The sequence below is a fragment of the Campylobacter porcelli genome (genome assembly GCF_002139855.1).
Taxonomy (GTDB): domain Bacteria; phylum Campylobacterota; class Campylobacteria; order Campylobacterales; family Campylobacteraceae; genus Campylobacter; species Campylobacter porcelli.
In genome coordinates this window covers 57,672-173,014 of sequence record NZ_CP018789.1, presented here as the reverse complement: position 1 = coordinate 173,014, position 115,343 = coordinate 57,672, and the positions used below count along the sequence as shown (strand labels likewise).

At 34.5% G+C, this 115,343-nt stretch carries 107 protein-coding genes, 6 tRNA genes and 2 pseudogenes (2 of these 115 cut by a window edge); 48 read left to right on the top strand and 67 right to left on the bottom strand.

Going from position 1 to position 115,343, the window contains the following annotated elements:
- From CSUIS_RS00850 to CSUIS_RS00830, 5 genes are all read left to right on the top strand, one after another.
- Window positions 1-316, top strand: partial view of an aspartate-semialdehyde dehydrogenase gene (locus CSUIS_RS00850; RefSeq protein ID WP_086242343.1) — the final stretch only. The gene continues 719 nt to the left of window position 1, outside the view; the window shows 316 of its 1,035 coding nt (coding positions 720-1,035); its start codon lies off the left edge, out of view; it ends in the stop codon at window positions 314-316.
- Complete coding sequence (locus CSUIS_RS00845; protein ID WP_086237061.1) at window positions 309-836, top strand: YqhA family protein; 528 nt, start codon at window positions 309-311, stop codon at window positions 834-836. Before CSUIS_RS00850 ends, CSUIS_RS00845 begins: the two co-directional genes overlap by 8 nt.
- A 14-nt stretch (window positions 837-850) precedes the next feature.
- A complete protein-coding gene (gene hemE, locus CSUIS_RS00840) occupies window positions 851-1,882 on the top strand; it encodes a uroporphyrinogen decarboxylase (protein ID WP_086237062.1) in 1,032 nt (343 codons plus the stop codon).
- On the top strand, window positions 1,882-2,790 hold the full coding sequence (locus tag CSUIS_RS00835; protein WP_086237063.1) for a radical SAM protein: 909 nt from the start codon (window positions 1,882-1,884) through the stop codon (window positions 2,788-2,790). The genes hemE and CSUIS_RS00835 overlap by 1 nt, the downstream gene beginning before the upstream one ends.
- 79 nt (window positions 2,791-2,869) lie before the next feature.
- A tRNA-Asn gene (locus tag CSUIS_RS00830) sits at window positions 2,870-2,944 on the top strand.
- Window positions 2,945-3,575: 631 nt separating this feature from the next.
- On the opposite strand, the gene CSUIS_RS00825 is transcribed toward CSUIS_RS00830, so the two are convergent.
- The 3 genes from CSUIS_RS00825 to CSUIS_RS00815 form a co-directional block, all read right to left on the bottom strand.
- On the bottom strand, window positions 3,576-5,432 hold the full coding sequence (locus CSUIS_RS00825) for an ammonia-forming cytochrome c nitrite reductase subunit c552 (RefSeq protein ID WP_086237064.1): 1,857 nt from the start codon (window positions 5,430-5,432) through the stop codon (window positions 3,576-3,578).
- A gap of 51 nt (window positions 5,433-5,483) precedes the next feature.
- Window positions 5,484-5,954 carry a cytochrome c nitrite reductase small subunit gene (gene nrfH / locus CSUIS_RS00820; RefSeq protein WP_086237274.1) on the bottom strand — a complete coding sequence of 157 codons (471 nt, stop codon included), beginning with the start codon at window positions 5,952-5,954 and terminating at the stop codon, window positions 5,484-5,486.
- A gap of 205 nt (window positions 5,955-6,159) precedes the next feature.
- On the bottom strand, window positions 6,160-7,476 hold the full coding sequence (locus CSUIS_RS00815; protein ID WP_086296739.1) for an MATE family efflux transporter: 1,317 nt from the start codon (window positions 7,474-7,476) through the stop codon (window positions 6,160-6,162).
- A 198-nt stretch (window positions 7,477-7,674) separates the two neighbouring features.
- On the opposite strand from CSUIS_RS00815, the gene CSUIS_RS00810 reads away from it, so the two are divergent.
- From CSUIS_RS00810 to CSUIS_RS00785, 6 genes are read left to right on the top strand one after another with little or no spacing between them, the layout of a single operon-like run.
- Entirely contained in the window at window positions 7,675-7,950 is a 276-nt protein-coding gene (locus CSUIS_RS00810; RefSeq protein ID WP_086293411.1) for a hypothetical protein, read from the top strand.
- On the top strand, window positions 7,919-9,538 hold the full coding sequence (locus CSUIS_RS00805; protein WP_192940194.1) for a TonB-dependent receptor domain-containing protein: 1,620 nt from the start codon (window positions 7,919-7,921) through the stop codon (window positions 9,536-9,538). Before CSUIS_RS00810 ends, CSUIS_RS00805 begins: the two co-directional genes overlap by 32 nt.
- Window positions 9,539-9,547: 9 nt before the next feature.
- Window positions 9,548-10,531 carry an ABC transporter substrate-binding protein gene (locus CSUIS_RS00800; RefSeq protein WP_180380046.1) on the top strand — a complete coding sequence of 328 codons (984 nt, stop codon included), beginning with the start codon at window positions 9,548-9,550 and terminating at the stop codon, window positions 10,529-10,531.
- A complete protein-coding gene (locus CSUIS_RS00795) occupies window positions 10,528-11,328 on the top strand; it encodes an ABC transporter permease (RefSeq protein WP_086237069.1) in 801 nt (266 codons plus the stop codon). The genes CSUIS_RS00800 and CSUIS_RS00795 overlap by 4 nt, the downstream gene beginning before the upstream one ends.
- Window positions 11,328-12,017, top strand: coding sequence for an ATP-binding cassette domain-containing protein (locus CSUIS_RS00790; protein ID WP_086237070.1), 690 nt, complete (start codon window positions 11,328-11,330; stop codon window positions 12,015-12,017). Before CSUIS_RS00795 ends, CSUIS_RS00790 begins: the two co-directional genes overlap by 1 nt.
- Window positions 12,010-13,134 carry an NnrS family protein gene (locus CSUIS_RS00785; protein ID WP_086237071.1) on the top strand — a complete coding sequence of 375 codons (1,125 nt, stop codon included), beginning with the start codon at window positions 12,010-12,012 and terminating at the stop codon, window positions 13,132-13,134. The genes CSUIS_RS00790 and CSUIS_RS00785 overlap by 8 nt, the downstream gene beginning before the upstream one ends.
- Window positions 13,135-13,181: 47 nt before the next feature.
- Here the strand turns inward: CSUIS_RS00785 and CSUIS_RS00780 are convergent, their stop codons facing one another.
- The 11 genes from CSUIS_RS00780 to CSUIS_RS00730 form a co-directional block, all read right to left on the bottom strand.
- Window positions 13,182-14,831 carry a polysaccharide biosynthesis/export family protein gene (locus tag CSUIS_RS00780; RefSeq protein WP_086237072.1) on the bottom strand — a complete coding sequence of 550 codons (1,650 nt, stop codon included), beginning with the start codon at window positions 14,829-14,831 and terminating at the stop codon, window positions 13,182-13,184.
- A 65-nt stretch (window positions 14,832-14,896) separates the two neighbouring features.
- On the bottom strand, window positions 14,897-15,217 hold the full coding sequence (locus CSUIS_RS00775) for a hypothetical protein (RefSeq protein ID WP_086237275.1): 321 nt from the start codon (window positions 15,215-15,217) through the stop codon (window positions 14,897-14,899).
- 56 nt (window positions 15,218-15,273) lie between these two features.
- Entirely contained in the window at window positions 15,274-16,632 is a 1,359-nt protein-coding gene (locus tag CSUIS_RS00770; protein WP_086237073.1) for a cytochrome P450, read from the bottom strand.
- A gap of 10 nt (window positions 16,633-16,642) precedes the next feature.
- A complete protein-coding gene (locus CSUIS_RS00765) occupies window positions 16,643-17,749 on the bottom strand; it encodes an alpha/beta hydrolase (protein WP_086296737.1) in 1,107 nt (368 codons plus the stop codon).
- A 106-nt stretch (window positions 17,750-17,855) separates the two neighbouring features.
- A complete protein-coding gene (locus tag CSUIS_RS00760; protein ID WP_086296736.1) occupies window positions 17,856-19,037 on the bottom strand; it encodes a replication-associated recombination protein A in 1,182 nt (393 codons plus the stop codon).
- 184 nt (window positions 19,038-19,221) lie between these two features.
- Window positions 19,222-19,746 carry a thiol peroxidase gene (gene tpx / locus CSUIS_RS00755; RefSeq protein ID WP_086296735.1) on the bottom strand — a complete coding sequence of 175 codons (525 nt, stop codon included), beginning with the start codon at window positions 19,744-19,746 and terminating at the stop codon, window positions 19,222-19,224.
- A 59-nt stretch (window positions 19,747-19,805) separates the two neighbouring features.
- The gene (locus CSUIS_RS00750; RefSeq protein ID WP_086296734.1) at window positions 19,806-20,213 is read right to left on the bottom strand and encodes an RDD family protein; all 408 of its coding nucleotides are present in this window, start codon (window positions 20,211-20,213) and stop codon (window positions 19,806-19,808) included.
- A complete protein-coding gene (gene pyrE / locus CSUIS_RS00745; protein WP_086242333.1) occupies window positions 20,210-20,821 on the bottom strand; it encodes an orotate phosphoribosyltransferase in 612 nt (203 codons plus the stop codon). Before pyrE ends, CSUIS_RS00750 begins: the two co-directional genes overlap by 4 nt.
- Before the next feature lies 1 nt (window position 20,822).
- The gene (gene frr, locus CSUIS_RS00740; RefSeq protein ID WP_086296733.1) at window positions 20,823-21,380 is read right to left on the bottom strand and encodes a ribosome recycling factor; all 558 of its coding nucleotides are present in this window, start codon (window positions 21,378-21,380) and stop codon (window positions 20,823-20,825) included.
- A gap of 10 nt (window positions 21,381-21,390) precedes the next feature.
- Window positions 21,391-21,726: a preprotein translocase subunit SecG gene (secG, locus tag CSUIS_RS00735; protein ID WP_086296732.1), complete on the bottom strand. Its 336-nt coding sequence runs from the start codon at window positions 21,724-21,726 to the stop codon at window positions 21,391-21,393.
- A 90-nt stretch (window positions 21,727-21,816) separates the two neighbouring features.
- Entirely contained in the window at window positions 21,817-22,506 is a 690-nt protein-coding gene (locus tag CSUIS_RS00730) for a Bax inhibitor-1/YccA family protein (protein WP_086237081.1), read from the bottom strand.
- A 113-nt stretch (window positions 22,507-22,619) separates the two neighbouring features.
- Here CSUIS_RS00730 and CSUIS_RS08420 point away from each other — a divergent pair, with 113 nt between their 5' ends.
- The 5 genes from CSUIS_RS08420 (at window position 22,620) to CSUIS_RS00715 (ending at window position 25,068) form a co-directional block, all read left to right on the top strand.
- Window positions 22,620-22,781, top strand: coding sequence for a hypothetical protein (locus tag CSUIS_RS08420; RefSeq protein WP_192940193.1), 162 nt, complete (start codon window positions 22,620-22,622; stop codon window positions 22,779-22,781).
- Window positions 22,778-23,494 (top strand): AraC family transcriptional regulator, encoded by a 717-nt coding sequence (locus CSUIS_RS00725; protein ID WP_086296731.1) that lies wholly within the window; start codon window positions 22,778-22,780, stop codon window positions 23,492-23,494. The genes CSUIS_RS08420 and CSUIS_RS00725 overlap by 4 nt, the downstream gene beginning before the upstream one ends.
- A 99-nt stretch (window positions 23,495-23,593) precedes the next feature.
- Window positions 23,594-24,382, top strand: a complete 789-nt coding sequence (locus CSUIS_RS00720) for an alpha/beta hydrolase (RefSeq protein WP_418228975.1) — start codon at window positions 23,594-23,596, stop codon at window positions 24,380-24,382.
- Between the two features lie 66 nt (window positions 24,383-24,448).
- Window positions 24,449-24,673, top strand: coding sequence for an alpha/beta hydrolase (locus CSUIS_RS08690; RefSeq protein WP_418228974.1), 225 nt, complete (start codon window positions 24,449-24,451; stop codon window positions 24,671-24,673).
- Between the two features lie 53 nt (window positions 24,674-24,726).
- Window positions 24,727-25,068 (top strand): cyclophilin-like fold protein, encoded by a 342-nt coding sequence (locus tag CSUIS_RS00715; RefSeq protein ID WP_152023638.1) that lies wholly within the window; start codon window positions 24,727-24,729, stop codon window positions 25,066-25,068.
- A 383-nt stretch (window positions 25,069-25,451) separates the two neighbouring features.
- Here the strand turns inward: CSUIS_RS00715 and CSUIS_RS00710 are convergent, their stop codons facing one another.
- The 19 genes and pseudogenes from CSUIS_RS00710 to tig all read right to left on the bottom strand — a co-directional run bounded on the left by CSUIS_RS00710 (window position 25,452) and on the right by tig (window position 44,216).
- Window positions 25,452-27,833: an IdeS/Mac family cysteine endopeptidase gene (locus CSUIS_RS00710; protein WP_086296729.1), complete on the bottom strand. Its 2,382-nt coding sequence runs from the start codon at window positions 27,831-27,833 to the stop codon at window positions 25,452-25,454.
- A gap of 229 nt (window positions 27,834-28,062) precedes the next feature.
- Entirely contained in the window at window positions 28,063-28,608 is a 546-nt protein-coding gene (locus CSUIS_RS00705) for a superoxide dismutase family protein (RefSeq protein WP_086237084.1), read from the bottom strand.
- Window positions 28,609-28,897: 289 nt separating this feature from the next.
- Window positions 28,898-31,915 (bottom strand): type I restriction endonuclease subunit R, encoded by a 3,018-nt coding sequence (locus tag CSUIS_RS00700; protein WP_086296728.1) that lies wholly within the window; start codon window positions 31,913-31,915, stop codon window positions 28,898-28,900.
- Complete coding sequence (locus tag CSUIS_RS00695) at window positions 31,908-33,053, bottom strand: restriction endonuclease subunit S (protein ID WP_086296727.1); 1,146 nt, start codon at window positions 33,051-33,053, stop codon at window positions 31,908-31,910. The genes CSUIS_RS00700 and CSUIS_RS00695 overlap by 8 nt, the downstream gene beginning before the upstream one ends.
- A 3-nt stretch (window positions 33,054-33,056) precedes the next feature.
- A pseudogene (locus CSUIS_RS00690) lies at window positions 33,057-34,637 on the bottom strand (type I restriction-modification system subunit M).
- 182 nt (window positions 34,638-34,819) lie between these two features.
- On the bottom strand, window positions 34,820-35,557 hold the full coding sequence (locus CSUIS_RS00685) for a carbonic anhydrase (RefSeq protein WP_086296726.1): 738 nt from the start codon (window positions 35,555-35,557) through the stop codon (window positions 34,820-34,822).
- Between the two features lie 445 nt (window positions 35,558-36,002).
- Window positions 36,003-36,087: transfer RNA gene (locus CSUIS_RS00680), tRNA-Leu, on the bottom strand.
- A gap of 8 nt (window positions 36,088-36,095) precedes the next feature.
- Window positions 36,096-36,172: transfer RNA gene (locus CSUIS_RS00675), tRNA-Arg, on the bottom strand.
- Between the two features lie 28 nt (window positions 36,173-36,200).
- Window positions 36,201-36,277, bottom strand: a tRNA-Arg gene (locus tag CSUIS_RS00670).
- An 18-nt stretch (window positions 36,278-36,295) separates the two neighbouring features.
- A tRNA-His gene (locus tag CSUIS_RS00665) sits at window positions 36,296-36,372 on the bottom strand.
- Window positions 36,373-36,376: 4 nt separating this feature from the next.
- Window positions 36,377-36,454, bottom strand: a tRNA-Pro gene (locus tag CSUIS_RS00660).
- Between the two features lie 106 nt (window positions 36,455-36,560).
- On the bottom strand, window positions 36,561-37,277 hold the full coding sequence (locus CSUIS_RS00655) for a TerC family protein (RefSeq protein WP_086237093.1): 717 nt from the start codon (window positions 37,275-37,277) through the stop codon (window positions 36,561-36,563).
- Complete coding sequence (purN, locus tag CSUIS_RS00650; protein WP_086296725.1) at window positions 37,277-37,855, bottom strand: phosphoribosylglycinamide formyltransferase; 579 nt, start codon at window positions 37,853-37,855, stop codon at window positions 37,277-37,279. Before purN ends, CSUIS_RS00655 begins: the two co-directional genes overlap by 1 nt.
- On the bottom strand, window positions 37,846-39,231 hold the full coding sequence (locus CSUIS_RS00645; protein WP_086296724.1) for an NAD(P)H-hydrate dehydratase: 1,386 nt from the start codon (window positions 39,229-39,231) through the stop codon (window positions 37,846-37,848). Before CSUIS_RS00645 ends, purN begins: the two co-directional genes overlap by 10 nt.
- Window positions 39,228-40,742, bottom strand: a complete 1,515-nt coding sequence (locus tag CSUIS_RS00640; protein WP_086296723.1) for a YifB family Mg chelatase-like AAA ATPase — start codon at window positions 40,740-40,742, stop codon at window positions 39,228-39,230. Before CSUIS_RS00640 ends, CSUIS_RS00645 begins: the two co-directional genes overlap by 4 nt.
- On the bottom strand, window positions 40,739-41,257 hold the full coding sequence (def, locus tag CSUIS_RS00635) for a peptide deformylase (protein ID WP_086237097.1): 519 nt from the start codon (window positions 41,255-41,257) through the stop codon (window positions 40,739-40,741). Before def ends, CSUIS_RS00640 begins: the two co-directional genes overlap by 4 nt.
- A 1-nt stretch (window position 41,258) precedes the next feature.
- Entirely contained in the window at window positions 41,259-42,320 is a 1,062-nt protein-coding gene (locus CSUIS_RS00630) for a GGDEF domain-containing protein (protein WP_086296722.1), read from the bottom strand.
- A gap of 16 nt (window positions 42,321-42,336) precedes the next feature.
- Window positions 42,337-42,921 carry an ATP-dependent Clp endopeptidase proteolytic subunit ClpP gene (gene clpP, locus CSUIS_RS00625; RefSeq protein WP_180380051.1) on the bottom strand — a complete coding sequence of 195 codons (585 nt, stop codon included), beginning with the start codon at window positions 42,919-42,921 and terminating at the stop codon, window positions 42,337-42,339.
- A complete protein-coding gene (gene tig / locus CSUIS_RS00620) occupies window positions 42,918-44,216 on the bottom strand; it encodes a trigger factor (RefSeq protein ID WP_086296721.1) in 1,299 nt (432 codons plus the stop codon). The genes clpP and tig overlap by 4 nt, the downstream gene beginning before the upstream one ends.
- Window positions 44,217-44,365: 149 nt before the next feature.
- Here tig and folE point away from each other — a divergent pair, with 149 nt between their 5' ends.
- The 7 genes from folE to CSUIS_RS00585 all read left to right on the top strand — a co-directional run bounded on the left by folE (window position 44,366) and on the right by CSUIS_RS00585 (window position 49,399).
- Window positions 44,366-44,935, top strand: coding sequence for a GTP cyclohydrolase I FolE (gene folE / locus CSUIS_RS00615; RefSeq protein ID WP_418228996.1), 570 nt, complete (start codon window positions 44,366-44,368; stop codon window positions 44,933-44,935).
- On the top strand, window positions 44,932-46,251 hold the full coding sequence (gene fliI / locus CSUIS_RS00610; RefSeq protein ID WP_086296719.1) for a flagellar protein export ATPase FliI: 1,320 nt from the start codon (window positions 44,932-44,934) through the stop codon (window positions 46,249-46,251). Before folE ends, fliI begins: the two co-directional genes overlap by 4 nt.
- Window positions 46,252-46,349: 98 nt before the next feature.
- Window positions 46,350-47,099, top strand: coding sequence for a DUF4198 domain-containing protein (locus tag CSUIS_RS00605; RefSeq protein WP_086296718.1), 750 nt, complete (start codon window positions 46,350-46,352; stop codon window positions 47,097-47,099).
- Entirely contained in the window at window positions 47,099-47,701 is a 603-nt protein-coding gene (cbiM, locus tag CSUIS_RS00600) for a cobalt transporter CbiM (RefSeq protein ID WP_086296717.1), read from the top strand. The genes CSUIS_RS00605 and cbiM overlap by 1 nt, the downstream gene beginning before the upstream one ends.
- A complete protein-coding gene (locus CSUIS_RS00595; protein ID WP_086296716.1) occupies window positions 47,698-48,099 on the top strand; it encodes a hypothetical protein in 402 nt (133 codons plus the stop codon). The genes cbiM and CSUIS_RS00595 overlap by 4 nt, the downstream gene beginning before the upstream one ends.
- Complete coding sequence (locus CSUIS_RS00590) at window positions 48,096-48,749, top strand: CbiQ family ECF transporter T component (protein WP_086296715.1); 654 nt, start codon at window positions 48,096-48,098, stop codon at window positions 48,747-48,749. Before CSUIS_RS00595 ends, CSUIS_RS00590 begins: the two co-directional genes overlap by 4 nt.
- Entirely contained in the window at window positions 48,746-49,399 is a 654-nt protein-coding gene (locus CSUIS_RS00585) for an energy-coupling factor ABC transporter ATP-binding protein (protein ID WP_086296714.1), read from the top strand. Before CSUIS_RS00590 ends, CSUIS_RS00585 begins: the two co-directional genes overlap by 4 nt.
- 12 nt (window positions 49,400-49,411) lie before the next feature.
- On the opposite strand, the gene CSUIS_RS00580 is transcribed toward CSUIS_RS00585, so the two are convergent.
- Both CSUIS_RS00580 and CSUIS_RS00575 read right to left on the bottom strand, forming a co-directional pair.
- On the bottom strand, window positions 49,412-49,600 hold the full coding sequence (locus CSUIS_RS00580; protein ID WP_086296713.1) for a YgaP family membrane protein: 189 nt from the start codon (window positions 49,598-49,600) through the stop codon (window positions 49,412-49,414).
- 107 nt (window positions 49,601-49,707) lie between these two features.
- Complete coding sequence (locus CSUIS_RS00575) at window positions 49,708-50,019, bottom strand: hypothetical protein (RefSeq protein WP_086296712.1); 312 nt, start codon at window positions 50,017-50,019, stop codon at window positions 49,708-49,710.
- Between the two features lie 303 nt (window positions 50,020-50,322).
- Here CSUIS_RS00575 and CSUIS_RS00570 point away from each other — a divergent pair, with 303 nt between their 5' ends.
- The 4 genes from CSUIS_RS00570 to CSUIS_RS00555 are packed head-to-tail and all read left to right on the top strand — an operon-like array spanning window position 50,323 to window position 52,618.
- Entirely contained in the window at window positions 50,323-50,523 is a 201-nt protein-coding gene (locus tag CSUIS_RS00570; RefSeq protein ID WP_086296711.1) for a hypothetical protein, read from the top strand.
- Between the two features lie 13 nt (window positions 50,524-50,536).
- The gene (locus CSUIS_RS00565; protein ID WP_086296710.1) at window positions 50,537-51,454 is read left to right on the top strand and encodes a hypothetical protein; all 918 of its coding nucleotides are present in this window, start codon (window positions 50,537-50,539) and stop codon (window positions 51,452-51,454) included.
- 27 nt (window positions 51,455-51,481) lie between these two features.
- Window positions 51,482-51,691, top strand: coding sequence for a hypothetical protein (locus CSUIS_RS00560; RefSeq protein ID WP_086296709.1), 210 nt, complete (start codon window positions 51,482-51,484; stop codon window positions 51,689-51,691).
- Window positions 51,692-51,697: 6 nt separating this feature from the next.
- Window positions 51,698-52,618, top strand: a complete 921-nt coding sequence (locus CSUIS_RS00555; RefSeq protein ID WP_086296708.1) for a hypothetical protein — start codon at window positions 51,698-51,700, stop codon at window positions 52,616-52,618.
- Window positions 52,619-52,625: 7 nt separating this feature from the next.
- Here the strand turns inward: CSUIS_RS00555 and CSUIS_RS00550 are convergent, their stop codons facing one another.
- The 7 genes from CSUIS_RS00550 to CSUIS_RS00520 all read right to left on the bottom strand — a co-directional run bounded on the left by CSUIS_RS00550 (window position 52,626) and on the right by CSUIS_RS00520 (window position 61,751).
- Entirely contained in the window at window positions 52,626-53,687 is a 1,062-nt protein-coding gene (locus CSUIS_RS00550) for an ATP-binding protein (protein WP_086296707.1), read from the bottom strand.
- Window positions 53,684-54,253, bottom strand: a complete 570-nt coding sequence (locus tag CSUIS_RS00545) for a ribonuclease HII (protein ID WP_086296706.1) — start codon at window positions 54,251-54,253, stop codon at window positions 53,684-53,686. The genes CSUIS_RS00550 and CSUIS_RS00545 overlap by 4 nt, the downstream gene beginning before the upstream one ends.
- A 29-nt stretch (window positions 54,254-54,282) precedes the next feature.
- Complete coding sequence (locus CSUIS_RS00540; protein ID WP_086296705.1) at window positions 54,283-54,993, bottom strand: AMIN domain-containing protein; 711 nt, start codon at window positions 54,991-54,993, stop codon at window positions 54,283-54,285.
- A gap of 7 nt (window positions 54,994-55,000) precedes the next feature.
- Window positions 55,001-55,270 carry a hypothetical protein gene (locus tag CSUIS_RS00535; protein WP_086296704.1) on the bottom strand — a complete coding sequence of 90 codons (270 nt, stop codon included), beginning with the start codon at window positions 55,268-55,270 and terminating at the stop codon, window positions 55,001-55,003.
- On the bottom strand, window positions 55,267-56,517 hold the full coding sequence (gene eno, locus CSUIS_RS00530) for a phosphopyruvate hydratase (RefSeq protein WP_086296703.1): 1,251 nt from the start codon (window positions 56,515-56,517) through the stop codon (window positions 55,267-55,269). Before eno ends, CSUIS_RS00535 begins: the two co-directional genes overlap by 4 nt.
- The gene (recA, locus tag CSUIS_RS00525) at window positions 56,517-57,551 is read right to left on the bottom strand and encodes a recombinase RecA (protein WP_086237123.1); all 1,035 of its coding nucleotides are present in this window, start codon (window positions 57,549-57,551) and stop codon (window positions 56,517-56,519) included. Before recA ends, eno begins: the two co-directional genes overlap by 1 nt.
- A gap of 93 nt (window positions 57,552-57,644) precedes the next feature.
- Window positions 57,645-61,751, bottom strand: coding sequence for a hypothetical protein (locus CSUIS_RS00520; protein WP_152023637.1), 4,107 nt, complete (start codon window positions 61,749-61,751; stop codon window positions 57,645-57,647).
- 864 nt (window positions 61,752-62,615) lie between these two features.
- On the opposite strand from CSUIS_RS00520, the gene dapF reads away from it, so the two are divergent.
- From dapF to CSUIS_RS00500, 4 genes are read left to right on the top strand one after another with little or no spacing between them, the layout of a single operon-like run.
- Window positions 62,616-63,374 (top strand): diaminopimelate epimerase, encoded by a 759-nt coding sequence (gene dapF, locus CSUIS_RS00515; protein WP_086296701.1) that lies wholly within the window; start codon window positions 62,616-62,618, stop codon window positions 63,372-63,374.
- A 48-nt stretch (window positions 63,375-63,422) separates the two neighbouring features.
- Window positions 63,423-64,289 carry a menaquinone biosynthesis family protein gene (locus CSUIS_RS00510; RefSeq protein ID WP_086296700.1) on the top strand — a complete coding sequence of 289 codons (867 nt, stop codon included), beginning with the start codon at window positions 63,423-63,425 and terminating at the stop codon, window positions 64,287-64,289.
- Entirely contained in the window at window positions 64,290-64,556 is a 267-nt protein-coding gene (gene fliQ, locus CSUIS_RS00505) for a flagellar biosynthesis protein FliQ (RefSeq protein ID WP_086296699.1), read from the top strand.
- Window positions 64,553-65,314: a UDP-N-acetylmuramate dehydrogenase gene (locus tag CSUIS_RS00500; protein WP_086296698.1), complete on the top strand. Its 762-nt coding sequence runs from the start codon at window positions 64,553-64,555 to the stop codon at window positions 65,312-65,314. Before fliQ ends, CSUIS_RS00500 begins: the two co-directional genes overlap by 4 nt.
- On the opposite strand, the gene CSUIS_RS00495 is transcribed toward CSUIS_RS00500, so the two are convergent.
- Genes CSUIS_RS00495 through leuC form a run of 3 tightly spaced genes read right to left on the bottom strand, consistent with a single transcriptional unit; the run spans window position 65,304 to window position 67,980 of the window.
- Window positions 65,304-66,194 carry a phospholipase A gene (locus CSUIS_RS00495; RefSeq protein ID WP_086242314.1) on the bottom strand — a complete coding sequence of 297 codons (891 nt, stop codon included), beginning with the start codon at window positions 66,192-66,194 and terminating at the stop codon, window positions 65,304-65,306. The two genes, CSUIS_RS00500 and CSUIS_RS00495, sit on opposite strands and share 11 nt — an antisense overlap.
- Window positions 66,154-66,714 (bottom strand): NTP transferase domain-containing protein, encoded by a 561-nt coding sequence (locus tag CSUIS_RS00490; RefSeq protein WP_086296697.1) that lies wholly within the window; start codon window positions 66,712-66,714, stop codon window positions 66,154-66,156. The genes CSUIS_RS00495 and CSUIS_RS00490 overlap by 41 nt, the downstream gene beginning before the upstream one ends.
- Window positions 66,715-67,980: a 3-isopropylmalate dehydratase large subunit gene (gene leuC / locus CSUIS_RS00485; protein WP_086296696.1), complete on the bottom strand. Its 1,266-nt coding sequence runs from the start codon at window positions 67,978-67,980 to the stop codon at window positions 66,715-66,717.
- 68 nt (window positions 67,981-68,048) lie between these two features.
- Between leuC and CSUIS_RS00480 the strand changes: the two genes are divergently transcribed.
- The 6 genes from CSUIS_RS00480 to CSUIS_RS00455 all read left to right on the top strand — a co-directional run bounded on the left by CSUIS_RS00480 (window position 68,049) and on the right by CSUIS_RS00455 (window position 74,088).
- Entirely contained in the window at window positions 68,049-69,359 is a 1,311-nt protein-coding gene (locus CSUIS_RS00480; RefSeq protein WP_086298535.1) for an NFACT RNA binding domain-containing protein, read from the top strand.
- Between the two features lie 9 nt (window positions 69,360-69,368).
- Window positions 69,369-69,590 carry a MoaD/ThiS family protein gene (locus CSUIS_RS00475; protein ID WP_086296695.1) on the top strand — a complete coding sequence of 74 codons (222 nt, stop codon included), beginning with the start codon at window positions 69,369-69,371 and terminating at the stop codon, window positions 69,588-69,590.
- Between the two features lies 1 nt (window position 69,591).
- Window positions 69,592-70,026: a molybdopterin synthase catalytic subunit gene (locus tag CSUIS_RS00470; protein WP_086296694.1), complete on the top strand. Its 435-nt coding sequence runs from the start codon at window positions 69,592-69,594 to the stop codon at window positions 70,024-70,026.
- Window positions 70,027-70,040: 14 nt separating this feature from the next.
- Window positions 70,041-71,036 carry an AI-2E family transporter gene (locus CSUIS_RS00465; protein ID WP_086296693.1) on the top strand — a complete coding sequence of 332 codons (996 nt, stop codon included), beginning with the start codon at window positions 70,041-70,043 and terminating at the stop codon, window positions 71,034-71,036.
- A 244-nt stretch (window positions 71,037-71,280) separates the two neighbouring features.
- Window positions 71,281-72,684: an aspartate ammonia-lyase gene (gene aspA, locus CSUIS_RS00460; RefSeq protein WP_086296692.1), complete on the top strand. Its 1,404-nt coding sequence runs from the start codon at window positions 71,281-71,283 to the stop codon at window positions 72,682-72,684.
- A gap of 60 nt (window positions 72,685-72,744) precedes the next feature.
- Window positions 72,745-74,088 carry an anaerobic C4-dicarboxylate transporter gene (locus CSUIS_RS00455; protein WP_086296691.1) on the top strand — a complete coding sequence of 448 codons (1,344 nt, stop codon included), beginning with the start codon at window positions 72,745-72,747 and terminating at the stop codon, window positions 74,086-74,088.
- A gap of 670 nt (window positions 74,089-74,758) precedes the next feature.
- Here the strand turns inward: CSUIS_RS00455 and dnaE are convergent.
- The 20 genes and pseudogenes from dnaE to CSUIS_RS00355 form a co-directional block, all read right to left on the bottom strand.
- Window positions 74,759-78,745 (bottom strand): DNA polymerase III subunit alpha, encoded by a 3,987-nt coding sequence (gene dnaE / locus CSUIS_RS00450; RefSeq protein ID WP_086296690.1) that lies wholly within the window; start codon window positions 78,743-78,745, stop codon window positions 74,759-74,761.
- 14 nt (window positions 78,746-78,759) lie between these two features.
- Window positions 78,760-79,410 (bottom strand): annotated as a pseudogene (locus CSUIS_RS08685) (methyl-accepting chemotaxis protein); the annotation flags it as partial.
- A gap of 590 nt (window positions 79,411-80,000) precedes the next feature.
- Window positions 80,001-80,516, bottom strand: a complete 516-nt coding sequence (locus tag CSUIS_RS00440) for a PAS domain-containing protein (RefSeq protein WP_192940192.1) — start codon at window positions 80,514-80,516, stop codon at window positions 80,001-80,003.
- A gap of 50 nt (window positions 80,517-80,566) precedes the next feature.
- Window positions 80,567-81,769 (bottom strand): type II secretion system F family protein, encoded by a 1,203-nt coding sequence (locus CSUIS_RS00435; protein ID WP_086296688.1) that lies wholly within the window; start codon window positions 81,767-81,769, stop codon window positions 80,567-80,569.
- The gene (locus CSUIS_RS00430) at window positions 81,766-83,292 is read right to left on the bottom strand and encodes a GspE/PulE family protein (RefSeq protein WP_086296687.1); all 1,527 of its coding nucleotides are present in this window, start codon (window positions 83,290-83,292) and stop codon (window positions 81,766-81,768) included. The genes CSUIS_RS00435 and CSUIS_RS00430 overlap by 4 nt, the downstream gene beginning before the upstream one ends.
- On the bottom strand, window positions 83,289-84,743 hold the full coding sequence (gene mshL, locus CSUIS_RS00425) for a pilus (MSHA type) biogenesis protein MshL (protein ID WP_236860785.1): 1,455 nt from the start codon (window positions 84,741-84,743) through the stop codon (window positions 83,289-83,291). The genes CSUIS_RS00430 and mshL overlap by 4 nt, the downstream gene beginning before the upstream one ends.
- Complete coding sequence (locus CSUIS_RS00420) at window positions 84,730-85,101, bottom strand: hypothetical protein (RefSeq protein WP_086293774.1); 372 nt, start codon at window positions 85,099-85,101, stop codon at window positions 84,730-84,732. The genes mshL and CSUIS_RS00420 overlap by 14 nt, the downstream gene beginning before the upstream one ends.
- The gene (locus CSUIS_RS00415; RefSeq protein ID WP_086237142.1) at window positions 85,098-85,664 is read right to left on the bottom strand and encodes a hypothetical protein; all 567 of its coding nucleotides are present in this window, start codon (window positions 85,662-85,664) and stop codon (window positions 85,098-85,100) included. The genes CSUIS_RS00420 and CSUIS_RS00415 overlap by 4 nt, the downstream gene beginning before the upstream one ends.
- Window positions 85,654-87,072, bottom strand: a complete 1,419-nt coding sequence (locus CSUIS_RS00410; protein ID WP_086296686.1) for a hypothetical protein — start codon at window positions 87,070-87,072, stop codon at window positions 85,654-85,656. The genes CSUIS_RS00415 and CSUIS_RS00410 overlap by 11 nt, the downstream gene beginning before the upstream one ends.
- A gap of 69 nt (window positions 87,073-87,141) precedes the next feature.
- Window positions 87,142-87,705, bottom strand: a complete 564-nt coding sequence (locus CSUIS_RS00405; RefSeq protein ID WP_086237144.1) for a bacteriohemerythrin — start codon at window positions 87,703-87,705, stop codon at window positions 87,142-87,144.
- A 99-nt stretch (window positions 87,706-87,804) separates the two neighbouring features.
- Window positions 87,805-88,188 (bottom strand): hypothetical protein, encoded by a 384-nt coding sequence (locus CSUIS_RS00400; protein WP_086237145.1) that lies wholly within the window; start codon window positions 88,186-88,188, stop codon window positions 87,805-87,807.
- A complete protein-coding gene (locus CSUIS_RS00395; protein WP_086237146.1) occupies window positions 88,185-89,180 on the bottom strand; it encodes an iron-sulfur cluster assembly scaffold protein in 996 nt (331 codons plus the stop codon). Before CSUIS_RS00395 ends, CSUIS_RS00400 begins: the two co-directional genes overlap by 4 nt.
- 9 nt (window positions 89,181-89,189) lie before the next feature.
- Window positions 89,190-90,380, bottom strand: coding sequence for a NifS family cysteine desulfurase (locus CSUIS_RS00390; protein WP_086296685.1), 1,191 nt, complete (start codon window positions 90,378-90,380; stop codon window positions 89,190-89,192).
- 767 nt (window positions 90,381-91,147) lie between these two features.
- Window positions 91,148-92,725, bottom strand: coding sequence for a flagellin B (locus CSUIS_RS00385; protein ID WP_086296684.1), 1,578 nt, complete (start codon window positions 92,723-92,725; stop codon window positions 91,148-91,150).
- Window positions 92,726-94,001: 1,276 nt separating this feature from the next.
- Entirely contained in the window at window positions 94,002-95,693 is a 1,692-nt protein-coding gene (locus CSUIS_RS00380; protein ID WP_086296683.1) for an ATP-binding protein, read from the bottom strand.
- A 2-nt stretch (window positions 95,694-95,695) separates the two neighbouring features.
- Window positions 95,696-96,367 carry a response regulator transcription factor gene (locus tag CSUIS_RS00375; RefSeq protein WP_086296682.1) on the bottom strand — a complete coding sequence of 224 codons (672 nt, stop codon included), beginning with the start codon at window positions 96,365-96,367 and terminating at the stop codon, window positions 95,696-95,698.
- 35 nt (window positions 96,368-96,402) lie between these two features.
- A complete protein-coding gene (gene pstB, locus CSUIS_RS00370; protein WP_086296681.1) occupies window positions 96,403-97,158 on the bottom strand; it encodes a phosphate ABC transporter ATP-binding protein PstB in 756 nt (251 codons plus the stop codon).
- Window positions 97,158-97,979: a phosphate ABC transporter permease PstA gene (gene pstA, locus CSUIS_RS00365; RefSeq protein WP_086296680.1), complete on the bottom strand. Its 822-nt coding sequence runs from the start codon at window positions 97,977-97,979 to the stop codon at window positions 97,158-97,160. The genes pstB and pstA overlap by 1 nt, the downstream gene beginning before the upstream one ends.
- The gene (gene pstC, locus CSUIS_RS00360) at window positions 97,976-98,821 is read right to left on the bottom strand and encodes a phosphate ABC transporter permease subunit PstC (RefSeq protein ID WP_192940191.1); all 846 of its coding nucleotides are present in this window, start codon (window positions 98,819-98,821) and stop codon (window positions 97,976-97,978) included. Before pstC ends, pstA begins: the two co-directional genes overlap by 4 nt.
- A gap of 1 nt (window position 98,822) precedes the next feature.
- On the bottom strand, window positions 98,823-99,653 hold the full coding sequence (locus CSUIS_RS00355) for a substrate-binding domain-containing protein (protein WP_086296679.1): 831 nt from the start codon (window positions 99,651-99,653) through the stop codon (window positions 98,823-98,825).
- A gap of 160 nt (window positions 99,654-99,813) precedes the next feature.
- Here CSUIS_RS00355 and CSUIS_RS00350 point away from each other — a divergent pair, with 160 nt between their 5' ends.
- Together CSUIS_RS00350 and CSUIS_RS00345 are read left to right on the top strand one after the other, a co-directional pair.
- Entirely contained in the window at window positions 99,814-101,124 is a 1,311-nt protein-coding gene (locus CSUIS_RS00350) for an MFS transporter (RefSeq protein WP_086296678.1), read from the top strand.
- Window positions 101,108-102,292, top strand: coding sequence for a molybdopterin molybdotransferase MoeA (locus CSUIS_RS00345; protein WP_086296677.1), 1,185 nt, complete (start codon window positions 101,108-101,110; stop codon window positions 102,290-102,292). Before CSUIS_RS00350 ends, CSUIS_RS00345 begins: the two co-directional genes overlap by 17 nt.
- 3 nt (window positions 102,293-102,295) lie before the next feature.
- Here CSUIS_RS00345 and CSUIS_RS00340 read toward each other — a convergent pair whose 3' ends face one another.
- Window positions 102,296-102,970 carry a hypothetical protein gene (locus tag CSUIS_RS00340; RefSeq protein WP_086296676.1) on the bottom strand — a complete coding sequence of 225 codons (675 nt, stop codon included), beginning with the start codon at window positions 102,968-102,970 and terminating at the stop codon, window positions 102,296-102,298.
- Window positions 102,971-103,312: 342 nt separating this feature from the next.
- Between CSUIS_RS00340 and CSUIS_RS00335 the strand changes: the two genes are divergently transcribed.
- The 9 genes from CSUIS_RS00335 (at window position 103,313) to CSUIS_RS00295 (ending at window position 114,744) form a co-directional block, all read left to right on the top strand.
- Window positions 103,313-103,669, top strand: a complete 357-nt coding sequence (locus CSUIS_RS00335; RefSeq protein WP_086296675.1) for an HMA2 domain-containing protein — start codon at window positions 103,313-103,315, stop codon at window positions 103,667-103,669.
- The gene (locus CSUIS_RS00330) at window positions 103,666-104,250 is read left to right on the top strand and encodes a ferritin family protein (RefSeq protein WP_086242653.1); all 585 of its coding nucleotides are present in this window, start codon (window positions 103,666-103,668) and stop codon (window positions 104,248-104,250) included. Before CSUIS_RS00335 ends, CSUIS_RS00330 begins: the two co-directional genes overlap by 4 nt.
- A 3-nt stretch (window positions 104,251-104,253) precedes the next feature.
- The gene (locus tag CSUIS_RS00325) at window positions 104,254-104,484 is read left to right on the top strand and encodes a hypothetical protein (RefSeq protein ID WP_086296674.1); all 231 of its coding nucleotides are present in this window, start codon (window positions 104,254-104,256) and stop codon (window positions 104,482-104,484) included.
- A gap of 2 nt (window positions 104,485-104,486) precedes the next feature.
- Window positions 104,487-104,846 (top strand): magnetosome protein MamC family protein, encoded by a 360-nt coding sequence (locus CSUIS_RS00320; RefSeq protein WP_086242652.1) that lies wholly within the window; start codon window positions 104,487-104,489, stop codon window positions 104,844-104,846.
- On the top strand, window positions 104,836-105,135 hold the full coding sequence (locus tag CSUIS_RS08545; RefSeq protein WP_086238070.1) for a hypothetical protein: 300 nt from the start codon (window positions 104,836-104,838) through the stop codon (window positions 105,133-105,135). The genes CSUIS_RS00320 and CSUIS_RS08545 overlap by 11 nt, the downstream gene beginning before the upstream one ends.
- A gap of 1 nt (window position 105,136) precedes the next feature.
- Window positions 105,137-107,242 (top strand): heavy metal translocating P-type ATPase, encoded by a 2,106-nt coding sequence (locus tag CSUIS_RS00310; protein ID WP_086238098.1) that lies wholly within the window; start codon window positions 105,137-105,139, stop codon window positions 107,240-107,242.
- Between the two features lie 97 nt (window positions 107,243-107,339).
- Window positions 107,340-107,552: a hypothetical protein gene (locus tag CSUIS_RS00305; protein WP_086293813.1), complete on the top strand. Its 213-nt coding sequence runs from the start codon at window positions 107,340-107,342 to the stop codon at window positions 107,550-107,552.
- A 1,322-nt stretch (window positions 107,553-108,874) separates the two neighbouring features.
- Complete coding sequence (locus CSUIS_RS08655; protein WP_086296673.1) at window positions 108,875-110,959, top strand: methyl-accepting chemotaxis protein; 2,085 nt, start codon at window positions 108,875-108,877, stop codon at window positions 110,957-110,959.
- 158 nt (window positions 110,960-111,117) lie between these two features.
- Window positions 111,118-114,744, top strand: a complete 3,627-nt coding sequence (locus CSUIS_RS00295; RefSeq protein WP_192940190.1) for a S8 family serine peptidase — start codon at window positions 111,118-111,120, stop codon at window positions 114,742-114,744.
- A gap of 507 nt (window positions 114,745-115,251) precedes the next feature.
- On the opposite strand, the gene infC is transcribed toward CSUIS_RS00295, so the two are convergent.
- Window positions 115,252-115,343: the end of a translation initiation factor IF-3 gene (gene infC / locus CSUIS_RS00290; RefSeq protein ID WP_086237586.1), read on the bottom strand. The gene runs 424 nt beyond the window's last position; the window shows 92 of its 516 coding nt (coding positions 425-516); its start codon lies off the right edge, out of view; its stop codon occupies window positions 115,252-115,254.

The window sequence follows — 115,343 nt, the reverse complement described above, 5'->3', positions numbered from 1 at the left end:
TGTGCCAGTCCTTAGAAGTCATAGCGAGAGTATCACTATCAGATTTCAAACAGCAATTGACGCACAAAAAGCAACTCAAATTCTAAAAAACGCTCCAAGCGTAGTAGTCCAAGATAGCCCAAAAGATAATCTATACCCAATGCCAATCCACGCTAGTGATACAAATGATACTTATGTGGGTAGGATTAGACGTGATAATTACGATGAGAGCATACTTCACCTATGGTGCGTAGCTGATCAAATCAGAGTTGGCGCTGCTACAAATGCGGTTAGAATAGCACAAAAATGGATAGAGCTACAAGAGCAAAATGGATAGTATAAAAAACAAGATAGAAAGGCTATTTGAAGGGCTTTTATGGAAGTCTAGAATGGTTACCTTGCTTCCTGTGATATTTGGATTACTAGGAGCTTTTGTAATGTTTATTGTAGCTAGTTATGATATTATAAAAGTATTTATCTATGCTTGGAATTACCTAGTATTAGGCGATCATAGTATAGATTTACATAGTGATGGCGTGGGGCTTATCATCGGTGCGATAGATCTATATTTGATGGCGCTTGTATTTTTTATATTTAGCTTTGGAATTTATGAGCTTTTCATTAGTCAAATCGATACAATTAAAAACTCCAGACAGGCTAGAGTGCTTGAAGTTCATAGTTTAGACCAGCTCAAAGATAAGATTGGTAAGGTTATTGTGATGGTTTTAGTGGTAAATTTCTTTCAGCGTGTATTACATGCTAAATTTACCACACCGCTTGAAATGGTATATTTAGCATTATCGATTTTAGCTCTTTGCTTGGGTCTATATTTCTTACATAAAAGCTCAAAACATTAGGATAAAGGATATTTATGATTTTTATAGATGCGTGTTTTGGTAAGCCAACACCTTATACTCCAGTTTGGATGATGCGTCAAGCTGGTAGATACCTTCCTGAATATATGAAAGTAAGGTCTGAAGCGGGGGATTTTTTATCACTTTGTAAAGATTATAAAAAAGCTAGCGAGGTTACACTTCAGCCTGTGGATATTTTAGGCGTAGATGCGGCGATTCTTTTTAGCGATATTTTGGTTGTTCCTATGGAGATGGGTATGGAGCTTAAATTTGTAAAAGGCGAAGGGCCGCTATTTCCTAAACCAATTGCCACGATGGAGGATTTAGATAGATTAAGTAGCGATAAAGCTATTAAAAATTTAAGCTATGTATATGATACCATTAAACTAACTAGAGAAAAATTACCACAAGATAAAGCTCTAATAGGCTTTTGCGGTGCTCCATGGACTATAGCTACATATATGATCGAAGGCGGTAGCACCAAAACCTATAATATCTGCAAAAAAATGGTATATGATAATCCGCAATTTTTACACGCTATTTTGCGTAAAGTAACTAACGCACTCAAACTATATCTATCAGAGCAGATTAAAGCTGGGGTCAATGCCGTTCAGATATTTGATAGCTGGGCTGGAGCATTAGAAAAAAGTGCTTATATGGAATTTGGATTTAGCTATATTAATGAGATTGTAGATTACTTAAAAAGCAATTTTCCTGATATAGCTGTGATTGTCTTTCCTAAAGGGATTGGCGGATTTTTAGAAGATATTAGCGGTAATTTTGATGTGTTGGGTGTGGATTGGAGCACTCCGCTTAAAAGCGTCAAAAACTCACTAGGTAAAAAATATGTCCTACAAGGCAATATGGAACCAGCAAGACTATATAGCAAAGATGCGATAGATGATGGTGTAGATGAAATTTTATCAATTATGGGTGGCAAAAGGCATATTTTTAACCTAGGCCATGGTATTTTGCCTGATATTCCAGTTGAAAATGCCAAATACTTTATCAAATCTGTCCAAGAAAAATCCGCAAAATATGCAAAATAATGAAGTATAAATTCATATTTGGCCCAGTGAGTAGCCGCAGATTTGGTAGCTCACTTGGGATTGACTTAAGCCCAGAGCAAAAAAGTTGTAATTTTGACTGCTTATACTGCGAATTAGCTAAAGCCAAGGTTGTCCGCACCATAGCAAATGAGCCAAGCACTAGCGAGATAATAAATGAGCTAAAAGACGCCCTTAGCGAATTTAAAGATATTGATGTTATCACTATTACGGCTAATGGAGAGCCTAGTCTATATAGCGATTTATCAAATTTAATTGCTCAAATAAATCTACTTAAAACTACGCAAAAATCATTAATTCTTAGCAATGGAAGTGCCGTTTTAAACCCTAAAATATCAAACACCCTTTTAGAGCTTGACATTGTTAAATTCAGCCTTGATAGTGCTAATCCAAAGACATTTCGCAAAATAGATAGGAGCATCGATAAGATCGATACAGATAATCTAATAGAGCTAATGAGCGAATTTAGGATGAAATTTAAAGGTGAGCTGATTATGGAAGTTTTGGTTGTGGCTGGTTATAATGATAGCGATGATGAGTTTATAGCATTAAATAAAGCCTTTAAAAAGATCTCACCCCATAGAATAGATATAAGCACCATAGATCGCCCACCAGCTCATAACGCTAGTGGCGTAAGTAGCCAAAAGCTACACCATCTATCTACTTTCATAGACGCAGCACCGGTAAATATCGCTTCTAAAATGCCCTTAAAATCTAAATTTGATTATAGTCAAGATGAGCTAGAAAAGCTTCTTAAATTACGCCCTCAAAGCCTATATGATATAGAAAATAATTTCACGCAAAATGCAAAAATAAATTTACAAAACCTAATAAATCAAGGCAAAGTGATAGAATGCGATTTAGCGGGAATGAAATTTTATAGAATTTAATAAATATCTTATATTTAAGCTAAATTTAATTGACAAATATTAAATTATTAGATATAATTCCAGCTCATTTATACAATATTCCGGATTAGCTCAGCGGTAGAGTAGTCGGCTGTTAACCGATTGGTCGCTGGTTCGAATCCAGCATCCGGAGCCACTTTATATTTATCCCCCCCCCTATTTTATAATCTTAACTAATCAAATGATTTTACTTACTATTTTGATTAAAATTAGCAATTATACTTTATAATCTTATAATTTTTAATATTTTAATTTTTATTTAAAATAAATTGTCTCACCACGCTTAGTCACTTTAGTTTAAATTAAACTTACATATAATTTGCCTAACTTCTTGTTAATTTGATAATAACTAAATTAAAGCGACAAGGCAGTTTGCTTATATATCAATTGGTTAAAAATAAAATAATAGCAAATTTATAGATATAAACATAAATTCTCATTAAATTTAGCTAATAGATATTTTTATTTAGCATAATATACTATAAGATAAAGTGCGATAATCACACAATACTAGCTATCATTTAATAAAATCGTAAATCACCACTCCGCCTTTTTAAACCGTATATCTCCTTGTGTCAGAGCCTAAAATATCGCTAAAAAGTTATAATAACTAAGGGTAAGATAGTGAAAGCTAAATTATAAATTAAGTATTAACCTAAATTTATAGTACTTAAAAGTATATTAATTGGATAAAAGTAATTTTAAATATTTGTATCTAAGAGATAATATTAAAGGTAGGGCGTAAGCCCCACCTTGTAAATCTAGGATTAGTCAAGAACCTTATGGTTATAAGGTTTGTTATTTTTATCTAATTCTAGAAGTTTAGCATCTGGGTTATCATTTATATTGCTGTGTTCATAATAGCGATCGCCAGCTTTATGGTTTTTACCTGTGCTTTGACGAGCGTCATTTAGATCCACTTTATAGCGAATTTCACCTGGATTTAATTTTTGAATATCCTCAAAACCTAAATTGCTAGTTTTAAAATCACTAAATCCATATTCAAGAGCTATTTCGCTTAGTTTGGTTTGACCCATTCTAGCCATTTCTAAAGCTTGAAGTAGCATTCTACTAGCTTCTCTTGGGCTATGGAAGCCAGTTGAGTTTTCAGCACCCACAAAGTCGCCTCTCATTTGACCTTTTCTATGTAATTCTAAAACTTCTTTTAACACTGCAGAGATTTTTTTGTCATCTGCTTTGCCATCTGTTTGAAACTCAGGAAGTGCGCCTAGTCTATCACGCATATTTTTAATATCGTTTATTAGGCTTACTGTAGCATACTCTACTGATCTTAGATCAAATGCGATTGATCTTTGTATATCTTTGATTTGTGCTTTTAGCTCCTCTTCGCTTTGAGTATGGCAGCTTTTACAAGCAGCGTTAATATCTTTAAGCGGAGATGTTACATTGTGATTTGTCATTTTGCTTGAGCCTTTTCTCACATATGGCATATGACAATCAGCACAGCTTACACCATTTGCAGCATGGACTGAGCTTGAGTATAGCTCTGTTTCAGGGTGCTGAATTTTTAGCATTGGTGCTTTTGTAATTTTGTGCGGCCAATCTTGTGGGAATATAGAGCGAGTTACATCTTCATCGTAATACTCATCAAACATCTCAATTCTAAATGGCTTATCTTTACCCCATTGTTTCCATGGGAATACTAGCTCGATACCATCAACTTCAATTTCAGTTGCTTTATTGCCATCTCTCCAGCTATCAAATTCATCATAAGTTTTTTGAGTGCCATTCCACCATTTTTTACTAGTATCACTAGCTATTGACTCGCCTATAGTTTTGACTTTTTCACCAGTTGGGCGGAAGTAGTATTCAACATGGCATTGAGCACAAACTAAGCTTCTCATTTCGCTTCTTGTAGCTTTAACCCCAGTTACAGGATCTGGCTCATAGCCTCTCCATTTTGTCAAAGCGTTGATTAACGCAGTGCGAGTTACACGAAGTTCCATTGTATTTGGCACATGGCAATCAGCACAAGCAACACCCATTCTTTTACCGCCATGAGGGCCGCTATGCTCTGGGCTATTTTCTGTGATACCTTCTAATGCTGGGACATTTTTTATCATTGTCCAATATTTTGCACTATTAAATGATACCCATTTTTCACGAGGAGTATCGCCTAAAGCAGCGTTATTTTCTAGCCATTTTGTCCAACCGCTATGACAATTCATACAAGCAGCTGGCTGACCGCCAAAACCAGCAAAACCATGTGAATTTAAGAAATCTTTATTATTTCTTGCTGTATCCATTTGATCTACTTGAATCCAGAAGTGGCCACGCTCTTCATTTGCATCTATAGAGAATGGATAACCAGCCCATAAAACCGTAAGTTGTGGGTATCTAATCAATTTAGAATATGAGTGATTTCCACCAAATTCAGTCTCAAACGGAGCTTCAGTTTCAACTGTTTGATACATATCTATATATTCAGGGAAATTTTTACCCCAAACATTAAAGCGTGGATCATCATCGCTCATATTCACCACATCTTTAGAGACTACACCAGCCATATCAGGCTGAGCTTTTTTGTTTGAAATGTCTTTGTTAAATAAAACAAAGCCGATCAAAACAATGATGGCTAATACCGCCAAAAGAGCCTTTTTCATACTCCTATCCTTTCTATAAAAGTTAAATTTACTCTATTACTAAAATCAATCTTAGAACCCACGAGTGTGGCCTACGCTAGCGTGACATTTAACGCAGCTTAGCTGTTCATTAGCGTGATTTATAGTTGTTGTTGGATTTACCACTACTGATACCATTTGAGAGTGGCAGCGAACGCAGTTTGCTTGTACCATATTTTTACTCATTTTAGTTGCAGTGAAATTTTGAGGTAAATCATCTAGTTTAAAGGTAAATGCATAAGCGTGTGATATACCACTTTGAGCTTTAGCTATCCATTTATCCACAAATTCATTAGGTAAATGGCAGTCATTACAGCTTGCTAATGGCTTGCCGTTTATCTCTCTTGAGTGGGCACTTTTACGCCAGCTAGCATATACATCATTCATAACATGGCAGTTATTACAGGCTGCACTATCATCGCTAAAATAAGACATACCCTTAGCATTGTAAAAAGTATATCCAGCAGCCACAATAATGATCGCTACAACAACTAAAAACCACATAAATGTAGAGTTATTACTATTACCTTGCACTTTATCCTCCTTCCCAAAAAGATAAAAATGTTAAATGAAATTGTAATGAATTTTAATTCTTTTGTCAATAAAATTAAACTTAAACTTCGATTTTATCATATTTTGAAAGCAATATTTCAAGCATATTTTTACGCAGATTTAGTTTAAATTTGATTAATATAATTTTTATCTTATTTTATACTACGGCCTTATCTTGCCACTTTTTGCTCTTCCATCTTAATGCGTTTGTCATACCACGCAAGGCCTCATCAGCACAAAATCCAATCCAAACACCCACAATTCCAAGTCCAAAATAAAAACATAAAACATATCCAACAGGCAAAGAAATCCCAAACATAAATATCACTCCACTAAAAAAGCAAAATCTAGCATCGCCACTAGCACGAAGTGAATTTACCATTATAATATTAAATGTTCTAGCGACTTCAAGAAATATAGAAAGAGCAAATAGAGGTATCATAATCTCTTTTAAAATATCATTTAAATTTAAGATACTCATAGTTTGATTTTGTGCTAAATAGCTGCTAAGAGCTACTAAAAATGAGGCTAAAAGGCTGATATATAACGCTCTCCAAGTGTGTTTATATGCGATTTGGAGTTTTTTAGCACCTACTAATTTGCCAATTATTATCTCATTTGCGACGCTGATTGCTTGACCAATTAACATTATAAATAAGGAAATTTGAAAATATATGGTTTGGACGCTTAAATTCTCTTTGCCAAGACTGGCTACAAAGCCAAAAGCTATTGTATATTGCACGATCCAAAGCAGATTTTCGCCAGCTGACCAGCCGCCAATTTTCATAATTTTGGCTATTACTTCTCGTTCAATTGTGACAAATTCGATTAATTTTAGCTTAAATTTAACTATATAAATGAGTATAAATATCAAAATTAATATAGCCAAAACTCGCCCTATTATAGTGGATAGCCCTACGCCAAAAAGCTCACTTTGAGTGAAATTTAATACATAAAAGTTCCCAATTAATGTAACTCCATCCATAAAAACAGTCACAAACATAACACTATAAGCTCTATTATAAACACGAATTATAGAAGCTAGCACGATCCCAACTGCATCAAAAAATAGGCAAATTCCAAGCATATATAGATAAATTGTGCTTTGTCTCATTAGCTCTTGTGGGACATTCATAAGCTCTAAAATCCACTCCCCATGCCACAATATCCCAGCCCCACATACTAAACCTAAAATGAAATTTAAAAATAAACTTTGATGTATCGCCTTAGAGGCTAAATAGCTGTTTTTAGCACCGATAGCTTGAGATATTACAACCGAACAACCAATACTTAAAAATGTAAAAATCGTGATAAAAATATCTAAAATTTGATTTCCAGCACCCATAGCCCCAACTAAGAAATTTGAGTATGCTGCGACCATTAAGGTGTTGATAATAAGCGATAAATACCGCAAAAATAATTCAAAAAATATAGGAACGCTAAGAGCTTTGAGTGAGAGTTGTTTAGAGGACATTTGATCGCCTAATTATAAATTTGATTGCTAAATTCTAGCATAATAAGAATAAAAATTAAATTTATAATTTAATAAAAATATAAATTCTTTTTTTTAAGATATTATTAAATTTCTTTGATGAAATATCTAAATTTTTATATTAAATTAAGTTTAACTAAGCTAGAATTTGATTTTGATATTAATTCTTAAGGTATAAAAATGAGTAAAAATTTAGGCTATTCTTGCTTGGCTTTAACTATGATTGCAAATTTAAATTTACAAGCAGAAAATTTAGCTAATCCTAAAGAAATAACACCTTTAAAGCAATTCTCTCCACCACCATTAATCAATCCAAATATCACTCTTGGCTACTATCTAGAGAATCGATTTGATAGAACTTTTCGCACTTCATATTACCGAGTTACAGATATAATTGATAAATCCTTAGATCTATTTCATATAAGTGGCGGGTATTTTGATCATAAAAAATTATAGCACCATATTATTAAGAGCTAGAGAGTCTAATCTCTATACTACATTAAATGCTCACACAACCAATGCCACCCCATATAGAAGTGCTAATGGAGATAAGATTAATTTTGGCTATAATCGAGATGGAGTAAATTTAATATTAGGCTATGTGTTTGATCCATTTAATGAGATTAAATTTAGCTTTTTAGAAGATAATATAAAAAATGATAAACAACCTCAACATACGATGGATCTACTATATACAAGGCGTTATGTTTCTAAGATTAATTATAGATTTGGGTTTAATGATCTATCTGATACTTTAAATTTTGATCTTTCTTATATTAAATTAGATCGAGAAGCTGATAACTTCTCAAATCGTCAAAATAACGCAAATCAAGTAAAGATGAGAGTAGATAGGGATATTTTTAATACTAGTGTAAAATATGATAAAGATATTTTAAGCTTTCATAATCTAATTGGAATTGGCTACACGCATGATAATCACATAGCAAAACGATACGCCAAAGCAAATAATCAGAGTGAATTTAAATTTAACGGCTATAGATTTCCAGATATAGAAGTAGATGAGTTTAATCTATTTGATACAATAAAATATAGTATTTCGCCAGCTCACGCTATATCAATTGGATTAGAATATGATTATAATAAAGCAAAAATCAAAGCCTTAAATGATGTAGTCCAAAGTAATGGTGTGACTAATATAACTCCACAAATTATATGGCAAAACCACTATGGAGATATATTTGATGGAGATATAAATCAAGACGCTTTAAGCATGGCTACTAGATATGATTTTACCCCTGATGATACTCAAATTTACTCTTTGAGTTTAGAAAGCATTGAGAGAATTCCTAGCAATGATGAGAGATTTGTCTCCTTAAATGGCACAAACGCTCAAGGCTGGGCATCAAACCCAAATTTAAATCCAGAGCGTAGAAATAGAATAAAAACTGAATTTAAACTAAAAAATAGCAATTTCATAGACTATATGAGTTCTAAATTTGATAATGATTCTTGGCAAATTGGAGGGCATTTTATCGCTGATTGGGCTAATGATTTTATAATTTTAGATCGCAGTAAATCCATAGCCACAAAAGGCAATGTAATATCTAGGAATATCGATGCAAGGCTATATAGCCTTAATGGAAATCTAAGCTATAATTTTTTAGAAAATTTTGGTTTTAAAACAAATATATATTATAATTACGGAGAAAATAAAAGCGATAATAGACCTCTTTATCAAATAGCACCACTTGAGATGACTTTAAATTTAGATTATCAAAATTATACCAAATTTGGCAAATACTCTATAGGTGCTGCCATGAGAGCTGTGGCTAGTCAAAATAGAGGTGATTTTGATAAAAATAGCGGTCTTGGTATAGATAATAAAACAGGCGGATTTGCTATATTTGATCTATATGCAAGTATTGCTATTAAGGGTAATTGGGGAGCCAGATTTGGTGTTAATAATATTTTTAATAAAAAATATAGTGAATATATTAGCGGTTCGCATGTAGAAGCCATAGAGCCATCTGCAGTGGATGCACCAGATAGGGGATTTTATGTCTCATTTAATGGCAAATTTTAGGAGATAATGATGAATAATAGAAGAGATTTTTTACAAAAAAGTTCGATTTTAGCTCTTGGGTCTTTGGGTGTTTTGAGTATTCCAAATTTACTCTTTGGTAATAAAAATAGAGTTGATATTTGGAATGCGCCTGCGATTATATCGCTTATTGTGGCTGTAGCAATAAAGCAAGGAATGGCAAAAGATTTAATAAACCTAAACTATAAAGAGTGGAGAAATCCTGATCAATTAAGAGCTGGATTTGCAAGTGGTTCGTTTTTGCTATCAAGCTCACCTGTAAATGTAGGACTGAATTTGGCAAATCAAGGACTTGATATTAAGATGCTAAATATCTTAACAAATGGATTAAACTACATATTTAGCAAGGATAAAAATTTAAGCTCATTAAAGGATTTAGAGGGTAAAAAACTAATTATGGCATTTAAAAATGATTTGCCAGATATTGTTTTTAGATCATTATGTATAAAAAATAACATAAATTTAGACAAAATCAATATCACATATGTCCAAACTCCACCTGAAGCGATGATGATGTTTTTAAAAAAAGATTTTGATAATATCCTTATATCTGAGCCTATGGGATCGGCAATGGGTTTAGCAGCTAAGAAAAATGGAGTTGATATAAAACGAGCTTTAGATATACAAAAAATATGGGCTGATACATTTAAGCAAGCCCCTATAATTCCGCAAGCTGGATTGATAGTAAATGGTAGCTTTTATCAAAAAAATATAGAATTTTTCAATACTTTTCATCAAGATTTAAAAGATGCTTTAATATGGATAAACTCTAGTCCTGACCTAGCAGCACAATTTGGCTCTAAATACCTACTTGTACCACAACCAGCGATAAAAGAGGCTATAGCTTATGCCAATTTGAGAGTGGATAGATGTAAAGATATTTCTGATAATTTAGATAGATTTTTTAGCATAATCTATGATATAAATCCAAAACTCATAGGTGGAAAAATGCCTAGCAAAGAGATATATTTATGATAACACAAGATGGTAACGCCATAAGACTTAACGCTTTTCATAAAATTAGCAACTACCTAATAGAAGGACTTAGTGGGCTTGGAATCATAGCTCTATTTTTAGGAGTGTGGCATATTGGCTCTAAGATTAGTGGGGAATTTATCTTACCAGCCCCGCTTAATGTCCTTCAACGCTCACTTGAGATTATCGCAAGTAGTGATAATCAAATTTTACTAACAATATATAGAACAACTATTAGCATAGTTTTTGCCTTTATTATTGGCTGGATTTTAGGCGTAATAGCTGGAAGCTTTAAGACATTAGCTAGATTATTTAAACCACTGATGGATATATTTTTAGCCATTCCACCAATTATATGGATTGTTATAAGTTTGTTTTGGTTTGGGATTGGAAGTGTGAGTGTGATTTTTTCTGTATTTATAGCAATTTTTCCTTTAAGCTTTGCAAATTCTATGCTTAGTGTGATTACTCTTGATGATAGGCTAGATGAAGTTTGTATCGCTTATAAATTAAATTTATTCAAAAGATTAAAAGCCTACTATCTGCCACATATCTTGCCATATCTTTTAAATTCGCTAAATATCATAACTGCTATGGGAATTAAGATTATGATTATGGCTGAGCTACTTGGTGCTAGCGATGGAGTTGGGGCTAAAATCGCAGATGCTAGAACTTACCTAGATACTACTGAAGTTTTAGCTTATGTTACGATTATGATTGGGTTTATTTTGCTATTTAATTTTCTTTTTATAAAGCCTATAAAGATTATATTTCTGCCTTGGCTTAAGGAGAGTTGATGAGTATTTTAAGAGTTGAAAACTTAAGCTATTATATAGCTCAAAAGCCTATAATTAAAGATTTTTCCTTAAGTCTAAATTTAGGTCAGATTGTAACACTTTTTGGTCCTTCTGGATGTGGAAAAAGCACATTTTTAAGGCTAATTAGCTCTATTTTAAAACCAAAAGATGGAATTATAAATCATAGTGGCAAAATCTCATATATATTTCAAGAGCACCGCCTTTTTGATAGTTTAAGCGTCTATGAAAATATCGCCTTAGTGATGAAAAGAGCAGATCCAAAGTGGATATATGATAACCTTAGCGATTTAGGTCTTAGCAAAATAGATGCTAAAAAATATCCCAATGAACTAAGTGGCGGTATGAGAGCTAGGGTAGCTTTTATTAGAGCTTTGGCTTATAATGGGGATTTGATATTGCTTGATGAGCCATTTAGTGGTATTGATTTTACCATGCGTCAAATATTAATGGAGAAATTAAATTCAGCCATAAAATCAAATAATAAAGCCGCTATTTTAGTTACTCATGATGCTTATGAGGCTTGTAAGCTATCTGATATTATAATTTTTTTATCACAAACTCAAATGCAAATAGAAAAAACTCTAAAAATAAATCAAAAAAATAGAGATGAAAAATTTATAAAAGAGCTTTTTAATAGCGAATTTAAAGGGAGAATTTACTTTGATTAGTAGTTTAAAAGAGTTAATTTATGATTTTTTTATCCACCCTATGAGACTATTTTTTATAATGAGTGGATTATTTGCTATTTTTGGGACAATTATACTGATATTTAATATTGGCGATTTTATATCATTTCATAAATTTATATTTATAGAGCTTTTTGTCTCTAGTGCTTTTGTGGGCTTTTTGCTTACTGCTGTGAGCGATTGGGCTGATTATAAGGGGAGTTTGTTGCCTTATAGCGTAATTGGATTTATATTATTAATTCTAGCTTTATCAACTCAAATTTTAGGCTTTAATGGCTCTATTTTTATAGCATTTTTATGGAGCTTTATAGCTATAACGACCTTAATTTGGCTGATAAAAGCTAAGAATTATGATAATTTTAGCTTGATTTTTCTTCTTTGTTTTATTGCTTTTATTGAATTTTATGGGGTTATTTACGAGCCTAAGCCCTATGCATTAATACACTGCTTTATGGGTGGAATTATTTTAATTGGATTTAGGATTAGTACTGTGCTTGCTAGATTGGCTTTAGATAGAAAATTTAAAGATAATTCATATATATTTATCCCAAATCCAATTTTAAAAAATATCTCCTATATCTCTCTTTTAGCCCTTGCTTTGTGCGATATTTTAAGATTAGATAATACTACTTCTGGATTTATCTGTGCTGGAGCTGGATTAATTATCCTAAGTCAAATATCACAATGGCATCATAGAGTATTTCTAAGCACACATTATACATTTATATACTATATTTTATTATTTGGAAGCGGGCTAATATATCTAGCTTTGGGGGTTGATTTGCTATTTGGGCTTAATTTTACCAGCACAATATTACATGGGATTACCATTTGGAGCACTATAGGATTTATCTTTTTTGTATTTAATGTATCATCGCTTAGACATAGCGGACAAGCAACTTTAAACCTACCAATCTGTGGTAAAATAGGAATTATTCTACTAGCCATCGCTACTATATCAAAGCTATTTTTAGCCCAAATTTGGGATATTTTTTATATTACAATTCCAGCTATATTAGTTGGATTGCTCTTTTTAATCTTTGTTGGTAGATATACTATAATATATAAAAACAACCCATTTACAGATGATCCTGAATAATAAAGATAATTAAATAGAATAAATCAAATTTATTCTATTTATAGTTTTTACAAATCTATAACCACCTTAGCAGCTATGGCTAATTGGTATAAAATTTGAGTTAAAATACTTGTAGCTTGTAGCATTTTGGTCTCTACCTTTGGTAAAACCAAAATCGAATCCCCAGGATAGACATCCTCTCCGCTAGAGGCTTTGAATTTACCAGCTTTACCATTGGCTGAAACTAGTATAACTCTACTGCTATCAGCCCTAGAGCTTAAATCCCCAGCCATCTTGATATAATCTTCAATATCAGAGTTAGCCACATGAGTAAATGCTCCTGGCATTGATACCTCGCCTTGGACAATTACTATATTATCCTTTGTTGGTATATAGATGGTATCATCTTCTTGTAATACAATTTGATAAATATCATCTTTATTGCTAATCACCACTTGACCCTTAGGCTCAACCATTCTAGCACGCTCTATAAAATCCAAAATCGCCTTAGCCTCAGTCGCTCTAATCTGCGCTTCTTGGGTTGTATCTGATGAGGTAGTAAGGGCTATGGATTCTAGCTCTCTTAGGTGTGAATCAATCAAATTTTTTTGCATTTTAGCCACACTTTTTCTAAATAGCTGAAGTGCGTCTATATTTGATTGTGGATTAAAGCCGATCTTATCCATCAAATCTCCAAGAGTAGCACCCTTTGGCATAACTATCGCACGAGAGCCACTATGCTCTCCATCTATATTTACACGCACTTCACTAGCAGAGTGATCAGTCATAAACTCAACCGCATCTCCAGCCCTTAAGTTAATAGAATCGAATTTAGCTAGTGGATAGCTATTGATTTGAATTTGACTATTATCTGCGTGACTTCTTACAATCGCTTGAGTAACAACTGGTTTAATACCAGCTAATCTAGCTAACTCTTTTAAGCTCATTGTCTTATCTTTTGCCTCAAATCTATATGAGCGAAGCACCTCGCCACTAGCACTCATATACGCCCCAACGCTACCTACTAATATCACATCTCCATTTTTAAGCGCAAACATCTCTATCTTGCCATCAACCATAAAATCATATAAATCCACTTTTTTATAAGGCTGATTATTACGAACAACTATAATATCACGAAAGCTACCATATTGCGGATTTATGCCACCAGCTTTATCTATGAATTGGATAAGTGAATCTGAGCTAAGCCCTTGATAAAGACCAGGTCTATTGACATTGCCAGTTACAAATACAGATACATTTTGATAAATTCCCATATCAGCATAGACATGGACATTCTCTTTAAATACCTTTTTTACGCTTTTTGAGATTGTCGCGACTAAATTTGAGTTTTTCACACCCAAAAGCTTAATAACACCAACTTTTGGTAAAAATATATTTCCTTGAGAGTCTATAGTAAGTTGTTTTTCAAACTCATACGCCCCCCAAAGCTTCACATTTACCATATCTCCAATGGCTAAAATATAATCAGGATTATAGATATGCTGACTAACCATCGTAAAATTACCATTAAATAAATTCTCTCCAAACACGGTTTGTACCGGCTGAAAATTATATGTAGTTTGGTTTAAATCTTGTGTATTTATAGATGATTGAGTAGATGAAACTACCGAATTTGCTGAGTTTATAGATTCTGTTTGCACCGCAGCTATAGATGAAGTTGTAAAAATAGCTAAAATTAATAATAATCTTTTCATTTTATAATCTTTCCAAATTTGAGTAGTTTATAATTCTACATTAAAATCGATTAATAAATGGCTAATCAACGCCTTTTATCAAATTTTCTTTTACCTATTGTTTGCTCATTTAGTCTTCTGCTTAGCATTAAATCGATAATTGGCTGCTCTCTTTTATTTGCTCTTTGGCAGTGGTTTTTTTGAAATTTATCTGTGATAAATATCACTATTTTAGCCCATCTTTTATGACGCATTCTCCACGCATGGCTAGATACAGACTCCCAAGCATAGCCATTAAATATAGTCGCATTTACGAAGTGATCAAGTGCTCTAACGCCTTGTCTAGCACGAGTTGGATCGCCAAAAGTGCCAACAATAACAATATAAATATACCCAATTATAGCCATCGGGACAAGCACACACAAAAGTGCCGTCCCAACTATCTTCTCCTTTAATCTCAAATTCACTGCCTTCGCGTCATCTTAATCATCATGCCATTAGCCGAACGCACAGTGAGCCTACCAACCACATCAGGGATAAAGCCATCTTTTAACTCCAATTTAAATTCTCTTAAAATATTAGCCAAAATTATAATCGCCTCTTGCATAGCAAAGCCTTGTCCGATACAAATTCGCTCACCTAGCCCAAATGGCATATACTTCTCTTTTGGAATATCATCATTATGCCTATCTGGTCTAAACTCATGTGGAGCATCCCAAAAATCCTCATGCCTATGAATAAGCCATGGTGCCACAACCACGCCAGAGCCTTTTTTTAATACCTTATCCCTAATTTTAGTATCATTTTTGCTTTGTCTAGCAAAAAAGCCAACTGGCGGATATAGCCTAAGTGCCTCTTTAAAAACATTAGTTAAATATCTCATATTTTTTATATCAGAAATACTAAATTTGCCATCTTTATTAATGCTAATTACCTCATTATACGCCTTTTGCTGTGCATCTTGATCAAGGCTTAAGCAGTATAGCGTCCATGTAAGCGAACTAGCTGTAGTCTCATGACCTGCTAAAAATAGCATGGAAACCTGATCTAAAATCTCTTCAAAGCTAAATCTTTGATTACTATCAGCATCGATAGTGTGTAAAAGCGATGATAAAATATCACAATGCGTATCATTAGCGTAATTATCATATCTAGGCTTGATAATATTTGAGAGATTTTGCCTTATTATCTCTCCAGCTTTCATTCTTTTATTCTCTCCAAGTATATTTGATAGCCATTGTGGCACACAAAAAAACTTCCTAATAGCCGTTCTAGCGGTCTCTTCTTGGAATGTTACAAATGCGTGTAAGATCTCTTTACCTTTTTCTTCATCAAGCTTTGCACTCATAATGGTGCGAAATATAACATCTGCAGTTACAAAAGTCATATGCTCATCAACTTCGATAATAGAGCCATCTTCATACTTCCTAAATCTATCCATCATATCAGCAGCCGCACTACTCATAAGATCAAAAACCTTACTAATCCTAGTCATCTCAAAGCTAGGTCGTAAAAGCTCTCTTTGCTTTTTCCACACTTCACCATTGGTAGTAAAGATACTCACGCCTAAAAGTGGCTTTAAAAGCTCGTGAAGTAGATCGCTTTTTGGGAATTCCTTGACATTATCAATCATAATTTTGCGAACTTCATTTGGGTCATTTACTACAAATAGATCAAATCCAGGCATCTTCACTCTACCAGATCTCATCTTATAGCTCTTGACATAAAGCCCATCTAGCCATGATCTGCGTTTAAGCAAGAAGGTCGTTATCAATCCAGCCTTATTATTATGTGGTTTTGGATGAAATGGACATACTCCCATATTAGCTCCTTTAAAATTTCTTATATTCAAGTTTGTTAGGATCTGCAACTAAGTAAAAATAGTCATATCCACCACGAATTTGAGTCGCCTTAAGATATAAAAAATGCACTTCATACCACTTATACCTTATATTTTTATATGTTTGTTTATCATAAATTTTAAAAAATCTTACAGATATTAAATTTGGCGAATTTTTAACACTTCTATCTAAAAGCTTGACATAATCAACCATAAAAAAGCACGCCCCATCAATCTTAGAGCTAAAATCTAGCCAGGTAATACCAGAGTTTGCTACTACTTCAAGATCGTTTTTAAATTTATCCCCATGGTTGTGAAAAGATGCCAAAGGTGTGCAACCACCGATTAATACAAGCTTTAAATTTGATATATCCACTCCAAGGGCTTTACACTTTCTTATCACATTAGCTACGCTACTAATAGCTATAATACTCCCAACACTATGAGCTACAACCATAATCTCGCTACTAATATTTTGACTATTTTTTAAACTCTTTATAATCTCATTAGCAAAGCTCTCATTTCTTGCTTCAATGCCATCAATCTCGCCCTTAGCATATCTATAGCAAAATCTATATATACTAAGTAGCCAAAATATCCCAGCTTTATTACCAAGATAGAATATCGCTTTACTACTAAAATAGAGTATAAAAATAGAGATTACTAGCCATAAAATCACACTTTCTATAAAATTGCTAAGCACATAACAGATCAATCCAATAAAAAAATATATAGATAAAATAGAGAGTATAGGGTAGTATCCAGCGATTAATTGAGTGCGTGAATGCTTAGCCACCATGCGTGATACACCAGAAAAAAGATGTCCAACCAAAGAGGCAAAAAGTGCATTAAAAATATCTAAAAATCCCTTACAAAAATGCTTACTAGCTATATCATTCCAAACTAAAAAATTATATCTAGTCTTACACCCTTTATACTCTATATCAAAATAGAATAGCTCATCTTTTTTTAGTTTGCCTAAATTTAGTTGATCTTGCTCTATTGCGCTTGTTTTATTTATATTATTTTTAAAGATGGAGTAGTAGTATTTTGGACTTCTAGGATCAAATCCAGCGATATAAAATAGCTCTCTATGCAACCTCTACCCCCCCCCAATTAATTTACAAACTGGCTATTCTAGCAAATTTAATCATAATCAAAACTTAAATTAAGATTATAAAAACCCTATTAATCTTTATTGGAATTTAAATTTTTCCTTTAATTTTTAAAAGCCAATCATCTAAGGTTTTTTCAAACCCAATAGAATTGCTATTATAAAATTTAATATCTTTTTGCATATATTTTTGCTCTACCCAACCACCAAAATCATGCGGATACAAATAATCTTTTTTAGCCACATCTATATTGATAAGATATGGTAAAACCGGCATTGATGGATTTTTACTTATATAATCTAGAGCGAAATTTATAGCCTTATAGCTAGAGTTTGATTTTGGCGAACTAGCTAGATAAACAGCACATTGACTTAGGATAATTCTAGCTTCTGGATAGCCTATTTTAGATACTGCTAGCATAGCATTTGTAGCGATATTTAGGGCATTTGGGTTGGCATTTCCTATATCTTCACTAGCGAAAATCACCATTCTCCTAGCCAAAAATTCAGGCTCTTCGCTAGCTGCTATGAGCCTTGCAAGGTAGTATATCGACGCATCGACATCGCTACCCCTTAAGCTTTTTATCATCGCACTTATTAGGCTATAGTGGGTATCCTTGCTACTGCTTCCTTCGCTAAAGCTAGAGCATCGCAATGTTTTTAAAGTATCCAAATTTATATTTTTATCCACGCTTATGGCGTATTCAAGTAGATTTAGCATACTTCTAGCATCGCCTGAGCTTGAGCTAATCAAATACTCCTTAGCACCTTCATCTATGGTAAAATAGATATTTTTTTGTATATCATTTAATAACTCTTCTAAATCTGCGTATGATAATGGCTTAAACTCAAATATCATCATCCTAGAGCGAATTCCACTACTTACTATAAATTTTGGATTTTCAGTTGTGGCACCTATTATTATACACTTTCTTTGTTCCATTGGGATCAAAAGAGTCTCTTGCTGGGTCTTGCTAAGGCGGTGAAATTCATCGATAAATATAAGTGGCAAATAAAGCGACCCATCAAATTTAGCTATAATCCTTCGTATATCCTCGCTTTTTAAATTCGCTCCATCAAGCTCGAAAAATTCATAATCCATCTGCTTGGCAATAATCCTAGCCATAGTGGTCTTACCGCTTCCAGCCGTGCCGTAAAATAGGCTATGTGGAATATTTTTATTATCTATAAATTTAGCAAAAATCTCTCTAATCTCCTTATGACCTACCATATTCTCAATTTTAGTTGGTCTAAATTTAAGGCTTAAATTCATCTTTTTCCTTTTTTATAGGATAGTTCATTTATCAAAATTATACAATAATAAAAATCTTTAAATAGCAAAATAGTAGAAAATGGATTTAAAAATAGCGATAGATGGTGAAATTTAAAAGCGATACACAACTTAAAATTTCACCAAAAAGCGTGATATGATAAATTTAATCACGCTTAAAATTTACTTAATGAGAGCAACCGCAGCCGCAGCCACCGCCGATAGCTTTTAACGCTGCGTCGTAGTTTGGCTCAGTTGTGATTTCGCTAACTAGCTCTTTATAGACTACAACGCCATTTGGATCAAGCACGAAAATAGCACGAGTTAATAACCCCGCAAGTGGGCTACTAGCTAGTAAAACGCCATACTCTTTGCCAAATTTAGCACCTTTAAAATCGCTAGCTACTCTTAAATTTTCAATCCCTTCAGTCGAGCAAAATCTCCCCATAGCAAATGGAAGATCGAGCGATATAACTGTAGCTTCTACATTGCTTTTGCTAGCTACTTTTTGATTAAATGTTCTAGCTTCAGTAGCACAAACTCCAGTATCTAGGCTTGGAACGACTATTAATACTTGATATTTGCCACTTGCTCCGCCCACGCTTATAGTAGATAGATCTTTACCTACTAGCTCAACTTTTGGAGCTACTTGACCTACATTTACACCTTTTCCTTCTAACTCTACTGCTGTACCTTTGAAAGTTACTGACATATCATAATCCTTAATTAAATTTGCAAGTGCAATAATATCAAATTAAGATAAATAAACTCTTAATAACTCTTTTGAACTACGATTGTCCCTGCTAATATATCGTGCAAATTTCGCTTATCTTTTCTAAAAAAACAAAAAAGCGATCCACCAAAAATAAATGTAGTAATAAAGAAAAAATATCTAAGCAAGTATATAATCAAATTCGCCTTCTTGCCATTTAAACCAACTAGATAAATTCCTTGGGCTTTATATCCTGGGCTTTGTGCTTTAAAAGCAAAAAATAGAGATTGGATAAGACCAAAAACTAGCCAAACTAAAAATATGGCTAGTTGATTGCTTTGAAACTCATCTTTACCGCTTAAAATAGCATAAGTCATAAGATACAAAAGTGGAGCAGCGATAAAAAACATATCTATGATAAAGGCCTTTACCCTGCTAAAAATATTTGCGGCTATAGCTTTATTCATGCGTTGCCACGGCTCCCTGGTTTAATAGCTTTTGAGCCATCTTTACATAGCGGACAAGACTCAGGTGGGTAAATTTCAAATTCAAAATTACCAAGAGCAAAAAGCGGCTTATCATCTGGCAATTTACAACTATCTTTTTTCTCATTATTTAATCCACTAACCGCACAAAATCCACGATTAGCTAGCGCTGCAAAGCCTACTACAATACCGCCTAAACTCTCAATAATCTTAGCACTCTCTAAGGCTGAACCACCAGTTGTGATTATATCTTCGCATATTATGAATTTTTCGCCCTTTTTCACGCTAAAACCACGCCTAAGAGTCATCACGCTATCAACTCTTTCAGTAAAGATAAATCTCTTTTTACCAGCTCTAGCTAGCTCATATCCGGCTAAAATTCCACCAAGAGCAGGCGAGCAAACACTATCAAATTCAACCCCAGCTTGAGAAATTTTGTTAAATAATTTATCGCACAAAACACCTGTTAAAATCGGATCTTCTAAGACCTTTGCACTTTGGAGATAAAACTGCGAGTGATTTCCACTACTTAGTAAAAAATGCCCTTGTAGATATGCTCCAGCCTCTTTATAGATTGATTCTAAATTCATATTAAACCTTTAAAAGCTCTGCTTCTTTATCTTTTACTATTTGATCCACTTTAGCGATGTAATTATCGGTGATTTTTTGCACCTCATCATAGCCTTTTTTGATCTCATCTTCGCTTAGGGTTTTATCTTTTTCTATCTTTTTAATATCATCATTTGCGTCTTTGCGAATATTTCTGATGGCTACCTTGGCTTTTTCGCCCATAGCTTTAGCCTCTTTAGCGTTTTTTTGGCGATCTTCTGTTGTCATCGGAGGGAAAAATAGCTTAACGCTCTCTCCATCATTGTTTGGATTTACTCCGATATTTGCAGCCTGGATAGCTGCGGCTATGGTCTTTAGCATAGACTTTTCCCATGGAGTTATAGTAATTGTGCTTGCATCAGTAGCTAAGATGGTAGCAACTTGATTTAATGCTGTGGAGCTACCATAGTAATCCACATGAATATGATCTAAAATATTAATACTTACCTTGCCAGTGCGAAGTGTGGTAAAATCACGCTTTAAAGCCTCTAAAGCCTTATCGTTGTGTTGTTTTTGGTTATTGTAAATTTCATTTAGCATATCTATCCTTTTAGTTGGCTGTTGTATTACTATCTATTACTGGAGCTAATGGTGCTGTAGGCACTGCCTCAGGCAATTTAAACGAGTCAAATTTAGCACTATCTACTACCGAATCACGCAAAGATTGATTATAGGCATAACCAAGAGCTAGTGTATTAATAACAAATAAAAAGCCCATAAAAAATGTAAATTTAGCTAAAAATCCAGCCGGCCCCTTAGCACCAAATAAACTCTCATTGCTCCCACTATAAGCCCCAAGCCCCATAGAAGCACTCTTTTGCAATAATATGACAATAGTCAAAATCACCGCTAATAAAACTTGAATAATAAGAAGAATTGAACTCACGAGTATCCTTTGATTGATAGTATAATTAGCCCGTGATTATAGCAAAAAAAGTTAAAAATTTAGTTAAGCCGCCATCTAGGCAGCTTAAGTTTATTCTCGATTAAATATACCAAGAAGATTAAGAAGTGAAATAAATAAATTTAAAATATCAAGATACAAAGAAACCGCCGCAAGCACCGGACTATCATATCCGCCACGCAAAATCATCTGAGTATCATAAAGGATATAAGCACTAAATAGTATCGCACCAACTGCTGAAATTACAGTGGCTAAAACTGCACTTTGAAAGAATAAATTTAAAAGCCCAGCCACCACAATCACAATTAGTGTGATAAATAGCATTTTACCCATCGATGAAAAATCTCTTTTGGTATTAAAAGCAAAAAGAGTTAGCCCACCAAAAGCCACAGTAGTCATCAAAAATGCTTGAGTGATGATATGCCCCATACCAGCACCTATATAGGTATTAAGCACTGGACCTAGAGTAAGACCACTTACAAAAGTAAATCCAAATAGCAAAAATAGAGCTAAAGTTGGATTTTTGCGTGTGAAAAATAGACCAAAAAGCATTCCAAGCTCAAGGATTAAAAGCATCCAGCTAAAGCTTTTAACATAATCAACGCCGATATATGCCCCCACAGTCGCAGCTAATAGCGAAGCACTAAGAAGCTGATAAGTCTGCTTAACAAATGTCGCCCTAGCACTAATAGACTGCTCACTCTCATAAGTGCGACTAAACTCATTTTGTTGCGATGAGAGATTTCTATTATATAAACTCATTTTTCCTCCAATAAAAATTTACCCATAAGTCTAGCAAAATAAATTTAATACTAAATGAATTAAACCAATTTACAATATATTGTATAAGTAATTTTATTATTTTAAATATATCTATGTTTAAAGGCATTGTAATGATGGATAAAATTTGTAATATTTTAGATGATAAATTTCCGCAAAATGGCGTATTTAGTAGTGAATTTGAGTGGCTATATTTTTATAAAATTAATAAAAAAGCCAATTTAGCCACACATTTTATGAGCCATCATTTTGCGTGATTTTAAGCGGACAAAAGGAGGTTTTGATAAAAAATCAGATATTTTATTATGACAATAGTCGCTACTTAATAGCCCCAATGTATCTAAGCGCCAAATCAGCAATCACAAAAACACCATATCTTGCCCTTAAAATCGCATTTAGTATAGATGAAATTTTAGAGATAATCAAAGAAATTGGCATTAATAAATTTAACAATACAAAAGATTTGGGGCTATTTTTTGGAGAGCTAGATAAAAATTTGCTTAATGCGATATTTAGACTTATCAGTCTTGAAAATAGCGATAAATTCAGAGCAAATTTAATAAAAAAAGAAATTTTATATCTGCTTTTAAGTGGCGATGGGGGAGATTTTTTACGCTCATATACGCAAAATGGAAGTATGAAAAATATTATTTTAAAAGCCATTAATGAGATAAAAATGAATTATAAAAATCAGATAAATATAGAAAATTTAGCAAGAAATTTTAATATCTCATCATCATCTTTTTACTCAAATTTCAAAGAGATAACAGGCGTAAGCCCGCTTGTGTTTATAAAGCATTTAAGGCTTGAAGAGGCCAAAAATATACTCCTAAATAGCAATCTTGATGCTCATAGCGTAGCTTTGATGGTGGGCTATGAGAGCTGGGCACAATTTAGCCGCGAGTATGCTAGAATGTATGACTTGCCGCCGATAGCTCACACGAAATTCCTAAAATCGCAAGGATTTTAGGAATTTGTAGAATTAGGCAAGGATTTTATAAAATTAGGCTACCATCTTTTGAATAAAAATAGGTAAAATTATCATACAAAATTTGTTTAAAGGAAAAATATGAAAAAACTTACAAAACTAGCCTTGTCTTTCGTGCTTAGTACCTCTTTAATCGCAGCAAATGCAAATGAAAAATATGAACAAAAATCCCCATTAAAGCCAGTGTCCCTAACTCAAAAATGGGATAAAATTTTCACTAAAAGTAATAAGATTAATCACACAAAAGTAACATTTAAAAATCGCTATGGCATTGTTTTAGTCGGCAACCTTTATGTGCCTAAAAATTTAAATGGCAAGGCTGGTGCGATAGCTATTAGCGGTCCATATGGTGCAGTTAAAGAGCAATCAAGCGGAATTTACGCCCAAAATCTAGCCGAGCGTGGTCTTATCACACTTGCTTTTGATCCTAGCTTTACTGGAGAGAGCGGTGGCACACCACGAAATATTAGCAGTCCAGAAATAAACACAGAAGATTTTAGCGCAGCAGTTGATTATCTTGGAAATTTAAATATCGTAAATAGGGATAAAATCGGAATTTTGGGTATTTGTGGATTTGGCAGATTTGCCTTAAATGCTGCTATTTTAGATACAAGAGTAAAGGCAGTTGCAACAAGCGTAATGTATGATATGACTAGAGTTATGGCAAAAGGTTATAACGACACAAATGATGATAAAAATAAGCGTAAAGAGATGAAAAAAGCGATGAATGAGCAAAGATTTATTGATACAAAAACAGGCGTGATCGCACTTGGAGATAAAGAAACTCATCTAATTAGCCCAGAAAATATCACTGACAAAACACCAAAATTTGTAGCTGAGTATTCGCAGTTTTACAAAACAAAGCGTTGATTTCACGAGCGTTCAATAAACTCAAATGGAGCATGGGCTATCACAAACTCACTACCATTTATAAATATGCCGATTTTAAGCTATATCTCTGAGCTTGATACACCTACTTTAATCGTAGCAGGAGAGAATGCTCACTCTCTATATTTTAGTCAAGATGCCTTTAGTGCTATAAATGGCGATAAAAAAGAGCTTGTAATTATCCCAAATGCCGTTCATACCGATCTTTATGATAACACTACTGACAAAATTCCATTTGATAAATTTGAGCAATTTTTTAAAGCAAATTTATAATATTTCGCATAATTTTTGCGTTGATTTTGGCGCTAAATTTAAAAGCAAATGAGATGAAAATCGTATTTATAACCCAAAGTGGCAAGGTTTTTGCCACTTTAAATGATAGCAAAATATCAAGGGATTTTTACTCTCTTTTGCCATTAAAAATTGAGCTTAAAGACTACGCTGGGGCTGAAAAATACGCTAAATTAGCAAGACCGCTTGATATAAGAGATGAGCCAAGCACAGATGGGAAAAAGGGCGATATTTCGTATTTTGCGCCGTGGGGTAATTTTGTGATTTATTACAAAAATCAGCCCTTTTATGAAGGTATTATCCGCTTAGGTAGATTTGATGGCGATTTCAACGCAGTTATAAACTCAAAAAATGTAGAGATAAAGGTAGTAAAATGATAAAATTTGATGGCATCATAAAGCCAAACACAGAGCTTTTTAATCATATTAAATAATTAGTTAAAATAAATAGAGAAAAGGTCGCAAAACTAAGCGGTGCGTATCTTGCTCGTGATAAGATACGCCATATTTATCAGCCATAACTAGCTTAAGGTTGATGAGAGTGTGATTGTAAATTTGCCCTTTTATACAGATTTTGGCACTACATTAGGCTTGGTAAAAATATCAGCGTTAATGCCATAATAGCCGCCGCTTCTGTTGCAAAGTCCCAAATAGTCGTAGGCAACCCAGCAAAAATTATTAAAAATTTAATTTTTCTTAATAATTACTATTTTAGCTCTTAACTCAAGCGGAGTTAATAAATCCAACTCCGCTTATTAAAATTAAAATGAATATCTAGCATTTAAATTCACAGCTAAATCTGTATCATAGTCACCAAAAGCTGATTTTTCCAAGGTTAAGCCAATCCTTAGATTATCACTAGCTATCATATTTAGACCCAAATTCATAAGCATTCTAGAGTCTTTGTCGTTATATTTAGCACTCTCGCCATCTATAACTATCTCTGAGTTTTTCATCATCTCCCATTGATAGCTAAGCCCTCCAAGAGCGTAAGCTCTAACATGTCCTAGCCAAATCTCTCTTGCGAAGTTAAATCCAGCCCTTCCTACAAGCAAGTCTGACCCCTTAATATCCATCTCAAAGCCATTTTGATTTTTTATTGTTGCTCCGCTATTATTTAGATACACAAACTCAGCTTGTGGCTCAACATAAAAATTATCAAAATCAAACCTATAGCCAAATTCCCCACCTAAATAGAGTGAGTTTGTATTATAATCTGTATTTAAAAAGCTTAAGCTCATATTTGGGAAGTTATAATCCATTTTATGGTTATTTCTAGTATATTTTGCAATAGCATCTATATACCAACCACTATCAAACACTCCAGATATATAAAATCCCCCTCCGATAGCTTTGACATCGCCTTTTGCGTTATTGCCATCTATATCATTTTTTGTATGAGTTATAGTCATACCGCTAAAGATAGAACCGCTTGAAATTTGACTTTGTTTATCAAAACCAGCTTGAATATGGGTAAATCTATTTTCAAATCCATCAGCACTACCCTCACCGCTTAAGACCCTAGCCCAGCTACCAGTAGTTGCATTTATACCTCTTAATTCACCCATCCTTTTATTAAGGTTGTTAATATCAACATAGTTCATATCTATGCTTAGCTTTGAAGCATCATTTGCCTCTTTAAGGGCTTCTTGATTTGTAGTTTTGATAATCTCTATACCGCCATTTTCATCTTTTTTAATATCATAATTAACTAGACCTTTATTTTGCACAAGCGGAAGATTTAAATCAGGGTTATACAAAGCTATATCTTTGCCATTTTTTTGAATTTTATAAAATACAGTATCGCCAATCTCTTCAATTTTCAAATTTAGCTCACCATATCTACTTACGGCATTTTGCACTGACTTGGTGGTTGCTTCTATGCTAGGATTGCTCGTGCTAGATCCGCTGGTACTGCCACTTGTGCTACCGCTTTGATTTCCAACATCTGGAGCTAAGGTGCCGCCGGTATTACCGCCTTGGTTACCAGAGTTGCCACCTTCTGGGGTTGTGCTACCAGTGTTGGAGCCTTCTCCGCTAGATCCTTGGTTGCCAGTGTTTCCTTGGTTGCCACTCTCACTGCCGCTATTAGAGCCACCAGTATTGCCTTGGTTGCCGCTAGATCCTTGGTTTGAGCCACTTTGGTTGCCACTCTCATTACCAGTATTGCCCTCGTTACCGGTGCTACCTTGATTACCAGAGTTGCCACCTTCTGGGGTTGTGTTACCAGTGTTGGAGCCTTCTCCGCTAGATCCTTGGTTGCCAGTGTTTCCTTGGTTGCCCTCACTAGTTGAGACTCCACAAGCCCACTCACTACCTGGTAAAACGCTTAATAGACAATCTTTTCTATTAGAAGTATCTTTATATGTGCCATTATTTCTAGCTTCATCAATGCTTAAATATGTAATGCTATAAATCTCATAAAGGTCTGTAACATATGTATTTGTGCTAGATACATAGTAGCTATAAAGAAAGCGGAAGGTTTCATTGCCTTTATTATCCGGAGCGTAATTGCCTATAACTTCTCTTAGCGTAAGCTGTCCGGCTCTATCTGTTACAGAGTCACTCACATAGCCCTTTTTAATCTTGCCATTTTCATCAACTTCAATTCCCCAAAGTGTAACCGTGTGAGTATCATCAGTCAAGGCTGCAACGACTTTTCCGGTTTTGAAATTTTCAATCAAAGATTTTGTAATGCCTTCACTTTGATAGTTATATCTCTCAGTCCAAAATGGTGCTCCACTAATCTTAGTTGGCCCATACTCTCTTTCAAGATATGTTGGTTGATTGTGAGTTTCATAAATTTTAAAATTTGGCGAAAACTCTTGCAGGTAGTAGATCATCCCACGATATGGTTGTAATCCGCCTTGAATATGTGGATATTTCTCATAAAACCAATCTGTGATAGCCTTATTTCCTTGTGGTGCACCATCTTTTAAATCCACATTGGTTGTCAAATTCTTTTGCCACCAGCCAAGAGTATTTCCAGCTACAGCACCCCAACACTGATTTGGATGTTGTAAATAGGCACTCCAACCGCTATTTATATTAACCCCACTCGCCCAAAACTCATCTGCTAATAAAGGCGTAGATAAGGTAGAAACACAAGCTAAAATAGCGAATTTAGATAATTTTAAACGCATAATACCTCCCCCATACGCTAATAAATTAATGGCGATGATTATACATTAATAAAACAAAAAGATATCTGAATTTAAGATATATTTTATATTTATTAAATTTTTAGATGAGAATATTTATAAAAAGATGAATTTATAATAATTTAAATGCGAATTTGGTATTTGAAAATAGCCACTATAAGCCTTTAATAACCAAAAGGCTTATAGTCAAAAGCCCTAAAAAGAGCTAAAATTACTTAATAACGCCACACGCCATTCTAGCACCGCCGCCGCCAAGTGCTTTTGGATGATCGCTGTGATTATCTCCGCCGATATGAATCATAAGAGAGTGATTTTTTAACTCGCTTAGCTCTTTAATTCTAGGAGATAAAACGGGATTTGTCGCCGTGCCATCAGCTGCTACATATAGAGCTGGTAGATCACCTTTATGTCCGTTATCATCCCAAGGGAAAGAGTGATTGCCAGTATTTGCTGGATCCCAGTGACCGCCTGCTTTCATACCTAGGCCTTTATCTGTCGCACCGCAATCTGGATTTGTATGAACATGGAAGCCATGTAGTCCTGGCTCTAAACCTTTAAGATTTGGAAAAAATGCTACGCCGTAGTTTGTTTTAACTGCGATTACACTACCTACTGGAGTGTTTTTATCTTGTCCTAGTAAATCAACTTTGATCTCTACATGATCAACGCTTTTAGGGTCAAAAACCGTCATATTAGCAGCTAACAAACTAGAGCTAGCTAGCATTAAAGCAGATGCTACAAAACCAAATTTTTTCATATTTATCCTTTGTAATGAAATAATTTCGCATTGTAACAAAAAATTATTAATAAAGTAAAAATTTTTAATAAAAAATTTCAATATTACTTAATAAAATTATTATCTATGATTTTAAATTCTTACTAAATAATTGTATAATACTCAAACTTTTAGCATAATGTCGCTTGATTTTTTTTTGGGGGGGGTGCTTTTCCCAATTTGCTTAAATTTTTATAAAACTTTGTAATATATCATCTAAATATTGGTATCTGGCTTAATATGATTTGGCAACTTTAATATCTGAGTTTTTCTATATACCTAATCCAAAATATTTATCAAAGAATTTTAGCACTTTTTCAATTATTATTTGTTTTCTTTCATTTCTATTATCGCCGTTAAATCTACCCATAGGTGGTAGTATTTTTTCTATGTCTGTTCCTATTGTTTTGACTTGCCCATCTCTAAAAGAGTTATCTAAAAACTTTCTTGTCTCAATTTCATTTAAATTTTCATCTTTCATTAGGGTTTTTAAATCACTCTCCTTTTGTTTTTTTACAAATTTACCCCAATCTTCCATTACATTTGTATCTATATTAATTCTATTGATAAATCCATTTATTAAATCTGCTTTGGATCTTAAAGCTAAACTTGATCTAATTACTTTATCAATTGATCCTAATATCTCTTTATCTTTACAATTAGATTGATAGTATTTTAAAACTAGCATTAAAATATAATCTATATTTACCTCTACTTGTTTTACAAGCTCCATTTCAAATACCAAATCATCTTTTATGCTTTCGCTCTCTCCTGGCTTTGGCTTAAACTCCTCATATAGATCCGTATATGTGCCAATGTAATCTTGAAAATCCCTATCGCTTAGTATCTCCATACCTTGAAATTTGTCAAATGATGATAGGATATTTCTTAGTCTTAGGATACTACCCATAGAGATTATAAATTCCTTTTTAGCCACTTCTCCTATTATTTGCTCCCCTAGTGGATATTTTTGAAGCAACATAGCAATTCTTTCTTCGTAGCCTAATTGTTCTTTGCCTTTATCATCTTCATATCCATAGTAGTAGTCTTCAAAAGATTTTAGCAGTACTATCCCACTAGCATTTTTATCGCCAAATAGAGCTATTGCGTCATTTGTCTCTTGCTGTAAATCTCTAAAACATACTATATTCCCATAAGATTTTACTGAATTTAATATTCTATTTGTTCTTGAAAATGCTTGTATCAATCCATGTTGTTTTAAATTTTTATCCACCCATAATGTATTTAGTGTAGTAGCGTCAAATCCTGTTAAAAACATATTAACAACAATCAATAAATCAACTTCTCTTTTCTTAACTTTATCAGATAAATCTTTATAATAATCCTGAAATCCATTTCCTTCAGATGAAAAATTAGTCTTAAATTTCTTATTATATCTATCTATTACATAGTCTAAAAACTCTCTTGAGCTTTTATCTAATAGATTAGTTTCAAATCCCTCATCATCTATTATCCCATTAGCCGCATCTTCTTCATTAGCTGAAAAAGAGTATATCGTTGCGATTGTTAAATCTCTATTTTTTTCCTTTAATTGCTTTTCAAATTCTAAATAATATTTTTTAGCAACTGGTATAGAGCTTACTGCAAACATTGAGTTAAATCCACTCACTCTTTGACCTTTTAGATCATAAGATGAATTTCTTTTTGTTTTTTGGTCAAAGTGTTCTATTATGTATGAAACAACATTGCTAATTCTCTCATCAGATGACAACGCCTCTTCTGTATTAATCGAATTTACATCTTTATCCGTCATTCCTTCTTTTTTCTTAAGTGTATTTACATAGTCAATTCTAAATGGCAGCACATTCCCATCATTTATAGCATCAACAATAGTATAAGTATGTAGCTTATCCCCAAAGGCTTGCTCTGTTGTGCAAAAATTCGGATTAGATTTATTCGCATTTTTAGCAAATATCGGCGTTCCTGTAAATCCAAATAAATGATAATTCTTAAAGCTCTTAACTATCAATTTATGCATATCTCCAAATTGAGATCTATGGCACTCATCAAATATTAAAACCAAATGTTTTTGAAATGCTGTATGCGTGGTATTTCTTTTTACAAATTCGCTTAACTTTTGAATAGTTGTAACTATAATTCTAGCATTATCATCTTCAATCTGTTTTTGTAATATTTTGGTATTTCTATTGCCATTTGCAGCACCCTTTTCAAATCTATCATACTCTCTCATTGTTTGATAATCCAAATCTTTTCTATCAACGACAAATAAAACTTTATCTATATAGTCTAATTTACTTGCGAGTTGTGCGGTCTTAAATGATGTTAAGGTTTTGCCAGAACCTGTTGTGTGCCATATGTAGCCACCAGCTTCTATCGTTCCCATTTTTTTATAATTTGTGCTTAATTGAATTTTATTTAATATCCTTTCAGTTGCGACTATTTGATATGGACGCATCACAAGCAATAACTCTTCAGCTGTAAATACGCAATATTTAGTTAATATATTTAATATTGTATGTCTTGAAAAAAATGTTCTAGTAAAATCAACTAAATCAGATATTACCCTATTACTCGCATCAGCCCAGTATGAAGTAAATTCAAAGCTATTGCTTGTTTTTTTACTTTTGATTTGAGTTTTTTCTTTTATATGGCTTTCTCTTGTGGTATTAGAATAATATTTTGTATTTGTCCCATTTGAAATTACAAATATTTGTATATATTCATATAATCCACTACCCGCCCAAAAGCTATCCCTTTGATATCTATTTATCTGATTAAATGCTTCTTTTAGGGCTACTCCTCTTCTTTTTAACTCTATATGAATCAAAGGCAGTCCATTAACCAAAACCGAAACATCATATCTATTATCATAGTTTCCACCATTTTCAGCATATTGATTGATAACTTGTAATATATTATTATGGATATTTTTCTTATCAATTAGATAGATATTTCTACTCGTTCCATCATCTTTTTTTAATACTTGGATATAATCTTCTTGAATTTTTATAGTTTTTTCCACTATACCATCATTGTTATTAGCGATACTATCTTTATAAAATCTATCCCATTCATTATCACTAAATTTATAATTATTTAATAACTCTAATTGAGCTCTAAGGTTATTAATAAGAGCCTTTGAATTACTGATTTTCAAATACTCATAGCCTTGCTCACTAAGCATTCTTATAAATTCATTTTCTAATGCTTGTTCGCTTTGATACGCTTCAGATCTCTTTTTCTCTGGTTCATACTCAGCCACAACTGTAGAATTACTCATCTCCATTACTATATTATATTTATTCATCTACTTTTAACTCCTTAAAAGCTAATAATTTATCTCTATAATACTCATATTGTTTTTGTCTTGCTTCTATTTCGGCTGGTAAGCCTTGCGAAATATCGTTACATAAATCATCAAATTTTTCTAATATATTTACTATCTTATTCTGTTCTTCTATGGAAGGGATTGGTATAATTGCCTTTTTTAATCCTTCAGCTGATATTGAACATATTTTACCTTCATATACAAATTTTTTAATTTGATTGTGGTATTGAGAAGTTCTTAAAAAATAAGATATATACTTAGGATTTTGATTATGCTTTAATGTATAACATGCATCATGCACTGCTACATCTTCATCACCTTCCCATGCAACTCCAATGCCTATATCCATTCTATTTTCTCCTGCACCAACAATTATTACATCATTCTTATTAGCATATCTCATTTTAGATCTTAATTCTTCCTTAATGTGCGATTTAACTTTATTTACATGAACTCCATAAAATGTATATAATTCACCATAATGAATACATGGTACTCCTTCATCTACTACATCTGCATGAACAAATCTTTTTCCTCGTGTAAATGAACCTATTGAACCTAAATTCACATTGTTATCTTTTATATTTTCATATATACTATCTAAATAATACTGGTATTGCTTTTTTCTTGCTGAAAGCTCTGCTGAAAGCAATGTGAAATTATCCAATATACGGACAATTTCACATTGCACTTCCAACGGAGGCACAGGAATGCGAATTTTATCAAAATCACTCACAGATAAAAATGGCTGACTTCCTTTTTTATATGACGGCAAATTAAGAGTTGTTAATACATAGTATAGATATTGTGAATTAACTTTTGATTTATCAACTACTTCAGCAATAGTACCATTGTATGTTACAAAACATTTGCCTTTACATCTATTTACCATTCCAACTGCTCCTATATGTCCAATAATTGTAACATCTTCACAATTATATTCATTTATATGTGATACAACACCATTAGCTCCATATACATCATAAATTCCACCAATATCCTCAGGTATTTTATTACCTTTCCCATAGTAAAATTTAAATAATTCTTTATTTCTTAGTTCTTCAAAATTCACCCCATTAGGGCATAATTTTTCAATCAATTCATCTAATTTACTCATTCATTACACCCTTATTTCTGAAATAATTTTATTTATTTCTTCACGAAGTTTATTCTCTCTAGCTACTATTTCATCGATTTGTTTATTAAGCTTTACTATATCTATTTTTTCTCTTGTATCTTCTTGTTCTACATAGGTTGAAACTGATAGATTATAATCATTTTGTGCTATTTCTTTATTTGAAACTAATTTTGCGATATATTCAATATCTTCTCTATTTTCAAACATTTTAATAATATTATTTATATTATCATCAGTTAATCTATTATTATTAGTTACTTTGACGCACTCTTTGGAAGCGTTTATAAAGAGTGTGCTATTGTCTTTTTTGCCCTTTTTTAATACCATTATACAAGTTGCTATACTTGTCCCAAAAAAGAGATTATCAGGTAGTTGAATAATTGAGTCAATAAAATTATTATCTATTAAATACCTTCTTATTTTTTGCTCTGCTCCACCTCTGTATAAAATACCAGGGAAACATACTATCGAAGCTGTGCCATTAGCTGCTAGCCAAGAAAGTGAATGCATTATAAAAGCAAAATCCGCTTTTGACTTAGGCGCTAAAACTCCAGCGGGAGAGTATCTTGGGTCATTTATCAAAATGGCATTATCATCTCCAGCCCATTTAATCGAATATGGCGGATTAGATACTATCACCTCAAATGGCTCATCATCCCAGTGTTTAGGCATGGTCAAAGTATCTTCGCAAGCTATGTTAAATTTGTCATAACCAATATCGTGTAAAAACATATTAATTCTACAAAGATTATATGTAGTTAAATTTATCTCTTGACCATAAAAACCATTTCTTACATTATCTTTTCCTAAAATTTTCGCCGATTTTAATAATAATGAGCCAGACCCACAAGCAGGGTCATAAACTTTATTTACTGATGTTTTACCCACAATGGCAAGTCTTGTAAGTAATTCGCTAACTTCTTGTGGTGTGTAGAATTCTCCGCCTGATTTACCAGCATTTGATGCATACATTAACATTAAAAACTCATAGGCGTCCCCAAATGCGTCTATATCGTTATCTTGATAGTTTCCTAAATCAAGTCCATTAATTCCTTCTAATATTTTTATTAATCTTTCATTTCTTTTAGCAACTGTGGGACCTAGCTTATTACTATTAACATCTATATCATCAAATAGTCCAGAAAAGTCATCTTCGCTCTCTGCGCCTTTAGCGGAGTTTTCAATATTATTAAATATTCTCTCAAGTGTTTCATTTAAATTTTCATCATCTTTTGCTTTTTTACCACATTACAAAATAACTCTGATGGGAGAATAAAAAACCCCTTTTCTTTTACAAGATTATCCCTTTCAAGCTTGGCATCGCTATCTTTTAATTTAGCATAATCAAAAGTAGTATCTCCTGCTTTTCTCTCCCCTTCATTTATATAGTTTGTTATATTTTCTGATATATCTATAAAACATAATGCCTAATACATACTGCTTAAAATCCCATCCATCGACTGAACCCCTTAAATCATCTGCGATAGACCATATCGCTTTATGTATCTCTTCTCTTTTGTGGTTGCTTGCCATTTTGATTGCCTTTAAATTTGATTTTTTGATAGCGTTTTTGGATTTGTATTATATATTTTCATTAATTAAAATACAATATTTTAATATAATTTTACTATAAATAAATACAAATTTAATCAAAATATTTGCTAATCTTGCCACTTAAGATACTAACATATCTTAAAAGTGGCTTGGAAGCGGCTTGGAAAGGCTTAAAAGCGGCTGCGAATCTATTATTTAGATATTTCTAGGATTTTGCGACCATTTATAGCTTGGGTTGGGCGGTTGTTTTGACCTATTATATCGGTAAAAAATTTAATCTGATCATCTGAAGCAAAGGCGTTATCTTTGTTTATTAGCCAAATCACCCCTTCAGAACATGGCGGCGTAGTGAGTGAGCCATCAAGCTTGATATAGCTTTGAAGATTTTTAACCAGGTCGCTTATAGCTAAATTCGCTAGTTTTTTAGACTCTCCAGCCTTGATGGGCGACCAAATCTGTTTAATCACAGGATTTTCATCTCCTTTATCAAACATAATGGCTAATACTAAAAGCTCTCCATCACTAGCCTTATGAACTAAATGAGCCACCATAGGATAGTGCTTTTTATTAAAAGTATATTCTGATGGGGTGTGAAAGTGTATCTGTAAAAGCTCAAATTTTTTATTTTGAAATGCTATGGTGCTACCTGGATTGAAATTCACTTGTAAAGTGTGTCCGTTATTGATAAGCTCTTTTGGGCTATTTTTATAGTCAAATATAGGTTTTTGTAGCGTAGATTTAGTAGTTTGAGTAATATCAATCGGCGATTGATTTTTCCCATATTTACAAGCGTGAAATTCATCCGCTAACTCTCCCCAATGCTCTGGCGATCCATCACCGCTATAACCCCAATGTGGCGTATAGTTATGAGTGTTAGAAGCGCTAGCACTAACCAAAAAACCAAAAAACAAAATAGCGAAAAATCTCATAATTTCTCCTTAGGCAAAAAACCAAATTAATATAATTTAAGTTAATTATATAATTAAGGTTATTTCGTAAAAATGTCAGCAATTATACTTGTATTAATCATAAATTATTCTTAATATTCCCATTTTTATGCGTGGCAAATTTAATTGATTTGAATTTGGCTTAATCTAGCATAAATTTGCTATTTTGCATATTTTGATTTTATCGCTATTGAAAGCTTTGAGTGGATTTTAAACTAAATTTAAAATGATTTTTGGAAAGAATTAGAAATTTGAGAATTTATATCTAATTATTAGCTTTTAGCCTTGTGGTAGGAGCGTGATAGCTTTTAGTTAGCTAAATTTATATAGATAAAGGTGAAAATAATATCAAATGGAAGCTAAAATTAATGCTAAAGTGCGTTTTAATGAGTTTTAATAATTTGTGAAAGCTTAAGAAAAAGGGGAATGGTGCGGACGAGAGGACTTGAACCTCCACACCGTAAGGCACCAGATCCTAAGTCTGGCGTGTCTGCCAATTTCACCACGTCCGCAGAATAAATGGTACGCCCAAGAGGATTCGAACCTCTGGCCTACGGCTTAGAAGGCCGTTGCTCTATCCAGCTGAGCTATGAGCGCATAAGAAACTCAGCTCTTATATTCAAAGTGGTGCGCCAGGTAGGACTCGAACCCACAACCTACAGATCCGAAGTCTGTCGCTCTATCCAATTGAGCTACAAGCGCGATCTTGCCACACATAAATGGGGTGAGTGATGGGAATCGAACCCACGACCCTCAGGACCACAATCTGATGCTCTAACCGACTGAGCTACACTCACCACATGGTCGGGGTGAAAGGATTCGAACCTTCGGCCCCTTGGTCCCAAACCAAGTGCGCTAACCAGACTGCGCTACACCCCGAAGTATAGTCTCGCTACTTCAAATAAAGAGCTGAAATTATATAAAAAAAACAACTATTTGTCAATTAAAGTTGGCTTAAATTTAATAAAATTTAAAAATTTATAATTTAACCATTTTGCTTTTTTCTACTATATAGATTAATCATCTCTACAACCAAAGAAAACGCCATAGCAAAATATATATACCCTTTTGGTATATGAAATTCCAATCCCTCTGCCACTAATGCTATGCCAATTAAAATTAAAAAAGCAAGCGCTAAGACTTTGATTGTTGGATTTGATTCAACAAATCTACTAATAGCCCCACTAGCTAGTAGCATTACTCCAACAGCCAAAATCACCGCTAAAATCATAATCTCTATATGATCTGCCATGCCAACAGCAGTAATTACACTATCAAGTGAAAATACAATATCAAGTATAGCAATCTGCGTAATAACCATCATAAATCCAGCTCCAGCCTTGCTACTAGCCATCTCTTGCTCCTCCCCTATCGTGTGAGAGTGTAGCTCAAGCGTGGATTTCGCTATCAAAAATAGCCCACCAGCGATCAAGACAATATCCCTCCCAGAGATCTCTTGCCCCATTAGAGCAAAAAGTGGGGTTGTCAGCTTCATAATCCAAAAAAGACTCAAAAGCAATAAAATTCTAGTTATCATAGCAAGTCCAAGCCCTGCTATCCTTGCTTTATCTCTTTGATAAGCCGGAAGCTTGCCACATAAAATAGCTATAAAAATGATATTATCAATCCCTAAAACTATCTCAAGTGCAGTTAGCGTCATCAGGCTAATCCAAGCTTCAGGCATATAGATCCACTCAAGCATTATTTTCCTTTAGCTAAAATTTCAATAATTGTCTTTGGTAAAAGCTTATGCTCGATTTTATGAATTTTCTCCTCCCACTCTTTTAGGCTTTTATGCTTTCTAGCAAAGCTCTTTTGAGCTATTATCTCTCCAGAATCTAGCTGAGAACTTACCCAATGCACACTCACGCCGCCTATTTTCATATCGCTATTATAACTCTGGCTAATCGCATTAGCACCCTTAAATAGTGGCAATATGCTTGGATGGAGATTAATAGCTTTGATATTATCTGTAAATACAGGAGTTAAAATTCGCATAAATCCAGCCAAAACGCTCAAATCAATATCGTATTTTTTGATCTCATCTACTAATGCTTGGTCAAATTCCTCCCTACTATCATAATCTCTATGATTAATCACAATGGTCTCAAGACCAAATTTTTTAGCCCTTTTAATCCCTTTGGCATTTGGGTTATTACAGATTAATAGCGCTACTTTAATCTTAACTCCATTAAAAATCTTATTGTGAATTTTTTCTAAAATGGCTTGGAGATTTGAGCCACTTCCACTAAATAAAACTGCGATATTCTTTACAACCATGCTAATCCTTCTATAATATCATTTGGGGTAAAACTATAATCATTCCCTTTATAAATTTGAGCTGATTTTTGGTGGGCTAAAACCCCATTTATAGCCGCTTTTAGTGGGCTAAATTTATTAGCTAAATAAGCTAAAATAATCCCAGATAACGCATCGCCACTACCGCCAACTGCAAGTTTAGCGCTACCTTGTGGAGCGACATAAAGCACCCCATCTTTAGCTATTATCACATTAGCGCCTTTTAGCACCAAAATAGATGGAAATTTAGAGCTAAACTCCCTAGCTAATTTAAAGCGATTATTTTGAATTTCATCTACGCTAAACTCGCCTATCTCACACAGCCTAAGCAAGGAGCTAAACTCCTTTGGGTGTGGGGTCAAAATGGCTAACTTGCTCATAGCAAAATCCCTAATCCACGGCTGATAAAACGCATCTGCATCAACTACACATAGCCTATTAATAAGCTTACTAAAATCAAAACTAGCCCCACCAAGCCCCATGCCAAAGGCTATAGCATCAGCCCCATCAAAGCTATTTTTAAGCATAATTTGTGGGTCTAAATTTAAGCTATTTTGAGTTAAATTTACCACGCTCACCCTACCAACCCCCATCTTTAAAGCTGAGCTTGCCGCTATCTTCGAAGCACCGCTCATATCTCCACAAGCGATAAATGCATGACCAAAATCACCTTTGCTTACATTTTTTAAAGCCCTATTAGGTAGCTCTAAATCATCTAAAAGCACGAGATAATCGCTATTACCATAGCTAAATTTACTCTCATTTAATCCCAAATTCGCTTGGATTATCTCTCCAGCAAAATCCTTAGCCATATCAGAGTAAAGCCCAAGCTTTAGCACCCCCATACAGATGGTAAAATCAGCTTTAAAAACCTGACTAGCCACACCAAAATTGCTAACCCCACTAGGCATATCGACGGCTATTTTAAGGGCATTTAAGCCATTTATCTGCCCTATTAAATTAGCAATTTTAGGCTCCATCTCACCCCTAAATCCACTACCAAAAATCCCATCTACCACGCAATCAAATTTGCTAAAATCACACTCAAAATCCAAAAGCTCAACGCCAACATTTTTAGCTATATTTAGCTGGATTTTTGCGTTATGATTTAGATCATCTTTTAGTAAAAGGGCGTAGCACTCATACTCACCACTAAGTATTCTAAGAGCGGCTATAGCGTCACTTGCGTTATTTCCTTTACCGCAAATTGCTAAGATTTTGCTACCCAATTTCACCCTTTGACGCACCGCATCAGCTACAGCCCTAGCGGCATTTTCTTGTAATACAAGCTCGCTAATTCCTAGATTATCCACAGCATTTTTATCGAATTTATCTGAGTCAATATAAAGCCTTTTCATCTTTTCATCCTATAGCTCAAACTCTCCATTATATCAGCTTTTGATATGGTATCACAGTTGCGTAAATCAGCAATTGTCCTAGCGACTTTTAGGGTTTTATTTATCCCTCTTTGGCTAAGATTATAGCTAGAAATTGCCTTGTTTAAAACCTCTTTTGCTTGGCTTTCTAAAATGCAAAATTTAGCTATATCACCATCGTTTAATTTGCCATTTAGTTCGCTTTGACCTCTGTTAATCTGATTTTTAAAGGCATTTAGCACCATATCGCTCATTTGCTTTGAGCTTAAAGTAGCCTCATCAAATTCGCTAATCTCACCCATCGCACAATATATATCAATACGATCTAAAATAGGCCCAGATATGGTATTTTGGTATTTGGCAATCTCTTTATCGCTACAAATACAAGTGCTATTTTTACTAAATAAATTGCCACAAGGGCATGGATTCATAGCTGCTACAAATAGAAATTTAGTATCATAGCTAACTTTAGAATTTACCCTTGAAATATTGATTTTATAATCCTCCAAAGGCTCTCTAAGGCTTTCTAAAATTTGTTTGCCAAAGTGTGGAAACTCATCAAAAAACAGCACTCCACCATTGGCTAAAGCTACCTCTCCGATCCTTGCCATACCGCTTCCGCCGCCAAAAATTGAGCTTCTAGTGCTTGTGTGGTGCGGACTTCTAAAAGATCTAACCGTGCTAAAATCGCTATTATTTGAATTTAAAGATTCATACGCACTAGCTAGTAATATCTCTTCTAAACTCTGAGGCGGCATAATGTATGGCAAACGCTTTGCGCTCATACTCTTGCCACACCCTGGGCTTCCTTCAAATAAAATATTATGCATTCCAGCTGCTGCGATAACACTAGCTCGTTTGGCTCTTTCTTGACCTTTAATATCGATAAAATCAAGCTTATAATTTAAATTTGGGACAAATTTGCGCCCCGAAATCTCTATCACATTATCAAAAATCGGATGAGCGGCTTTCACCTTGCAACTCTGTCTAAACTCATCATTTAAGAAAAAATCCCTAGCTTGAGCTAGATTTTCAACTGCGTAAATTTCAAAATTTGGTATCATCGCAGCTTTTAGAGCTATATCTTTTGGGAGTAAAATCTTAGCACAATCCACTTGAGTGCTAAGAAATAATAGTATCGAAAATAGCTCCGCTGAGCTTCTAAGCCTTCCATCAAGCCCAAGCTCACCAAAGACAAAATAATCACTATCAAATCGCTCCTTTTGTAATAAAACCAAAAGAGCAATTGCTAAATCAAAATATGAGCCATCCTTTTTAACATCGCTTGGACTTAAATTTATGATGATTTTCATAGCTGGAAGACTAAAGTCTTTAAGAGCAGAAAGTGCGGATTTGACCCGTGTGACCGCCTCTTTGATAGTCACACTAGCAAGACCAACGATCTCAAATCCAGGCAAAGCCCTAAGGAGAGTGGATTCTATATCAATTATATGTAGTTTAGAGCCTAAACAAGCACATTTTAAGGATTTCATAGCGGTTTGCGTTTTGGCTTTTTCTTATACTCTTTATCAAATTTTTTACGCTTATTAAAGCCAATTTTCTCTATAAATAGATGCCCGTCCAAATGGTCGTTTTCATGCTGAAGTGCCACGGCTAGCAAGCCATCAGCTTCGATAATGTGATGGTTGCCAAATCTATCTTGATACTCCACAACCACACTAGCAGCCCTTTTGACCTCCTCATAGTATCCAGGCACACTCAAGCAGCCCTCTTGATAGAGCTGTTCGCCATCTTTTTTGATAAATTTTGGATTGATTATCTCTAATAGATCGGCTTTATCTTGGATATCCTTATCATTTACTAGATTAATAATCAAAGCTCTAATCGGCCGGCCTACTTGTATCGCAGCTAGACCAATTCCGCTTTTAGCGATCATCGTATCATACATATTATCCAAAAATTCGCCAAGCTGAGTATCAAATTTATCCACCTCAACACTAAGCTCAAAAAGCCTTTTATCAGGATATTCTAAAACTTCTAAAACCATATCACGCCTCTACGCTCTCAAAGAGCTTAACACCCTTAGCACTCTTAGGAAGTGCATCAAGAAGTGCTGAGAGTATCTCTTCTATACTACTATCTGGATTGATAGCTCCAACTGCGATCTCCATATCCATATCTAGCTCATCTTCACCCATAAAAAATGTAGTTTGATATAGCAATTCAGCCACCCTTTGAGCAGCCTTTTTAGCACTTTCTAAGTCTGTGTGTTTCATCACCATAGCAAAACATCCATCCCCATAGTGTGCGACTATATCGCTTCTTCTTGAGGTTTTTAATAAAATTTTGGCTATATTTCTTAAAATTCCATTTTTATCTTTTATGCTTGGGATCGCATTTAAAACCTTATCTTTAACGCGAATTAGCATTATGCTAACATTATATTTATAGCGTTTGACATCATCAAATTCATCATATAGGATTTTTAATAGATATTTTTTGTTATAAACTTCAAATTTAGAGTCATAAATAGAGTTATCCTCTACATTTTTAAAGATTTTATCCACCTCTTCATAACTAGCTCTAATAGCGTTTATATGGCGATCCATTAAGATATTTAGCTTCTCAAGTTCTAGCCCAAAGGCCTTTATGCTTCCTTGGACTTCAAGTGGATTTGCATTTGAGTTCATCTCGCTTAAACGCTTTTTAGCTATGCCTTTCATAATTCCTAAATTTTTGTATATCAGCGATATTAATTGCATCATAGAGCGAATTTGAGCAAATCCAGTTTTAATATCCTTTTCTATTAGAGCTTGGCGATCAAGCTTATCTTCTTTGCTAAAATCTAGTAGCTCTAAAACTTTCTTTTGAAAATTTGCCGGTTTATTCTCTAATAGCTTTCTAAAATATATATCAAAATTATCAGGTGTTGGCTGGATATTCTCAGCAAGTAGCTGTTTTAAGACAGATGATGAAAATTTATTTAAATCTACATTCTCATCTTGAGTACTTGGGACACTTGGACGAGGTGCAGCTGGCTTAGCCGGTGCACCATTAGATATAGTGGTAGTCTCCTTTATAGCTGCCTTATCTTCATCTAGTTTAACCATCACAACACCTTAAATTCTATTTAAAACTTTTTGTCAAAATTGTATCAACAATGCCATACTCTACTGCTTCAGTAGCACTCATAAAAAAATCCCTATCTGTATCTTTTATTATTTTTGCTAGTTTTTGGCCTGTATTTTTAGCCAAGATAGCATTTAAATTCTCTTTTATTCTTAAGATCTCTTTAGTCCTAATCTCCATATCCGTAGCTTGACCTTGCGCTCCACCTAATGGCTGATGTATCATAACTCTAGCATTTGGTAAGATATATCTCTTGCCTTTTGCTCCACTACTAAGCAAAAATGACCCCATACTAGCAGCCTGTCCGATACAGATGGTGCAAACATCAGGCTTGATATAATTCATCGTATCATATATACTCATTCCGCTAGTTACTACTCCGCCTGGGCTATTTATATATAGATATATATCTTTATCTGGATCTTGTGCTTCTAAAAATAGAAGTTGAGCCACGATAGCACTAGCCATGCGATCTTCGATCTCATCAGTTAGCATAATTATGCGATCTTTAAGTAAGCGAGAGTATATATCGTAGCTTCTCTCGCCTTTGCCATCATTTTCTATTACATAAGGTATCATTATTTATTCTCAGCTTTTTTGTTAAATAGATCTGAGAACAATTTCTCTTCTATTAAAGCCATTTTCACAGCTGGGATCATGCCTTGTTTTTTGTAATTTTCTAAGTGCTCTTTTGGATCTGCGCCATATCTATAAGCTTCAAAATATATTGTCTGTAAAATTTCATTATCAGCTACATTTATATTTCTTACCTTTGCTAACTCATCTATGATAAATGTTAGTTTAACGCTATTTAAAGCATCATCTCTATATTTTGCTCTTTGAGCCTCTAGCGCTTTTGGATCTTCTTGGAATTGCTTACGCTCTTCATCGCTAAAGCTCATCCAATTATTTCTAAATTGCATATCGATCTCTTGCTCTACTATATTATTTGGCAAGTCAAAGCTAAATTTCTCCACAGCTGCTTTAGCAAAATTTGGTTTTAGCTCATCTGATACTAATTTAGCTAATTTTTCAGCTTTAATCTGATCGCTTATACGATCTTCTAATAGTTTAGCGGTTGGATTTTCTTCATTTGGCAAAATTTTCTTTAGAGTTTCTTCATCTAATTTTGGAGTCTCTTTGACTTGAATTTCATGTAATTTTACTTTAAATACCGCCGCTTTACCAGCAAGGTGAGCCGCACCATACTCAGCTGGGAATGTAACATTGATATCTCTTTCTTCGCCAACTTTTAAACCGATCATACCATCTTCAAATCCTGGGATAAACTGACCGCTACCAATCTCAAGGACATAACCCTCTGCCTTACCACCTTCAAAGGTCTCCCCATCTACAAAGCCCTCAAAATCGAATTTAGCAAAGTCGCCCTTTTCTAAACTATCTTTCTCTACCTTTTTAAGCGGAGCTAACATATTTAAAATTTCATCTATTTTCGCATCAATTTCGCTCTTTTGCACCTTTGGCTCTTCAAAGCTTGGGATAAGCTCTTCATATCCAGTTATATCTACACTTGGGCGAAATGAAATTTCAACTTCAACATCTATATTTCCATCTTTTTCATCAAATTTAAGCACCCTTGGTTCAGATATTATATCTGCGTCTGATTTATTAACTAATCTTACAAATTCGCTGATAAAATCCCTATAAAGCTCGCCACGAGCGTCATTTTGTAGATCTTTGCCATATCTTTTGATAATTTCAGCTACTGGCACCTTACCAGGACGAAATCCATCTATTTTTACATTTTTAGCTGATTTTTGTGCTAATTTTTCTACTTTTTGTTTTATTTCATCTGCTTTTAAAGTCGTTGTCGCAGTAGCATTTACTGAATTTGTAAGTTTAGCATTAACTTCCATTATTTTCCTTTTGACAAAAATTTAGCGTGTAATATATCAAAATTTTGCTTTATTTAAGTATAAATTATTAAATTTATTTGCTCTCAAGTCAAATTATTGTAAAATCACGCAAAATTTTTTTAAGGTAAATTATGTTTGATAAGAGCAAAATGGCTGAATTTGAAGATTGCGTCAAAAAAATGCTTCAAATCATAGGAGAAGACCCAAATAGAGATGGGCTTATAAACACTCCAAAAAGAGTAGCAAAAGCCTATGAATTCATTACTCAAGGCTATAATCAAAGCCCGCTTGAGATTTTAGGCGATGCTATGTTTGAAAGTAGCAATAATGAGATGGTGCTAATAAAAGATATCGAATTTTACAGCATTTGCGAGCACCACTTGCTACCTATAATTGGTAGAGTTCATGTAGCCTATATCCCAAATGGCAAGGTAGTAGGGCTAAGCAAAATTCCAAGAATGGTAAATATCTACGCTAGAAGACTTCAAATTCAAGAGCAGATGACAGAGCAGATCGCTCAAGCCTTACAAGAAGCCATAAATCCAAAAGGCGTAGGCGTCGTAGTAGAAGCAAGGCATATGTGTATGGAGATGAGAGGGGTAGAAAAGATCAATTCAGTTACTACCACTTCAGCACTTCGTGGCTCATTTATCAAAAATCCAGAGACGAGAAAAGAGTTTTTCGATCTCATAAATTCACCAAAATCGGTTAAATTTTGAGCCTAAAAAATATCCAAAATCGCCTTGCTAAAAAGATAAATCTATCTAGCATTTTTGGCATAATAACAAAAATTAACGCCAATAATATTGAAATTTCAGGTCTTCGCCCAAGCATTGGCGATATAGTTAGGATTGCTAGCATAGATAGCGATAAAAACGAGCTAGGAATGATAACTGGACTAAATCAAAATGGTGCTAGCGTTAGTCCGTTTGGCTTCGTAGAAGGGTTTAAGGTTGGAGATAGAGTCTATGCAAGTGATCAAGGTATGAATATCCCTGTAGGCGAGGCTTTGCTTGGTAGAGTAGTAGATCCATTTATGAATCCAAAAGATGGTAAAGGCGCTATAGAGTGCTTTGATTTCATACCTATAATGCGAGCTCCAATTCCTGCTATGAAGCGTGGGCTAATTGATGAGAAATTTAGCGTTGGGATTAAGAGTATTGATGGGCTTTTGACCTGTGGAAAGGGGCAAAAAGTCGGGATATTTGCCGGATCTGGCGTGGGTAAATCCACCTTAATGGGAATGATAGTAAGAAACACCACAGCCCCTATAAAGGTAATAGCGTTGATTGGTGAGCGTGGCAGGGAGGTTCCTGAGTTTATCCAAAAAAATTTAGGCGGAGATCTAACCAACACTATAATAATAGTAGCCACAAGCGATGATAGCTCTTTGATGAGAAAATATGGTGCATTTTGCGCTATGAGCGTGGCTGAATACTTCAAAGATCAAGGCAAAGATGTGCTATTTATGATGGATAGCGTCACTAGATTTGCTATGGCACAGCGTGAAATCGGTCTAGCACTAGGTGAGCCACCAACCTCAAAGGGCTATCCGCCAAGCGCTCTTACGCTCCTTCCGCAACTAATGGAAAGAGCAGGAAAAGAAGATGGCAAAGGCTCTATCACGGCATTTTTCACGGTTTTAGTAGAAGGCGATGATATGAGCGATCCCATTGCTGATCAAAGTCGCTCAATCCTAGATGGACATATAGTTTTAAGTAGAGAATTAACTGATTTTGGGATATATCCACCCATAAATATTCTAAATTCAGCAAGTCGTGTAATGAGCGATGTCATCACCAAAGAGCATAAGCAAAATGCTAATAAATTTAAAAGGCTATTTTCTATGCTTAAAGAAAATGAGGTTTTAATCCGCATTGGAGCCTATCAGAAGGGCGTAGATAAGGAGCTTGACTACGCTATTAGCAAAAAGGGTGCTATGGAGGATTTTATAAAACAAAATCCAGATGAAGGGGTGGAATTTGACAAAACTATAGATATGCTATCTAAAATAGTTGGCACTCAAAATCCATAACATAAATTTATATTAAATTTATGTTAAATAATTAAGTAAAATTAAAGAAAAAAAGTAGCATAATTATAAGCAATATTTTTCAAAAAAAAGGGTAATAAATGAATTTAAAATCACTATTTGTAGTTGCAGGAGTTGCGTGTGCGGCGTTGGCTCACTTTGGGGTGGTTATCCCATCAAATTCAACCATAGATGACCAAGAACAAGCCAAAGAGATAATCACATATAAATTCACTCATCCATTTGAAGGTATGATGATGAACTTAGATAAGCCAGTTGAGGCTGGGGTTTTTACTAATGGTAAAAAAGAGATTTTTTCGAATTTAATAGAGAAAAAAGATGGCAAAATGAGCTATTATGAAACTTCATATAGCATTAAAGAGCCTGGCGTTTATCAATTTTATATGGATCCAAAGCCATATTTTGAACCAGCTGAGAGTGTATTTATAAGACATATAACCAAAACTATAGTAGATGCCTACGGATATAATGATGGTTGGGATGAGCCAATAGGGTTAAAAACAGAGATTATACCACTTACTAGACCTTATGGACTTTATAAGGGAAATATCTTTTCAGGCAAGGTTTTATATAAAGGAAAACCGGCTAAAAATACAATTGTTGAGATTGAGTATTTAAATACAAAAGGGCTAAAAGCCCCAGGAGATGACTATATAACTCAAGAGGTTAAGACAAATGAGCTTGGGGAATTTAGCTTTGCTATGCCACTTGCTGGATGGTGGGGATTTTCTGCTTTAAATGAAGATGATAAAAAGATCAAAAAAGATGGCAAAGAGTATCCAGTAGAGATTGGGGCGGTAATTTGGGTAGAGACTAAGGATTATGAATAATGCATATTAGCGAAGGCGTTTTAAAGCCTGAAATCATAATCCCATCTAGCGTTGTAGCTGGGGTTTTGGTGGTATATCTTTTGTATAGATTAAACTACAAAGATATCCCTAAAATCGCTTGTATGAGTGCGATATTTTTTATAGCTTCTTTTATTCATGTTCCACTTGGCCCTACTTCGATACACTTGATATTAGGGGGTTTAGTTGGGGCTTTTTTAGGCGTGAATGCCTTGCTTGCGATATTTGCTGGGCTTTTGCTTCAAGCTTTATTTTTTGGATATGGTGGGATTAGCGTTTTGGGGGTAAATTTACTTATGTTAGCCTTGCCGTCGATACTTGGTAGGTATTTTGTAAAATTATCACTAAAAGAGTGTAAATATCAAAAAATATACCAACCAATATGCTGGTTTTTAGTAGGATTTATCTCGCTTTTAGGCTCAGCACTGATTTTAAGCGGTGTTTTGGTTTTAAATGGTAAGGAATTTTATGCTATAGCTAGTGTTGCCTTAGCGTCAAATTTGGTTTTGATGATGGTAGAAGGTATAATAAGCTTGTTTGCTATAGGCTTTATTTATAAGGTAAATAGGGGGTTATTAAATTGAAAACAATAGCTTTAATACTCTTGTTTTTCGCCACTTTAAATGCTCACTCTTTGAAGGTTTTTGCTGATATTGATGGTGATTTTGTCGTTATCAAAAGCTATTTTTATGGAAATTCGCCTTGTAAAGGTTGCAGAGTCGATATAATCAAAGATAAAAAAGTAATACAAAATACCACAACAGATGAAAATGGAGTCGCTAGAGTTAAGTTATTAGCAAATGAATTTGAGATTTTAGTTGATGGATCTTTAGCTCATGAGAGGAAAATTACATTTACTACAGATAAAGAGATCATAGAAAACAAAGAAGATAGCACTTTAATATATATTTTAAAAATAGTTGGCTCTATAGCTGGTATTATCATATTTTTTGGGTTTTTGTATTTTATAAAAAGAAGATGATAAATCCATCCATATCGCTACTTTGTTTTTTTATTTTTAGCTTTTTTCTAGCACTTAGCGGGGAGATTTATTTGACACATTTGTTGCCAATTATTTTTCTAAGCTTAATTAAATTTAGATATTTTTTTGAGATTTTAAAACGGCTATTTTTTCTAAATTTATTTATAATTTTAGTCGCTTTAAGCGTGATTTTATCGGATAATTATCATTTAGCACTGCTTATATTTATCCGTTCGAATTTGATTATTTTATTTGGGCTTTTGCTATTTCATAAAATGGATTTTTACGATATGGCTTTTGGTATATCACGCCTTGGTCTTGGGAGCAAGATCAGCTATCTATTTTATTTTTGTATTAGATTTATACAGATAGCGAAGATGGATTTTTATAAATTTAAACGCACTTTAAAGGCTAGAAATTTTAGCCATACAACCTCGATTTTTGCTTATCAAACATATGCTAATTTGGTCGCAATGCTATTTTTAGGTGCGTTTGAAAAATCACAAATACTAGAAAAAACCATGCAAATAAGGGGATTTAATGGCAAATTTTACAAGCTTGAAAATAGCTTAAAATTTGGATTTTATGATATTTTACTTATAATTTTACTCTTAATCTCGCTAATTTTCAAACAAGGAGTTTTGATTTGAGCTGTTCTGTAACTTTGAAAAATGTAAAAGCCAAAATTGGCGATAAAATTTTATTTGAAAATCTAAATTTAAATCTCTCTCATAAAGAAAAGATCGCCATAATAGGTCAAAATGGCTGCGGCAAATCAACTCTCCTTGAGATAATAGGCGGTCTTAAAATGCCTTTAGAAGGTAGCGTGGAGATATTTCACGAACCTATGAAAAGCTTAGATGATTTTAGAAAATATAGAAATTTACTTGGATTTTTATTTCAAAATAGTGATGATCAATTTATCGCTCCAAGTGTAATTGAAGATGTGGCTTTTAGCCTTTTAGCAAAGGGGGCAAGCAATGATGAAGCTAGAAAACGAGCTGAGTTTATGCTTGGTGAGCTTGGGATTTTACACCTTAAAAATGAGATAGTTTTTTATCTCTCTGGCGGTCAAAAGAAGCTTGTAGCCTTAGCTGGAGTTTTGATAGCTCAGCCTAAAATCCTTTTGCTTGATGAGCCAACGACTGCGCTTGATTATGAAATGCAAATAAAGGTAGCAAATATCCTTGAGAGTTTGGATATAGCTCAAATCATCGTTTCACACGATAAGGAGTTTATAAATAAGGTAGTTGATAAGGTCTATTTTTTGACTAAAGATGGGCTAAATCTAGAAGCTTAGCCCATCTTAAATTTATTGATTATTTTTCTTAAATGGGCAGCTTTGTTTGCCTAATATCCTATATATAGGACAAAAGCCTACTAATCCAGTTATAAGCGGCACAAGACCGAGCAAAGCCCACCAACTAGCATAGAAATACCATACTCCAGCTATTATCAAAATGCCTACTATAACTCTTAAAATTCTCTCAAATTTACACATATTTTCTCCTTAAATTTTTATAATTATAGCTAAATTTTAAAATTATATCTGTGATTATGTTACATTTATTAAAATTATAAATTTATATAAGCCCCTTAAATAGGGACTTAAACATATATATCAAGCTTTAGATATGTTCTTGAGTAGCTTATATCAATTCCATCAAAACTACTACTATCTACAGCAGATTGGCTAGTTTGGGTAGATTGTGTATCTGTAGAGCTGGTATCTGTGTTACTATTTGTAGCATTGATACTAAGCTCTTCTTTGGTATATTCTATGCTTAAAAGCTTTTTTTGCTCCTCTTTTTGTCTAGCTATTTGCTTTTCTAACTCTATTTGAGCAAAGTCTAAAGCGGGTTTGCCAACAAATTTAAGAGTGGTATCAATGAGCTTTCCGCAAACATCTACAAGAGCCATATTCGCCTACCAATTACAAATTCTAAAAGCAGATGACGCTAGAAAACTTAAGAAAAAAATAATTTTTCTCATACCAAATTCTCCATTTTTGAAATTCGAGTATATTGGAATACTCTTAGATTTAAGCATCGGCAATATTATAGATTAATTTATATTTTTTATGCTTTAAAAGATTATTTTACTATTAGTTGTGTAAATTCGTAACATATATTAGAATAATTGTGAAAAATATGGAAACAAATATAATATTTTTGTAAAATTTCTGCTATGATTATCTAAAAAATATAATCAAAGGAGTTAATTATGAGAAAAATTATTTTTCTATCGGTTGTGGTTGCTAATTTTTCATTTGGTGGGACGCTGTATAATGACTATTATAATAAGGTTATAAAACCATATAATAATAACTATAATGCTAATACAAACTCACAAACTTATCATCAAAGTATATATTCTAATGCGTTTTGTGCGTGGTATGGGTGCTTAAGTAATCATAAAAAATAACAAAGGGTATTCCTTGATAAAAAGATCTGAATTTAGCTTTAGCGGATATGAAAAGGTAGCTAGTAGTAGCGTTTTCTCACTCCAAAAACAAGCCATAAATAGCAGAAGTGATACTGAGCTATCCAAGCTTGATAATAGTATAGACAGCATGACTAGCACAAAGATTAAAGTAAATTTTAATGAGAGTGCTTTTAAAAATCAAGTATATTTTAAAGATAATACAAGTGGAGAGTATATAAAAATAGGTCTTAGTGATGAGAATTTAAATAAGCTTAAAAGTGTATTTGATACGAAAGATTTTTTTAGCAGAGATGATGGCTCAACTATCTTAAATGGTAAGGCTGAGAGCTTTGTAGGGGGATGGTTTGGGGATATTGCTTATAAAAGGGGATATTTAGAAGCTGATAGTAATAGCGATGGATTTATGAGTAGCGTAGAGCTTATGGATACATATTCGGGGTTTATGTCAGAAGGAGTATATTCTATGACTATCAAGGCAGACATCGCCACAAATATAGAAGGATATATAAAATTTGATAAAAACTTTACACAAAAACACTCCACTATGGTAAAAGAGAATAAATACACAAGCGATACAATAGAAAAAGAGCTAAATAGAACGCTAAATAGTGATAAAAATAGCGATGGAAATATAACTTATGGGGAGGTTATGAATAAAGATGAGCACGAGCAAGATGTAATTGATCAAATAAATTTTTTAGAAGGGTATGAGCTAGATCTAAGTGTAGATGAAGCTGATAATAGAGTTGTTATAGCATATAACAAGCAAAGATCTGGTAGCACTTTAACCCCTGAAGAAAAAGCACTCTTATCTAAGGCTGGATTATTACAAGATGATAAGCTGATTAATTTAAGCTCAGTTATAGAAAATATAAGTGCTAATATAACCAAAGTGGATTTTAGAGTGTGATTGATATTTTATAAACAGGAGTTAATTATGAGAAAAATTATTTTTCTATCAGTTGTGATTGCTAATTTTTTATTTGCTGGGACGCTGTATAATGACTATTATAATAAGGTTATAGAACCATATAATAATAACTATAATGCTAATACAAACTCACAAACTTATCATCAAAGTATATATTCTAATGCGTTTTGTGCGTGGTATGGGTGCATTGCTGGAAGCTGGGCTAATAAAAGGTAGTTTAATATGGATAAATTAAAATTTAACCACTTTGGATATGAGAGCATAGCTGGTATAAGTATGTTCTCACTCCAAAAACAAGCCATAAATAGCAGAAGTGATACTGAGCTATCCAAGCTTGATAATAGTATAGACAGCATGACTAGCACAAAGATTAAAGTAAATTTTAATGAGAGTGCTTTTAAAAATCAAGTATATTTTAAAGATAATACAAGTGGAGAGTATATAAAAATAGGTCTTAGTGATGAGAATTTAAATAAGCTTAAAAGTGTATTTGATACGAAAGATTTTTTTAGCAGAGATGATGGCTCAACTATCTTAAATGGTAAGGCTGAGAGCTTTGTAGGGGGATGGTTTGGGGATATTGCTTATAAAAGGGGATATTTAGAAGCTGATAGTAATAGCGATGGATTTATGAGTAGCGTAGAGCTTATGGATACATATTCGGGGTTTGGCTCTGAAGGTAGCTACTATTTAGGAACTATGAAAGCAATAGCCGATGGAGCTAGCGGCTATACACAATATACTAAAGAATTCCAAAATAGACACTCAACAATGTCTAATAATAACAAATACACAAGCGATACAATAGAAAAAGAGCTAAATAGAACGCTAAATAGTGATAAAAATAGCAATGGCAAGTTAAGCTATGGCGAATTAATAAACAAAAAAGAGCACAAAGAAGATGTAGATGATGTAATAAACTATATACTAAAAGAAAAACAAAATATAAATTTAAGCGTAGATGAAGCTGATAATAGAGTTGTTATAGCATATAACAAACAAAGATCTGGTAGCACTTTAACCCCTGAAGAAAAAGCACTATTATCTAAGGCTGGATTATTACAAGATGATAAACTGATTAATTTAAGCTCAGTTATAGAAAATATAAGTGCTAATATAGCCAAAGTGGATTTTAGAGTGTGATTAAGGCCTAATGTAGCCACACAGCCCACTGCCAAAACGGCATTATATTGTATGTGATTTTATCAAATTTCACAATCTGACTTTGCGAATTTGATATTATATCTACCCTTTTTAGCCCAAGCTCATTACAATAATTACTTAGCTTTTTAGCTTTTAAAACTGCAAGCTCAAACGGTAAAAACGGCAAAACCAAAATCCCCAAATTCATATCTGGAATGATAAAATCAAGATAATTGCTATATTTTATCTCTTTTTTTAGCTTTAAGAGTTCGCAAAATACCATATTTGCTATTATCGCCTTAGGATCTTTATGTAAATTTAACGCCGTCTTTAACGCAAAATCGCTAAAATACACCCTTTTTAAATTACTATTTTCATCTATATTATAAATAGTTTTTATAATATTTTGATCTTTAAGATCTAAAATATTTTGATACAGCTTATCCTTGCTAAGCTTCATATGCGATTTTAAGGATTTATAAATTTTAAATATATTTAGTGGCTGATGTATGTAATTAGCTATATTTGCTAAGATTTTGGCATTCAACTCCCCTTTTGAGGCTTTTATATGCTTTTGTAAAAACGCTCCAATCTCAAATTCGCTTAAAAATGGACTAAAAGCTAGATTTCCACGATTTAAAAAGTGGCTAAAAAGCGTTTTAGCATCATAATTTTTACGATAAAATAGTATGAATTCTTCATAATCTAACCCAAATATCTCAAGCTCATCAAGCCCATCTATATGAAGTGAGTTTAAATCAGTAGAGACAATAATATTATCGCAATTTGGCAAGATAGGTGGCTCTTTTACATTTTCAATCGCTACTGCATTTATGCCATTAGCCTTAATAAACTCATCAAGATTTTGCTCCACGCCAAAGCTTCTTACATCATCAAGATCGATATACAAAAACTTCTCAAATTTGCTTAAATGGTTTAAAATAAGTGAGCTTTTTCCGCTACCATTAACGCCTTTTAATAGGGTTTTTGGGCTTTCGATTTTGATTTTTCGCTCTAAAAACTCTCTTGATTTTGGCGGATTTTGATACAAAAACTCTAAAATACTCAAATTTTATCTCCAAAAAGAGAGCTTTGAAGGGCTTTTGGCTTAAAGCTTAGTCTAGTCAATTCATTTGAGCCATATTTTCTAAGTGCTTCTATATGAGCCTTGACCCCATAACCCTTATGCTTAGCATAGCCAAAATTTGGATATAAATAATCAAAAGATCGCATTTGCATATCTCTACTAACCTTAGCAATGATACTAGCAGCACTAACTTCGGGCACCTTCGCATCTGCTTTGACTATGGTTGTAATCCCTTTAATCCCGTAATCACAATTCCCATCATAGATTATCTTGTGATCTTTAAAGTGAAATTTAATCACCATTAACGCTTGTCTTAAACAATTGCTAAGCCCTATTTCATCTATAATTTTATTGTTAAAATATATGGTTATAAATTCGCATTTTTCAACCAAATTTAGATATATTTTCTTCCTTGCTTTAGGAGTTAGCTTCTTAGAATCTTTTAAGCCAAGCTCACTTGTATCGCCATTAAAAGCACACCCACAAACCACTAACTCACCAGCTAAAGCACCCCTACCAGCCTCATCAACACCGCAAATATTAACCATAAATTTCTTTAATCAACTGCCTTTAAGCCTTATCTAAGTGTCAAAGTATATCCATTGCCACTTTGTCTTATGGCATAATAGTAATTACCATCTAAAAACAGAACAACCCTATAATATCCCTTGTGGGCTCCTATTGTGGCTTTTTTTAGTGGGCCTTTGTCGATTTTTATAGTTTTTGTGGTAAAATCGCTACTTCTGCTAAAATCCATAACGATTTTATCAGGCTTATTAATGATAAAATCCCTTATCATCTCATCACTGCTAATAATCTCAATTTTTGAGTTGAAAATATCAAATTTGATAAAATCCATAAACGAAACGCTTTTTAGCGGTGGCTCTATCTTTGGCGAAACGCTAAGTGGCTTTGGTGCTGCTTGTTTAGCCACAGCTTGTTTGGTCTGCTCATCAGTAGTAGTTACAGACACATCAAGGGCTGGGGTAGCCTGAGTAGTTACTGGCGATTGCGATGAGATGATTATATCATCATGCCAGTCAAAACTCGCATTAATATCAACTATTTTTTGCTTAATGCTACCATCTATAGATTTATAGCTAAAAGTCGCACTCACTAGCTCCCTAGCATCGCTTGGGAATTTAGCAATTACTCTATCTAGTTTTGGAGCATTTTCGCTAACATTTGTTGAGTCTAGCGTAGTAACATTAATATCATCAGGAACAAACGGATTTTCTCTAGCTAATAAAGCTATAGCACAACTTGCTATTAATATAATTTTTTTCATTTGACACTCACTTATAGCTATCTGGATCTAGTCCAATTAGCTCAAAATACTCTTTTTGTAGAGCTGAATTTAGCTCTTGATACTTCTTGACTTCATTATCTAAGGTGGCTTTTTGCTTTTTTAAGTCGTATAATACAGCTGCTGAGCGACTTCCAAAAAAGACATTACCAACATAAATTGCAAATATTATAGTGGCAAATATCAGCAAGGAGTATGCGATAACCCTTCTAAATGAACTTGGCTTCTTATACTCCAGCTCGGCTAAAATAGGATTCAAATCCCATCACCTACATACTCTCTTGTTTCGCACCCAATCTCAAGTAGGCGATTATATTTTGCATTTCTCTCGCTTCTACTTGTTGCGCCTGTTTTGATCTGACCTGTATTTAACGCCACAGCAAAATCAGCTATAAAGCTATCTTCACTCTCGCCACTTCTATGGCTCATTATACATCTATAGCCATTTCTTTGAGCTAGACGCACTGTTTGCATAGTTTGGCTTACTGTGCCAATCTGATTTGGTTTTATAAGCACTGCATTTGCTATGCCTTTTATAATTCCCTCTTTTAGAATTTTCTCATTTGTTACAAATAGATCATCACCAACAAGCTGAACTCTATCTCCAAGTCTATCAGTTAGTAGCTTCCAGCCCTCCCAATCATCTTCGCTAAGTCCATCTTCGATTGAAAATATCGGATATTTTTGGCACAATTTTTCGTATTTATCCACCATCTCTTGACTTGTAAATTCCTTGCCTTCAAGCTTATAAACCTTGCCATCATATAGCTCACTAGCTGCGACATCTAAAGCTAGTTTTATCTGCTCATTTGGTTTATATCCAGCTTTTAATATAGCTTGTATTATTAGCTCTAGTGGCTCTTCATTATCTTTTAAATTTGGAGCAAATCCGCCCTCATCGCCAACAGCCGTGCTATGGCCTACATCATTTAATAGCTTTTTTAGAGTTTGGTATATCTCAGCTGCTGCCCTAAGCGCATCGCTAAAGCTAGAAAATCCAAATGGCATAATCATAAATTCTTGAAAATCCACGCTATTATTAGCATGAGCTCCACCATTTATGATATTAAACATCGGCACAGGAAGAATAGAAGCATTAGCCCCACCAAGATACCTATATAGCGGAAGTTTGCTTGAATTTGCCGCCGCTCTAGCTACTGCCATGGATACGCCAAGAGCTGCGTTAGCACCGATTTTACTAAAATTATCAGTGCCATCTAGTGCGATCAGAGCATCATCAATCGCCTTTTGATTTAACGCATCCTTACCACAAAGCTCTTCTGCTATCATTGAATTTACATTTTTAATAGCCTTTAAAACACCCTTACCACCATATGCTTCTCCGCCATCTCTAAGCTCTAAGGCCTCCCTTTTACCTGTGCTAGCACCACTTGGGACTACTGCTGAGCCTGTGCTTCCATCGCATAGCGTTACAAAGGCTTTAATCGTAGGATTTCCACGACTATCTAAAACTTCTATAGCTTTTACTTCTTTAATTACTGGCATTACTCTTCCTCACTTTCATTTTCATCATCTGCACTACTCATCATACTATCGCCTAGATTTTCACGGATTTTAGCGGTGATCTCATCAGCGATATTTAAATTCTCTTTTAAAAACGCCTTAGCATTCTCTCTACCTTGACCAATTTTCGTGCTTTCATAGCTAAACCAAGCACCGCTTTTATCGATTATATCAAGCTTAACACCATAATCTACAATCTCGCCTTCCTTGCTTATGCCCTCGCCAAACATTATATCAAATTCAGCCACCTTAAATGGCGGTGCGACCTTGTTTTTTACTACTTTTACTTTTACTCGGTTTCCTATAGGCTCATCACTTTGCTTAAGCGTAGCGACCTTACGCACATCAAGGCGGACTGAGGCGTAAAATTTAAGCGCATTACCGCCAGTTGTAGTCTCAGGTGTGCCATATCCCATGGCTCCTATTTTCATACGAATTTGGTTGATAAATACAACCGTAGTTCCCATTTTATGGACGATACCAGTAAGCTTTCTTAAGGCTTGGCTCATTAGCCTTGCTTGAAGGCCGACATGCTGATCCCCCATATCGCCTTCTATCTCGCTTTTTGGCGTGAGCGCTGCAACGCTATCAACTATGATTAGATCCACCGCTCCACTTCTAGCTAGGGTCTCTACTATATCAAGGGCTTGCTCGCCAAAATCTGGCTGAGATATATATAAATTATCTGTATCAATACCTAAATTTTTAGCATATTTGACATCAAGAGCGTGCTCTGCATCTACAAAGGCACAAACTCCACCATTTTTTTGACACTCAGCTATCAAATGTAAAGTAAGAGTAGTCTTACCAGAGCTTTCAGGGCCATAAATTTCTATAATTCTACCTTTTGGCACCCCACCAATACCAAGAGCGATATCAAGCCCAATCGATCCTGTGCTAATACTATCAATAGGCTCAATCTCCTTATCTCCTAGCCTTAAAATAGTGCCTTTACCAAAGGCCTTATCAATCTGCTTAAGAGCTAAATCAAGGCTTTTTTTCTTATTTTCGTCCATAATTTTCCTTGTGATTTTGGTTATACAAATGGGGTTATTTTATCTTAAAAAAGCTAATAGCCTAATAAAATTTAAATATAAATTTGATTTTTATTAAAATTTACTCTCCATTTGAGCCATAATAGAGTGGCTTTTTGCTTCATTAGCGTAATTGCCATAGTAGATTATAGATAAATTTGTATTATCATCTACCTTACATCCTAAGGCTAAGCTTGTATCTATATAGGTGTTAATGAGCTTAGTATCTGCCTTATCCATATTTAAATTTTGATATTTTAAGGCGGTTTTGTGAGTATCGCTTAATAGCCTTTTTACCCCAATTTTTGCCGTGGTGTAAATATTTTCATAATCCTTTTGCCATGCGATGGAGGCTGATAAATTTGGCAAGTTTAGATGAGATTTAGCATACTCTTCATAGCCTAAAGTATAATTGCTTATATTTATTCTATCATAGCCTAGAGATAGCTCTGGGGATATGGTGTTATTATTTTGGTAGATATTGACCCCAAGAGCCGCACTAGCACCTATGGAGCTTAATCTAGCTCTATCTGAATTTAGATACTCTAGCGTCGTTGTCCTAGCCTCATCTAATTTAACTATTTTGCTTTTAGTATATTTATATGCACTATGTAATTTGACATACGCATCTATCCTATCTAACAAATTTAACTCCCCATAGTAGCTAACCCCTGTGTAGTATGATCTATCATCTAAGCTAGAGCTTCTTGGCATATTGGTACTAGCATACTCATAGCCAGTATAAAGTGCCACCATAGCACCTATATCTAGGGTTTTACTAGCTCCTATTAGAGCACCATAAGTATTTGTGGTGGCTTTGCCATTTTGTAAATTTAGCTTTGTATGGCTAGCATATGGCGTAGCAAATCCCACCCAGTCATCACTGCTTAAATCAAAATTTGTTAAATTCAGCTTCCTTAGTATATCCATATGGGTGTTGCTAGATATAGTGTGATTGTTTATCCATACTCGCGGTATATCTACTTTAGCTTTATTAGAGATTATATTTATAGCTTGTCCGCCACCAGCTAAGGTTATACAAGTCATATTCATTATTCCATTATTGTTAAATACCAGCGTATCACAGTTTATACCAATCTCATCGCCCACTCCGATATAGCTAGTGCCATTATGCTTTAATACCATATTATCTAGTGCATGCACGCCACCGGTGCTACTACCTGATGAGACTATGATGGAGTTATTACCAAATTTAATCCCATCTACATTATCCCCAGCTACAAATATCCTATCATCTATATTGGCATTGCCATTAGTGGTATCTATACTGCTTAGGCTAGTCCCGCCTAAGCTAATGCCCCACATAGTAATATCTATATTTCCATTATTATATATTTGAGCACCATTTTGATCTTTAAATATTATCTTGCCGTAATTAGCTAAATTTGATATATTAGCACCAATATCATTATAAATTCCATATTTTTTCGCTCTTATGGTGCCGTGGTTGATTATTCCAGCTATTTTGCCTTTATTTTCTATAGCTTTATCTTGAGTGTATAGACCTACATTCATTCCAGCGTTATTTATCATATTTCCAGTTATCTCGCCAGAGTTTATTAGCTGTTTAATAGTATTTGGCGAGTTATTGATAATATCGCCTACTATCTTACCATTATTATCTATCTTATCTATTGTTCCATCGTTATAAATAGCCGTGCTAGAATGAGATATAATCGTGCCATTATTTTCTATAGTGCCTATGTAGTTATCATTGTAAATTCCATTATATCCGCTTAGAGTGCTACTATTTGTAATCTTTGATATGGTGTTATTATTGCTAATCCCAGCGTGATTTTCGCCTTCTAAATTCGCATTAATTATCAAATCTGTAATCTCGCCGCTATTTTTCACCCCATAATCTAGCCCACTCATATCAGTTTTAATATTAACCCTACTAAGCACACTATCATTATCAATAACAATCGAAGTTTTTTTATCAATCTGTATTTGACTATCTATCTCGCCTATAATTCCGCTATTTTTGATTATCGTTTGTGAGTCGCTTAAGAGTTTTGAGCTTGGCATAAGAGTTAGCTTTTCTATCACGCCTTCATTATTTATAGCTGCTTCCTTGCCACTTATAGTCCCTGAATTAATCAAATTTGAGATTACTGAGCTATTATTTATACCAAATTTATCTCCAGCGATGACGCCTTGATTATCTATCTTATCTATCACTCCGCTATTATCTAGCCCAATCTTTGCAGTTATAGTGCCGTGATTGATTAATGAACCTATTTTATTACTATTATTAATCCCGATTTTACCGCCACCTATAGTTTTAAAATTTTGTAAATTTGCTATTTTGCCTTGGTTGTTTATAGTTTGAATGTTTTTTATATTATCAATGCTAGTGATAATATTTTTATTATTTAGATTATCTATTTGTCCTTGATTTTTAATATCAGCTATATTTCCAGAGTTATCTATTTTATCTATATTTGATTGATTGGTTAAATTTGATATATTTTTTTGATTATTTAGGTTTTCTAACCTGCCTTGGTTGTTAAATTTAGTTATATCGCCAAGATTATCTAGCATAACTATTTTGCCTTGATTTTTAATGCTATCTATTATATGCTTATTAGAGATATTATTTATATCTTTTTCATTTATTATCTCATCTATACTGCCTTGATTATTGATTGTAGTTATCTTGCTTTGGTTGCTAATACTGTTTATATCTTTTTGATTATCGATATTATCAATTTTATTTGAGTTATTAAGTGTGGTTATAGTGTGGGTGTTGATTAAATTTGATATATTTCCAGAGTTATCTATCTTATCTATATTTGATTGATTGGCTAAATTTGATATCTTATCTTTATTATCTAGACTGCTTATACTGCCTTGATTATTTAATCTATCTATCTTACCTTGGTTGTTTATAGTTTGAATGTTTTTTATATTATCAATGCTAGTGATAATATTTTTATTATTTAGATTATCTATTTGTCCTTGATTTTTAATATCAGCTATATTTCCAGAATTATCTATTTTATCTATATTTGATTGATTGGTTAAATTTGATATATTTTTTTGATTATTTAGGTTTTCTAACTCGCCCTGGTTGTTAAATTTAGTTATATCGCCAAGATTATCTAGCATAACTATTTTGCCGCTATTTACAATCCCCTCTTCGCCTAAGATTTTACCGGTGCTTTGGTTTTCTAGCTTCTTAACCACCTTGTCAGATGCCACTTGTAAAGATGGTTTATTAGCACTGCTTTGTATAGTATTTTTATTTATTATCTCTCCTACATTAGCATTAACTTCAAACGCCACTGCACTATTTGATATTAGCTGAGTTTCATTTGTGATCCTATCTTTATCGCTTTGTATGACAAATCCGCTACCTAGATTATGCTTGATGCTAATATCTTTATTATCCCCACCAGCAAGTATAAATCTACCACCTATACTCCCCGTGCCATCTACGCTTTCTATCTCATCTTCTACTATAAGATCTCCACTAATACTTCCAGCGTTATTTAGTTTTGTTATCTTTTTAGCTACTACATTCCCCTCTATAATCCCATAATTATTTAAATTTGTAATCGTATTTGAGACATTTATACCAGTGATTTTGCCACCTTGATTATTATCGATACTCTCTATCGTGCCAAATCCATAGATGGCATTTTGTCCGCTTGTAGTGCTTATGGTGCCTGTGTTGGTTATTTTACCTATGCTATCTACTCCAAAGTTTGAATCTTCTGAACCACTCAATATACCATATCCATTGCTACTTATGGTGCCAGAGTTTGTAATGCTGTTTATTTTACCGCCGCCACCGACCAATATAGCAGCTTTATTGGATGATTTATTCTCTATTGTCCCACTATTGTTTATATTTAAATCATTTGTGGTAAATGCGTATATGCCAGAATTACTACTCGAATTTTCTGTAAATACAATATTACCACTATTTTCAATATCAAAATCACCATTATGATAAATTGTTACAGACCCGCTATTAGTTATAGTGGCACCTTGATTTATACTTAGTTTGCCACCACCAACACCATAAACACCTTCAACGCTAACATCGCTAGAAATAGCACAATCATCATCCCACCCACAAGGGGTTAAATTTATCCAAGCACCAAATAGATAAGTTTGAGAAGCGATAAGAGAAATTAATGATTTTTTAAGCATTGAAGACAAGGATCGAGTAAAATAGTGAAATTTACAAATGCTTTGGCATTACCAAATGTAATACTTGACACACTCTACCCCCCCCCCTATTTACCTTTTATTATAGTATTTTATAGATATTCAAAATTGTATTATATTTAATAATTTTTGTCAATTAAATATAACTTAAATTCTCATTTTATACCCAAAATAGAAATTATTTTTATTTCGCTAAAGCTAAGCTAGTCTTTGCGAAAATTTTATAATAAGAATTTTTTAGATTTTTATAAAAATTTAAATATAAAAGAAATTCTTTTTCTTTTTAAGGGTAACCCTACAAAGTAGGGACTTTCTCAAAGAGAGTGTAAAACACAAGAGGTGGGTCAAGGGTTACACTCCAAATTTTCGCCAAAAACTCCTTCGAGTTTTTTGTTGCGAAAATTTTGTCGCAAACGGCGACTTGTTGCCATGCGAAGTTAAGAATTTTAAGTGGGAAGGGGGACGCTTTTTTGGCAGTTGAGTGGTGCAATAGTCAAACGATACTAACTATCGTTTGACGGCACTACGAAACATAAGAGCAAAGCTACCTTACCCTTCCCCCCCCCCTTTTTTTTTAACAACCCCCAACCCCTTGTAAAAGCCTTTCAATGTTGCTGAGCTAAAGCTCAGATTTAATAAAACAAATTTAAACCAAATAGGGTAACCCTACAAAGTAGGGACTTTCTCAAAGAGAGTGTAAAACACAAGAGGTGGGTCAAGGGAGCGTAGCTCCTTGTCGCAAAGACTAGCTTGGCTCTAGCGAAGTTAAATATTTAAGCAGGAAGGAAAAAAGCGAATTTGAATTTATTTTATGCTAAAATCTCGCATTTTTCTTTAAGGATATTTATGCAACTTTCAAAATACAACGCAAGTGGTAATGACTTTATCATATTTCAAGCTATTGATAATGCCAAATTTTATAGTATTAACCGCAGTGATTTGGCCGTTAGATTATGCGATAGATTTAATGGTGTGGGTGCTGATGGGCTAATCATCATTAAGCGTTCCAAAGGCGATAGTGATTTTGCGTGGGAGTTTTACAATAGCGATGGGAGCGAGGCTGCGATGTGTGGCAATGGTAGCCGTGCGGCTGCGTTATATGCTTATAAAAATCAAATTTGTGATAATAGTTGTAGCTTTGAAACTGGCGCTGGGATTATCCGAGCTACCATTGATGAAAATAGCGTAGAAGTCGCATTAAGTCAGCCAAAAAGGCTAAGTGAGCCATTTTATGAGATGGGGCTTGAGTGGAACTTTTATGATACTGGGGTGCCACATTTAGTGAGCTTTGTAGATGATTTGGCTAAATTTGATTTAGAGATTTGTAAAGCGATGCGTAAAAAATATAATGCTAATGTCAATTACGCTAAATTCGATGGGCAAAGGCTCTTTGTAAGGACTTTTGAGCGTGGCGTAGAAAATGAGACTAATGCTTGCGGCACTGGGATGGCGGCGGCGTTTTTTACCGGATTTGAGAGATTTGGGCTTGATAAAAAGGCTAGTGTAATGCCTAAAAGCAAGGAGATTTTAAGCCTTAGATTTGATGGGGTTAGAATACATTTTGGTGGTAAGGTAAGCCATATTTTTGATACGGCGATATATTAGAAATTTAGCTAAATTTAAGTAGTATTAGCCAAAATACAAAGGATAAATTTGAAAAATATAAGTGTAGCTCACTCGCCTGATGCGGATGATATATTTATGTATAGTGCGATAAATTTAGGCTGGGTTGGTAGTGAAATTTTGCGTTTTAATTCTAAAGCTGATGATATAGAAACGCTCAATAAAAGTGCTTTAAGAGGCGAATTTGACGCTAGTGCGATTAGCTTTGGGCTATATCCATTTATATGGCAAGATTATGCGCTTTTGCGGACTGCTGTGAGCTTTGGTAATGGATATGGCCCAAAACTGATAAAGAAAAAAGGGGTTAATCTAAAGCCAAATTTCAAAGTAGCTTTGAGCGGCGAATATACTACAAATGCGCTTTTATTTAAAATAGCTTATCCAAATGCTAGGGTGATTTATAAAAATTTTTTGGATATTGAGAGTGCTGTTTTAAGCGGAGAAGTCGATGCTGGGGTGCTGATACATGAGAGTATTTTGGAATTTAGTAGTGAGCTATGCGTGGAGCGTGAAATTTGGGATATTTGGTGCGAACTTAGGGGAGATGAGAGCTTGCCGCTGCCACTTGGCGGAATGGCGATTAGAAGAAGTCTTCCATTAACTGATGCCATAGAGTGTGAAAGGGTTTTGACTAAGGCTGTCAAGATCGCTTATGATAATAAAAATTTGCTCTCTAAAATGCTTTTAGAGCGAAACTTAGTCCGTGTCGATGATAAAAAGCTTGAAATTTATCTAAATTTATACGCAAATGATAGCTCTATAAGTATGGATGAAACACAGATAAAAGCCTTAAATAGGCTATTTGAGATTGGTTTTGAGCGTGGATTTTATAGTGCTTTGATAAAAGCTGAGCCAAACCTTATCCCTAGCGAGTATCTAAAAAGTAGGATGAGCTAAATGCAAGGCGATCTAATCGGTCTTGGGGTTGAGACCTTTAAACTGGCTTTATTAATCAGCCTTCCGATGCTAATGGCTGGGCTAATTGCTGGGCTATTAATCAGTATATTTCAAGCTACAACACAGATAAATGAGATGACTTTAAGCTTCGTGCCTAAGATAATTTTGGTCGTTATAGTGATTATATTTTTGATGCCGTGGATGATGAGTTTGATGATTGATTTTACCGAGCGAATTTTAAATATGATACCAACTTTTATACAATGAAGATTGATTTTAGCAAGTATAGCTCTGTGAAGATCGGCGGAGTTTTTGAAGTAGAAGAGCTAAGCGAGATGATCGAGTTTGATGGGGTGATGATAGGTGGGGCAAATAATATTTTGATCTCACCTAATCCCCCTAAAATGGGGATTTTAAGCCCTAAATTTGACTATATCAAACTAGAAAATGGGGTGCTAAAAATCGGTGCTAAAACAAGTAGCGCAAAAATATATAAATTCACCAAAGATAATAATCTAGGTGGCTTTGAGTTTATCAAGAAAATCCCCGGAACGCTTGGGGGATTAATCTCTATGAATGCTGGGATAAAAGAGTATGAAATCAGCCAAAATTTAAAGTGTGTATCCACCTCAAAAGGGTTAAAAAGCAGTAGCGAGTGCGAATTTAGATATAGAGGCTCAAATATTGATGGTGTGATATTTGAAGCGAGTTTTGAGATTACAAAAGAGTTTGATGATGAGCTAAGTGATTATCTAAACCAAAAGCGTGATAATCAGCCAAATGGCGCTAGCTTTGGGTCGTGCTTTGCTAATCCTAAGGGGGATTATGCTGGTAGGCTCATAGAGGCAGCTGGGCTAAAAGGATTTAGGATAGGTGGGTGCGGATTTAGCCATAAACATGCTAATTTTTTGATAAATTATGGTGGTGGCACATTTGAAGATGCCTTAAATCTTATAAATTTAGCCAAAGAGCGAGTTTGGGAGATGTTTGGTATTAGCTTAAGGTGCGAGGTAGTTATCTTGTAAATGCTATGCCTAGATTTATGGCGTTTTGATATTTATCATAGCTTTGAAGGCTCTTAGCATAACCACTAAATCCAGATAGATATAGATAAAATCCATTTTTAATAGGATATAGATAGCCTAACTCTAATGAGCTTTTATTTGTCTTATCAAATTTAAGATTATTTGTAAAAACTGCTTTGAAAATCGAGCCATTATCCATATGATAATCTAAATTTATATCGCCTCTGCCTTTGTAGTTTTGAATCTTTGGGTTATCATCTTTTTTATCGGGAATTCTTTTATATACTCTTGGGGTGATTGTAAGGTTATCTAGCTTAAAATCAACAGCCACATAAACCCTATTCCACGACCTTGATAGCTCATCATCTTTGCCATTAGAATCGTGTAAAAAGCCAAATTTGAGATTGGCTAAATTTGGGTAATTAAGCGGGATTTCTACAAATAATTCAGGCTGATAGTTCGTCTCATAAAATGGGGCCGAATCAGAGTATAGATCCCACCACGAAATTTGAGTATAAGCAAAATAGTAACGCTCATCAAAGCCTAATAAATCATCAAAAATCAGCTTTTTAAGGCTTATTTGAAACTGGCTTGAGATACTCTTTTTTAGGCTATTTGGACTGGAGTATGATAGGGGCATAAAGTAGTTAAGATGATAAGCACTAATCCCCCAAAATAGCTCATCGCTCTTAAGCGTTGTGGTTTGTGGTGGCTGTTTGGCGTCTAAATTTAGAGATTTTTGAGCTGAGAGTTTATAGTATTTTAATGCGTTTTCCTTATCGCCATTAGCTTCGAATTCTAAGGCCTTTTGATATAATTTATCCGCACCAAAGGCAAGATTATAGAAAAGAAATAGAGCTACAAATATTAGCTTTTTCATACTCATCTTTGGTATTTATATTAAAAAACTGCTTGGAATTTTCAAATTCCAAACTCTTAAAACCGCATTTTTTAGCTAAATTTGATAATCTTAAATCCCCATCTTGAATCATCTGCCTAGCTATTATGGCAACGCTAGGATGATAAAATCCGCATAGATAGTGTAGATGTTTGCCATCACTTGCTAAGGCTACTGGGCTATTTAAATTTGATAATTCGCATATGGTTTTGATCTCTACTAGCGGTATATCAGCTGCTATTATAAATACTGGATTATGATAGTGTTTATCTAAATTTGCTATTACAAAAATAGGCGCAAACTCATCAAACCCATCAAGCAAAATAGGTAAAGATGGATTAAATTTACTCTGTTTTGTGGCTACTTTAATATCATCAAAAGCAACTTTTAACCTATCATATAAAAAATGAGTGATACTAGCAAAGCCTCTAAACTCCAGCATGGTTTTATCCACACCCATTCTAGAGCTTTTGCCCCCTGCTAGTATCAATGCATTTTGCACTTATATATCTCTTGGATCTACGATTTTTCCAGCTATTGCACTCGCTGCGGCTACTGCTGAATTAGCTAGATAGACTTCGCTTGTCCTATCGCCCATTCTACCTACGAAATTTCTATTTGTAGTGCTAATGCATCTCTCGCCTGAGCCCAAAATCCCCATATATCCACCAAGACAAGCCCCACAAGTTGGATTACTTACTACCGCTCCAGCTTCTACAAATATATCCATTAAACCCTCTTTTTGTGCTGTAAGGGCAATCTTTTGCGTGGCTGGGGTGATTATTAATCTTGTGTGTTTGGCTACTTTTTTGCCTTTTAGGATTTTAGCTGCGATCCTTAAATCGCTTAATCTACCATTCGTGCAGCTACCTATGAAGGCTTGATCTATTTTAATATCATCTTTAACAGCTTGGCTTATGCTTTTGCCATTGCTTGGCAAGAATGGATATGCTACTACTGGCTCTAGTTTGCTTACATCTATTGTTAGGATTTTTTCATAATTTGCACCCTCATCGCTATAGTGAATTTTAGGCTCACTTCTTAAATTTACCTTGCTTAAAAACTCTTTAGTCACATCATCAACTGCGATTATACCGCTTTTGCCACCAGCTTCAATCGCCATATTACAAAGGCTAAATCTACTATCCATATCTAAATACGCTATAGCATCGCCTGTAAATTCAAGCGCCTTATATAAAGCTCCATCTACTCCGATTTGGCGGATAACCTCTAGTATCAAATCTTTGCCATATATATGCTCTGCTGGTTTACCGATAAACTCAACCTTAATCGTAGGAGGCACCTTAAACCAGTTTTTGCCAGTTATCATCGCATATGCTAAATCAGTGCTTCCCATACCTGTGCTAAACGCACCAATGGCCCCATGAGTACAGGTATGAGAATCAGCGCCTATTATCACATCTCCTGGCACTACAAGACCTTTTTCAGGCATTAAAGCGTGCTCTATACCCATATCTTTCTCATCAAAGAAATTTGGTAAATCATGCTCATAGGCAAAATCCCTACTAATCTTAGCTTGGTTTGCACTCATTATATCCTTTGCTGGAATGTAGTGATCCATCACTATAGCAAAGCCATTTGGATTAGCAAGTTTTTTAGCACCGCTTTGTCTAAATGCTTTTATGGATATTGGCGTGGTAATGTCGTTACCTATAACCATATCTATATTGCTCTCTACGATCTGTCCTGCGAATACCTCTTTGCCTACATGCTCGCTAAAAATTTTTTCTGTTATTGTCTGTTTCATATCTTTCCTTTAAATTTTAACCAAATTTCGTGATTGAATTGTAGCAAAATTTTGGTATAATCGTGCTTATGAAATATAAAATTTTAACCCAAATATCAGAGTTCTTGTCTAAATTTCATAAAATCTCATCTATTAAAAGAGTAGGCGATCTTATGATTGCGATTAAATTTGATGGGAGTTATGAGCTGATATTTGATCTAAATAAATCCCACTCATCTATCTATAAAAGCGAACAAATTCAGATAAAAGAGTATAAAGCCCCTTTTGATATTTTGCTTAAAAAGCGTTTAAATTCAGCCAAAATCCTAAGCATACAGACCTTACCAAATAACAGAATACTCGCTATCAAAACAGCCTTTAGTGGCTCATATAAGCAGGTTATTAGCACCCTTTATTTGGAATTTACAGGGCGATTTACCAATGCGATAATATGCGATGAAAATGGGGTAATTCTAGAAGCCCTTAGCCACTTTGAGAATGCTAAAAGAAGTATAAAGGTTGGTAAAATTTTAACCTTGCTTGATGAAGTTCAGATAAAAGAGAAGCCAAGTGAAATTATAGAGGATTTTGATAGATATTTTATAGATGAATTTAGCAAAATCACTCTAAATAATCTTAATCTATTAAAGGCAAATAAGATCGCAAATTTAGATAAAAAAATTGAGATTTTAAATAGAAATTTATCCATCTTAGAAACCAGCCAAGAGCTAGAAAATAGAGCCAAAGAGCTTAATGAAATGGGAAATTTGATAATTTCAAATTTACATAATTTAAGCAATTATGAGCGTGATTTAAGGCTTATTGATTATGCTGGAAATGAGGTTCAAATCAAGATAGATACTCAGCCTAAAATAGCTGCAAATGAGATGTTTAAAACTAGTAAAAAATTAAAACAAAAAGCAAGTAATATCGAAATTCAAAAAGAGAATTTACTAACCAAGCTAGAGTTTTTAAATTCCTTAAAAAATGCGATAAGCTCAAGTAGCGATATAAGCGAAATAGAGATTTTATCCCCTAAAAAGCAAGGGCAAAAAAGCCAAGATAAATTTAGCGATTTAGTAGAAAATTTCTATATCAATGGCTATAAAATCAGCCTTGGAAAAAGCCAAAAAGGGAATGAATTTTTACTAAAAAATGCCAAAAAAGATGATTTTTGGTTTCATCTAAAAGATCGCCCTAGCACCCATGTGATAATAAAATCAAATAAACAAAATTTAAGCGATGAAGTAGCGCTCTTTGCAGCAAAATTATGCGCAAAATTTAGCACCAAATCAGCTGGAGTTTATGAGGTTGATTACACAAAAAGACAAAATGTCAAAATCCAAAATGGAGCCTTTGTAAATTATATAAATTACAAAACTATATCAATTAAAATTTAAAGGAAATCTATGGTAAAAGTGGAATTTTTAGGGCCAATTGGCGTTAGTGCGATGGAGCTGGAAGTCAAAAATTTAGCTGAATTAAAAGAGATTTTATCACAAAATTCTCAAATTTCAAAATGGCTAGAGCTATGCGCTGTAGCCTTAAACGATGAGATAGTAAGCGATATAAATCAAGAGTTAAAAAATGGCGATAAAATCTGCATTTTACCACCAGTTTGTGGGGGCTAAAATGGAGCTATATGATGGAGCGTTAAATGCTAATGAGATTACAAACCGCTGGTATAATGATAATAAGCTAAAAAATTATGGAGCCATTATGAGCTTTGTGGGCGTGGTGCGTGATGAAGGCGGGATAGAGGGACTTAGCTTTGATCTATATGAGCCGATTTTAAAATCGTGGTTTGATCGTTGGCAAGAAATAGCAAAGGCTCAAAATGCCATAATTTTAATGGCTCATAGCAAAGGGGATGTGGCTGTGCATGAGACAAGCTTTATAGCTGGAGTTTGTAGCCCACAAAGAAAAGTCGCCTTAAATCTCATAAATGAATTTGTGGAGGACTTTAAGGCAAATGCCCCCATATGGAAGTATGATTTAGTAAATAATGAGAGAATCTACGCTCTTAAAAGAAGTCAAAAGCTACAAAACGCTGGTATTTTGGCATAGGTAAAGGAGTAAATTTGAGATTTAATCTAGTTGCGATTGCTAGTTTTGTTATTATAATTGGCGGACTTAGCCTAGCTAGTTCTATTGTGGTGCCATTTTTACTTGCAGTTTTTATAGCTATTATTATTTACCCAATTTTAGAGCTTATGAGTAAAATTCACATTAACCGCTTCTTTGCCTTTATCATTTTGATTGGAATTTGCGGTAGTGGGCTTTGGTTTTTAGGTAGTGTAGTCGCTTCAGCAATTTTAAAATTTAGCACCGATTTGCCACTTTATAAGACCAAAATTGATATATTTATAGATAATCTTATACTTTATGTTAAAGATAGAGCAGATATTAATATAAGCAATAATATACTAAGCTTTATAAATATAGATAAATTGATTACAACCACATCAAATTTACTCCTTCAAACAGGAAGTCTTGTTACGCAATCTTTTTTAGTCTTTTTGCTTTTAGCTTTTATCTTATTTGAGTCTCAAATTTTTAAAGATAAGGTTGCCTATTTTGCCGCCAAAGACCCAACTACACTTCATATAGCCAATACATTTATATCAAATTTAAAACGCTACCTAGCCATCAAAACCATCTCATCTATCGCCACTGGCGTGATTGTGTGGGGATTTTTAGTGCTCTTTGATGTGCCTCACGCCTTGCTTTGGGCGATTTTAGCTTTTATACTAAATTACATACCAACAATTGGCTCCATCATAGCAGCAATCCCAGCAATTTTAGTAAGCCTAGCAGTAAATGGTCTAAGCGTAACTTTATGGCTTACGCTTATCTATTTGATGGTAAATGTGGCTATTGGAAATTTCATAGAGCCTAAATTTTTAGGCAAAGGACTTGGAATATCGACTCTTGTTGTGATTTTAAGTTTGCTTTTTTGGGGATTTGTATTTGGGATTGGCGGAATGTTTTTAGCTGTGCCACTAACTATGAGTATCAAAATCGCCCTAGATGCAAACCCAAGAACGAAATTTATCTCCGTTTTACTAAGTAACTAAGATATAAGGCTCATAAATTTACTCTTTATGGGCTTAGCTTAAAATAAATTTAATTTTATTTTATATTAAATATTTTTAAAAAATATATTTTAAAAATAGCAAAAATATTATATTTGATAAAATTTTTAAATAGAATTTTACCCCCATAAATTCACTATTTCAGATGATTTTTACCGATTTTAAAAATATATTAAGTTACAAGGCGTTAAAATTCTATTTGAAATCATTAATCAAAGGAGAAGTAATGGGTACAAGAAAAGAACACGATTTTATAGGCGAGTTAGAAATTAGTGATGATGTCTATTATGGCGTCCAAACATTTAGAGCAGTTGAAAATTTCAACATATCTCACGATAGGTTAAAAAATTTCCCTAGATTTGTCCGTGCTATCACAAGAGTTAAAAAAGCAGCTGCGATGGCAAACTGCGAATTAGGTCTTTTAGATAAGGAAAAAGAGAGTGCTATAATAGCAGCTTGCGATAAAATTCTAGCTGGTGGATACTATGATCAGTTTGTAGTAGATATGATCCAAGGTGGAGCTGGAACTTCAACAAATATGAATGCTAATGAAGTTATAGCCAATATCGCTTTAGAGCATTTAGGTCATAAAAAAGGCGAGTATCAATACCTCCATCCAAACGACCATGTAAATTTAAGCCAAAGCACAAATGACGCATATCCTACAGCACTTCACTTAGCACTACATGATTATTTAACTGATTTAGCCACAGCTATGGGATACCTTAAAAAATCTTATGAGAGAAAGGCTGAGGAGTTTAAAGATGTGCTAAAAATGGGTAGAACGCAACTTCAAGATGCGGTGCCTATGACCTTAGGGCGTGAGTTTAAAACCTTTGCGGTTATGATAGGCGAAGATATTGAGAGGATATTAGAAGTTAGAAAGCTAGTATTAGAAGTAAATTTGGGCGGAACTGCGATAGGTACAGGTATCAACTCTCATCCAGACTATCCAAAAGTAGTAGAGAAAAAATTAAGAGAGGTAACAGGCCATGAGTATCAAGTCGCAGAAGATTTGATAGAAGCCACTCAAGATACTGGCGTGTATGTCCAAATTTCTGGTGTGTTAAAAAGGGTAGCTACAAAATTATCAAAAGTATGTAATGACCTAAGACTTCTAAGCTCAGGACCAAAATGCGGTCTAAATGAGATAAATCTACCAAAAATGCAACCAGGTAGCTCTATTATGCCTGGAAAGGTAAATCCAGTTATCCCTGAAGTGGTAAATCAAGTTTGCTACTCAGTTATCGGTGCTGATGTTACCGTAACATTTGCTTGCGAAGGCGGTCAATTACAACTAAATGTATTTGAGCCAGTTGTGGCTTATAGCCTATTTAACTCAATTATTATGCTAGAAAAAGCTATGAAAACTCTAGCTGATAAGTGTATCGATGGAATTACAGCTAATGAGAAAATTTGTAGCGATTTTGTCTATAACTCTATTGGTATCGTTACAGCATTTAACCCATATATCGGCTATGAAAAATCAGCAAGTATCGCTAAAGAAGCCCTTCAAACAGGCAAAAGTGTAGCAGATATATGTCTAGAGCGTGGATATTTAACAAAAGTAGAAATTGATAAAATTTTAACCCCTGCAAATATGCTTAATCCGCATATGGGCGAGAAATAATATAAATTTAAATTCAAATCTACTAGAGCTATCTAGCAGATAAATTATAAGGAGAGTTTTATGGATTTTGTATTAATTTTACAAATCGTGGTCTTACTAGGCGCTATCTTTGTAGGTATTCGCCTTGGTGGAATTGGTATTGGTTACGCTGGTGGTATCGGCGTTGTTATTTTAGGTCTTTGTCTTGGTATGAAGCCAGGAGCAATCCCTTGGGATGTTATCTTGATTATTATGAGCGTTATTGCCGCTATTTCAGCTATGCAACTTGCTGGCGGCTTGGATTATTTAGTTCAAATAGCAGAAAAAATCTTACGCTCAAATCCTAAATATATAAATTTCCTAGCTCCGACTGTTACATACTTTTTGACAATTCTAGCTGGGACAGGACATACGGCATTTTCTATGATACCAGTTATCGTTGAGGTTGCTAAAGAGCAAAATATCAAGCCTTCAGCTCCGCTATCAATCGCAGTTGTATCAAGCCAAATCGCAATTACAGCTAGTCCGGTTAGTGCGGCTGTTGTATATATGACTGGCGTGTTAGAGCCACTTGGTTGGAGCTATCCAACTTTGATTGGATTATGGCTAGTAACTACATTTGCTGGTTGTATGCTTACTGCTTTGATAATCACTCTATTTTCTAATCTTGATCTAAGCAAAGATCCAGTCTATCAAGAGCGTTTAGCTCAAGGTTTAGTCAAACCTTCAATAGGCGTTCAAAATAAAGAGCTAAAACCAGGTGCTAGACTATCTGTTGGTATATTTTTAATTGGCGTTTTACTAGTGGTTTTATACGCTACAGCGATCTCAAAAGTAGGCGGTAAGCCAGTTCTTATAGAAAATGTCGTGGTGCCTAGAGATGCTGCTATTATGAGCTTTATGCTTGGTGTGGCTACATTTATTACAATATTTTGTAAAATTGAAGTTGGCAAAGTAGCTGATACTAGCGTATTTAAATCGGGTATGGTAGCGTGCGTTTGTGTTCTTGGTGTTGCGTGGCTTGGAAATACATTTGTCGGTGGATATACAGAAGAGATCAAAACTCTAGCTGGAGATTGGGTTAAGGCTGTTCCTTCGCTACTTGCTGTTATATTCTTCTTTGCGGCTATGCTTTTATACTCTCAAGCAGCTACTGCTAAAGCTATCACTCCAGTGGTTATAGCAGCTCTTGGCATCAGCACTACTAATCCAGGCGATGCCTATATGCTAGTTGCATCTTTTGCTGCTGTTTCAGCACTGTTTGTATTGCCTACATATCCTACACTTCTTGGAGCGGTTCAAATGGACGATACAGGCTCTACAAGACTTGGTAAATATGTATTTAATCACGCCTTCTTAATCCCTGGTGTTTTAGCCATTGCTTTTTCTGTCGTATTTGGCTTTATCGCTTCTGTACTTGTGTAATTAATCTTCCCTAGGCATAACCTAGGGATTTTTTAATAAAATTTTCGCAAAAGCAAAATAACCTAAATGGTTGTTTTGTGGCGAAAATTTGGAGTGTAAGTTAAGGGGGAAGGGCAAGGTAGCTCCGCTCTTATGTTTCGTAGTGCCGTCAAACGATAGTTAGTATAGTTTGACTATAGCGCTACTCATCTGCCAAAAAGCGTCCCCCTTCCCACTTAAAAAGAAAATTAATATAGATTGTTTTATTTTTTTAAGACTAGATTAGGCTTAGAATAAAAATCAAAAAAGGTTTAATATTTCAAACTTTTTTAAATTCTTTTCTTTAAGGGACAGGGGAAACTAAAATTTGAAAGCCAAAACAGTTTCCCCTATCCCTTAAAAATCCCAACCCCTTCCCAGTTTGGCATTTTTATTTTTACTCCAAATTTTCGCCAAAAACTCCTTCGAGTTTTTGGCGAAAATTTTGTAAAAGCCTTCTAAGGTTGTCAAGCTATCGCTTGACTATTTTTTTACTTCTTACGGCAACAAGTTGCCGTTTAAATTTGGAGTATAAATCAAATTTAAAGCAATACTAACATTAATCTATTTAACTTCGCTATAGCTTAGCCATTTCTTAGGGCTTTACTTGCTACCCTTAAAGAGTAATAATAAATTTGGCAATCTATTTAATCTACCCAGCCAAAAGAGTATTTAGCTCATTTTGAAATTCATCAGTTACGCTAAATTCAGTTACAAACTGCATAATCTGAGCCCTATTTTCATCCACAACCCTTAAAATCAAGCTCTTTTTATTCCCATTTGTAGCATTATATCTACTAGCTAATTCATAAATTTGATTAATTTTACTCCTATTTAAACTGCTTAATTTCAAATCAATCTCTAGCTTGCCAACTATATTAAAGCTAGGCTCTTTTTCTACCTCGTCTTGCTTTTGAGCTCTCTTTTTTGGTGCGTTTCTAAGGGCTATATCTCCATTTTTTGCCTCATCTATATCGATTATTTGATTTATAATCATCTTAGAATTCGCATCTCTTGGTGGCGTGATTTTTAACGCATATAATCTACTTGTATCGCTTATCTCACTAGCTTGCATACACGCCACATCAAAGGCGAACATATCGGCATTTGAGCTTTTATCTGCTACGCTTAGCACCGCCATTTTGCCGCCAGATTTAGTATCCTTAATAGAGATATTATTTATCTTAGCAATTATAAGGTGCTCACCACCTTTAGCACTTTTTAATATATCCACGATACTAGAGTGCTTAATGCTATCAAAATACTCTTTATTCTCACTTATCTCTTCAGCAGTGATTTTGCTAGATTTTAGCGTTATTTTAGTGTTTTGTGCCTCTTCAAGGGTGTAAATTTCATTTACTTTTAGTCTGATTTGTTGCTCATCTTTATTTAAAAGCATTTTAAATACAAGTGGTTTATTTAGCTCATCTTTTGGCAAGGCTTCGATCTTTTGCATATGAGAAAACACCGTTGCTTCCATACTTCCTTGCATATCAAGAATGGCGATTATACCCATTTTATTGCCAGATTTAGTTATCTTTACAGATATATCTTCAATCTTACCTATAACGATAATCTCACTTCCATCATCAATGCTATCAAATTCTGATGAATTCGTATGCGAAATCGCTTCAATACTACTTCTAAACTCATCAAGCGGATGTCCGCTAATATAAACGCCTAAAAACTCCTGTTCAAAGCCTAAAAGCTCCCTTTGGCTAAATTCATCTTGAGCTAAATTTAAGCTTAGCTTTATATTATTCATACTCTCATCATCGCCAAATAGTGAAAACTCAGCCTCTCTTTTAATATCAGAGCTTTTTTTAGATTGGTCTGTTATATACTCAAGATTTTGCATTAAGGTCTTTCTAGAATAGCCAAATTCATCTAAAGCACCCGATTTTATGAGTGCCTCATAAACACGCTTATTTACAGCGGTGCAATCGCTTTTAGATACTAAATCTTCTAAGCTATCTAATCCGGTTTCTCTAAATGCTATAATATCATCAACCGCTGAGCCACCAACACCCTTAATGGCTCCTAGACCATAGATAATAGCGTCATTACCATCACTATTAATAACGCTAAATTCACTTTTGCTCTTGCTAACGCTAGGGGGAAGTAGCTCGATATTTAAACGGCGAATCTCCTCTATATATTTAGTGATTTTATCAGCGTTATTCTCTTCACTAGTAAGAAGAGCTGCCATAAATTCAGCCGGATAATATGTCTTTAAATATGCCGTTTGGAATGTGATAAGTGCGTAAGCTGCTGAGTGGGATTTATTAAACCCATACTCTGCAAATTTCATAATCAACTCAAAAAGCACATCAGCCTTATCCCTATCAAATCCATTTTTAGAAGCACCATCTAGATACTGAGTTTTTAGCCTTAGCATCTCATCTTCTTTTTTCTTACTCATAGCCCTACGCACTAAATCCGCTCCACCAAGGCTAAATCCACCCACGGTTTGAACTACTTGCATAACTTGCTCTTGATAGACTATAACCCCATATGTAGGCTCTAGTATCGGTCGCAAGGCATCAAAGGCGTATTCTACACTCTTTTTGCCATGTTTAATATCTATAAAATCATCCACCATTCCTGAATTTAAAGGCCCTGGGCGATAAAGAGCAATCATAGCAATAACATCTTCAAAGCAGTCTGGTCTTAGCTTTGCAGCTAGCTTTTGCATACCACTTGATTCTATTTGGAAAATTCCAAGGGTATTGCCACTTTGTATGGTTTCATAGGTTTTAGGGTCGTTAAAATCGATCTTTTCCCACAATATATCTTGATTAAATCTAGCTTTGACTAGCTTAATTGCATTGTCGATTACGGTTAAAGTTTTAAGCCCTAAAAAGTCAAATTTGATTAGATCCACCTCTTCAAGATAGTCCTTGGCATACTGCGTTACATAATGACCATCTTCAGCGTTGCTTTGTCTCCATAGTGGGGCTTTTTTCCATAATTCTTCATTGCTAATTACGATACCAGCAGCGTGCATACCTGGGTTTCTATTTAACCCTTCAAGCTCGCAAGCATACTTCCACACGCTTCTTGCTAGCTCGTTGTTTTGTATTAACTCCCCTATTTTAGGCTCTTTTTCAAATGCTCCAGGCTCAAATTCACCCTTTTTATTAGTATAGCCTTGTAAGGCAATACCTAGCTCGTCTGGAATGAGCTTTGCCATCGCATCAGCTTCAGCATATGGCATACCCATTACTCTAGCCACATCTCTTATAACGCCTTTGGCTAAAAGCTTACCAAAAGTAGCCACTTGAGCGACATTATACTGACCATACTTTTGTATCACATAATCAATAACTTCACCTCTGCGATTTTGACAAAAATCCACATCAATATCAGGCATACTAATACGCTCTGGATTTAAAAATCTCTCAAATAGCAAATTATATGGGATTGGATCAAGGTCAGTAATGCGAAGCGCATAAGCCACCAAGCTTCCAGCTGCTGAGCCACGCCCAGGGCCTACTGGAATGCCACGCTTTTTAGCCTCATTGATAAAATCAGCCACGATTAGCATGTAGCCCGGGAATTTCATATTTTTAATAGTTGAAATCTCTAGCTCAAGCCTATCTTTGTAAATTTGATGTTTGCTAGGATCAATAAACTCTAAACGCTTCTTAAGCCCCTCTTTACACTCATACTCAAACAAAACCCCATCATTATCCAAATCATACTCCATATCTGGATTTGGCAATGGTAGATCTCTATTTTTAGCGTATTCTTGGGTAAATTTGAAATTTGGCGGAGTGGCATTGCCTAATTTTATCTCCAAATTACACTTATTTACTATCTCTTGAGTGTTGGATACAACCTCTGGAATATCAGCAAAAATCTCGCTCATCTGCTCAGGAGATTTAGCATAAAATTCGCTCAAAACTTGCTCTCTTACACTCTCATCAAAATTTTTATTCGCTGAGATATAGACAAAGATTTTTTGAGCTATGGCGCTATCTTTATTGGTGTAGTGAGCGTCATTTGTGGCGATTAGTTTTATGCCTGTTTCTTTGGATAATCTGATAATATCGCTATCTATTCGTTGCTGGTCAAATATCCCATGACGCATAATTTCAAGATAAAAATCATCGCCAAATATATCTTTATACTCTAGTGCTGCAGCCTTGGCAGCTTCATATCCACCAGCGCCTCTTTTGATATTTCTCTCACTTAAATTTAGATGGAAATTTACCTCTCCAGCTAAGCACGCTGAGCTACAAACTAACCCCTGACTATGCTCTCTTAAAAGCTTTTTATTTATCCTTGGATAGTAGTAATATCCCTTTATATAGCTCATTGAGCTTAGATACATTAAATTTTGATAGCCTATCTCATCTTTAGCAAATAAGCAAAGGTGAAATCTATATCTACTCTCTTTAGAGGCTATATCATCGCTATTGTGTATATATGCCTCAAGTCCGATAATTGGCTTTATCCCTTCAGCCTTCATACCCTTATAAAACTCAATCGCACCAAACATATTTCCGTGGTCGGTAATAGCACAAGATTTGATATTTATCTCTTTTAATCGTTTGGCTAAGGTTTTAATCTTATTAGCACCATCTAATAAAGAGTATTCGGTATGCAAATGCAAATGGGTAAAATCCAAGCTCATAGCTATTCCTAAATTTATTTTTTGTTTGATATTATATCATCAATATTTTTAAAGACTAAACTACTATTTTGCTCAATGGTATTAAATTTACGCACAAGCCCATCTATATCTTTCTTGTTTGTATCCTTTAAAATATCTGCTATAGTATGTAAGGCTTCTTTGATTTTACTAGCTTGAGATGGATTAAATTTAGCAAAATTATTATCGCAATCACGCAATAATCCATCTATATGTGCTTCTTGCTCTGGGGTAAAGCTTAGGCCATTTAAGGCATTATTATAAGCATTTGTCTTAGCTAGGATTAGATCAATTTTAGTTAAAATTCCTATTGTTTTATTTTGAGTTAGCTCTGAAATTTTAGCAGTTTGATCTGCATCGGTGCTGAAATTTTCAAGTGTATCTTTTAGCTTACTTGTGTTATCAATAGCCGTTTGTGCTACTTTATTTATCATATCAGTTGAACGATTTAGCTCATCAGCGTCTTGGCTTAGCATTGTTACGGTGCTTTCTATATCAGCAGTAGCTTTAGCGGTATTTTCAGCTAGTTTTCTGACCTCATCAGCCACCACGGCAAATCCCCTACCATGCTCTCCAGCACGAGCAGCTTCAATAGCCGCATTTAGGGCTAGTAGATTTGTTTGATCAGCTATATCTTTGATTAAATTTACCATACTGCTAATGTCGGTTGCTCTTTGATATATGCTTTGCGTGGTTTGGTTGCTATTTGAGGTGATGACGCTAAAATTTGAGCTTAGCTCTTCTACATTGCTTATGCTTTGACTAGCAATATCTGCTGTGTGCTTGCTAGAATCTACCACCTTTGATAGGTCACTTACGCTATCTATTAGATCTCTTTGAACTGCATCAATCCCATCTGTACCGTTGCCTAACTCTGTAAATTTCTGGCTTAAAATCCCTCTAATCTTGCCTTTTTGCCCTTCTAAAACACCAGTTACACCTTCGCTTAAAGACTCGGCATTATTTCTAAAAATTCCCTTAAATCCTTGCGTATAGATATTTCTATAATCATCTCCATTTCGTGCTGCTATAATGCTACTTTGCGTCTCTCTTTGTAAGGCTTCAACTTGGTCAAGCAAGTCATTAATACAATTTGCTATAGTAACTAACTTAGAATCATTATCAATATTTGTAACTCTAGCTTCTAATTTTCCTTTTGAGGCTCCGCACGCAACTGCCACAATCTCATTATAAACAATATCATCAAATTTACTTTTTTTACTAAATATACCCATAATTATCCTCTTTGTAATTCATTAATAAAGCGATCGTAAGTTGTATTGTGCGTAGCTAACAAATCAGCTATATACCTTTGGCTAGATTCCATACCCCCCCCCATTTTCTCTAACTCTAGCATTTTTTGATATATTGGTATTATCTTCTCTACGGCTTTTGGGTTAGCCTTGCGACGCACTGAGTAGTAGCCAATTATATTACCATTTTCATCTAAAGAGCTTGTTACATTAGCAAAAACCCAGTAATATCCACCATCAAATGTAGCATTCTTAACAAAAGCGAAAATCTCCTCTTTTTTCTTTATTCTCTCCCAAAGCAGCTTAAATACATACTTTGGCATATCTAGATGGCGAACTACATTGTGGTTTTTGCCTATTAGATCTGAATTTTTAGCATTGACAATATCTAAAAAATATCTATTAGCATAAGTAATGCGACCTTTTAGATCAGTTTTGGTAGTGATAAAGGCTTCATCGCCTATCTCTTTTTGATGATTGTATAGCATATTGCTACTCATTTAACCTCCTAAGTTTTTTCGGATTATACCTAATAATATATTAAAACAATCTAATATACCAAAGCCCTATTAGATAGCTCCCAAAGCGGCATAAATATCCCAAGTCCTAGTAGTAAAACCGCCATTGATACCACCACAAGCAAGATCGGCTCTAAATATGCACTAAGATTATCAATAAGCCAGTCATACTTTTGCTTATAATAGCTTGAGATATAGCCAAACATCTCATCTATAGCACCGCTTTTTTCTCCTGCTTTTATCATCTCTATGGCGATATTTTCGTATAAAGATGTGTTTTTAAAAGATGAGCTTAATGGATTGCCATGACAAATATCTTTAATGGCTTGGTTAAATTTAGCCTTAATATATCTATTTTCTATTACACCATTTGCAACTTCTAAGGCTCTTTCTATTGGCATTGCGGCGTTAATAAGCTTAGATAAAATCAGATTAAATTTAGCCAAAGAACTATGTAAAATCACACTTTTAATCAATGGAATTTTAAGTATAAAAGCATCAAATTTAACTCTAAATTTATGGCTAAATTTATAAAAATAGCCCCACAAAAAAATAGAGAAAATAAGCCCTAAAATAAGCCAAAATCCATAATTTTTTATCACAAATTCCACCCACAAAATCGCTCTAGTAGCCATAGGAAGCTCCCCGCCCAAAGAGTCAAAAACGCCTTGAAATGATGGTATAACCATAGCAATTAAGATATTAAAAGCGATAATTAAACTAAATAGAGCAATGGCAGGGTATCTAATGGCTTTTTTGAATTTAGCTCTATTTACAGCGATCTCTTGTAGCATTGAACTAAGAATAGCTAGGGAATTTGAGAGTTTGCCGCTATTTTGCCCTAAAGAAAACATAGCTAAGCTAATCAAACCAAGATCGCTTTTATGCTCCTTTAATGCTTGCTCTAGGCTCATTCCAGCATTTAAATCAGCACAAATATCCCTTAAAATACCCCTAAGCCTAGCATTATCGCACCCCTTTGCTACGCTATTAAAAGCATCAAGCACACTCACCCCAGCTTCTAAAAGCGTGCTAAGCTCTTTAATATAAATAGCTAAAATTCTCTCATCAACTTGCCTAAATCTTAAATTTAATCTAAATTCCGCACTCTCTTTAATAGCTACAATCGTCCCATCTTTAGATAAAATATCCTTAGCATTTTGTAAATTTGCAGCCCTTATAGTGCGAGTTTGAGCGCAATTATTTATGATAACCTTAGCTATAAATTTTTTCATCTAATTAAGCTTAAGAGCTCTTCTAGGCTAGTTACGCCACTTTCTACTAGCTTAAAGCCACTATCAGACATAGGGACAAAGCCCTCTTTTATGGCCTCATCTAAAATCACGCTACTTGGCGTGGCTTTGGCTATTAAAGAGGCTAAATTTGGAGTGATTTGTAAAATTTCGCTAATTATCACTCTTCCACTATATCCAGTTCCCACACAATGAGCGCAACCACGAGCCTTATAGCGATTATTTTCAACCCTTTCTTTACAATGTTGGCAAAGTTTTCTAGCTAATCGTTGAGCCATTATGGCCACCACCGCACCGCTAATCAAATAACGCTCAAGCCCCATATCTATCATTCTATCTATAGCACTTATAGCGTTATTTGTATGTAAGGTTGATAAAACCAAATGCCCTGTAAGTGCTGCTCCTATAGCGGTGCGAAGGCTTTGATGATCTCTAATCTCTCCTATCATTATTATATCTGGATCTTGGCGGAGTGCTGCTCTAAGCGCAGTTTCAAAGCTAACACCAGCCCTATCGCCTACTGCAACTTGCTGTAAATAGCCCATCTGATACTCTATGGGCTCTTCTATTGTGATTATCTTTTTGGTTTTGCCTTTTAGCTCATTTAATGCTGAATATATAGTAGTTGTCTTGCCACTTCCTGTAGGGCCAGTAACTAATATCATTCCATAGCTTTTGGATATTGATTTTTTGAGTAAATTTAAATTTATCTCATTTAAACCCAAATTTTGTAAATCTACAATCATCTTATGAGTATCAAGTATCCTAAGCACCACACTTTGACCGCCTATAACTGGCAAAACAGAGATCCTAAAATCAATATCTCGATCATCTATACTATAGGTAAATCTGCCATCTTGGGGCTTTTTATGCTCGGCGATATCTAAATTCGCTAGTAGTTTTATCCTGCCAATTAAGGTATTATATATATCACCATCAAACTCAAATAACTCGCACAAAACACCATCAATTCGAACTCTAACGATAGCCCCACTCCCGCTTGGCTCGATATGAATATCGCTTGAGCCTAGCTCTATAGCGCTTATTAAAATTCTATCAATTAGCTTTAAAACCGCACTATCATCGCTTGAGTCTTTGGAGTTTATCTGGGCTCTAACTTGTAAGATTATGCTATTTAAACCATAATATAAAGCTATCTTGGCTAATTTCTTATCTAGCTTAGATGGTGGGGCGATTAGTAGCTTTATGATTTTATCTTTGTAGATATTTCTAAGCTTTGAGATTATAGCTATATCAAATGGGTTTTTTGTAGCTATATGGACGCAGTTTAGCTCAAATTTAATAGGCAAAATCTCAAATTTAATAATCATATCAAGTGGCAAACTATCAGCCAAAGAGTAATCTACAAGCTCCATATCAGCCACTTCATAGCCAAATTTACTGCTTAAAATTTCACAAAATTCATCTTGGCTAATGCCTAAATCTTTGGCCGCTTGGCTAGGTGTGATGGCGCTATTTTGTAGATTAGATATAATCTCATTCATAAAGCTTCATATCCTAAATCTTTTAATGGTAGTGGGTCATTGATTATAGTTGGGGTGATGATGAATATTAGCTCATTTTTCTTATCTATTTGCGTATCGCTTTTAAATAAATATCCAAGCAAGGGGATATCGCCTAAAAGCGGCACCTTATTTATCTCATTGCTTAGAGTTTTAGCGATTAATCCGCCTAAGATTATGCTATCGCCACTGGCTACTTCAACCACGGTAGAGAGCTTCTTTTGCATTGTATCAGGGGCAATTACTCTAGGCAAGGTCTGCTTAATATCATCAGCTGAGTATTTAAAACTGCTTAAGCTAGGATTTATCCTTAACATTATTCGATCATTATCGCTAATTTCAGGGAGTAAATTTAGCAAAATTCCTATAAAAACAGAGTGCTGTTTATAAGTCGTTTTGGTGATTTGGCTAGTTTCGTTATTGGTTATATCTTCAGCGATTCTATAATTTATATTATCGCCTACAGAGATTAGGGCTTGTTGGTTATTCATAGTCATAATTTTCGGACTTGAGACTATGTGGGTTTTGCCATTGCTATTTAAGAAATTTAGCACTCCATCTAGGCTTAAGCGCAAATTCCCGCCAATTATAAATCCACCAGATATACCCCTTAGGCTCTGGGCGGGATTTTGCGTAGTGCCTTTATGAAAGCTTAATCTAGATGGAGTTCCATCATCTAAATAGCTACTAAATCCAAGCTCAAATTTACTCCAATCAACCCCCTTTGTATAGCTATTATCTAGCTCTACAGATATGATCTTAACATCGATTAAGACCTGTCTTTTCAATCTTAATGAGAGTAGGTCTAGATACTCTTTGGCTCTTTTGAGCTGATTAGCAGTGCCGGTGATATGGATTAATCCGGCGGCTCTGTTTATGATAGGAGTTGTGGCTATATATGGATCGTTGTGGCTATTTAAGATGGATTTAAGCTGGGTGGCTAAATCTTGCCAAAAGTCAAATTTCTCTGTAGTTTTAATGATATTTTCTTGACTATTTTCATCGTAATTTTGACTACTACTGTTTTGAGAGTTAATCTCAATAGGAGCAGAATCTACTGAGGCTTTGGTGATGGCTTGACCATATCTTGATGAGATTATATAATCCATTTTAAAAGTTTTGGTCTGGATAAATGAGAAATTTAAAATATTATCTTTAAATTCATAGCTAAGAGCGTTGGAATTAGCTATTATCTTTATAATCTCATCAAGGCTAAGGCGTGAAATGCTAATCATTGTTGTAGGGGTTTTTAATATTTTTGTGGTATTTGCGTCGCTTAAAACAATGCTAAATTTACAAATATCAGCCAATTGGGTTAAAATCTCATATGAGGTTATAGATGGCTTTAGGCTCATATCAAGCCTCTTATCCCTACATTCATTGGCATTTAAATTTATAGCTAAGATAATTAAAATTATATTAATATACTTCAACGCTACTGCTACTTTCAAGGATTTTTAAATCCATCTGTCTATTATCATAAATCACAGAGGCGGTTGAGTTTTTAATCTCTATTATATATAAATTTTCATACTCCTTGCCTGCTTCATACCATTTGGAGTTGATTTTGGCTCGATTTTGGATTATGGCTTCTAAATTTAATGGGGTTAAATCTGGCTTTGAATGGCTAATTTTCTCTATAAAAAATGGGGATTTAACCTGGTTTATATCTACCAAATTCGCCCGTGAGTTAAGCTTATTATATAAATCTAGTATATATTTATACTTGCTATTAAGATCTTGAGCCTCAGCCGCAGCTAAAAACAGCCAAATCATAAATATAACTCTCATCTTATTCCCCAAGACAGCACACGAATTTCGCTATTATACGGCTCAAATCTCGCCTCGCTAATTTCTAATAAAGCCCCCTCAAGCTCATCTATAAATCTCAAGGTTAAATCAAAAGTAGAGTTAAATGATATATTATAATCATAGCTTATATTTGAGCCTATTTGATTTGGTGAAATTTTAGATATTTTAAGGCTATTTTCTAAGGCTTTTGAGCTTATAAAGGCTAGAATTTCACTACTTGAGCTAAATTTAGATAATTGCGTTGATAGCGATTTTGCGTGGGCTTGGATAAACTCATTTTCGAATTTTAATCTCTCTAGCTCTTGCTTTTTATCTTTAAGTTTTTGACTTGCTACCTCTATGCGATTTTGAATTTCAGTAGGTGAGTTTATCTTCAAATATCCACTAAGACCATTCTCATATCTCATCAAAGCCTTAAGATATAGCCTTTCAAAATAGTCCCAACTAAGATAAAATAGATAAAATACAATCAAAAATCCACCCAAAAATATCATATATTGCTCTTTTTTAGTGCGTTCTTCTAATAGGCTTTTAAATTCCATTATCTAAACCTATTGTGATATTTGATTCAAAATAATTTTTATTATTAATTATCTGACCTACCCTAGCTATGCTAAATTTATTTATAAAATTATTTATATTTTGAGTATTTTGAGCGACTACTGCGATGGTTATCACTCCATTATTTAGCCTTATACTCCTAGCCCTAAGTAGCTCATTATCCATTGATTTTACAATCTTTGATAGTGTTATAGCTAAATTTGGATTATTTATTTTAGCTGCTATATTGTCTATTTTATTTAAATTTAGATTTATATTATCTTTTATATTTTGCTCTTCTTTAGATATATTATCTAGATTTTGATTTATAGATAGCAAAATACCTTTTAAACTATCTACGCTAGAGCTTTCAATGCTTAGATTATGCTTAATCTCTTTGCTTTTTATATCTAAATTATGAGCTAAAACCAGCATATAAATTGGATATGTCATACCCAAAATAGCACCTAAAATAAGAGCTATAAAAAGCCTTCCATCTGCCCTTTTATATAGTGGCTCAACCCTATCAAATATATTAAATTCTAACTTAATTTTATTGCTAATTAGCTCCTTAGCATATATAGCAATCATCAGATTAATCACTGATTTGCTATTAAATTTACTCAAAAAATCAAACCCATTTACACTTTTCATAAGGTGATTTGATAAGGCTATATTAAATCCTTTCAAATCCCCTATAAAAGAGCTAAGAAATATCCTATCAGCAATGATTTTATCGATATTAGCAATGCTTTGCATAGTCTCTATAGTAGCCTTTATAAGATCGCTAAATTTATCAATATTTTTATCTATTATCTCGCCATTACACTCAATCCCATTTGCCTTAGATATAGACCAGATGGTATCATAAATAATATTATGATGAAAAATATACTCCCCAGCCTTATAAAAGCTCATATAGCTCTCATTTTCATCAAAAAATATATAGCAATCCACCCCATTTTTATCCATCAATCCACTACTATAAAATCCACTCATTAGTAACGCAGAAGGTATGACAATATCTATATTTTGCAAAGTTTTTTGCATAGCTCTAAGCCCATCTAAGGCTATTTGCATATCAATTACATATATAGTATAACTTCCATCTTTGTTTATAAAATAGTTGATTTTATACTCTTTTGATGGATTTAAGAGCAGCTCTTCGTAAGCATAAGATATGATTTGATTGTGTAAATTCTCTTTTTTATCACTTTTAAATCTTAAACTTGTAAGAGATTTAGTCTTAATATAAGTAGCACTAAAATCGCTATTATAAACCCTCTTTTTCTTTTTTGGTATAAATTTACTTGAGTAGTTATAAATTATATTTTTATATAAATCAGTAGTCGTTATAATATGGTTTTTTCGCTTAAATCTATAAAATGGATTAAATTTAATATTTATCATCTATCAACTACATTAATAATAAATTTAATATCCATTTATATACCTTTTACTATTAATTATGGATTTTACCTATGAAAGCTTAATCTTAATCACAACCTTACAAGTCATACAAGAGAATTTTTTACCAGCTAGTATTTTTTCATGTATGTGGCTAGGGACAAGATGAATTTTGTGTTCGCATCCGCATGTATATCTATATTGCTGTGGTTTTTCTTCTACTAGCTCTTCTTCTGTTTGGTGTAGCTGTGCTTGACGCCACTTCTCTATTTTAGCATCCTCTTTTAAGATATGCTCAACTAGCCACTTTTCAGCTATTAATAGTAAATTTTCCTTTAGGTCATTTACATTTTTAGCTGTTTTGATAAGACCTGCCATACTAGCGATAATATCTTTGTGTATCATAGTATGCTCTTGGAGTTTTGGATAACCTATTAGCTCCATATACTCTTGCTCATCCTTAAAATGCTCTTTCATATACTCAAAGAATTCAGCCACGATACCACGAATTTCTTCACGAGATACATTCTTATTAGCATAAATAAAAGACTTCTTGGCTAAATCAAATAGCTTTTGGTGCTGCAAATCTATATCTGAATTGCCAATACTATACTTATCGTCCCAGCTAGGTACCATTTCAAACTCTCTATGAAAAATTCTCTTGGATTTATTATACTAAATTTTTGCTATATTTAGCTGAAAAATTTTTAAATAGAATAAAAGTATAAATAAATTTTATAAATTAATCACTATATTACCTAATTTTATATCTTTAGTATTAAAAGAGACTTCAAATTCGGTTGTAAAATCAACAATCCTAGCAAGCGGATAGCTACTAAATTTATTCGCTACAAATCCATTTCTAAGAGTTAAAATCCTACTACTTAGCAGCTCTTCATCGATTATTTTAGCGTTGATAATGCCAAAATTTAGACTATCAACGCTATAGTTAAATCCATCGCTATCACTTATCTCATCGCACTCGAGCCTTAAATTTAGATACTCAAACTCACCCAAACGCCCAAAGCCATTCTCTAATGAGCTTAAATTCTCATAATCTAAAATCTTAGCCAAATCTCCGATATAGTATCTATCAGCGATGAATTTAGCGCTTATCATACTGGTATTACTCTGATATTTGGACTTAAACTCTCTTGTAGTATATTTTCTATAGCATATAAAGTTCCAGTAGCACCACTAGCACAGCCACTACAAGCCCCTAAATATCTAATGTAAATATCAATCCTACCGCCTTCTGATTTAATATCCAAAATCTCCATATTCCCGCCATCCATCTCAAGCATAGGTCTGACATGCTCATCTATGATAGCCTCAACAGCCCTTAACTGCTTAACCACAGTTAGCTCCTCAAAGCTTAGATCGCTATCAATTCCGCTACTGCTAATCTTCGCATCTGCGATGGCTTTTAGCTTCTCAGCCTCCATCTCTGATCTAACTTCTGCTAAAATATCAACTAGATAATACTCTCTTTTCTCATGTCCGCCTGGCTTTATACAGCTTTTACAAAACGCCCCCGCCTTGGTATATTGAGTGATCTCTTCAACCGTTGTTAAATCATTTAATCTTATAACCTCTTTAATAGTCCCAAGGCTCACTCTAGCACACTCGCACACTATAATCTCATCTTCAAAATGCTCTGGATCTACCCCTTTATAGCTAGCGGCCGCTGCTTTAATCACATCATAAGCCATAACAGAGCAGTGCATTTTTTGCGGTGGGACAGCTGGAGTATCTGGATCATCACGCATAGCCTTTTCTACATCTAAATTTGTGATTTTGACTGCTTGATCTACCGTTTTGCCTTTACAAAGCTCAGCCATATAATCACTACTAGCTATAGCCGTTCCACAGCCAAAACTCTTAAATTTAGCATCTTTAATCACATCAGTAGCCTCATCGACTGCCCAGTACAGCCTTACTGCATCGCCACAACTCTCTGCCCCATGGTCTGCAATGATTAATTTACACCCCATAGCCTTGGCTTGTTCTTCTGTTATCTCTCCCATATTTTTAGGAGCGTTCATCGCATTTTGCACTTTTTGAGAATACTCTTCCCATATATTTCCACTTATTAAATTTCCCTTTGCCATACTCTCTCCTTATAATCCTGATTTATGCCACTGCGGTGCGTAAGCGTAGCTACTTGATATGCTTCTTAGTCTATTTACAGCGTGTTTAATCTTTTCAATCACATAATCAATCTCTTCTTCAGTATTAAACCTAGATAGAGATAGCCTAAGTGCCGTGTGAGCTAGCTCACTATCAGCACCGATTGCTTCCATTATAGGATTGCTCTCTAGATCTTCACTAGCACAGGCTGAGCCGGTACTAGCTGCTATACCAGCTTGATTAAGATCCCATAGTATAGCCTCGCCCTCAACTCCTTTAATACTAGCTAAAATGGTATTTGGCACACGATTAGCTCTATTGCCTACTACTGTTACATCTGGCAAGGATAAAAGCGCATCTTCAAGCTTATCTCTTAATCTACCCACATGGCTTTGCTCATAGGATAAAAATTTATTTGCATTCTCCATAGCTTGACCCATCGCCACAATACCAGCAACATTTAAAGTCCCACTTCTGCGTCCGCCCATATGCTCTCCGCCATGAAGTAAGCTAGTAAGCGGTATTGAGTCTTTGATATATAACGCACCAACCCCTTTTGGAGCGTGGAATTTATGCCCTGAAAAGCTTAGAAAATCCACATTTGCATCTTTGACATCTACTGGGATTTTCCCTACTGCTTGGACTGCATCAGTATGAAATAGTGCTCCAAATTCATGTGCTATACTGGCTAATTCTTTAATAGGAAATATCATACCAGTTTCATTATTAGCCCACATTACACTCACAAGTGCTACATCATCACTCATAACATCACGCAAATTTTGTGGAGTTATAACCCCTTGATCATTTACATCAATTCTAGTTATCTCCACACCAAGGGACTCTAAAAACGCACAGGTAGCGCCAATAGCTGGGTGCTCTACTGTGGTAGTAACGATACGCTTTTTCTCCCCTTTTAATATCTTATCAAAGTATATCCCCTTTAACACCCAGTTATTACTCTCAGTAGCACACCCCGTGATGATGATATCATCCTTATCAGACGCATTGATACCAGCGTATAGCTGATCTAAGGCTCTACGCAATGCTGGGTGAGTCTGGCTACCATAATCGTGAAGGGAGTTTGGGTTGCCAAATTTCTCTCCAAGAAATGGAAGCATCAACTCTAAAGCCTCAGGATCAATCATCGTAGTTGCATTATTATCTAAATAAACTTTCAAAAACTATCCTTTCCTTATCTCCTAAATAATTAGGATAAACTTTATCTTTTTAATTTTAGAATGATATACTATTTTACATAAATTTAGCATAAAAATTAAGTAAATATTTTATAAATTTGAATTATATTAAAAAATTAATCTAATAAAAATATATTTTTTATCAATATTATGGTTGTTTTATATTATTTTTACTTCGCAGCTGAGCTAAGCCCAGCTTTGCGACAGGGAGTTGTACTCCCTTGACCCACCTAAAGTCCCCACGAGTGGGGTACCCCATTTATGGGGACTTTAGTGTTTGCTACTTTAGGCGTGGCTTTGCTACGCCGTTAAAAGTAGGTAAAAATAGTTTCCCCTGTCCCTTAAAGAAAAAAAATTAAAACTTTGCTAACAAAGAAATTCTTTTTATTTTTAAGTGGGAAGGGGAACGCTTTTTGGCAGTTGAGTGGTGCAATAGTCAAACGATACTAACTATCGTTTGACGGCACTACGAAACATAAAAGCGAAGCTACCTTGCCCTTCCCCCTTAACAACCCCTAACCCCTTGTAAAAGCCTTCTAATGTTGCTGAGCTACGCTCAGGTTTAATATGGCTTTTTATAAAATAAAAATGCCAAACTGGGAAGGGGTTGGGATTTTTAAGGGATAGGGGAAACTGTTTTGGCTTTCAAATTATAGTTTCCCCTGTCCCTTAAAGAAAAGAATTTAAAAAAATTTGTCGCAAAGATTAGCTTTGCTCTAGCGAAGTAAAAAATCTAAAATATATTAAATTTATTGTAACAATCTTAATATATTTTGTTGAACTGCATTAGCTTGGCTCATAGCATAGCTACCACTTTGAGCTAGGATATTGAATTTAGAGAAATTCGCACTTTCACTAGCAAAATCCACATCTCTTATCTGGCTTTCAGCGGATTTGACATTGACTTGAGTAACTGTGATATTATTAATAGTAGCTACTAATTGGTTTTGGACTGAGCCTAGATCTGCTCTTAGTTTATCTAGTGTTTTTCTAGCACTCTCAGCTACATCTACCATAGCTTGAGCTCCACCATAGGTATTTACGCCACCAGCTTGATCGCCCCAGCCGCCACCAGCATTAGAGGCTCCACCATCGAAGTAGCCCATTGCTTTGGCTAAAGCCGCACTAATCGTGCCTGAATTCATATATTTTAAATTTACACTAGCTTGATTATAAGCGTCTGAAGCTATAGAAGCCGCACTTATCATAGCCGCACCGCCAGTAAAATTTGAAATTTGCGATAATCCATCGATACCTATTTTAATATCTCTAGCATCTTGACGAATAAATGTCATTTGACCTAAGAATACAGCACCGCCACCATCAGTAAAATTTGATGCTCCTGTAACTTGTCCGCCCATAAATTTAGCTGACTCAGAAAACGCTCCAATCCTAATAGCTCTACCATCTTTAGCAGCTAATACTAATTTGCCGTTTTGAACGCTTGCCTCTACTCCAGTTTCATCTTTTTTAGCATTGATGGCTCCGATTAGAGCATTATCAGCGTCATTAGCTTGAACTTTAATATTTCCAATTGTTACGCCGTTGATTGTTAAATTTTTAATGTCTCCAGCAGATATTCCATCGCTAAAAATTTGTGTATTATTTACATTTACTTTTACACCGGTTTTATCGCTTACGCCATTCATCATTTCGGCAATTGCTTTAAATCCATCTGTTTGCATTGTACCTGAAGCTATTTTTTGAAATGTGTAGCCACTAGGATAGCCATCAATACCGCTGAGTTTTATAGTAAATCCACTTATTTGAGAAAAATTAGAATGCACGACATTGCTTACAGTCTCAAACCTAGTATGCCCTATAGTATTTGAATTTGTAGCCCCTATACTTACCTTAGCAGTCTCATTGCTATAAGCACCTATTTGGAAGTTTTTGTTTGAGAAGTTACCATTTAATAGTTGTTGTCCATTAAAGCTTGTAGTAGTAGCTATCATATCAAGCTCTTCAAGTAGTCTTGATATATCGTTTTGTAAAGCTCTTCTTGAATCACTATTTTGTCCATCTTGAGCTGCTTGGATAGCTTTAGTTTTAATAGTATCAAGTATTTTAATCTGCTCATCCATAGCCTTATCAGCTGTTTGGACTATACCTATAGCGTCATTACCATTAGATATAGCCTGACCTAGAGAATTTGCTTGAGATTTTAAGCTATCAGCTATAACAAGCCCTGAGGCATCATCAGCTGCTGTTTGTATCCTAAGACCAGAGCTAAGGCGACCTAGTGAGCTACTAAGAGCTCTATCATTTACTACTGAGTTAGCATGAGCATTCATAGCTGCTATGTTGGTGTTTATTCTAAAACTCATATTATATCCTTTTAAAAGAAATTTGCCTTAAGCTTAATCCTTTGCTTAGGCTTATTTGATTATATCGCAAGGTAGATTAAATTGTTTATATGGGGGGGGGGGAATTTAACACTTTTTTTAAAAAAAGTGCAAATTTAATATAAATTTTTCAAATTTTCATTAAATTTGGCTTAAATTTAATAAATTACTCTAGATATTAACCAGATGAAAATTTAAGAAAATTTATAAATTTAGGCTGTGAGATAAATTTGTAATGGTTTTATAATTAAATTTGGGAAGATGGTTTTTATTTTTTACATTTTCAAATTTTATAATAAGAATTTTGTATTTAATATAATAAAGAAATTATTTTTCTTTTTAAGGGTAACCCTACGGAGTAGGGACTTTAGTATTTGCTACTTTAGCACGGACTTGTTCGTGCGTTAAAAGTAGGTAAAAAATAGGATAGGGGAAACTGTTTTGGCTTTCAAATTTTAGTTTCCCCTATCCCTTAAAAAAAGAAATTAAAAAATTTGGAATTTTAAATATTTTTTGATTTTTATGTTAAGCGAAGTAATCTATATTATTTTATTTTTAAGGGGGAAAGGGGACGCTTTTTGGCAGATGAGTGGTGCAATAGTCAAACGATACTAACTATCGTTTGGCGGCACTACGAAACATAAAAGCGAAGCTACCTTACCCTTCCCCCTTAACTTACACTCCAAATTTTCGCCAAAAACTCCTTCGAGTTTTTTGTTGCGAAAATTTTGTAAAAGCCTTTCAATGGGTGGCTTACGCCACGGTTTTGATAAAACAAATTTGAACCAAATAGGGTAACCCACTTGTGGGGAGTTTGGGTGGGTTAAGGGTTATACTCCAAATTTTCGCCGTAAAATAACCATTTAGGTTGTTTTACGGCGAAAATTTTATAAAATAAAAATGCCAAACTGGGAAGGGGTTGGGATCTTAAGGGATAGGGGAAACTATCTCTATGTTCTTTTAACGCACGAATAAATCCGTGCTAAAGAACCAAACACTAAAGTCCCCATAAATGGGGTACCCCGCTTGCGGGGACTTTAGGGGTTTTGAAAGGGCGTAGCCCTTCATCGCAAAGGTCGGCTTTGCTGACCTGCGAAGTTAAAAATAGTTTCCCCTGTCCCTTAAAGTAAAAAAAAGAAAACTTTGGTCGCAAAGCTGGGTTTAGCTCTAGCGAAGTAGAAACAAATTTAAATAAATATTACTTGAGTTTTTACAAAATCTTAATAATAAATAGCTCTTATTTTGGCGGTAAATTCATCTATATCTTGTCAAATGTGATGATAAATTCGCTACCAATATCTTTTTGGCTATTTAGCTTTAATTTAGCGTGATGAATGGCTAGAATGGATTTGACTATAGATAGCCCAAGTCCAGTGCCACCAACTTTTTTACTATAGCTTTTATCAGCACAATAAAATCTCTCAAATATATGGTCTTGATCAGCTTTATCAATTCCTATGCCACTATCTTTAATGCTAAGCTCTACGCAATCTTGCAAATTTCTTATCTTGATTTTGACATAGCCGCCTGGATTGTTGTATTTAATAGCATTATCACAAAGGTTATAAATAGCGTATTCTAAAAGCTCTTTTGAGCCGTGTATATAGCCCTCTTCAAGCTCAAATTCAAACTCTATATCATATTTTTTAGCTATATTTTTTAGGTTAGAATAGATTTTTAATACCATATTTTTCAGCTCAATTTTAGCAAATGGGATATTTTTAGTGCTGGATTCATCTAAAAATGATAGCTTTAAAATATCTTCAATTAACCCTAGAAGTCGCTTTGATTCATCATAAATAGTATCGATGAAATGGGGCAAATCATCGCTTTTTACAAGATTATTTTTAATCATCTCAGCATTTCCCATTATAGAAGTTAGTGGAGTTTTTAGCTCGTGTGTTACATTGGCACTAAATTCTTTACTTAAATTTTGATTTCTTTTAAATTCCGTAATATCGCATATAACTATAATTAGCCCTTTGAATTTGCCTTTTTGCGAAAAAATAGGGGATAATACCACCTCACACTCCACCAAAGTCTCTTGCATAAATACGATTTGCTCTCTTATCTCGCTAGTTATTTTGCCATCTTTAAAATCCCTTAGATTATGTAATAAAAGCTTTAAAAATAGGTCATTTTGAATTTCAGATATACTAGTGTGTTTGGCTAAATTTACAAAATATTTTTGAGCGCTTGGATTTATGCTTAGGATCTCTCCAGATCTATTGATGATGATAAGTCCATCTTTCATTCCTTTAGTTAAGGATTGTAACTCTTGTCTTTTTTGCTTTAAATTTTTAAATTGGCTTTTGATGATTTTGTTTTGCTTTTTGAGAGTTTCAATTAAAATTTTAAGCTCTGGATATGGCAAATCCTCATCTAAATTTTTTAAATCTATATTGTAAATTGGGCGTAAAATTATATGCGTAAGGTATTTAGCTAATAAAAATGAGAATATCAAAACCGCTATAATCTCTCCTAAAATATAAGGGATAAAGCTCATAAAAATAGCATATAAATACTCTTGCTCTTTAGCGATCCTTAGGATAAACTCGCCCTTATTAGTGGGGATTTTTACTGCGTAATATAGATGGCGTTTTAATAGGGTATTTGAGTAGCGAATGCTTTTAGATTCTCCATTTTTCATTGCGTTTTTGATCTCTATGCGGTCGCTGTGGATTGGTAAATTATCGCTTAAATTATCATAGATTACTCTACCTTTTTCATCAATTAAGCTAATGCGATAATCTTGGTATTTTAAATTTACATAATAGCTATTTTGGATTGATGAAATTACCTCATCTTTAATCCCATTTGCATAGCTTTTAAGTCTGCTAAAAAGCTCATCTTTAAGCACAGATTCTATAGAAAATATCAAAAATAAATTTATAAATATAGCTAAGCCTAGCATAGAAAAAATAATGAAATAAAATACTCTTTTTTGCATGCTTAATCTCTTATTAGCTTATAGCCAACTCCGTGAATTGTCCTAATAATATCAGCCATATTGCCAAGCTTTTTTCTTAGAGTTTTAATATGCATATCGATTGTTCTGCTCTCTTTATCATAGCTATATCCCCAAATCATCTCTAAAAGCATATCACGGCTAAAAACCTGGTTTGGATTTTGTAATAAAAATCCAAGCAATTCAAATTCCTTTAATGTTAGCTCTAAGGGCTTACCATCAATCTTAACAATATGATTTTTATATGAAAACTCTAATCCATCAAAGCTTATATCGCTATTTTGCTCTTTTATAGCTTTGCGTCTAAAAATCACTCTAATACGAGCCAAAAACTCCATCACCCCAAAGGGCTTTGCGATATAATCATCAGCACCTAAATCTAGCCCTTTTACCTTATTTATCTCACTATCAAGTGCTGTAAGCATCAAAACGCAAATATCTTTATATTTAACACTGCTTTTTATATCTTTTAAAATTTCAAATCCATCAGCATCTGGGAGCATTACATCAAGGACTAAAATTTGAGGGATTTCATCCCTTAATGCCTTATAAAAATCCTTAGCTTGGCTAAAACCTTTTACTGGGATATTTTGGGATTTTAAAGCGTAGCAAATCAGATCTAAAATCGCTTTTTCATCTTCTAGCACATATACCACTTAAATTCCTTTAAATTTGGCAAATTATAGCAAACTTACCCAAATTTACCCATCACATAATCTTGTGTTTTTTTGTTTTTTGGCTTATTAAATATCTTTTTAGTATCATCATACTCTATCACCTCACCCATCAAGAAAAATGCCGTTTTATCCGAAATTCTATGGGCTTGTTGCATATTGTGAGTAACAATTATAATTGTATAATCTTTTTTAAGTTTTAATATTAACTCTTCAATCTTAGCTGTAGATATAGGATCAAGCGCGCTTGTAGGCTCATCCATCAAGATAACTTCTGGATCTACTGCTAGGGTTCTAGCTATACATAATCTTTGCTGTTGTCCGCCACTAAGCCCAAGGGCTAAGCTGTGTAATCTATCTTTTAAATCTTCCCATAAAGCAGCGTCTTTTAAGCTCTTTTCTACTATGCTATCTAAAGTATCTTTATCTTTTATCCCGTGAGTTTTAGGGCCAAAGGTGATATTATCATATATGCTCATAGCAAATGGATTTGGCTTTTGAAATACCATACCTACTCGCTTTCTAAGCAAATTTATATCATAATCCTTGCTATAAATATCCCTATCGTGAAACAATATTTCTCCATCAATCTTACATCCATCTACTAAATCATTCATACGATTTAGAGTTTTGATAAATGTGGATTTACCGCACCCACTTGGCCCTATAAATGCCGTAACTTCGCCTTTGGTAATCTCCATATTTATATTTTTTAAAGCGTGAAATGTCCCATAGTGTAAATTTAATTTTTTTATATCAAAGCACCTCTTCATCATCTATCCTTTAAAATTTTTTTGGCTATGAAATTTGAGATAAAATTCATAAAAAATACAATAACAATAAGCACCATCGCCGTGCTATAAGCTTCATTTATATGTAGTCCCTCGCTAGAGATCGCATACATATGCACACTTAAAGTTCTCCCTGAGTCCATCGCTCCAGCGATTTGAGCTACACTTCCAGAGGTATAAAGCAAGGCTGCACTCTCTCCAACTATCCTACCAATACTTAGGATAACACCGGCCAATATCCCTGCTGTAGCACTAGGCAAGATGATAGCAAATATAGTGCGAAGTTTGCTTGCTCCAAGAGCTAAAGAGGCCTCTTTATATCCTATTGGGACAGATTTTAAGGCTTCCTCGCTACTTCTTAAAATAAGCGGTAAAATCATAATACTAAGCGTTAAAACCCCAGCTATAAAGCTAGTCTTAAATCCAAAATATATAACAAAAGCAAGATAACCAAATAGCCCATATACAATGCTTGGAATTCCAACTAAAGTATCAGAAGTTACCCTTATGAGATTTAAAATTTTGCTATCTTTTTTGCTATATTCATTTAGATAAATTGCCCCAAATATCCCAAGTGGCATAGCAATAGCCAAAGAGAAAATAACCATATTTATGGTATTTATAAGGGCTGGCATCAATGATACATTAGTGCTATTATACTCCCATTCAAATAGGCTTGGGCTAATATAGATAATTCCTTTAATAAATATAAAAAGAGTAATCCCAAAAAATACAAATAATACGCTAAAAATAGAAAATTTCAGCAAAAATGACAAGAATATTGATAGATAGTCCCTACTCACTTTTTATCCCCTTTTAATGCACTAAAGCTAATATTTATAATCAAAATAAATACAAAAAGCACAACCGCATTGGCTATTAGCACATCTTTATGTAAATTTGCCGCATAGCCCATCTCAAGCACGATATTTGTAGTTAGAGTTCTTACTCCATCGCTTAAAGAGTGTGGGATTTGGACTTGATTACCCGCTACCATAATGACTGCCATAGCCTCCCCAATAGCCCTACCAACGCCTAAGATCACAGAGGCTAAAATCCCGCTTTTAGCCGCAGGGACTATAGCGAAAAATACAGCTCTCTCAGGAGTAGCACCAAGGGCTAAAGCACCCTCATAATAGCTCTTAGGCAAGGTCTCAATAGCTGCTTTTGATACTAAGATGATTGTTGGTAAGACCATAATTGCTAAGATCAAAGAGGCCGCTAAAATACTCTTTCCAGATACACCGCCAAAGATATTAGCCACTAAAGGCACGACTATTACTAACCCAAAAAATCCATAAACAACAGATGGAATCGCCCCTAAAAGCTCAATAGCTGGCATAATAATCCCCTTTAATCTCTTAGGGCAAAAATATGCCAAATACACAGCACTTAAAACTCCAATTGGCACTCCTAAAGCTATGGCTAAAGCCGTTACATAGATACTTCCAATAATCATAGGAAATATACCAAAAATCTCTTCATCAGGATACCAATCCATACCAAAAATAAACTCCAAAAAGCCTATTTGTGATATAGTTGCAAAAGCGTTAAAAAACAAAAATATAGCTATCGCACCAACAGCAAAGATAGAAAATCCAGCACTAAGGGCAAAAAGCCCTTGAAAAATTCTCTCTTTTATCATACTACTTTACTCTATCCCAATCTGTAATCTCTCCTGTGAAAATCTTTTTGACGCTATCTTTGCTTAGAGACTCAATTGGGTTTGATTTATTTACTATTATAGCTAGTCCATCTAGTGCTAAAATTTTAGTTTTTAAGCCACTTTTTAGCTCACTATCTTTAAATTCCCTTGATACCATCGCAATATCAGCTATTTTCTCTATAGCAGAGTTAATACCTGTTGTAGAATCGCTTTGCTGAATTTCTATAGTTGCGTTTGGATTTACTAATTTATAGCTCTCTTTTAATTTTTCCATTAATGGCGTAATAGAGCTAGACCCAGCAACTACAACCTTACCACTAGGCTTTAATGAGCTAAATTCATTATCATATAGTGCGATATAACCAGCTTTTTGGATTATGCTTCTAGCTTGATTTGAGTCTATATAAGCTAAAAAGTCATTTACTAAGATATTATCGCTACTTATAGCTAGATTAAATGGGCGAAAAATAGAGTAAGATTTATTATTGATATTTTCTACACTTGGAGCAACTCCATCTATTTTTACAGCTTTTATAGAATCATTTAAAGAGCCAAGCGATATATAGCCAATTGCGTTTTTTGAGTTTGCAACTGTGGTTATCATAACTCCAGTTGAATTAGTTACTTCAGCTTTTTTAAAAGTAGCGTCAATTTTTTTATTGCCAACTTGCTTTTTAACATCAAATATATCCACAAACGCTCCCCTTGTCCCAGAGCCCATTTCACGAGATATTGGATAGATATTCTCAGCTAATAAATAGCTATTAAGACCAAATAGCACAAATAGTGCAACGAGATATTTTTTAAACATTTTAACTCCTTTAATTTTAAGTTGCGAAATTATAAATAATAGTTGTAAAGTCAAAATGTAAAAAATGTAAATTTATCGTAAAGTTTTTTACAAAATAAATTTAAAAGAGTTTAATATTAATTGTGATAAAATCGCTCTTTTTTAATTTTAAGGATTTTGGATGTTAAGATCGGTTTTGCCGCTTGGATTTATCGCAGCTTCTAGGTTTTTTGGGCTTTTTATTATTTTACCTGTTCTTAGCCTTTATGCGCTTGAGCTTGATGGGGCTAATGAGTTTTTAGCTGGGCTTACTATCGGTGCTTATGCTATTACTCAGATGATTTTTCAACTCCCTTTTGGTAGCTTAAGTGATAGATTTGGGCGTAAATTTATGATATTTATAGGATTGATAATATTCATAATTGGCTCACTAATTTGTGCTATTTCAACTGATATTTATACAATGCTATTTGGTAGATTGCTCCAAGGTTGCGGTGCTGTGGGTGCTGTAGCAACTGCTATGATAAGCGATCTAGTTAGCGAAGATAAACGCTCCAAAGCTATGGCTATGATGGGTGGGATGATTGGGATTGCTTTTGCTATTTCTATGATTCTTAGTCCGCTTTTAAGCCGTGAATTTGGGCTTTCTAGTCTATTTTATCTATCTATTATCGTAACTATTTTTTGTATATTTTTACTCTTTAGCGCTGTGCCAAAAGAGCCAAAAATTCATCATCACGACCCCAAAATTCCACTTACTAAACTACTTAAACAAAAAGATCTAGCCATAATGAATTTAACAAATCTAATGCAAAAAATGCTTATGAGCTGTGCCTTTGTAGCTATCCCTATTGTCTTAGTAAAATCACTAGGATATGATAGTAATAATCTATGGATTGTATATTTGATCTCTATGATTTTTGGATTTTTGGCTATGGGAATGGCAGGATTTTTAGGTGATGGCAAAGGGCATAGCAAGAAGCTTTTATTGATTGGTGTGGTGCTATTTATCATCTCATTTATAGGCTTTGGCGTGGCAAATTCAGCTGTGAGCTTCATCATATTTGTAGTTATATTTTTCATAGGATTTAATATCCATGAGCCAATTTTACAAAGCTGTGCTAGTAAATTCGCCAAATCCAACCAAAGAGGCTCGGCACTTGGTATATTCAACTCATTTGGCTATTTAGGTAGCTTTCTTGGTGGGGCAGTAGGCGGATATCTATTACATAGCTATAATATCACGGCTTTAGCTGTGGTTTTAGCTGTAGTCTTGGCTATTTGGCTTTTAATCTTATTTCAATTAAGCGACCCAAGAATATTTCAAATCATACGCCTTAAAAATGCCGATATATCAATATTAGATAGCGTTAATGGCATAGTAGATCGCTACAAACAAAATGGATATAGTATAGTGAAATTCAACTCTAATATAATAAGCCGTGATGAGGTTATCTCTATTTTAGGAGTGAGCAATGAAGAGCTACAATGAAAATCTCCAAAATTTACTCAATCTCGCCCCAAAATGGGACTTTATAGAGAGAGTTTCGCTTGATAGAGCGCTTGGGAGAATTTTAGCAGATGATATAGTAGCCAAAAGTCCATATCCGGCCTATCCAACTTCAAGTATGGACGGCTATGCCATTAAATTTACAAATCAAAATAACAAAATTAAAGTAATAAACATAGCCCCCGCCGGAAGTAGCGATGATATCGCCATATCTGAAAATGAGTGTGTCAAGACTCTTACAGGTGCCTTAGTCTGTAATGGTGCTGATACTATCGTGCCGATCGAAAATGTCAAATTAAGTGGTGAGTATATAGAGATTATCAAGCCTGTATCGCAAGGATTTGCTATTAGAGAAGTTGGAGAGAGCTATAAAGAATCAGAGCTACTACTAAGCTCTCGCACCAAACTTGGATATTGTGAGTTAGCACTTTTGGCTGAGCTAGGTCATAGCTATGTAAATGTCTTAGTCGCTCCTAGAGTGGCTATATTAAGCACTGGTAGCGAGATATTAGATATTGGTCAAAACAAAGAGCATAAAGCTCAAATATATAGCTCAAATAGCATATCAATCTCATCTTTAGTTAGAGATATGGGCTGTGAGCCAATCATTATGCCAATTATCAAAGATGATAAAGAAGCTATCAAAAACGCACTCTTTAATGCTTTAAATTCAGCTGATTTCATCATCACAACTGGCGGAGTTAGCGTTGGGGATTTTGATTTTATGAAAGAGATAGCAAGAGAGGCTAAAATCATAATCGATGGCGTAGCTATCAAGCCTGGTAGGCATATCAAAGTGGCTAAAATCAATGATAAATTTATATTTGCTCTGCCTGGATTTGCCTATTCAGCTATAGTAACTTGCGTCTTATTTTTCAAAGAGTTTATAGGGCAAATTTTTGGGGTTAATACAACGAATAAATTTAAAGCTATCTTAAAAGATGACTATATCAAAAGATCCCCATTTGAAGAGTTTAGCGCTGCTACCATCACCAACGAAAATGGCACCTTGTTAATCTCTACAAAATCTAAAAAAATAGGAAGTTCAGCCATCATAGGCAATCTTAGCAATGGTGCGGTATTAATGCGAGTGCCAAGCCATAAAGATGGGTTAAAAGCCTCTGAAGTGGTAGAGTATATAAAAATTTAGCCATCAACGGCTAAATTTCAAAACCTCAAATCCATATTTTGCCCCTTCAAAGCCTAAAAATCCTATAGTTCCTTTGATATTTGGGTCTATTAAAAGCTTAGCTTTAAGCTCTTTTTGACTTGAGTGTATGGTAATTTCATCTCCATTTTTTAGTTTTGCTGCGATGCCAAAGTAGCTCCCAGCACGAAACTCATCACAGCAAGAGTGGGTAAATATCACAGCATTATCGTAGTTTGGGATCTCTTTAAGCCTTGTTAGTTTGCCACTTAATACGACCTCATCGCCATCTAAATTTACTATTTTAAAGCCAAATTTAGCTTGTAATAGCGACAAAATCGCCTTTATACTGCTCTCATTAACTGCGAAAATCTCATCGCTGATTACGCAAATATCACAATTTTTAATAAATTGGCAAATCTGCGGTAACTCCTCTTCTCCTATGTTTGACTCCCCGCTCAATTGACCCTCATCTAGCTCATCCCAAAACTCCCCACTAAAGCCAAACTCCAGCCCGATAAGAGCCAAAACATAGCTTATCGCACCGATTTCACACTTGATAAACTCTGCTTTTATACCATCATCAAGCGGACTAATAACCATAATCTCATCATTTTTAAACTCGCCAACAAGCTTTGGAGATTGTAAAGATAGCTTACTAACAAGACTTAATATCTTCATAAAAATCCTTTAAAATTTGATTAATTATATCAAATTTGGATTAATTCAGACTTTAAATTTCTAAGTTCTAGCCATTTTCATCAAATCAGTTTAATCACAACAAAAATTATAAATAAACAAAATATAAATACAACATTAATATAATTATATTATCAAAATATATATGATAATGATTATATAAATATAATGAATTAAAGCACGAATATATCAATTTTTATTATTTAAAATATTATAAATTTATTGATTTAATCATATGAAAATCAATATCAAAATTAATAAATTTAAGTTTGGATTTATAATCGTTAATATATAATTTCAACATTAATCAACAATGGGTAATTTATGAAACAAAATGGTCAAATTTCGCTAAGCAATTTACAAGTAAAGCCAAGTGATTTAGAGCTTTTAAGCACTTATTTTAGCATCATTCATCACTCTAAAGGTAGGATTAGACTTCGTGCGAGTTTAAAGCTAAAAAACGCCGCCCAAGATAGCAAAATAGACGCTAAAGAGCTAATGGAAAAATTAAGCAAAATCTCATCTATAAAGGAGATTAAATTTAATAAATTAATTGGCTCACTAACCATCTCTTATGATGCTAATCTCATTGAGCCAAGCCTGTGGGAAGATGCTATAAATGGGCGAAATTTAGAAAAAATAGCAAATGTAATAAATGAAAATTTAAAGGATATAAAGTGAGTGTAGATAATCTTTTAAAAGCCTTAGATGATGAATATAAGGGCTATAGCTTCTATTTTGCTTCTAGTGACTTTGGACAGCCATTTACAAATCTTTTAGAGGTTAAGGCAAATCATATAAATGCGTTAATATTTCATCTAAATTCCCTAAACGCACCAGTCCCACCTAATCCATATAGCTTTAACGCACCAGCGAATTTAGAAATTGCCATCACCACCGCATTACAAAACGAACAAGCTAGTATAGAGCTATATAATACTCTAAGCGTAAATGAGAGCGACCCACAAGTGCTAGATACATTTTACAGACTTCAAGCTGATAGTTATAATAATCACATTCCAGCACTACAAAACTCTTTAAGCTCACTCCAAAATAGTAAAATTTTAGAGCAGTTAAATCAAGGCAAAGCCTTGCTAGATGAAACCTCTGTAATGGTAAATAAATTAAAAGATGGCTCACTAAGCCAAGGTGAATTAGAAGGGTTTTTAGGTAAGTTAAATTATGGATTAATAGGAGGTGCGATAATGGGTGCCTTTGGGGTGATTATCGCAAATGAATTGCTAAATAAAGATAAGGAGTAAATAATGGCACTACCATTCATAGCTGGAATCGCACTTGGTGCGGGAATTGCATTTGCATTTACCAAAAGAGATGAGATAGCAAAATCTTTCAAAGGGTTAAATTTAGATAAAAAATTAAAACTCTTAAATAGTCCTACTTTAAAAAGCGTTAAGGAAAAAGTGGTTAAAAAGCCTAGAAAGACCAAATCAACAGCTAAGCAAACCACTCAAAACGCTGAAAATCTAAGGAGTTAAATATGATAAATACAGGCACACCCCGCTCTATTAGCGGTCACGCAGTAAGCGGTGGTATCGTGGCGTTTATGGTGAGTGGAGCATATCAATACGCTAAATTCAAAGATGGCAAAACCACCAAAAACCAAGCCATACAAACAACGCTAAAATCCACGCTAGAAGGTGCTATAATCGGTGCTTGTGCCATTGCAGCAGCAAATACCATTGGCGATCCTAATAAAAGCACCATAAACAAAATAGCACAAGCTGGTGCATATATCGCAATTGGTGGGGCATTTGCTTACGCAGCTCAAAATCTCTTAAAACCAAAAGAGTGTAAAACATTACAAAATCAACAAAAAAGGATAAATAATGATAAATAACAATCCATATATTCAAAATTTAAACACAACACCAAATCAAACTAATCAAAATACACAAGCCAATCAATCTAATCAAAATGGCTTTTTAGATGGAGTTTTTGGCAGTGCTAAAAGTGGAGACTTTTTAAAAGGAGCTCTAATCGGTGCAGCCGCTACATATATACTAACAAACCAAAACGCCCAAAGAGCCATTTTCAAAGGATTTGCCAAGCTCTCTACACTTTTTGAGTGTGGCTTAGAAGAGTTAAAAGAGCGTTACGAAGATGCAAAAGCAGAAGCCAGTGAGTAAAATGCCTATTAAACTCCTACACAAAACAAAAAATAGAGCTAGATTTAGCTACCATAGCAGTGCTGATCCACTGCTACTTAGAGTAGCTATAGATTCAATCCACGAAGTAAGCAGTGTGCGGATAAATAGCATTATAAAAAGCATAATCATAACCTATAGTGGCTCATTAGATGAGATTCAAAATCAAATTATAAATATATTAAATTCAAACGAAATTCAAAGCCAAAATAAAAATAAAAAAGATAGCTATATCGCCTTAAGAAGTGAAATTCCAAGCTCAGTTGAAGTTGTCCGTGCTGCTAGTGCTTTAGCCATTGCTCCATTTCTTACTACTCCTAGCTTAAGCTTGATTTTTAGCCTTTTAGCCTCTTTCCCACTACTAAAAAGTGGATTAAAAGAGACAATTAGCCAAGGGATAACCTCAAGAAGTCTTGAAGCAGCCGCGGTGGCAATCTCGCTATATCTTAAGGATTATAAAGCGGCAAATTCAACCAATTTTATGCTAACTTTAGGAGAATACATAGAAGAGCTAACTATGTATAAAAGCGATGATCTCATCAAAGAGCTATCCAAGCAAAAAGGCGGTATGGCGTGGGTAGAAACCATCATAAATGGCAAACCAGTGCTAAATCAAATCCCAAGCCAAGATATTCAAATCGGCAATATCGTAGTAGTAGGTGCTGGGGATACAATCTACATTGATGGCCATATAGTAGATGGCGAGGCTCTAATCAATCAAATTTCAATGACAGGAGAGGCCACCCCAGCTAGTAAAAGTCGTGGCGATAGGGTTTTAAGCGGCACAATAGTCCAAGAGGGCAAGATCAAGATTTGGGCTGAAGCTGTAGGTGATCAGACCGCTACAAATCGCGTAAAATCCTATATCCAATCCACCCTAAACGAACGCTCTAATCAAGAATTAACCGCTTCTAAAATGGCAGACTCTCTAGTCCCAATTACCCTTAGCCTAGCTGGGCTTAGCTATGCTATGACTGGAGAGCTTATCCGTGCTGCAAGCGTATTACAAGCTGATTACTCATGTGCTTTAAAGCTCACAACGCCAGTAGCCTTTAAATCAGCCATCTCAAGTGCTGCTAAAGAGGGAATAATAGTAAAAGGTGCTAAAAGCTTAGAAAGCCTTCAGCTTAGCGAAATTTTTGTCTTTGATAAGACTGGGACACTTACAAATGGCGATTTAGAAGTGCTTAAGGTATATTCATTCCACAAAGAGTGGGACGCTAATCAAGTATTAAATTTAGCCGCTAGTATCGAAGAGCACTACTTCCATCCAGTAGCTCAAGCGGTGGTAAAAGCTGCTAAAGAGGATAATTTTCATCACTTTCATCACGATGAAGTAACATTCATAGTAGCCCACGGAGTTAAAAGTGAAGTAGGCAAAAAAAGTGTGATAATTGGCTCAAGACACTTCTTAGAAGATGATGAAAATATCAGCTTTAAAGATCATCAAAACAAGATAGAAGAGCTACTAATAAACGGCGATACTCCATTATACATTGGATTTGATGGCAAGCTCCTAGGCGTTATACTACTTAAAGATAGCATTAGACCAAATGCCAAAAAAGCATTAGCAAGGCTCAAAAAAAGCGGCGTAAAAGAGTTTATAATGCTTACAGGAGATAGCCAAAGCAAGGCTAGTAGCATTGCTAAAGAGCTTGGTATTGAGAGATACTACGCTCAGCTACTCCCAACAGACAAAGCTCATATCCTAGATGAAATTATGCAAAAAGCACAAAAATCAGGTCAAAAGGTCGCCTTCGTAGGCGATGGGATAAATGACGCCCCAGCATTAGTCAGAGCCGATACTGGTATTAGTATGCACAAAGGTGCTGATATAGCCAAAGCAAGTGCCGATGTGGTGCTACTTCGTGATGATATAGAGGCCGTAGCTGATGCTAGGGAACTTGCCATATCTTGCCTATCTAGGGTAAATAATAGCTTTAAGGTTACGGTGGGGGTAAATTCACTAATCCTAATCCTAGCCACACTTGGCAAGCTCTCCCCTATCCAAACAGCCATCGCACACAACGGCACCACAATAGCCTTGCTATTAAACGCCCTTAGGCGTATCAAAATAAAGGATAAATAGGTGCCAGTTTTATTAGCTATTGGGATAGCTGGAAGCTTGATTTTAAGCTTTCAAACCTGCTTACAAACATATAAAAAGATCAAAAATAGGAAAAAAGATGAACCAAATAAACGAAACTAAAAAGCCAAAAATCACTCTTGAAACCAAAAGAGAAATAGCCAAAATCGGTATGAGTAGCACACTTTTACTTACAGCCACCACAGCTCTATTTATGAAAAACAAAACCGCCAAATCCATACATATAGTAAGCGGAGTGGCATTAGTGGGATTTTGCCTATATCATGCATCTTTATACCCTAAGGTTAAGTAGGATTTTCATATTTTATACTTCGCACGGCGAATTTTAACTTCGCAGGGTTACCCTATTTGCTTCAAATTTGTTTTATAAAATCCGTGGCGTAAGCCACCCATTGAAAGGCTTTTTCAAGGGGTTAGGGGTTGTTAAGGGGGAAGGGCAAGGTAGCTTCGCTTTTATGTTTCGTAGTGCCATCAAACGATAGTTAGTATCGTTTGACTATTGCACCACTCAACTGCCAAAAAGCGTCCCCTTCCCACTTAAAAAGAAAAGATTTTTTTGATATTCCAAATTTTCGCCAAAAACTCCTTCGAGTTTTTTGTTGCGAAAATTTTCTTTAAGGGACAGGGGAAACTATTTTTACCTACTTTTAACGGCGTAGCAAAGCCACGCCTAAAGTAGCAAACACTAAAGTCCCCACGAGTGGGGTACCCCTATTTGGTTCAAATTTGTTTTATAAAAATCTGAGCTTTAGCTCAGCAACCTTGAAAGGCTTTTTCAAGGGGTTGGGGGTTGTTAAGGGGGAAGGGGTAGCGACTGCCAAAAAGCGTCCCCCTTCCCACTTAAAATAAATTTTATACTTCACTAAAACTAAGTCCAGCTTTGCGACCAAACTTTCTTAAATTCTTTTCTTTAAGGGACAGGGGAAACTCTAATTTGAAAGCCAAAACAGTTTCCCCTATCCCTTAAGATCCCAACCCCTTCCCAGTTTGGCTTTTTTATTTTTACTCCAAATTTTCGCCAAAAACTCCTTCGAGTTTTTTGTTGCGAAAATTTTGTGGCGTAAGCCACCCATTGAAAGGCTTTTTCAAGGGGTTAGGGGTTGTTAAGGGGGAAGGGCAAGGTAGCTTCGCTTTTATGTTTCGTAGTGCCATCAAACGATAGTTAGTATCGTTTGACTATTGCACCACTCATCTGCCAAAAAAGCGTCCCCCTTCCCACTTAAAAAGAAAAGATTTTTTTGCGATAAAAGCTTTTTAAATTCTTTTTTTAAGGGACAGGGGAAACTCTAATTTGAAAGCCAAAACAGTTTCCCCTATCCCTTAAGATCCCAACCCCTTCCCAGTTTGGCATTTTTATTTTTTACTTCGCACGGCAAATTTTAATTTCGCAATGGAGCTAAACCCAGCTTTACCACCAAATTCCGCAAAAAATAAACAAAAATAAACAAAAATAAACAAAAATATATTAATATTAAATTTACTTATATACTAAACTTTTTAAGCCAAAATTCATTTTTTTTTTTTACAATTACGCCTATTTTATTTTTAGTCTATTTCCCACTGCCTTTTAAGCATTTGCGTGAAATATTCTTATTTTACAGTGAAAGGCTAATCATGTTTAGCAAACTTAAACTTGGCACAAAGACTATCGCCTCTATAGTATCTATAGTGGTATTTTGTCTAGCAATTATGAGTTGGGTAATTATATCTATTACCTCAAACCTTCAAACCCATGAGGCTAAAAAGCTTTTAGAGAGCATGTCTGATAGCAATTCGAATTTAGCCGATTCACTCTTGTCTCAAATGTATGTAGCCATAGAGAGCAATGCAGAGCACTTTGAGAAACTCTTGCAATCAAGAGCTAGTGAAAGAGAGTTAGAAAATGAGCTAATGGGAACTATAGATTCTGCTGGAGAGGCATTGTATGGCTACTTATACATACTTGACCCATACTACACAGATAATATACAAAATCCCAAATTTAAGCTAAATAACTCTAAATTACTAATCCTACAAACAGATGATGATCTACTTGGTGTAGGCGGTATGAGAACTATTCAAGCAGATAATAATATAAATAATCTAGAGGGGCTAAATACAGCTATCCGCACAGGCAAAATAGCCATAGGCAATCCAGTTATACTAAATATAGAAAACTCAGCAAAAGCTGTCCTTAGTATGAATATCCCTTTAAAAGATAAAAATGGTCAAGTAATAGCAGTCCTAGGCCTCCTAGTAGATTTACGAAGTATTTCAGCAGAGATGAATAGTCCAGATCATAGAATATTCGAAGAAACTCAAATTTTTGTAATAAATAGCAACGGAGTTGTAGCTGTAGATAGAGATGCTAAATATATAGGAAGCAATCTACAATCTATCAATAAAGACGCTAGCGCAATCCAAATGATACAAGCGGTAAAAAATAGAGATTCAGGAATATTTGAGTACTACTCAGTATCAGGCGTGAAAAATTTAGCCGCCCTAAAAACATTCTCAATTGCAAGGGGTAGCACTACATTTGGCGTTGTCGCAGCTGCTCCAGAAAGCTCAGTTTTAGCACCAGTTAGAGAGATAATATTTGATATCATAATTGGCGTTATCATAACTTCAATTATCATCGCTCTATTTGTATTTTACTACATAAATGTAGGTGTAGTCTCAAGAATCCAAAGTATATCAAATCTACTATTTGGCTTCTTTAAATTCCTAAATCACGAGAGCAAAACTCCACCAGCATATCTACAACCAAAAGCTGAAGATGAGATAGGCATAATGGCTATAGAGCTAAACCGCAATATCAAAAAAATCCAAGATGGAATAAACCAAGACAATCAAGCAGTCAAATCAGCCATACAAACCGCGAGTCTAGTAGAAGGTGGTAATCTCCACTCTAGAATTGAGGAAAACCCAAACAACCCAGCCCTAAAAGAGCTCAAAAATGTCCTAAATAAAATGCTTGATGTCCTAGAGCAAAAAGTAGGTAGCGATATAAATGCTATCCAAGGTGTATTTGATAAATTCAAACAGCTAGATTTCACCGTAAGGATAGATAATCCAAAAGGTGAAGTAGAGATGGTAACTAACCTTCTAGGCGATGAAGTAACTAAAATGCTAAAAGCAAATTTAGAACAAGCTAGTAACCTACAAAATAAAGCCGATGAGCTAAAAGGCTTTGTAACTTCACTAAATGAAGGTGCCAAATCTCAAAGCGAATCACTTCAAGAAAGCGCCGCAGCCGTAGAAGAGATGAGTAGCTCAATGAACTCTATAAATGATAGAGCTAGTGAAGTAATCAAACAAAGCGAAGATATTAAAAACATAATTACAATAATCAGAGATATAGCAGACCAAACAAATCTACTAGCACTAAATGCAGCTATTGAAGCGGCTCGTGCTGGAGAGCATGGTAGGGGATTTGCCGTGGTGGCTGATGAGGTCAGAAAGCTAGCTGAGAGAACTCAAAAATCACTAGGCGAAATAGAGGCAAATGTAAATATCCTAAGCCAAAGTATAAATGAGATGAGCCAAAGCATAAGCGAGCAAACTCAAGCTATAAATCAGATAAATGAAGCTATAGTAAATGTAGATGGCTTAACGAGACAAAACACACAAATCGCTCAAAACAGCAATATAGTAGCTAATGAAGTTGATAGCATAGCTGATGCTGTAGTAGCTGAAGTTAAAAAGAAAAAATTCTAATTTCACACTCACATTTTACTCCTTAAATATATGCAAGATTTATTCTTGCATATAGTAAAATTTACTATTTAAGTAGTTTTAAAGGGCTAAAAAGAGATAATATCAAATTATAAATCACTCGCTAATCAATGGAATTTGGCTACAAACAAGGAGAACAGGTGAATAAAATCTCAAAAATCACACTATCATTTGCGTGTGCAACCGTATTACTATCTAGCGGAGCCTTAGCAAATGATGGAGCTTATAAAATAATCAATCTTGATAAAGCAAAAGAGCAAAACCCAACCATAAATGGCTCTGGCGTAATCGTGGGCGTAGTAGATAGCATATTTAATACCAACAATCCAATCATAAAAGATAAATTAGTAGGTGCGATAAATAACACTATAGACCCAGATCGCTTCGGCGGCACAGATAAGGCTACTATGCTTCACGGCACTCAAGTATCCTCTCTTATAGTAGGCGATAGTAGCGACCTCACAGGAGTGGCAAGTGCTGCTAAATTCTACGGCCTAGCCTATCTAAATCCAAGCCCACTATACACAGGCAATATAAAAGTAGATGTAGAAAAGATGATACAAAGTGGCGTAAAAGTGATAAATCATAGCTACGCTAGTGAGGGCTTCGTGCTTATAAATCGCAAGTGGGGTAATGGCTTAGAGAGCATAGATAATAATAGCCAAAATAGTGGCGCTATAAGCTATAGCGAATTTCAAAAGCTAACCCAAAGCGATATAAGCTTACAAAGGGCTCAAAGCCTAGCTGAGTTATCTAAGCAATATGGTATCTTAAATATCGTAGGCGTGGGAAATGATGGGTTTAGCTCACCTAGAGCAAACTCCATTTTGCCAAGCTATGATGAGAGCTATAGGGGGCTTTTAGCCGTTGGTGGGCTAAATTCAGATAAGGTTAGCATTGAAAATGGCAAGATCAAAATCGGTGGGATTACAGATGAAGAGTGGAAAGCAGCAGCACAGAAATGGAGCCAAGGCAGTGGCGATAAAAGCAAGGTAATCCTAAATGAGCTTATCACAAAGCAAGGAATTTATGCTTATAGCAATTTTTTCAAAGGCTCAGCCTCGCTTTATGGTATTATGGCACCAGCACAAAATCTAACTACCGCAAATGGTAGATATGAATATACATATTATGATACAAGCGATAAAAATATAAAAACAGATTTAGCCACCACTATGAAGGATTCTGGGACTAGCTTTGCTACTCCACTTGTAAGTGGGGTTGCGGCGTTGGTAGAGCAGAAATTTCCGTTTTTAAATGGCTCGCAAATCGGCGATATTTTACTAACTACGGCTAATAAAAATGTAGAAACCCCAAATTTAATAGTAACTAAAAATGTCGGCAAAACTGGACAATCTGAATTTTATAGCATTTTTTACATTGATAAGGATGTGCCAACAAATGGTAGTGGTATAGACTGGGAGCAGGTCAAAAAAGATTTGATAAGTGCTGGATTTAAATCAGGCGAAAATGATAATAGTGTAGCTCAATATATCATAAATAACCTACTAAAAAGTAACGAAGATGTTGGTAGTGGCAACAAAGCCAACTCCGTTGCCGTTGTCAAACTAACCAAAGATGAATTTATAGGTAGTGGGATTTTAGATGCTAGTAAGGCTCTAAATGGTCTAGCAGCTCTAAATATAAATCGCTTAAATCCTAGCGATATAGAGAGCTTTGATAATAAATATTACGCATTTTATACCATTGATACAAATGGACTAGATGGCACCTTTACAAATAATATTGATGAGATAAAATGGGATGATAAATACCATCTAAGCGACGCTACAAACTCCCTTAAAAGCGATAATAGGGTAAATGCGAATTTATCCACTCTTCAAGCTGGATTTGTAAAAACTGGAGATGGAACGCTTAAATTTAGCCAAAATAGCCTAAAATATAATGGCCCTACTATAGCTCGTGGTGGAGTTTTGGAACTTTATAATGTAACTGCTGAAAATACCCCACTTTATGCAGATAATGGCGGTCAAATCCTAATATCTGGCGAAACTAACGCAAACAAAAATCTATACGCTATAAATGGCGGCGTGGCTAGGATAATTGGCAAATTAGCAAATGGGGATATTTTTGCTAGGAGTGGCGGTTTGATTAGCGGGACTGGAACTATAGCCAAAAATCTTACCAATGAAAGCGGTATCGTTATGCCTGGTGGAGTGGGGCAAATAGGCGTTTTAACCATTGATGGCAAATATACTCAAAATGAAAATGGGAGTTTGCATATAAATTTCGATGACAAAGCCAACTCAGATATAATAGCTGGAAGTTATGATATTAAGGGCGGAAATTTGGTTTATATCCCACTTAACGGACAATTTTTCCAAAGCGGACAGGAGATTAATATTAATTTTGCTAAGCTAGGTAGTGAAAATTTAGATAAATTCACAAATATCACAATCCAAAATACAAGCTCTTTGGAATTTGAGCTTACAGATAGCAAGGATAATGATAACAACCAACCAGAAAATGAAAACACAAATCAATCAAATAATGGGACTTCAACCAAGCCAGGAAATAATAATCAAGGTTCAAAGCCAAATAGCAATACAATAATAGTAAATATCAAAGAAGATGCCTATAAGCCTACAAACTCTACACAAGAGACAAATATAGCCTTATCTCAAGCATTAAGGCAGATTAGAGAGATGCCAAATTTAAATCAGGATTATCAAAATTTCTTTGGTAGATTAGATACTTTAAACCAAGAAGTAAAAGATGAGATTCTATCTAGCACAAACCCAAATGATACTCTTTCAAATACAAAAGATACACTAAATTTCCAAAATCGCTCTATGCTAAATAATATCTCATTTTTAGCTGGTGGCTCACTAAGCAACGCTGCTAAAGTCGCTGCTATAGCTAAAAATTCACAATTAGCCCTTATAAATAGCGATATGACTGATAATATGGTCTATGATATTTTGCAAAATTATAATGACGCTTTAAGCAAAAGTGAGATCTCAAGCAAGGTCTCATACACGCATTTCAAAGGCGATGGATATAAAACCAACGCCTACTCTGTAGATCTAAATACCAAAAAATGGATAAGCGATGATGTGAGAGTGGGGGCGTTTTTAAACTACTCATACCAAAAGGGAGATTATAAATTTTCAGACCTAACAAGTCAGATAATCTCTGTTGGGTTAAATGGATTAAAAGATTTTGGAGCTGTAAATTTAATAGGTGGAGTGGATTTTGGGATAGCCTTTAATGATATGGAGCGTCAAATTTTAACGCAAGATACAAATCTTCAAGCAGATTATAAGAGCTATTTTGTCTCCACTGAGCTTGGAATTTCAAAAGATTTTATCATCAATGATAATCTTGTTTGGACGCCAATTTCTATCTTAAATTACATATACTCTAAGCAAGATAGCTTTAAAGAGAGTGGCGGCATACTTGCTAAAGGCTATAATGATATAGATCTAGATACCTTAAATTTAAGCCTAGGCGGAAATCTAGCCTATAGCTTCATCAGCCAAGACAACACCTTTACTACGCTAAATGGCTTTGCGTTTTACACAAAGCGTTTAAATAGCGATAACTTTGCTAGTAAAGAGTATTTTGTCGATGCGAGTAATAGCACTTGGACGCATAATTATAAGCTAAATAAAGATAGCGTTTATTTTGGTATCGATACAAATATCGAAAAGGGGAATAAATTTATCAAATTCCTTGTCTCAAGTGAGATAGCAAAGGACGAACATAGCGTAAATACAGCTATCACAGCTGGGCTTAGATTTTAATATTGATTTAGCTCTTGAGGGCTAAATCAACTCATTTATAGAGATTTAATAGCACTAAAATTTATTCTAATCTTTAATAAGTGGTAGCAAAAGTAATAAACCTAAAATATCTTAATTTGGTATTATAAACCAAGGGCGATGGAGCTAAGAGCCACATTCTAAAGCTTTAAAAGGCGGATTATTGAGCTAATAATAAAAGTATTTTATTACTTTTCAAGCATAAAATTTATATTTTACACAGATTTATAAAAACTACGCAAAGCTAACACAGGAGAAATTAGCATAAATTAGGGATACAACACCCAAATTTAGCTAAATTTATGGTATTTGGAGCAAATAAATCTAATAAATTCCATCTTATCTCAAATAGCAATCACTTCATTTGTCTCTAAGCTTTTAATTTATTATTACAGAAATTTAGCACCGCACCCAAAAACAAATATCAACAAAACTGCAAATATCTAAAAATGCTTTTTAACAAAAACCACGCTAAAAAATAGCAAAACGCTATTTTTTAGGTGTTACAAGCATATTGACATAACGACCTTCTAGTGTTGGCGTCTTATCTCTATCAGCATACTCTTGGATATTCTCCCAAA

What these genes read in the sequence shown, in the direction of transcription:
- CSUIS_RS00845 (WP_086237061.1), top strand. Translation starts at nt 309, where the DNA reads ATGGATAGTATAAAAAACAAGATAGAAAGGCTATTTGAAGGGCTTTTA.
- hemE (WP_086237062.1), top strand. Translation starts at nt 851, where the DNA reads ATGATTTTTATAGATGCGTGTTTTGGTAAGCCAACACCTTATACTCCA.
- CSUIS_RS00835 (WP_086237063.1), top strand. Translation starts at nt 1,882, where the DNA reads ATGAAGTATAAATTCATATTTGGCCCAGTGAGTAGCCGCAGATTTGGT.
- CSUIS_RS00825 (WP_086237064.1), bottom strand. Translation starts at nt 5,432, where the DNA reads ATGAAAAAGGCTCTTTTGGCGGTATTAGCCATCATTGTTTTGATCGGC.
- nrfH (WP_086237274.1), bottom strand. Translation starts at nt 5,954, where the DNA reads ATGTGGTTTTTAGTTGTTGTAGCGATCATTATTGTGGCTGCTGGATAT.
- CSUIS_RS00815 (WP_086296739.1), bottom strand. Translation starts at nt 7,476, where the DNA reads ATGTCCTCTAAACAACTCTCACTCAAAGCTCTTAGCGTTCCTATATTT.
- CSUIS_RS00810 (WP_086293411.1), top strand. Translation starts at nt 7,675, where the DNA reads ATGAGTAAAAATTTAGGCTATTCTTGCTTGGCTTTAACTATGATTGCA.
- CSUIS_RS00800 (WP_180380046.1), top strand. Translation starts at nt 9,548, where the DNA reads ATGAATAATAGAAGAGATTTTTTACAAAAAAGTTCGATTTTAGCTCTT.
- CSUIS_RS00795 (WP_086237069.1), top strand. Translation starts at nt 10,528, where the DNA reads ATGATAACACAAGATGGTAACGCCATAAGACTTAACGCTTTTCATAAA.
- CSUIS_RS00790 (WP_086237070.1), top strand. Translation starts at nt 11,328, where the DNA reads ATGAGTATTTTAAGAGTTGAAAACTTAAGCTATTATATAGCTCAAAAG.
- CSUIS_RS00780 (WP_086237072.1), bottom strand. Translation starts at nt 14,831, where the DNA reads ATGAAAAGATTATTATTAATTTTAGCTATTTTTACAACTTCATCTATA.
- CSUIS_RS00775 (WP_086237275.1), bottom strand. Translation starts at nt 15,217, where the DNA reads ATGGCTATAATTGGGTATATTTATATTGTTATTGTTGGCACTTTTGGC.
- CSUIS_RS00770 (WP_086237073.1), bottom strand. Translation starts at nt 16,632, where the DNA reads ATGGGAGTATGTCCATTTCATCCAAAACCACATAATAATAAGGCTGGA.
- CSUIS_RS00760 (WP_086296736.1), bottom strand. Translation starts at nt 19,037, where the DNA reads ATGAATTTAAGCCTTAAATTTAGACCAACTAAAATTGAGAATATGGTA.
- tpx (WP_086296735.1), bottom strand. Translation starts at nt 19,746, where the DNA reads ATGTCAGTAACTTTCAAAGGTACAGCAGTAGAGTTAGAAGGAAAAGGT.
- CSUIS_RS00750 (WP_086296734.1), bottom strand. Translation starts at nt 20,213, where the DNA reads ATGAATAAAGCTATAGCCGCAAATATTTTTAGCAGGGTAAAGGCCTTT.
- pyrE (WP_086242333.1), bottom strand. Translation starts at nt 20,821, where the DNA reads ATGAATTTAGAATCAATCTATAAAGAGGCTGGAGCATATCTACAAGGG.
- frr (WP_086296733.1), bottom strand. Translation starts at nt 21,380, where the DNA reads ATGCTAAATGAAATTTACAATAACCAAAAACAACACAACGATAAGGCT.
- CSUIS_RS00730 (WP_086237081.1), bottom strand. Translation starts at nt 22,506, where the DNA reads ATGAGTTTATATAATAGAAATCTCTCATCGCAACAAAATGAGTTTAGT.
- CSUIS_RS08420 (WP_192940193.1), top strand. Translation starts at nt 22,620, where the DNA reads ATGTTTAAAGGCATTGTAATGATGGATAAAATTTGTAATATTTTAGAT.
- CSUIS_RS00720 (WP_418228975.1), top strand. Translation starts at nt 23,594, where the DNA reads ATGAAAAAACTTACAAAACTAGCCTTGTCTTTCGTGCTTAGTACCTCT.
- CSUIS_RS08690 (WP_418228974.1), top strand. Translation starts at nt 24,449, where the DNA reads ATGCCGATTTTAAGCTATATCTCTGAGCTTGATACACCTACTTTAATC.
- CSUIS_RS00715 (WP_152023638.1), top strand. Translation starts at nt 24,727, where the DNA reads ATGAAAATCGTATTTATAACCCAAAGTGGCAAGGTTTTTGCCACTTTA.
- CSUIS_RS00710 (WP_086296729.1), bottom strand. Translation starts at nt 27,833, where the DNA reads ATGCGTTTAAAATTATCTAAATTCGCTATTTTAGCTTGTGTTTCTACC.
- CSUIS_RS00705 (WP_086237084.1), bottom strand. Translation starts at nt 28,608, where the DNA reads ATGAAAAAATTTGGTTTTGTAGCATCTGCTTTAATGCTAGCTAGCTCT.
- CSUIS_RS00700 (WP_086296728.1), bottom strand. Translation starts at nt 31,915, where the DNA reads ATGAATAAATATAATATAGTAATGGAGATGAGTAATTCTACAGTTGTG.
- CSUIS_RS00695 (WP_086296727.1), bottom strand. Translation starts at nt 33,053, where the DNA reads ATGAGTAAATTAGATGAATTGATTGAAAAATTATGCCCTAATGGGGTG.
- CSUIS_RS00685 (WP_086296726.1), bottom strand. Translation starts at nt 35,557, where the DNA reads ATGAGATTTTTCGCTATTTTGTTTTTTGGTTTTTTGGTTAGTGCTAGC.
- CSUIS_RS00655 (WP_086237093.1), bottom strand. Translation starts at nt 37,277, where the DNA reads ATGCTTGAGTGGATCTATATGCCTGAAGCTTGGATTAGCCTGATGACG.
- purN (WP_086296725.1), bottom strand. Translation starts at nt 37,855, where the DNA reads ATGGTTGTAAAGAATATCGCAGTTTTATTTAGTGGAAGTGGCTCAAAT.
- CSUIS_RS00645 (WP_086296724.1), bottom strand. Translation starts at nt 39,231, where the DNA reads ATGAAAAGGCTTTATATTGACTCAGATAAATTCGATAAAAATGCTGTG.
- CSUIS_RS00640 (WP_086296723.1), bottom strand. Translation starts at nt 40,742, where the DNA reads ATGAAATCCTTAAAATGTGCTTGTTTAGGCTCTAAACTACATATAATT.
- def (WP_086237097.1), bottom strand. Translation starts at nt 41,257, where the DNA reads ATGGTTTTAGAAGTTTTAGAATATCCTGATAAAAGGCTTTTTGAGCTT.
- CSUIS_RS00630 (WP_086296722.1), bottom strand. Translation starts at nt 42,320, where the DNA reads ATGGTTAAACTAGATGAAGATAAGGCAGCTATAAAGGAGACTACCACT.
- tig (WP_086296721.1), bottom strand. Translation starts at nt 44,216, where the DNA reads ATGGAAGTTAATGCTAAACTTACAAATTCAGTAAATGCTACTGCGACA.
- folE (WP_418228996.1), top strand. Translation starts at nt 44,366, where the DNA reads ATGGCTGAATTTGAAGATTGCGTCAAAAAAATGCTTCAAATCATAGGA.
- CSUIS_RS00605 (WP_086296718.1), top strand. Translation starts at nt 46,350, where the DNA reads ATGAATTTAAAATCACTATTTGTAGTTGCAGGAGTTGCGTGTGCGGCG.
- cbiM (WP_086296717.1), top strand. Translation starts at nt 47,099, where the DNA reads ATGCATATTAGCGAAGGCGTTTTAAAGCCTGAAATCATAATCCCATCT.
- CSUIS_RS00590 (WP_086296715.1), top strand. Translation starts at nt 48,096, where the DNA reads ATGATAAATCCATCCATATCGCTACTTTGTTTTTTTATTTTTAGCTTT.
- CSUIS_RS00580 (WP_086296713.1), bottom strand. Translation starts at nt 49,600, where the DNA reads ATGTGTAAATTTGAGAGAATTTTAAGAGTTATAGTAGGCATTTTGATA.
- CSUIS_RS00575 (WP_086296712.1), bottom strand. Translation starts at nt 50,019, where the DNA reads ATGGCTCTTGTAGATGTTTGCGGAAAGCTCATTGATACCACTCTTAAA.
- CSUIS_RS00570 (WP_086296711.1), top strand. Translation starts at nt 50,323, where the DNA reads ATGAGAAAAATTATTTTTCTATCGGTTGTGGTTGCTAATTTTTCATTT.
- CSUIS_RS00560 (WP_086296709.1), top strand. Translation starts at nt 51,482, where the DNA reads ATGAGAAAAATTATTTTTCTATCAGTTGTGATTGCTAATTTTTTATTT.
- CSUIS_RS00555 (WP_086296708.1), top strand. Translation starts at nt 51,698, where the DNA reads ATGGATAAATTAAAATTTAACCACTTTGGATATGAGAGCATAGCTGGT.
- CSUIS_RS00545 (WP_086296706.1), bottom strand. Translation starts at nt 54,253, where the DNA reads ATGGTTAATATTTGCGGTGTTGATGAGGCTGGTAGGGGTGCTTTAGCT.
- CSUIS_RS00540 (WP_086296705.1), bottom strand. Translation starts at nt 54,993, where the DNA reads ATGAAAAAAATTATATTAATAGCAAGTTGTGCTATAGCTTTATTAGCT.
- eno (WP_086296703.1), bottom strand. Translation starts at nt 56,517, where the DNA reads ATGCCAGTAATTAAAGAAGTAAAAGCTATAGAAGTTTTAGATAGTCGT.
- recA (WP_086237123.1), bottom strand. Translation starts at nt 57,551, where the DNA reads ATGGACGAAAATAAGAAAAAAAGCCTTGATTTAGCTCTTAAGCAGATT.
- CSUIS_RS00520 (WP_152023637.1), bottom strand. Translation starts at nt 61,751, where the DNA reads ATGCTTAAAAAATCATTAATTTCTCTTATCGCTTCTCAAACTTATCTA.
- dapF (WP_086296701.1), top strand. Translation starts at nt 62,616, where the DNA reads ATGCAACTTTCAAAATACAACGCAAGTGGTAATGACTTTATCATATTT.
- fliQ (WP_086296699.1), top strand. Translation starts at nt 64,290, where the DNA reads ATGCAAGGCGATCTAATCGGTCTTGGGGTTGAGACCTTTAAACTGGCT.
- CSUIS_RS00500 (WP_086296698.1), top strand. Translation starts at nt 64,553, where the DNA reads ATGAAGATTGATTTTAGCAAGTATAGCTCTGTGAAGATCGGCGGAGTT.
- CSUIS_RS00495 (WP_086242314.1), bottom strand. Translation starts at nt 66,194, where the DNA reads ATGAAAAAGCTAATATTTGTAGCTCTATTTCTTTTCTATAATCTTGCC.
- leuC (WP_086296696.1), bottom strand. Translation starts at nt 67,980, where the DNA reads ATGAAACAGACAATAACAGAAAAAATTTTTAGCGAGCATGTAGGCAAA.
- CSUIS_RS00480 (WP_086298535.1), top strand. Translation starts at nt 68,049, where the DNA reads ATGAAATATAAAATTTTAACCCAAATATCAGAGTTCTTGTCTAAATTT.
- CSUIS_RS00475 (WP_086296695.1), top strand. Translation starts at nt 69,369, where the DNA reads ATGGTAAAAGTGGAATTTTTAGGGCCAATTGGCGTTAGTGCGATGGAG.
- CSUIS_RS00470 (WP_086296694.1), top strand. Translation starts at nt 69,592, where the DNA reads ATGGAGCTATATGATGGAGCGTTAAATGCTAATGAGATTACAAACCGC.
- aspA (WP_086296692.1), top strand. Translation starts at nt 71,281, where the DNA reads ATGGGTACAAGAAAAGAACACGATTTTATAGGCGAGTTAGAAATTAGT.
- CSUIS_RS00455 (WP_086296691.1), top strand. Translation starts at nt 72,745, where the DNA reads ATGGATTTTGTATTAATTTTACAAATCGTGGTCTTACTAGGCGCTATC.
- dnaE (WP_086296690.1), bottom strand. Translation starts at nt 78,745, where the DNA reads ATGAGCTTGGATTTTACCCATTTGCATTTGCATACCGAATACTCTTTA.
- CSUIS_RS00440 (WP_192940192.1), bottom strand. Translation starts at nt 80,516, where the DNA reads ATGAGTAGCAATATGCTATACAATCATCAAAAAGAGATAGGCGATGAA.
- CSUIS_RS00435 (WP_086296688.1), bottom strand. Translation starts at nt 81,769, where the DNA reads ATGAAAAAATTTATAGCTAAGGTTATCATAAATAATTGCGCTCAAACT.
- CSUIS_RS00430 (WP_086296687.1), bottom strand. Translation starts at nt 83,292, where the DNA reads ATGAATGAGATTATATCTAATCTACAAAATAGCGCCATCACACCTAGC.
- CSUIS_RS00420 (WP_086293774.1), bottom strand. Translation starts at nt 85,101, where the DNA reads ATGAGAGTTATATTTATGATTTGGCTGTTTTTAGCTGCGGCTGAGGCT.
- CSUIS_RS00415 (WP_086237142.1), bottom strand. Translation starts at nt 85,664, where the DNA reads ATGGAATTTAAAAGCCTATTAGAAGAACGCACTAAAAAAGAGCAATAT.
- CSUIS_RS00410 (WP_086296686.1), bottom strand. Translation starts at nt 87,072, where the DNA reads ATGATAAATATTAAATTTAATCCATTTTATAGATTTAAGCGAAAAAAC.
- CSUIS_RS00405 (WP_086237144.1), bottom strand. Translation starts at nt 87,705, where the DNA reads ATGGTACCTAGCTGGGACGATAAGTATAGTATTGGCAATTCAGATATA.
- CSUIS_RS00400 (WP_086237145.1), bottom strand. Translation starts at nt 88,188, where the DNA reads ATGATAAGCGCTAAATTCATCGCTGATAGATACTATATCGGAGATTTG.
- CSUIS_RS00395 (WP_086237146.1), bottom strand. Translation starts at nt 89,180, where the DNA reads ATGGCAAAGGGAAATTTAATAAGTGGAAATATATGGGAAGAGTATTCT.
- CSUIS_RS00385 (WP_086296684.1), bottom strand. Translation starts at nt 92,725, where the DNA reads ATGAGTTTTAGAATAAACACCAACATAGCAGCTATGAATGCTCATGCT.
- CSUIS_RS00380 (WP_086296683.1), bottom strand. Translation starts at nt 95,693, where the DNA reads ATGCAAAAAAGAGTATTTTATTTCATTATTTTTTCTATGCTAGGCTTA.
- pstB (WP_086296681.1), bottom strand. Translation starts at nt 97,158, where the DNA reads ATGAAGAGGTGCTTTGATATAAAAAAATTAAATTTACACTATGGGACA.
- pstC (WP_192940191.1), bottom strand. Translation starts at nt 98,821, where the DNA reads ATGATAAAAGAGAGAATTTTTCAAGGGCTTTTTGCCCTTAGTGCTGGA.
- CSUIS_RS00355 (WP_086296679.1), bottom strand. Translation starts at nt 99,653, where the DNA reads ATGTTTAAAAAATATCTCGTTGCACTATTTGTGCTATTTGGTCTTAAT.
- CSUIS_RS00350 (WP_086296678.1), top strand. Translation starts at nt 99,814, where the DNA reads ATGTTAAGATCGGTTTTGCCGCTTGGATTTATCGCAGCTTCTAGGTTT.
- CSUIS_RS00345 (WP_086296677.1), top strand. Translation starts at nt 101,108, where the DNA reads ATGAAGAGCTACAATGAAAATCTCCAAAATTTACTCAATCTCGCCCCA.
- CSUIS_RS00340 (WP_086296676.1), bottom strand. Translation starts at nt 102,970, where the DNA reads ATGAAGATATTAAGTCTTGTTAGTAAGCTATCTTTACAATCTCCAAAG.
- CSUIS_RS00335 (WP_086296675.1), top strand. Translation starts at nt 103,313, where the DNA reads ATGAAACAAAATGGTCAAATTTCGCTAAGCAATTTACAAGTAAAGCCA.
- CSUIS_RS00325 (WP_086296674.1), top strand. Translation starts at nt 104,254, where the DNA reads ATGGCACTACCATTCATAGCTGGAATCGCACTTGGTGCGGGAATTGCA.
- CSUIS_RS00320 (WP_086242652.1), top strand. Translation starts at nt 104,487, where the DNA reads ATGATAAATACAGGCACACCCCGCTCTATTAGCGGTCACGCAGTAAGC.
- CSUIS_RS08545 (WP_086238070.1), top strand. Translation starts at nt 104,836, where the DNA reads ATGATAAATAACAATCCATATATTCAAAATTTAAACACAACACCAAAT.
- CSUIS_RS00310 (WP_086238098.1), top strand. Translation starts at nt 105,137, where the DNA reads ATGCCTATTAAACTCCTACACAAAACAAAAAATAGAGCTAGATTTAGC.
- CSUIS_RS00305 (WP_086293813.1), top strand. Translation starts at nt 107,340, where the DNA reads ATGAACCAAATAAACGAAACTAAAAAGCCAAAAATCACTCTTGAAACC.
- CSUIS_RS08655 (WP_086296673.1), top strand. Translation starts at nt 108,875, where the DNA reads ATGTTTAGCAAACTTAAACTTGGCACAAAGACTATCGCCTCTATAGTA.